The 113520-nt window shown below is 62.8% G+C and carries 103 protein-coding genes, 1 tRNA gene, 5 pseudogenes and 1 riboswitch (2 of these 110 running past the window's edge); of the genes and pseudogenes, 52 read left to right on the forward strand and 57 right to left on the reverse strand.

Annotated elements, in window-relative coordinates:
- On the forward strand, nt 1-1040 hold the 3' portion of the coding sequence (gene thrS / locus X728_RS162085; RefSeq protein ID WP_023830635.1) for a threonine--tRNA ligase. The gene continues 934 nt to the left of window position 1, outside the view; 1040 of the gene's 1974 nt are visible here — the last part of the coding sequence; its start codon lies off the left edge, out of view; the stop codon is at nt 1038-1040.
- A gap of 85 nt (nt 1041-1125) precedes the next feature.
- Nucleotides 1126-2064 carry a GNAT family N-acetyltransferase gene (locus tag X728_RS162080; RefSeq protein WP_023830636.1) on the forward strand — a complete coding sequence of 313 codons (939 nt, stop codon included), beginning with the start codon at nt 1126-1128 and terminating at the stop codon, nt 2062-2064.
- An 84-nt stretch (nt 2065-2148) separates the two neighbouring features.
- On the opposite strand, the gene X728_RS162075 is transcribed toward X728_RS162080, so the two are convergent.
- Together X728_RS162075 and X728_RS162070 are read right to left on the reverse strand one after the other, a co-directional pair.
- The gene (locus X728_RS162075; protein WP_023830637.1) at nt 2149-3039 is read right to left on the reverse strand and encodes an ankyrin repeat domain-containing protein; all 891 of its coding nucleotides are present in this window, start codon (nt 3037-3039) and stop codon (nt 2149-2151) included.
- A 157-nt stretch (nt 3040-3196) separates the two neighbouring features.
- Complete coding sequence (locus X728_RS162070; RefSeq protein WP_023815388.1) at nt 3197-4159, reverse strand: hypothetical protein; 963 nt, start codon at nt 4157-4159, stop codon at nt 3197-3199.
- 165 nt (nt 4160-4324) lie between these two features.
- On the opposite strand from X728_RS162070, the gene X728_RS162065 reads away from it, so the two are divergent.
- Both X728_RS162065 and X728_RS162060 read left to right on the forward strand, forming a co-directional pair.
- The gene (locus tag X728_RS162065; protein ID WP_023723386.1) at nt 4325-4909 is read left to right on the forward strand and encodes a nitroreductase; all 585 of its coding nucleotides are present in this window, start codon (nt 4325-4327) and stop codon (nt 4907-4909) included.
- A gap of 111 nt (nt 4910-5020) precedes the next feature.
- Entirely contained in the window at nt 5021-6922 is a 1902-nt protein-coding gene (locus tag X728_RS162060) for a hypothetical protein (RefSeq protein ID WP_023830638.1), read from the forward strand.
- Here X728_RS162060 and X728_RS162055 read toward each other — a convergent pair.
- Nucleotides 6919-7794, reverse strand: a complete 876-nt coding sequence (locus X728_RS162055) for a CoA ester lyase (protein WP_023830639.1) — start codon at nt 7792-7794, stop codon at nt 6919-6921. The two genes, X728_RS162060 and X728_RS162055, sit on opposite strands and share 4 nt — an antisense overlap.
- Complete coding sequence (locus X728_RS162050; protein ID WP_023667608.1) at nt 7794-8246, reverse strand: MaoC family dehydratase; 453 nt, start codon at nt 8244-8246, stop codon at nt 7794-7796. The genes X728_RS162055 and X728_RS162050 overlap by 1 nt, the downstream gene beginning before the upstream one ends.
- A gap of 151 nt (nt 8247-8397) precedes the next feature.
- On the opposite strand from X728_RS162050, the gene X728_RS162045 reads away from it, so the two are divergent.
- Nucleotides 8398-9519, forward strand: a complete 1122-nt coding sequence (locus X728_RS162045; protein WP_023704529.1) for a DUF2336 domain-containing protein — start codon at nt 8398-8400, stop codon at nt 9517-9519.
- A gap of 4 nt (nt 9520-9523) precedes the next feature.
- Here the strand turns inward: X728_RS162045 and X728_RS01000000166170 are convergent.
- Nucleotides 9524-11667, reverse strand: a pseudogene (locus tag X728_RS01000000166170) (FUSC family protein).
- 102 nt (nt 11668-11769) lie between these two features.
- Complete coding sequence (gene parE, locus X728_RS162040) at nt 11770-13824, reverse strand: DNA topoisomerase IV subunit B (RefSeq protein WP_023691142.1); 2055 nt, start codon at nt 13822-13824, stop codon at nt 11770-11772.
- A 255-nt stretch (nt 13825-14079) separates the two neighbouring features.
- Here parE and cpaB point away from each other — a divergent pair, with 255 nt between their 5' ends.
- The 11 genes and pseudogenes from cpaB (at nt 14080) to X728_RS1000000171290 (ending at nt 24337) form a co-directional block, all read left to right on the forward strand.
- The gene (cpaB, locus tag X728_RS162035) at nt 14080-14985 is read left to right on the forward strand and encodes a Flp pilus assembly protein CpaB (RefSeq protein WP_023688289.1); all 906 of its coding nucleotides are present in this window, start codon (nt 14080-14082) and stop codon (nt 14983-14985) included.
- A 33-nt stretch (nt 14986-15018) separates the two neighbouring features.
- Nucleotides 15019-16540, forward strand: a pseudogene (locus X728_RS0134070) (type II and III secretion system protein family protein).
- Nucleotides 16541-16544: 4 nt separating this feature from the next.
- Nucleotides 16545-16811: a hypothetical protein gene (locus X728_RS162030; RefSeq protein ID WP_023667602.1), complete on the forward strand. Its 267-nt coding sequence runs from the start codon at nt 16545-16547 to the stop codon at nt 16809-16811.
- Nucleotides 16812-16856: 45 nt separating this feature from the next.
- On the forward strand, nt 16857-18071 hold the full coding sequence (locus X728_RS162025) for a response regulator (protein ID WP_023667601.1): 1215 nt from the start codon (nt 16857-16859) through the stop codon (nt 18069-18071).
- The gene (locus tag X728_RS162020) at nt 18068-19489 is read left to right on the forward strand and encodes a CpaF family protein (RefSeq protein ID WP_023830640.1); all 1422 of its coding nucleotides are present in this window, start codon (nt 18068-18070) and stop codon (nt 19487-19489) included. The genes X728_RS162025 and X728_RS162020 overlap by 4 nt, the downstream gene beginning before the upstream one ends.
- Before the next feature lie 4 nt (nt 19490-19493).
- A complete protein-coding gene (locus tag X728_RS162015; RefSeq protein WP_023688292.1) occupies nt 19494-20459 on the forward strand; it encodes a type II secretion system F family protein in 966 nt (321 codons plus the stop codon).
- 1 nt (nt 20460) lies between these two features.
- Nucleotides 20461-21426 (forward strand): type II secretion system F family protein, encoded by a 966-nt coding sequence (locus X728_RS162010; RefSeq protein ID WP_023725707.1) that lies wholly within the window; start codon nt 20461-20463, stop codon nt 21424-21426.
- The gene (locus tag X728_RS162005; protein ID WP_245261854.1) at nt 21357-22409 is read left to right on the forward strand and encodes a hypothetical protein; all 1053 of its coding nucleotides are present in this window, start codon (nt 21357-21359) and stop codon (nt 22407-22409) included. Before X728_RS162010 ends, X728_RS162005 begins: the two co-directional genes overlap by 70 nt.
- Before the next feature lie 133 nt (nt 22410-22542).
- A complete protein-coding gene (locus X728_RS162000; protein WP_023667596.1) occupies nt 22543-23013 on the forward strand; it encodes a hypothetical protein in 471 nt (156 codons plus the stop codon).
- Nucleotides 23014-23174: 161 nt separating this feature from the next.
- The gene (locus X728_RS1000000172025) at nt 23175-24086 is read left to right on the forward strand and encodes a diguanylate cyclase (RefSeq protein ID WP_280791130.1); all 912 of its coding nucleotides are present in this window, start codon (nt 23175-23177) and stop codon (nt 24084-24086) included.
- Nucleotides 23984-24337 carry a diguanylate cyclase gene (locus X728_RS1000000171290; protein WP_280791131.1) on the forward strand — a complete coding sequence of 118 codons (354 nt, stop codon included), beginning with the start codon at nt 23984-23986 and terminating at the stop codon, nt 24335-24337. The genes X728_RS1000000172025 and X728_RS1000000171290 overlap by 103 nt, the downstream gene beginning before the upstream one ends.
- 12 nt (nt 24338-24349) lie before the next feature.
- On the opposite strand, the gene gcvP is transcribed toward X728_RS1000000171290, so the two are convergent.
- Genes gcvP through gcvT form a run of 3 tightly spaced genes read right to left on the reverse strand, consistent with a single transcriptional unit; the run spans nt 24350 to nt 28652 of the window.
- A complete protein-coding gene (gene gcvP / locus X728_RS161995; RefSeq protein ID WP_023830641.1) occupies nt 24350-27160 on the reverse strand; it encodes an aminomethyl-transferring glycine dehydrogenase in 2811 nt (936 codons plus the stop codon).
- Nucleotides 27161-27177: 17 nt separating this feature from the next.
- Nucleotides 27178-27546: a glycine cleavage system protein GcvH gene (gcvH, locus tag X728_RS161990; protein ID WP_023725711.1), complete on the reverse strand. Its 369-nt coding sequence runs from the start codon at nt 27544-27546 to the stop codon at nt 27178-27180.
- A 5-nt stretch (nt 27547-27551) separates the two neighbouring features.
- Nucleotides 27552-28652, reverse strand: coding sequence for a glycine cleavage system aminomethyltransferase GcvT (gene gcvT, locus X728_RS161985; RefSeq protein ID WP_023830642.1), 1101 nt, complete (start codon nt 28650-28652; stop codon nt 27552-27554).
- Nucleotides 28653-28801: 149 nt separating this feature from the next.
- Nucleotides 28802-28888: riboswitch (glycine riboswitch) on the reverse strand.
- A gap of 199 nt (nt 28889-29087) precedes the next feature.
- On the opposite strand from gcvT, the gene X728_RS161980 reads away from it, so the two are divergent.
- Entirely contained in the window at nt 29088-30089 is a 1002-nt protein-coding gene (locus X728_RS161980) for a hypothetical protein (protein ID WP_023830643.1), read from the forward strand.
- Nucleotides 30090-30240: 151 nt separating this feature from the next.
- Here the strand turns inward: X728_RS161980 and X728_RS161975 are convergent, their stop codons facing one another.
- The 6 genes from X728_RS161975 to X728_RS161950 form a co-directional block, all read right to left on the reverse strand.
- Nucleotides 30241-31032 carry a molybdopterin-binding protein gene (locus X728_RS161975; RefSeq protein WP_023681588.1) on the reverse strand — a complete coding sequence of 264 codons (792 nt, stop codon included), beginning with the start codon at nt 31030-31032 and terminating at the stop codon, nt 30241-30243.
- Nucleotide 31033: 1 nt separating this feature from the next.
- Entirely contained in the window at nt 31034-31909 is an 876-nt protein-coding gene (locus tag X728_RS161970) for a cytochrome b/b6 domain-containing protein (RefSeq protein WP_023830644.1), read from the reverse strand.
- A 136-nt stretch (nt 31910-32045) separates the two neighbouring features.
- Nucleotides 32046-32738, reverse strand: coding sequence for a DUF1345 domain-containing protein (locus X728_RS161965; protein ID WP_023688301.1), 693 nt, complete (start codon nt 32736-32738; stop codon nt 32046-32048).
- 21 nt (nt 32739-32759) lie between these two features.
- Nucleotides 32760-33233, reverse strand: a complete 474-nt coding sequence (locus X728_RS161960; protein ID WP_023695438.1) for a YaiI/YqxD family protein — start codon at nt 33231-33233, stop codon at nt 32760-32762.
- A gap of 64 nt (nt 33234-33297) precedes the next feature.
- The gene (gene gfa / locus X728_RS161955; protein ID WP_023830645.1) at nt 33298-33867 is read right to left on the reverse strand and encodes an S-(hydroxymethyl)glutathione synthase; all 570 of its coding nucleotides are present in this window, start codon (nt 33865-33867) and stop codon (nt 33298-33300) included.
- A gap of 123 nt (nt 33868-33990) precedes the next feature.
- Nucleotides 33991-35118 carry an S-(hydroxymethyl)glutathione dehydrogenase/class III alcohol dehydrogenase gene (locus tag X728_RS161950; protein ID WP_023830646.1) on the reverse strand — a complete coding sequence of 376 codons (1128 nt, stop codon included), beginning with the start codon at nt 35116-35118 and terminating at the stop codon, nt 33991-33993.
- 237 nt (nt 35119-35355) lie between these two features.
- Between X728_RS161950 and X728_RS161945 the strand changes: the two genes are divergently transcribed.
- From X728_RS161945 to X728_RS161925, 5 genes are all read left to right on the forward strand, one after another.
- On the forward strand, nt 35356-37368 hold the full coding sequence (locus tag X728_RS161945) for an acetyl/propionyl/methylcrotonyl-CoA carboxylase subunit alpha (protein WP_023830647.1): 2013 nt from the start codon (nt 35356-35358) through the stop codon (nt 37366-37368).
- Between the two features lie 154 nt (nt 37369-37522).
- Nucleotides 37523-37906 carry a hypothetical protein gene (locus X728_RS161940; RefSeq protein ID WP_023830648.1) on the forward strand — a complete coding sequence of 128 codons (384 nt, stop codon included), beginning with the start codon at nt 37523-37525 and terminating at the stop codon, nt 37904-37906.
- Between the two features lie 245 nt (nt 37907-38151).
- Entirely contained in the window at nt 38152-41679 is a 3528-nt protein-coding gene (gene dnaE / locus X728_RS161935; protein ID WP_023830649.1) for a DNA polymerase III subunit alpha, read from the forward strand.
- A gap of 169 nt (nt 41680-41848) precedes the next feature.
- Nucleotides 41849-42247: a nuclear transport factor 2 family protein gene (locus X728_RS161930; RefSeq protein WP_023830650.1), complete on the forward strand. Its 399-nt coding sequence runs from the start codon at nt 41849-41851 to the stop codon at nt 42245-42247.
- A gap of 224 nt (nt 42248-42471) precedes the next feature.
- On the forward strand, nt 42472-43275 hold the full coding sequence (locus X728_RS161925) for a potassium channel family protein (protein WP_023830651.1): 804 nt from the start codon (nt 42472-42474) through the stop codon (nt 43273-43275).
- 7 nt (nt 43276-43282) lie between these two features.
- On the opposite strand, the gene X728_RS161920 is transcribed toward X728_RS161925, so the two are convergent.
- The gene (locus X728_RS161920; protein WP_023681579.1) at nt 43283-44164 is read right to left on the reverse strand and encodes a DMT family transporter; all 882 of its coding nucleotides are present in this window, start codon (nt 44162-44164) and stop codon (nt 43283-43285) included.
- A gap of 183 nt (nt 44165-44347) precedes the next feature.
- Here X728_RS161920 and X728_RS161915 point away from each other — a divergent pair, with 183 nt between their 5' ends.
- A complete protein-coding gene (locus X728_RS161915) occupies nt 44348-44854 on the forward strand; it encodes a hypothetical protein (RefSeq protein ID WP_023830652.1) in 507 nt (168 codons plus the stop codon).
- Between the two features lie 6 nt (nt 44855-44860).
- On the opposite strand, the pseudogene X728_RS01000000166180 reads toward X728_RS161915, so the two are convergent.
- Nucleotides 44861-46265 (reverse strand): annotated as a pseudogene (locus tag X728_RS01000000166180) (DNA polymerase IV).
- Between the two features lie 67 nt (nt 46266-46332).
- Here X728_RS01000000166180 and X728_RS161910 point away from each other — a divergent pair.
- Both X728_RS161910 and X728_RS161905 read left to right on the forward strand, forming a co-directional pair.
- Nucleotides 46333-46908: a GNAT family N-acetyltransferase gene (locus X728_RS161910; protein WP_023830653.1), complete on the forward strand. Its 576-nt coding sequence runs from the start codon at nt 46333-46335 to the stop codon at nt 46906-46908.
- Nucleotides 46909-47007: 99 nt separating this feature from the next.
- The gene (locus tag X728_RS161905) at nt 47008-48519 is read left to right on the forward strand and encodes a DUF2125 domain-containing protein (RefSeq protein WP_023830654.1); all 1512 of its coding nucleotides are present in this window, start codon (nt 47008-47010) and stop codon (nt 48517-48519) included.
- A gap of 25 nt (nt 48520-48544) precedes the next feature.
- On the opposite strand, the pseudogene X728_RS01000000166185 reads toward X728_RS161905, so the two are convergent.
- Nucleotides 48545-49197, reverse strand: a pseudogene (locus X728_RS01000000166185) (hypothetical protein).
- Nucleotides 49194-49493, reverse strand: a complete 300-nt coding sequence (locus X728_RS161900; RefSeq protein ID WP_023830655.1) for a DUF3572 domain-containing protein — start codon at nt 49491-49493, stop codon at nt 49194-49196. Before X728_RS161900 ends, X728_RS01000000166185 begins: the two are co-directional and overlap by 4 nt.
- 239 nt (nt 49494-49732) lie before the next feature.
- Between X728_RS161900 and X728_RS161895 the strand changes: the two genes are divergently transcribed.
- Together X728_RS161895 and X728_RS161890 are read left to right on the forward strand one after the other, a co-directional pair.
- On the forward strand, nt 49733-50104 hold the full coding sequence (locus X728_RS161895) for a response regulator (protein ID WP_023667574.1): 372 nt from the start codon (nt 49733-49735) through the stop codon (nt 50102-50104).
- 33 nt (nt 50105-50137) lie between these two features.
- Nucleotides 50138-51511, forward strand: coding sequence for a PleD family two-component system response regulator (locus tag X728_RS161890; protein WP_023667573.1), 1374 nt, complete (start codon nt 50138-50140; stop codon nt 51509-51511).
- 408 nt (nt 51512-51919) lie between these two features.
- Here X728_RS161890 and rpmG read toward each other — a convergent pair whose 3' ends face one another.
- The 8 genes from rpmG to X728_RS161850 all read right to left on the reverse strand — a co-directional run bounded on the left by rpmG (nt 51920) and on the right by X728_RS161850 (nt 61187).
- Nucleotides 51920-52087 (reverse strand): 50S ribosomal protein L33, encoded by a 168-nt coding sequence (gene rpmG, locus X728_RS161885; protein WP_006201775.1) that lies wholly within the window; start codon nt 52085-52087, stop codon nt 51920-51922.
- A 324-nt stretch (nt 52088-52411) separates the two neighbouring features.
- A complete protein-coding gene (locus X728_RS161880; protein WP_023830656.1) occupies nt 52412-52867 on the reverse strand; it encodes a hypothetical protein in 456 nt (151 codons plus the stop codon).
- A 116-nt stretch (nt 52868-52983) separates the two neighbouring features.
- Entirely contained in the window at nt 52984-54159 is a 1176-nt protein-coding gene (locus X728_RS161875; RefSeq protein ID WP_023830657.1) for an MFS transporter, read from the reverse strand.
- A gap of 79 nt (nt 54160-54238) precedes the next feature.
- Nucleotides 54239-54979 carry an NUDIX hydrolase gene (locus X728_RS161870; RefSeq protein ID WP_023830658.1) on the reverse strand — a complete coding sequence of 247 codons (741 nt, stop codon included), beginning with the start codon at nt 54977-54979 and terminating at the stop codon, nt 54239-54241.
- An 87-nt stretch (nt 54980-55066) separates the two neighbouring features.
- Complete coding sequence (locus X728_RS161865) at nt 55067-55519, reverse strand: DUF983 domain-containing protein (protein WP_031194788.1); 453 nt, start codon at nt 55517-55519, stop codon at nt 55067-55069.
- Nucleotides 55519-57825 carry a ribonuclease R gene (rnr, locus tag X728_RS161860; RefSeq protein WP_023830659.1) on the reverse strand — a complete coding sequence of 769 codons (2307 nt, stop codon included), beginning with the start codon at nt 57823-57825 and terminating at the stop codon, nt 55519-55521. The genes X728_RS161865 and rnr overlap by 1 nt, the downstream gene beginning before the upstream one ends.
- Nucleotides 57826-57829: 4 nt before the next feature.
- A complete protein-coding gene (topA, locus tag X728_RS161855; protein ID WP_023830660.1) occupies nt 57830-60493 on the reverse strand; it encodes a type I DNA topoisomerase in 2664 nt (887 codons plus the stop codon).
- Nucleotides 60494-60809: 316 nt separating this feature from the next.
- Nucleotides 60810-61187: a hypothetical protein gene (locus X728_RS161850; protein ID WP_023830661.1), complete on the reverse strand. Its 378-nt coding sequence runs from the start codon at nt 61185-61187 to the stop codon at nt 60810-60812.
- A 218-nt stretch (nt 61188-61405) separates the two neighbouring features.
- Here X728_RS161850 and X728_RS161845 point away from each other — a divergent pair, with 218 nt between their 5' ends.
- The 4 genes from X728_RS161845 to X728_RS161830 all read left to right on the forward strand — a co-directional run bounded on the left by X728_RS161845 (nt 61406) and on the right by X728_RS161830 (nt 66533).
- Nucleotides 61406-62155 carry a cytochrome c biogenesis CcdA family protein gene (locus X728_RS161845; RefSeq protein ID WP_023710621.1) on the forward strand — a complete coding sequence of 250 codons (750 nt, stop codon included), beginning with the start codon at nt 61406-61408 and terminating at the stop codon, nt 62153-62155.
- A 122-nt stretch (nt 62156-62277) separates the two neighbouring features.
- Nucleotides 62278-63651: a bifunctional UDP-N-acetylglucosamine diphosphorylase/glucosamine-1-phosphate N-acetyltransferase GlmU gene (gene glmU / locus X728_RS161840; RefSeq protein WP_023830662.1), complete on the forward strand. Its 1374-nt coding sequence runs from the start codon at nt 62278-62280 to the stop codon at nt 63649-63651.
- 195 nt (nt 63652-63846) lie between these two features.
- The gene (glmS, locus tag X728_RS161835; RefSeq protein ID WP_023681564.1) at nt 63847-65670 is read left to right on the forward strand and encodes a glutamine--fructose-6-phosphate transaminase (isomerizing); all 1824 of its coding nucleotides are present in this window, start codon (nt 63847-63849) and stop codon (nt 65668-65670) included.
- 92 nt (nt 65671-65762) lie between these two features.
- A complete protein-coding gene (locus tag X728_RS161830) occupies nt 65763-66533 on the forward strand; it encodes a DUF502 domain-containing protein (RefSeq protein WP_031193123.1) in 771 nt (256 codons plus the stop codon).
- On the opposite strand, the gene recG is transcribed toward X728_RS161830, so the two are convergent.
- A complete protein-coding gene (gene recG / locus X728_RS161825) occupies nt 66485-68593 on the reverse strand; it encodes an ATP-dependent DNA helicase RecG (protein WP_023830663.1) in 2109 nt (702 codons plus the stop codon). The genes X728_RS161830 and recG overlap by 49 nt on opposite strands.
- A gap of 314 nt (nt 68594-68907) precedes the next feature.
- Between recG and X728_RS161820 the strand changes: the two genes are divergently transcribed.
- Together X728_RS161820 and mfd are read left to right on the forward strand one after the other, a co-directional pair.
- Nucleotides 68908-69195 (forward strand): succinate dehydrogenase assembly factor 2, encoded by a 288-nt coding sequence (locus tag X728_RS161820; RefSeq protein ID WP_023681561.1) that lies wholly within the window; start codon nt 68908-68910, stop codon nt 69193-69195.
- 10 nt (nt 69196-69205) lie between these two features.
- On the forward strand, nt 69206-72697 hold the full coding sequence (gene mfd / locus X728_RS161815) for a transcription-repair coupling factor (RefSeq protein WP_023830664.1): 3492 nt from the start codon (nt 69206-69208) through the stop codon (nt 72695-72697).
- Here mfd and X728_RS161810 read toward each other — a convergent pair.
- A complete protein-coding gene (locus X728_RS161810; RefSeq protein WP_023681559.1) occupies nt 72694-73308 on the reverse strand; it encodes a hypothetical protein in 615 nt (204 codons plus the stop codon). The genes mfd and X728_RS161810 overlap by 4 nt on opposite strands.
- A 266-nt stretch (nt 73309-73574) precedes the next feature.
- Between X728_RS161810 and X728_RS161805 the strand changes: the two genes are divergently transcribed.
- On the forward strand, nt 73575-74948 hold the full coding sequence (locus tag X728_RS161805; RefSeq protein ID WP_023830665.1) for a 3-deoxy-7-phosphoheptulonate synthase class II: 1374 nt from the start codon (nt 73575-73577) through the stop codon (nt 74946-74948).
- 58 nt (nt 74949-75006) lie between these two features.
- On the opposite strand, the gene X728_RS161800 is transcribed toward X728_RS161805, so the two are convergent.
- From X728_RS161800 to X728_RS161790, 3 genes are all read right to left on the reverse strand, one after another.
- Entirely contained in the window at nt 75007-75777 is a 771-nt protein-coding gene (locus X728_RS161800) for an RES family NAD+ phosphorylase (protein WP_023830666.1), read from the reverse strand.
- Nucleotides 75737-76135: an MbcA/ParS/Xre antitoxin family protein gene (locus X728_RS161795; RefSeq protein ID WP_023830667.1), complete on the reverse strand. Its 399-nt coding sequence runs from the start codon at nt 76133-76135 to the stop codon at nt 75737-75739. The genes X728_RS161800 and X728_RS161795 overlap by 41 nt, the downstream gene beginning before the upstream one ends.
- A 105-nt stretch (nt 76136-76240) precedes the next feature.
- Nucleotides 76241-77311 (reverse strand): GGDEF domain-containing protein, encoded by a 1071-nt coding sequence (locus X728_RS161790; protein ID WP_023681555.1) that lies wholly within the window; start codon nt 77309-77311, stop codon nt 76241-76243.
- A 338-nt stretch (nt 77312-77649) separates the two neighbouring features.
- On the opposite strand from X728_RS161790, the gene X728_RS161785 reads away from it, so the two are divergent.
- The 3 genes from X728_RS161785 to X728_RS161775 all read left to right on the forward strand — a co-directional run bounded on the left by X728_RS161785 (nt 77650) and on the right by X728_RS161775 (nt 79137).
- The gene (locus tag X728_RS161785) at nt 77650-78069 is read left to right on the forward strand and encodes a GFA family protein (protein WP_023667555.1); all 420 of its coding nucleotides are present in this window, start codon (nt 77650-77652) and stop codon (nt 78067-78069) included.
- A gap of 75 nt (nt 78070-78144) precedes the next feature.
- A complete protein-coding gene (locus X728_RS161780; RefSeq protein WP_023830668.1) occupies nt 78145-78504 on the forward strand; it encodes a diacylglycerol kinase in 360 nt (119 codons plus the stop codon).
- 45 nt (nt 78505-78549) lie between these two features.
- Entirely contained in the window at nt 78550-79137 is a 588-nt protein-coding gene (locus X728_RS161775) for a hemerythrin domain-containing protein (RefSeq protein ID WP_023830669.1), read from the forward strand.
- 3 nt (nt 79138-79140) lie between these two features.
- Here X728_RS161775 and X728_RS01000000166190 read toward each other — a convergent pair.
- Nucleotides 79141-79750, reverse strand: a pseudogene (locus tag X728_RS01000000166190) (DedA family protein).
- Nucleotides 79747-80310, reverse strand: a complete 564-nt coding sequence (locus X728_RS161770) for a DUF1003 domain-containing protein (protein WP_023830670.1) — start codon at nt 80308-80310, stop codon at nt 79747-79749. Before X728_RS161770 ends, X728_RS01000000166190 begins: the two are co-directional and overlap by 4 nt.
- A gap of 91 nt (nt 80311-80401) precedes the next feature.
- Here X728_RS161770 and X728_RS161765 point away from each other — a divergent pair, with 91 nt between their 5' ends.
- From X728_RS161765 to X728_RS161740, 6 genes are all read left to right on the forward strand, one after another.
- On the forward strand, nt 80402-81118 hold the full coding sequence (locus X728_RS161765) for a DNA-3-methyladenine glycosylase I (RefSeq protein WP_023830671.1): 717 nt from the start codon (nt 80402-80404) through the stop codon (nt 81116-81118).
- 62 nt (nt 81119-81180) lie between these two features.
- The gene (locus X728_RS161760; RefSeq protein ID WP_023830672.1) at nt 81181-82896 is read left to right on the forward strand and encodes an NAD+ synthase; all 1716 of its coding nucleotides are present in this window, start codon (nt 81181-81183) and stop codon (nt 82894-82896) included.
- 34 nt (nt 82897-82930) lie between these two features.
- Nucleotides 82931-83815 carry an SPFH domain-containing protein gene (locus X728_RS161755; RefSeq protein ID WP_023830673.1) on the forward strand — a complete coding sequence of 295 codons (885 nt, stop codon included), beginning with the start codon at nt 82931-82933 and terminating at the stop codon, nt 83813-83815.
- Between the two features lie 13 nt (nt 83816-83828).
- Entirely contained in the window at nt 83829-84779 is a 951-nt protein-coding gene (locus tag X728_RS161750) for an NAD(+)/NADH kinase (protein WP_196815043.1), read from the forward strand.
- Nucleotides 84780-84849: 70 nt separating this feature from the next.
- The gene (locus X728_RS161745; RefSeq protein WP_023830675.1) at nt 84850-85260 is read left to right on the forward strand and encodes a GNAT family N-acetyltransferase; all 411 of its coding nucleotides are present in this window, start codon (nt 84850-84852) and stop codon (nt 85258-85260) included.
- Between the two features lie 388 nt (nt 85261-85648).
- Entirely contained in the window at nt 85649-87454 is a 1806-nt protein-coding gene (locus X728_RS161740; RefSeq protein WP_023830676.1) for an ABC transporter ATP-binding protein, read from the forward strand.
- A gap of 43 nt (nt 87455-87497) precedes the next feature.
- On the opposite strand, the gene X728_RS161735 is transcribed toward X728_RS161740, so the two are convergent.
- The 7 genes from X728_RS161735 to X728_RS161705 all read right to left on the reverse strand — a co-directional run bounded on the left by X728_RS161735 (nt 87498) and on the right by X728_RS161705 (nt 91865).
- On the reverse strand, nt 87498-87911 hold the full coding sequence (locus X728_RS161735) for a GFA family protein (protein ID WP_023725741.1): 414 nt from the start codon (nt 87909-87911) through the stop codon (nt 87498-87500).
- A 20-nt stretch (nt 87912-87931) separates the two neighbouring features.
- A complete protein-coding gene (locus X728_RS161730; RefSeq protein ID WP_023681542.1) occupies nt 87932-88396 on the reverse strand; it encodes an SRPBCC family protein in 465 nt (154 codons plus the stop codon).
- Nucleotides 88393-88713 (reverse strand): helix-turn-helix domain-containing protein, encoded by a 321-nt coding sequence (locus tag X728_RS161725; protein ID WP_023830677.1) that lies wholly within the window; start codon nt 88711-88713, stop codon nt 88393-88395. Before X728_RS161725 ends, X728_RS161730 begins: the two co-directional genes overlap by 4 nt.
- 185 nt (nt 88714-88898) lie before the next feature.
- Nucleotides 88899-89396 (reverse strand): NUDIX hydrolase, encoded by a 498-nt coding sequence (locus X728_RS161720; RefSeq protein WP_023830678.1) that lies wholly within the window; start codon nt 89394-89396, stop codon nt 88899-88901.
- A gap of 208 nt (nt 89397-89604) precedes the next feature.
- Nucleotides 89605-90105: a xanthine phosphoribosyltransferase gene (gene gpt, locus X728_RS161715; RefSeq protein WP_023667540.1), complete on the reverse strand. Its 501-nt coding sequence runs from the start codon at nt 90103-90105 to the stop codon at nt 89605-89607.
- A gap of 87 nt (nt 90106-90192) precedes the next feature.
- Nucleotides 90193-91026, reverse strand: a complete 834-nt coding sequence (locus tag X728_RS161710; RefSeq protein WP_023681540.1) for a universal stress protein — start codon at nt 91024-91026, stop codon at nt 90193-90195.
- A 98-nt stretch (nt 91027-91124) separates the two neighbouring features.
- Entirely contained in the window at nt 91125-91865 is a 741-nt protein-coding gene (locus X728_RS161705; protein WP_023830679.1) for a competence/damage-inducible protein A, read from the reverse strand.
- A 174-nt stretch (nt 91866-92039) separates the two neighbouring features.
- Between X728_RS161705 and X728_RS25020 the strand changes: the two genes are divergently transcribed.
- The gene (locus X728_RS25020; RefSeq protein ID WP_023830680.1) at nt 92040-93041 is read left to right on the forward strand and encodes an alpha/beta hydrolase; all 1002 of its coding nucleotides are present in this window, start codon (nt 92040-92042) and stop codon (nt 93039-93041) included.
- Nucleotides 93042-93106: 65 nt separating this feature from the next.
- Nucleotides 93107-93376 carry a hypothetical protein gene (locus X728_RS161700; RefSeq protein ID WP_023830681.1) on the forward strand — a complete coding sequence of 90 codons (270 nt, stop codon included), beginning with the start codon at nt 93107-93109 and terminating at the stop codon, nt 93374-93376.
- Nucleotides 93377-93493: 117 nt separating this feature from the next.
- Here the strand turns inward: X728_RS161700 and X728_RS161695 are convergent, their stop codons facing one another.
- The 4 genes from X728_RS161695 to X728_RS161685 form a co-directional block, all read right to left on the reverse strand.
- Nucleotides 93494-93733, reverse strand: a complete 240-nt coding sequence (locus X728_RS161695; RefSeq protein ID WP_023667535.1) for a DUF2188 domain-containing protein — start codon at nt 93731-93733, stop codon at nt 93494-93496.
- Nucleotides 93734-93792: 59 nt separating this feature from the next.
- The gene (locus tag X728_RS161690) at nt 93793-94071 is read right to left on the reverse strand and encodes a DUF982 domain-containing protein (protein ID WP_032891817.1); all 279 of its coding nucleotides are present in this window, start codon (nt 94069-94071) and stop codon (nt 93793-93795) included.
- An 84-nt stretch (nt 94072-94155) separates the two neighbouring features.
- The gene (locus tag X728_RS1000000171295) at nt 94156-94317 is read right to left on the reverse strand and encodes an SH3 domain-containing protein (RefSeq protein ID WP_245266062.1); all 162 of its coding nucleotides are present in this window, start codon (nt 94315-94317) and stop codon (nt 94156-94158) included.
- A gap of 131 nt (nt 94318-94448) precedes the next feature.
- Nucleotides 94449-95546, reverse strand: coding sequence for an NADH:flavin oxidoreductase/NADH oxidase (locus tag X728_RS161685; protein ID WP_023830682.1), 1098 nt, complete (start codon nt 95544-95546; stop codon nt 94449-94451).
- A gap of 144 nt (nt 95547-95690) precedes the next feature.
- Here X728_RS161685 and X728_RS161680 point away from each other — a divergent pair, with 144 nt between their 5' ends.
- Both X728_RS161680 and X728_RS161675 read left to right on the forward strand, forming a co-directional pair.
- A complete protein-coding gene (locus X728_RS161680) occupies nt 95691-96269 on the forward strand; it encodes an NUDIX domain-containing protein (RefSeq protein ID WP_023830683.1) in 579 nt (192 codons plus the stop codon).
- Between the two features lie 89 nt (nt 96270-96358).
- Nucleotides 96359-97330, forward strand: coding sequence for an ATP-grasp fold amidoligase family protein (locus X728_RS161675; protein WP_023830684.1), 972 nt, complete (start codon nt 96359-96361; stop codon nt 97328-97330).
- A 277-nt stretch (nt 97331-97607) separates the two neighbouring features.
- Here X728_RS161675 and X728_RS161670 read toward each other — a convergent pair whose 3' ends face one another.
- Nucleotides 97608-97796 (reverse strand): hypothetical protein, encoded by a 189-nt coding sequence (locus tag X728_RS161670; RefSeq protein ID WP_023688348.1) that lies wholly within the window; start codon nt 97794-97796, stop codon nt 97608-97610.
- Between the two features lie 723 nt (nt 97797-98519).
- Nucleotides 98520-98741, reverse strand: coding sequence for a hypothetical protein (locus X728_RS161665; protein WP_023681532.1), 222 nt, complete (start codon nt 98739-98741; stop codon nt 98520-98522).
- Nucleotides 98742-98827: 86 nt separating this feature from the next.
- Between X728_RS161665 and X728_RS161660 the strand changes: the two genes are divergently transcribed.
- A complete protein-coding gene (locus X728_RS161660) occupies nt 98828-99691 on the forward strand; it encodes an ATP-dependent DNA ligase (protein ID WP_023805282.1) in 864 nt (287 codons plus the stop codon).
- Here X728_RS161660 and X728_RS161655 read toward each other — a convergent pair.
- The 5 genes from X728_RS161655 to X728_RS161635 all read right to left on the reverse strand — a co-directional run bounded on the left by X728_RS161655 (nt 99688) and on the right by X728_RS161635 (nt 103983).
- Nucleotides 99688-99936: a hypothetical protein gene (locus X728_RS161655; RefSeq protein WP_023695401.1), complete on the reverse strand. Its 249-nt coding sequence runs from the start codon at nt 99934-99936 to the stop codon at nt 99688-99690. The two genes, X728_RS161660 and X728_RS161655, sit on opposite strands and share 4 nt — an antisense overlap.
- Nucleotides 99937-100834: 898 nt before the next feature.
- Complete coding sequence (locus X728_RS161650; protein WP_023667524.1) at nt 100835-101026, reverse strand: hypothetical protein; 192 nt, start codon at nt 101024-101026, stop codon at nt 100835-100837.
- Nucleotides 101027-102126: 1100 nt separating this feature from the next.
- Nucleotides 102127-102212, reverse strand: a tRNA-Leu gene (locus X728_RS161645).
- 128 nt (nt 102213-102340) lie between these two features.
- Nucleotides 102341-103003, reverse strand: a complete 663-nt coding sequence (locus X728_RS161640) for an outer membrane protein (protein ID WP_023830686.1) — start codon at nt 103001-103003, stop codon at nt 102341-102343.
- 128 nt (nt 103004-103131) lie between these two features.
- The gene (locus tag X728_RS161635; RefSeq protein ID WP_023830687.1) at nt 103132-103983 is read right to left on the reverse strand and encodes an alpha/beta hydrolase; all 852 of its coding nucleotides are present in this window, start codon (nt 103981-103983) and stop codon (nt 103132-103134) included.
- 262 nt (nt 103984-104245) lie between these two features.
- Between X728_RS161635 and ade the strand changes: the two genes are divergently transcribed.
- Nucleotides 104246-106057, forward strand: coding sequence for an adenine deaminase (gene ade / locus X728_RS161630; protein ID WP_023830688.1), 1812 nt, complete (start codon nt 104246-104248; stop codon nt 106055-106057).
- Nucleotides 106058-106079: 22 nt separating this feature from the next.
- Here the strand turns inward: ade and X728_RS161625 are convergent, their stop codons facing one another.
- The 3 genes from X728_RS161625 to X728_RS161615 all read right to left on the reverse strand — a co-directional run bounded on the left by X728_RS161625 (nt 106080) and on the right by X728_RS161615 (nt 109954).
- The gene (locus tag X728_RS161625) at nt 106080-107243 is read right to left on the reverse strand and encodes an alpha/beta hydrolase (RefSeq protein WP_031194797.1); all 1164 of its coding nucleotides are present in this window, start codon (nt 107241-107243) and stop codon (nt 106080-106082) included.
- Nucleotides 107244-107376: 133 nt separating this feature from the next.
- Nucleotides 107377-108450, reverse strand: coding sequence for an alpha/beta hydrolase (locus X728_RS161620; protein WP_023691199.1), 1074 nt, complete (start codon nt 108448-108450; stop codon nt 107377-107379).
- A gap of 100 nt (nt 108451-108550) precedes the next feature.
- Nucleotides 108551-109954: an aminopeptidase P family N-terminal domain-containing protein gene (locus tag X728_RS161615; RefSeq protein WP_031194799.1), complete on the reverse strand. Its 1404-nt coding sequence runs from the start codon at nt 109952-109954 to the stop codon at nt 108551-108553.
- Between the two features lie 124 nt (nt 109955-110078).
- On the opposite strand from X728_RS161615, the gene ilvA reads away from it, so the two are divergent.
- From ilvA to X728_RS161600, 3 genes are all read left to right on the forward strand, one after another.
- Nucleotides 110079-111335, forward strand: a complete 1257-nt coding sequence (ilvA, locus tag X728_RS161610) for a threonine ammonia-lyase IlvA (RefSeq protein ID WP_023830691.1) — start codon at nt 110079-110081, stop codon at nt 111333-111335.
- Complete coding sequence (locus tag X728_RS161605; RefSeq protein ID WP_023830692.1) at nt 111332-111877, forward strand: DUF1697 domain-containing protein; 546 nt, start codon at nt 111332-111334, stop codon at nt 111875-111877. Before ilvA ends, X728_RS161605 begins: the two co-directional genes overlap by 4 nt.
- Nucleotides 111878-112027: 150 nt before the next feature.
- On the forward strand, nt 112028-112732 hold the full coding sequence (locus X728_RS161600; protein WP_023830693.1) for an outer membrane protein: 705 nt from the start codon (nt 112028-112030) through the stop codon (nt 112730-112732).
- A gap of 96 nt (nt 112733-112828) precedes the next feature.
- On the opposite strand, the gene X728_RS161595 is transcribed toward X728_RS161600, so the two are convergent.
- Complete coding sequence (locus tag X728_RS161595) at nt 112829-113122, reverse strand: DUF2218 domain-containing protein (protein WP_023830694.1); 294 nt, start codon at nt 113120-113122, stop codon at nt 112829-112831.
- 133 nt (nt 113123-113255) lie between these two features.
- Nucleotides 113256-113520, reverse strand: partial view of a VOC family protein gene (locus X728_RS161590; protein WP_023830695.1) — the 3' portion only. It continues 176 nt past the right edge of the window; the window shows 265 of its 441 coding nt (coding positions 177-441); the start codon falls outside the window, past its right edge; its stop codon occupies nt 113256-113258.

Here is a 113520-nt window from a genome sequence, read left to right on the forward strand (position 1 = left end):
ACTGGGGCTGGTATCGCGATGCCATGTTCAAGGTGACGGTGGCCGGCGACGACACCGACGACGACCGCGTGTTCGCGCTGAAGCCGATGAATTGTCCGGGCCACGTGCAGATCTTCAAGCATGGGTTGAAATCCTATCGAGATCTGCCCGTAAAGCTTGCGGAATTCGGCAATGTGCATCGTTACGAACCGTCCGGCGCCTTGCACGGGCTGATGCGCGTGCGCGGCTTCACGCAGGACGATGCGCATATCTTCTGCACCGAGGAGCAACTGGCCGCGGAGTGCCTGCGCATCAACGATCTGATCCTGTCGACCTACGCCGATTTCGGCTTCGACGATGTCAGCGTGAAGCTGTCGACGCGGCCGGATAAGCGCGTCGGCACCGACGAGGCCTGGGATCATGCCGAGGCGATCATGGGCAACGTGCTGGATACAATCAGGACGCGCTCGGGAAACCGCATCAAGACCTCGATCAATCCGGGCGAGGGCGCTTTCTACGGGCCGAAATTCGAATATGTGCTGAAGGACGCCATCGGCCGCGAATGGCAGTGCGGCACCACGCAGGTCGACTTCAATCTGCCGGAACGCTTTGGCGCCTTCTACATCGGTTCGGATTCGGAAAAGAAGCAGCCGGTGATGGTGCATCGCGCCATCTGCGGTTCGATGGAACGCTTTCTCGGCATCCTGATCGAGCATTATTCCGGCCATTTCCCGCTGTGGTTCGCGCCGCTGCAGGTGGTTGTGGCGACGATCACCTCGGATGCTGACGACTATGCGCGAAAGGTTGTCGCACAGTTGAAGGCGGCAGGACTTTTGGCCGAACCGGATCTGCGCAACGAGAAGATCAACTACAAGGTGCGTGAGCATTCGCTGGCCAAGGTTCCTGTGATCCTCGTCTGCGGCAAGCGCGAGGCGGAAGAGGAGACCGTCAACATGCGCCGGCTCGGCTCGCGCGATCAGGAATCGCTCAAGCTGGCCGACGCGCTGAAGCTGCTTTCCGACGAGGCTGTTTCAGCCGACCGAAGGCGCAGCGCGGCCTGAGCAAACAATGTTTCGTAGAAATGGCGGTGGAGCGATCCACCGCCATTTTCACATGCCTGTCACGCCAACCTTGTAACGAGCCCCCATGCTCAAGCTGAAGATACGGGAAAGACCGTTTCCCGAACTCTCCTACGCCAATGCGAGCCAGCCGGCGCTGACGCGCTGGTTCATCCATTCCATTGAAGGTCTGTCGGGGCGCGACCGGTATGCCGCGCTCTATGATTTCTGGCGCCGCCAGGTGGCGCCGACCGGCGAGCGGGTGTTCAGCCGCATGCTGCAGCTGATCGACGTCAAGGTGCGCAGCACCGATCAGTGGCCGCCGGCGGGGCTGCCCGACACGCCGCTGGTGATCGTCGCCAACCACCCGTTCGGCATTGGCGACGGCATTGCCGTGCTGTCGCTCGTCGAGCAGCTCGGGCGTCCGTTCCGCGTCATGATCCACAAGGATCTGCTGAAGGTCCGCGAGATGGAACCGTACTCGCTGCCGATCGACTTTTCCGAGACCAAGGACGCGGTGAAGAACAACATGGCGGTGCGCCACGAGGCAGTGCGGCTGTTGAAAGAGGGCGTCACCATCGTCGTATTTCCGGCCGGCGGCGTCGCCACCGCGCCGAAAGGCTTTGGCCGGGCGCGCGACCTGCCGTGGAAGATGTTTCCGGCGCGCCTCGTGCAGGACGCCAAGGCGTCGGTGGTGCCGATGCATTTTTCCGGTCAGAACGGCCGGCTGTTCCATCTGGTCAGCGGTCCGATGAACATGGCCGAGCGCGAAGGAAGGCTGGCGAAATTCGTCGGCAAGGCGTCGCTGACGTTGCGCCTTTCAATGCTCATCCGCGAATTTGCGCGGCTGTCCGGCAAGACGATCGACGTGCGCGTCGGCAACGTACTGCGCTGGGATGAGCTGGAGCCGCTGCGCGACCGCAAGACCTTGCTTGATCGCCTTCATCGCAGCGTCTTCGATCTGGCGCCCGACGCACCGCGCAGCCGCGTCCACTTCCTGCCGCGCCGTATGCGCAAGGCAGCCTGAGAGACGCTAACTAGGGCGTGTACTCATAAACGACGTTCAGTCGGTCAACTTTTCGACAACCTCGGCCCTTTTGCTCAATAGCTCCTAGGGCAGTGGGAGCGGTTTGTCGCTGAGTGTACGCAAGTAGGCGATCAGGTTGACCCGTTCGGTCTCGTCCGGGACGCCAGGCACCTCCATGTAAACACCCGGCGTGGTGAGCATGGGCTCAAGCAGATATTTGTTCAGGTCCTCGTACGTCCATACACCCTCTAAGGCCAGCAAGGTGTCGGAGTAACGCATATTTGCCATGGATGCCTTGTCGCGGCCGACGACGCCCCATAAGTTCGGTCCCGTTTTGATCCCTCCCTGTGGCTCGGCATTGTGGCAACCGTGGCACACGTGTGTGAAGTAGGTTCGGCCTTTCTCGACATCGGCAGCAGCCAACTTCATCGAGATCGGAGCTGGCGTTGGCAACACGACGCCGTGCGACATGAGATAGTCAGCAACTTCGCGTTGCCCCTTGAATTTTGCCAGATGGAGCGGTGTCTTGCCGTCCATTGTCTTCGCATTCACGTCCGCGCCGGCCTCAACCAGTGCTTTCACGCAATCGAGGCAACCGAGATTGACCGCGATGTGGATAGCGTTTTCGCGGCTGCGCTTCGAATTTGGATTTGCGCCCCCGTCCAGCAACAGATTGATCAAATCGGTCCTGCGTTTTGCCAAAGCCAGAATAAGGGCAGGACCCAAACGCGGGTCCGGGACGGCGTTGACGTCGGCACCGCGTTCAATGAGCAGTTTTGCCGCTGCAAAATGACCGCCTTTGACCGCAAGATAGAGTGGTGTCGTGCGCCCGTCGCTCTCATCGACGCCGGCACCAGCGTCGAGCGCTGCCGTGATCGCCGCGACATCGCCCTTCATGGCGGCGTCGTGAATGCCGGCGGCATGCGATACAATCGGTGCAAGCAGTAGTGGAATGAAAAGCAAGGACATGCGCATTTTGGCATCTCCCAAGGCAAACTGCGGTACGGGTCATGCTTTCAAGGCCGCAAAAACATACCACGAATGCCGGATCGTGGCCACTCCAACCGGTGCCTAGAAACGAATCGCAAGGTCGATCCGTCCGGCTGTGGCTTCGGGCTTATGAGTCCACAACCTAGTCGGCGCCTTCCTCCGGATCGATCGCAGAGGCATCAGTGGCCAGCACCTCGATCTCCTGGTTCTGCCCAGCGACCACGGTGAAATCCTTCTGGTAGATGCGGTCGCGGTTCTTGGCGATGATGGTGTATTGGCCTTCGGCCAGCACCATCGAGGCGAAGGCGCCGACGGCCTCCTTGATCGGATCGCCGGATTCGTTGAGCAGCGACCAGGATGTATCGGCGATGGCCTCGCCGCCGGTCTCGCGCACCAACTTCATGGTCTCCTCCGCCGCGCGATGCTCGACGGTGGCTTCGGTCAGCTTGCCGGCTTCGACACGGATGTCGGAGCGAATAACGGCATTGACCGCGCCATAGGTGGAGACGACATGATAAACGCCGGCGTTGAGCCGCACGACGCTGTTCGGCTCGACATCGGGAATGATCAAAGCGCGGTCGCCATTGGCCTCGGCGGTGCCCTCATAAATGGAGAAGCGCAGTTTTTTCGGCGGAATACGCACGCCGCCCGACAGCACCGCGTCGAGCTTGAGGCCGCCGGCATCGAGCACCAGGCTTTCGCGCCTGGCGTCCTTGCCGACGGTGATGCGCTTGGTGGCGCCGGCGCGTCCGTATGAGGCGTGGACCAGATAGCTGCCGGGTTCGAGCTGGAACACGGCGCTGCCGCCATGCGCGGAAGCCACCATCGGCAGCTTGCCGTCGCCGGCGGCCTCGGGCTTGAAGACGCGCCAGACGATGCCGCGCGTGATGTCGGCGCCCTTGTCGGTCAACTGCGCCGACAGCGTTATGGCACCGCCGCCACCGAGTGCCAGCGGCGTCTCGCCCTTGGGCGGTGCATAGCTCGAAATATCGGGGAGTTTCAGATTGCCGATGCCGTCGGCATTCTGCGCCATGGCCATCGAGGCCGGCGCAAACAGCGCTACGGCGAGCCAAATCAGGAAAAGGCGCGATGTCCCCTCAAACATGCCTTGCGTTGAAGCCCAAGGCGGTGGCAATTTCAAGGCTTAAGAGTCCGACCGCCTTGGCAACAGGTTCTTTCGTCCGGCGCGCCCGCGCCAATGCCCGAGCCGCCCCGATCCGCAATGGCGCGCTTCAGCTCAAAATCGAGTGCTTTAGGAGACCTGGCCCCCATGGCGTCGCCGATCATCGACTTCCTGCTGACCCGAAACTCCGCACCGATTCCTGAATTGAAGGAACCGGCGCCCAGCGATGGCGATATCGCGACCATGATCGCGGCTGCAAGCCGGGTGCCCGATCACGGCCGGCTGGAGCCGTGGCGCTTCATCCTTTATCGCGGCGAGGCGCGCGTCGAGATCGGCAGGAAGCTGGCGGCGCTCGCCGAACAGCGCGAAGGACCGCTGCCGGAAAACCGCCGCAACCAGGAACTGGCTCGGTTTTCGCGTGCGCCGCTGGTGATCGGCGTGGTCTCGAGCCCGAAGGACAATCCAAAAATCCCGCAATGGGAAATGTTCCTGTCCGGCGGCATGGCGGCGATGAACCTGATGATCGCAGCCAATGCGCTGGGCTACGGCACCAACATGATCAGCAACTGGTATTCCGACGTGGCGGAGGGCAGGGCGCTGCTGGGAGTGGCGCCACAGGAACGTGTTGTCGGCTTCGTCCATATCGGCTGCTATCAGGGACCGGCGCCGGAACGGCCGCGGCCCGATCCGGCAAAGCTCTATGCCGATTATGCGGGGCCGTGGAACGGCTGACACCCGAAAGCGATTCCCCTTTATTTAAACACAGGCTAAGACAGCGGCTTCGGCGATGCGTTGGGGGTTGGCGCATCGACCATGGGGATTTTTTTGGGGGTCGCCGGCGACATGAAAAAACGAGACTCGCTGCGAACCCGGCTGCGCTATAGGTTTGACAAGAGCATGGCGGCCGGGCCGATCGCGCTGATCGGCTGGCTCGCCGTCGCTTCGCTGCTGATCATCATCGCCGCCGCGGCTTTTCTTGCGGTGACCCGCATCGCGCCGGAGGGCGGCGAACCACTGAACTTCTTCGAAGCATTCTGGGAATCGCTGATGCGCACGCTCGATTCCGGCACGATGGGCGGCGACACCGGCTGGGCCTTTCGTCTCGTCATGCTCTTTGTCACGCTCGCCGGCATCTTCGTCGTGTCGGCCCTCATCGGCGTGCTCAGCGCCGGCGTCGACAGCAAGCTCGATGAATTGCGCAAGGGCCGTTCGCGGGTGCTGGAGAGCGACCACACCATCATCCTCAACTGGTCGCCGTCGATCTTCGACGTCATCTCCGAACTCGTCATTGCCAATGCCAGCCGCCGCCATCCGCGCATCGTCGTCATGGCCAATATGGACAAGGTGGCGATGGAGGACGAGATCGCCGCCAAAGTGGGCAGACTGGGCAATACACGCATCATCTGCCGCAGCGGCGACCCGACCGACCTCTACGATCTGGCCATCGTCAACCCGCAGACCTCGCGCTCGATCATCGTGCTGTCGCCGGACGGCGACGACCCGGATTCGCAGGTGATCAAGACGGTGCTGGCGCTGGCCAACGACCCGAACCGGCGCACGGCGCCCTATAACATCGCCGCCGAGATCCGCGACGGAAAGAACGCCGAGGTCGCCCGCGTCGTCGGCGGGGCCGAGGTACAGCTTGTCCTGGCCGACCAGCTGATCTCGCGCATCGTCGTGCATTCGAGCCGGCAGTCGGGTCTCAGCGGCGTCTATTCGGAGCTGCTCGATTTCGACGGCTGCGAAATCTACACGACCGAGCAGCCTGATCTCACCGGCAAGACCTTCGGCGAGGCAGTGATGGCGTATGAGCATTGCACGCTGATCGGGCTCTGCGACCAGCAGGGGCGCGTCAATCTCAACCCGCCGTCGGAGCTGGTAATCGGCAAGGACATGCGCGCCATCATCATTGCCGAGGACGATGCCGCCATCAAGCTGGGAAGCGCCGGAGCCAAGATCGATGCCGCGGCGATTCTTCGCCATCAGCCCATCGAGGCGAAGCCGGAGCGCACGCTGATCCTTGGCTGGAACCGGCGCGGTCCGATCATAACCTATGAACTGTCGCGCTACGTCGCACCTGGGTCAATCCTGACCATCGCCGCCGATACGCCTGGCCTCGAGCAGGAAGTTGCCGGACTGCCGGTCGTCGGCGACAATCTGGCGGTTTCCTGCCGCATCACCGACACGTCGAGCAGAACAGCACTGGCAAGTCTGGACGTGCCTTCTTACGACCACGTGCTCGTCCTCGGCTACAGCGAGACCATGGCAGCGCAGCCCGCCGATACGCGCACGCTGGTGACGCTGCTGCATTTGCGCAAAATCGCAGACGATGCCGGCACCCATATCTCGATTGTCAGCGAAATGATCGACGTGCGCAACCGCGAGTTGGCGGCGGTGACCAAGGCAGATGATTTCGTCGTCAGCAACAGGCTGGTCAGCCTGATGCTGGCGCAGGCTTCGGAGAACCAGCATCTCGCCGCGATCTTCGATGATCTGCTCGACGAGGAGGGCTCCGAAATCTACATGCGTCCGGTCGGCGACTATGTCGCCATCGACCAGCCGGTGACGTTCTGGACGATCGCGGAATCGGCGCGGTTGCGCCGAGAGATCGCCATCGGGCACCGGCGCGTTCGCGCCGCGCAGAATGATGAGCGGGCTCTGGGCGGCGTCACCGTCAACCCGTTGAAGTCGCAAGCGCTGGCCTACCTGCCGGAGGACCGGGTCATCGTGCTGGCGCGGGACTAAACCCCGGCTGCCTTGGCGCGAGCCAGAAGCCGCTCGGCGAGCCTGAGATGCGGCCGGTCATACATCTTGCCGTCAATGCCGACCACGCCAGGATTTCCGGCCGCCTCGAAGGCCGCGACGATGGCCTGCGAGCGTTGCACTGCCTCCGCCGACGGTGTGAAGGCGGCGTTGATGACCGGCACTTGCGCCGGATGGATCGCCATCTTGCCGGTAAAGCCGTCACGCTCGGCCTCCGTGCATTCGGCTTCGAAGACGGCCATGTCGCGAAAGGCGGGGAAGACCGTGTCGATCGCCGCGACTTCGGCCGCGCCGGCGGCGAGGATGGTCATGGTGCGGGCATGGCGGAAGACATCGGTGTAGCGGCCGTTGTCGTCGCGCGCAGCCCGCGCACCGATCGCCGCGGACAGATCTTCGGCCCCCCAGGTGAGGCCGGCAAGCCGGGCGCTTGCCCCGGCGTAGGTCGCGGCGGCCAGCAAACTGGCAGCCGTCTCGGTGATGATCGGCAGGATCTTGATCGCGCCATCCGGCAATCCGTTTTCGGCCTCATGCACGCGGAGCTTTACGGACAGCTGCTGAACATCCTGGCCGCTGTTCGACTTCGGCAGCATGATGCCGTCGGGCTTTGCAGGAACCAGCGCGGCCAGATCATCGTCGGTCAATCTGGTCGAAAGATCGTTGACGCGGATATAGATGGCGGAGCTTGTCTGCTGCCGATTGCCGGCGATAAAGCGTGCCGCGATGTCGCGTGCCGCCGCCTTGTTTTGTGGCGCCACGGAATCCTCAAGATCGACGATTACCACGTCGGCGCCGGCGCCAAAGCCTTTGTCCAGCTTCTTTTCGGAATCGCCGGGCACAAACAGCAGCGAGCGCATCAGGCCGCCTTTTTCATCATCATCGCCTGGCGCGTGCATTTGGCAACGAGCACATCGTTCTGATTGTAGGCGTGATGCTCGAACTCGACGATGCCGCGGTCCGGCTTCGATTTCGAGTCCCTGACTGAGAGCACCGTCGTTTCGACACGGATGGTGTCGCCGTGGAAAACCGGGTGCGGAAACACCGTCTCCTTCATGCCGAGATTGGCAATTGTGGTGCCGACGGTGATGTCATTGACGGAAATGCCGATCATCAGGCCGAGCGTGAACAGCGAATTGACCAGCGGTCTGCCCCATTCGCTCTTGGCGGCGAAGTCGAAGTCAATGTGCAGCGGCTGCGGGTTCAGCGTCATCACCGAGAACAGCATGTTATCGCTTTCGGTGACGGTCTTGCGCAGCGTGTGCCGAAAGACATGTCCGACGACGAACTCTTCGAGATAAAGCCCGGGCATCGTTTTTCTCCTCCGCTGCCTGACGGTTGATAGGCGCTGCCCATGCCACCCGCAAGCCAGTTAATAAACATGGTGAACCGTTCGTAAACCATTTCTGCCTAGGGTCATTCCTGGGGCCGGAAGCTTTCCGGCAAGGGGCGTAGCAGGCAGTATGGTTGTCTCGCATTTTCTCAAATGGATCTACACCGCGAGAGTTTCGGAGCGCGCCGCGGCGGCGAGCGCGCTGGCCCGCGCCTACGTCAATTCCGACCTGCCTTTCGAAGACCGTTGCGCGGCCGAAGCGGCGCTGACGCTGCTGCTCGACGACGCCTCGTCGAAGGTGCGGCTGGCTATGGCCGAAGCGCTGTCGATGAGCCATCACGCGCCGCTGCAGATCATCAGCGCGCTTGCCTCCGATCAGCCGGAAGTGGCAGCCCTGGTGCTGGCGCGCTCCCCGCTGCTGACAGACGCCGACCTGATCGACCGCGTCGCGGCCGGGCACAAGGCGACGCAAAAACTGATCGCCGACCGGCCGGTCGTTTCGATGGCGGTTGCCGCGGCGATCGCCGAGATCGGCGAACCGGAAGCGTGTGCGGCGCTGCTCGCCAATGACGGCGCCGACATAGCCTCGCTCTCCTTCCGCCGCATCGCCGAGCGGCATGGCCATATCGCTCATTTGCGCGAGGCAATGGTCACGGATGTGCGGCTGCCGGCCGACTGCCGGCACATGCTACTGGTCAAGCTCGGCGAAACGCTGAAGGCTTCGCCGCTGGTGATGGCGCTGATGGGGGCGGCCAGAGCCGAGCGCGTCACGCGCGATGCTTGCGTCAAGGCTTCGGTGCGGCTGGTCGAAGGCACGCGCGCGGAGGAACATGCGGCACTTATCGAACATCTGCGCCTGCGCGGCGACCTGACCGCAAGTTTCATCATCCGTGCCATTGCCCACGGCAAGGTCGACTTTTTCGGCTCGGCCCTGGTTGCGCTCAGCCAGCAGTCGGAGCAGCGGGTGCGGGCCTTGCTCGCAGGCGGCCAGGACGTTGCGTTGCAGGCGCTGTTCCGCGGCGCCGGCCTTGCCGCTTCCACCCATGGCATCATCCTGCGCGCGCTCAAAATCTGGCGCGAAGTCGCCAACGGCAAGCGCCTCGCCGGCGTGCAGGAGGTCAGCTGGCTGATGCTGAAGGAGCTCGGCGGTCATGCCACCGAGGGCGATCTCGCCGGCCTGGTCAAGTCGATCCATCTCGACGCGCTGCGGGAAAACGCGCGCGGGCATGCGCTGGCGATAGCCGCGGCCTGACGCCCTAGCCACGGTCCCTGGTGAAGAAATCCGGGAAATCCTCGATCGCGGCGGCGATGATGCGCAGCGAGGCTGCGATCTGCAGCGTGTCGGCACTACCGCTGCGCTCTGAGAGGCCGGCTGCATATTGCCGGGCCACAGTGATGGTCGCCATCTGGGGCTCGCCTGGTGCGCGAAAGAGCAGTTCACGCGCCAGGCCGCGCAGGAAATTGGCGATCGAGAGCGCGGTGTCGGAAGGAGTGGACGGGCTCTGCTGCGCGGCGCGCAGACGCAGGATTTCAAGGCCGACGGTAACGGCGGCGACCCCGCCGCCCAGAATCGCATCGCCTTTCCTGCCGGCATTTTGCAAGAGCGGCATCAGCTGGTTGATGCGGTCATAGGCCAGGCTCTCGAAGGCCGAACGCCGCGGCACCCGCTCATGCAGGCACAGCCGCGCCAGATCCTCGCGCATGGCCCGCACGATGCGGTTGGCCGCGCGCCATGGATCCACCGGCAGCACCACGATGAAGACGCCGATCGCCAGCAGGATGCCGACCAGCACCGACGCCGAGCCGGCGAAAAACGGGCCTGGGGCATAGGTCATCGCCTGATGCGGGCTGAGGAAGGCGAGGAAATTAATGGCAAAGGCCGTCGCCACGCCGACGGTGCGCGGATTGGCCATGCCCAGCGCCGTCGGTACCAGGATCGGCACGACAAACAGCGTGAACCAGCCGAAGCCGGGCAAAGCAGGCAGCGCGACCTGGCCGACAAGGAAGGCAAAGGGCAAAGCCAGCAGCGTTCCCTTGAAGAAGCCCCAGGACACCCGCACCGGGTCAGGCCGCGCGGCGAAAAGACTGGAGACGACGGCAACGAGGATGACGGTGCCGGCCGCGTCGGACCATTTCGTCGTCAGCCAGAAGGCGGCGACCGCCAACGTGGCAAGGCCGGCGCGTATGGCATTGCGCGAAGCCCCGGGATAATCGCGGTGCACCACCAGCGCAGGCGGCTGCCTGTTGCTCCGGCTGGGGCCCGTCACCGGTGCGCGCAGGGCGTCGAGGCCGCGCAGCACCTGCTTGAAGGCTTCGGCGAAATCGGCGGCGATGGTGAGGCGGGTTATGGTGCCGACCCTGTCGTCGCCCTGATCGGTCGAGGCGTCGGGCATTTGCCGGGCCTTGCCGGCAATCGCGTCGAGCCGCGTCACCCAGGGCGACGTGTCGTCCAGCGCCTCGGGCGTCGCTGCCAGCTCGCTGACCAACGACTGCAGTTCGGAGCGTACCGGAATGAGCGCTGCGTTTTTCGGCGCGGCATGCGAATGCAGCGCGCGCGCCGCCGACAGCGCCGAGAGAAGCTGACCGATGGTTAGGCGGACCGGATGGGCGCGGGTGGCGAAGCTCGGTGCTTCGAGCCGGGCATAGGCGCGCATCTCGGCCAGCATCTGGGCGTCGGTGATCAGCTTGCGGTGCAGGCCGGCCAGCGTCGCCGGGTCGCCACCGGAAAAAGCGCCGCCTGCATAGGTTGCAAGGTCGAGGATGCTGCGCTTCAGCCTGGAGATGATGGCGTCAGCGGCCAGCTTGGGCAGGATCAGCCGGCTGGTCAGGCCGGCGCAGACGATGCCGAGCACGATCTCGGCGCAGCGCGCGACAGCGAGATCGACGACCACGTGCGGCTNAGGCCGGCGCAGACGATGCCGAGCACGATCTCGGCGCAGCGCGCGACAGCGAGATCGACGACCACGTGCGGCTGGCCGAAAGCCGGCAGCCCAATGATCATCGCGGTATAGCCGGCAAGTGCGGCGCCATAGGCTTCCGGATTGCGCAGCAGCGACGAAACCAGCGTGCACAGCCCAATCCAGACGGATAGCGCCGTGACCAGCAGCCAGGGATTGGTGCCGAAAACCGAGGTGATGCCGATCGCCGCAAGTCCACCGGCCAGCGTGCCGAGCAGCCGGTAAAAACCTTTCGCCAGCACCATGCCGGCGACCGGCTGGGCGACGATGAAGACCGTCATCATCGCCCATTGCGGGTGGTCGAGTTTCAACGCGTAAGCAGCGAGAAGCGCGATCAGACCGGCCGAAACCGTGCGCAGGGCGAAAATCCAATCCGAGCGCGTCGGCTGCGTCAGGCCCGCCAAACTGGTTTCGAAGTAGCTCTTCAGCCGCGCCCGGATCACAAGCTGGTCTCCGTATCGGAAGTGCAGGCTAGAGCAATTCCAGGAAAAGTTTGAAACGGTTTTCCGCCCGGAACTGCGTCAAAACGAAGAGTCGGCCGGCGCTCAGATATCCAGCACTTCCGTCGCGGCGAATTCGGCGCGTTCCTGGATGAAGCGGAAGCGGGCTTCCGGCTTGGTGCCCATCAGCGCGTCGACAGCATCCTTGGTCGCCGCCACGGCGTCGATGACATCGACCCGGAGCAGCGTGCGCTTCCTCGGGTCCATGGTGGTTTCCTTGAGCTGCGCGGCCATCATTTCGCCCAAGCCCTTGAAACGGCCGATCTCGACCTTGGCGCGGCCGGTGAATTCGGTGCGCAACAGCTCGTCCTTGTGCGCATCGTCCCTGGCATAGGCAACCTTGCCGCCTTGCCGGATCGAATAGAGCGGCGGCACCGCCAGATAGAGATGGCCGCCATTCACCAGGTTCGGCATTTCCTGGTAGAAGAAGGTGATCAGCAGCGAGGCTATGTGAGCGCCGTCGACGTCGGCGTCGGTCATGATGATCACGCGGTCGTAGCGCAAATCCTCGTCGCGGTATTTCGAGCGCGTGCCGCAACCGAGCGCCTGAATCAGGTCCGAAATCTGCTGGTTGGCGGCTAGCTTGTCGTTGCCGGCGCTGGCGACGTTGAGGATTTTTCCGCGCAGCGGCAGCACCGCCTGGCTGGCGCGGTCGCGCGCCTGCTTGGCCGAGCCGCCGGCCGAGTCGCCTTCGACGATGAACAGTTCGGCGCCCGCGGCGGCATTCTGCGTGCAGTCGGCGAGCTTGCCGGGAAGGCGCAGCTTGCGCACCGCGCTCTTGCGCGACACTTCCTTTTCCTGGCGCCGGCGCACCCGCTCGTCGGCGCGCGCAATCACCCATTCCAGCAGCTTGGAGGCTTCCTGCGGATTGTCGGCCAGCCAGTGGTCGAAGGGATCGCGGATGGCGGTCTCGACAATGCGAATGGCTTCGATCGTTGCCAGCCTGTCCTTGGTCTGGCCGACGAATTCCGGCTCGCGAATAAACACCGACAGCATGCCTGCCGCCGAGATCATCACGTCTTCGGAGGTGACGATCGAGGCGCGCTTGTTGCCGACCAGGTCGGCATAGGCCCGAAGCCCGCGCGTCAGCACATTGCGAAAGCCGGCCTCATGCGTGCCGCCTTCGCCGGTCGGGATGGTGTTGCAGTAGGAGTTGACGAAGCCGTCACCGCCGAACCAGGTCACCGCCCATTCCAGCGAACCGTGGCCGCCCTGCTTCTCGCTCTTGCCGGCGAAGATTTCGCGGGTCACCTGGAAATCATCGCCGAGCGATGCCTTGAGATAGTCCTTCAAGCCGCCGGGGAAATGGAACTCCGCCTTGGCCGGCGTCTGGTCCTTTTCCTTGATCAGCGATGGGTCGCAGCTCCAGCGGATCTCGACGCCGCCGAACAGATAGGCTTTCGAGCGGGTCATGCGATAGAGCCGCGCCGGCTCGAAGGCGGCGCCCTTGCCGAAAATCTGCTCGTCGGGATGAAAGCGGATTTTGGTGCCGCGCCGGTTGTGCACTTCGCCGAGCTGCTCCAGCCCGCTCACCGGAACGCCGCGCGAGAACCTTTGGCGGTAAAGCTGGCGACCGCGCGCGACCTCGACTTCGAGATGGTCCGACAGCGCATTGACGACCGAGACGCCGACACCGTGCAGACCGCCGGAGGTCTCATAGACCTTGCTATCGAACTTGCCGCCCGAATGCAGCGTCGTCATGATGACTTCGAGCGCCGGTTTCTTGAATTTCGGATGCGGATCGACCGGAATGCCGCGGCCATTGTCGGTGACGGTCAGAAATCCGTCGGCCGACAGCTCGACATCGATGAAGGTGGCATGGCCGGCGACCGCCTCGTCCATCGAATTATCGATGACCTCGGCAAACAGATGGTGCATCGCCTTGTCGTCGGTGCCGCCAATATACATGCCGGGACGGCGCCGCACCGGCTCCAGCCCCTCCAGCACCTCGATGTCGGCGGCGCTATAGCCCTCGCTGCCGTCCTTGGTCGCGGCAGGACGCTTCGTGGCCTGCACCAGCGGGTCGGCCGGGCGCGAAGGTGTCCGAGCCGGTTGGGGCTGCTTTTCCAGATTGCCGAAAAGATCGTTGTTGTCGTCCATGCCTACCATAGAATCCGTGCCGCGAATCACCCGTCGATACTGCCACGCTTTTCGGCGCCAAGCGACGGAAGTTCCTGTTACGTTCGGGGATTAAACCTTCTTATCCTAAAACCTTTCGATAACCAAGCCGGCGGAAATAGGTCCGTGCGGAGCGGCCGCGATTCCTGAATCTTTAACAAAGCGGCCTAGCGTCGCTCCAACAAAACAAAAGACCACGAATGTCAGGGGTTGGTTGTGAGGGGCAAGGCCATAACGATGATTGGCATCGCTGCCGTCTTCGGCGCGATTTCAATCTTTGCCGCGGATTTCTGGGTGAAAAGCCAGGCCAAGGCCGATGCCGAAGAGAAAACGGCGTCGATCCCGGCGCCCGCCGTCCCCAAGGTCGTCTTCAAGACCATAGTGGTGGCCAACGCGCCGCTGCGTTACGGCATGGAGCTTGACCGGGCGCAGCTCAGCGAAATCCCATGGTCCGAGGATTCGGTGCCGCAGGGCGCGTTCACCACAGTCAATGCATTGCTCGCCGAAGGCAGCCGCGTGGTATTGTCGCCGATCGAGGTCAACGAGCCGGTGCTGATCAGCAAATTGTCGGGGCCGAACGGCCGCGCGACGCTATCAAACATGATGACGCCCGGCATGCGGGCGGTGACAATCCGCACCGACGAGATCGCCGGTGTCGGCGGCTTCGTCATGCCGGGCGACCGGGTCGACGTGGTGCTGACACGCGATGCGGGCGAAATCCAGGAAGTGGCCAAGAACGCGCAGGGCGCTGCCGGATCGACCGTTACCTCCGAGATTGTCGTCTCCGACGCCAAGGTGCTGACCGTGGGGCAGGGCGCCGACGAGCGCCAGACCACACCGCAGATCGCCAATTCCGTCACCATCGAGGTGACGACCGAAGGCGCGCAGAAAGTGGCGCTTGCCCGCACCGTCGGCACCTTGTCGCTGTCGCTCCGCTCGGCCGCAGACGGAGGGGCCGCCAAGGACGGCGTCACCACCATCTCGTCCTTCGGCGGATCGGTCGCCTCCGGCGTCCAGGCCGCTGCCGGCGCGCTGTTCACTGCCGCGACCAAGGAGCCTGAGAAGCCGAAATTCAAGACGATCATCGTGACGCGCGGCACGCAGGTCGAAGAATACCAGGTTCCTGCGCGGGACCAGCAATAACTGCCGGTGGGGACCGGGCGAGGGACGGGACAGATGTCGGGACTTCATGCATTTCGAACTACGAAAGGGCTGCGCCCAATGCGGGCGCTTGCGGTGGGGGCTTGCCTGGCCGCGGCCGCAATGCTCGGCCTCAGTGCGCCAGCCAAGGCCGACAACGATATCGTCCATGTCTCGTCGACAACGAATGCGTCGATCAAGGTAGCCAAGGGCAAGCCGAAGACGGTCATGACCAATGCCGCCTTNTGTCTCGTCGACAACGAATGCGTCGATCAAGGTAGCCAAGGGCAAGCCGAAGACGGTCATGACCAATGCCGCCTTCTACCAGATCGTCATCGGGGATCCGGAGATCGCCAACGTCAATCCGCTGACCGACAAATCCTTCTATGTGCTGGGCAACAATCTCGGCACCACCGGCATCGCGCTGTTCGACGAGAACAAGCAGTTGGTCGGCACCGTCGACATCGAGGTGACGCTGGACACCGACCAGCTGGCCAGCACCATTCGCGCCAGCGTGCCGGACGCCAAGATCAAGGTCGGCTCGGCCAATGGCCGCGTCGTGCTGTCGGGCGAGGCCGATGACGCGGTCGCCGCCGAGAAGGCAAGCAAGATCGCCAGCCGCTTCTCCGGCAATGAAGAAGTGATCAATTCGGTCAACATCTCGTCCTCGCAGCAGGTTCAGCTCAACGTCCGCTTCGTCGAGATCAATCGCCAGGCCGGACAGGATCTCGGCGCCAAATACAGCGCCAATTTCGCTTACGGCATTGGCGGGCGCGACGTCACCCTCGATCCTGGCACGGTGCCGGGAGCCGGCAATGGCGAGATCATCGGCCGGCTGCTGTCCAACGGCCTGTCGATCGACGTCGCCATCAAGGCGCTGGAGGAACGTGGTCTCGCCAGGCGGCTGGCCGAGCCGAACCTGATCGCCCGCTCGGGCCAGACGGCAAGCTTCCTCGCCGGCGGCGAGTTCCCGATCCCGGTCTCCGAGGACAATGGCAAGATTTCCGTCAGCTACAAGAAATACGGCGTCAGCCTCGACTTCACGCCGACGGTTCTCAAGGACGGGCTGGTGAGCCTCGACATCGCGCCGGAAGTGTCCTCGATCGACGCTTCGGCCTCCTACAATATCGGCAATATCTCGGTCCCGGGCTTTATCGTGCGCCGCGCCAAAACATCCGTCGACCTGAAGAATGGCCAGAGCTTCATGATCGCCGGCCTGCTGCAGTCACAGAACGACATTACCACATCGCGTCTACCCGGCCTCGGCAAGCTGCCGGTGCTCGGCTCGCTGTTCTCCTCCAAATCCTATCAGCGGCGCGAGACCGATCTGGTGATCATCGTCACCCCCTATCTGGTCAAGCCGGTCGATCCGTCGAAGAAGCTGCTCGAGCCGACCGACGGCACGCAGCCGGCCAGCAATGTCGACTATTTCCTCAACAACACCGAGGAAGTGAAATCGTCCGAAGCCAATCGTGCAGTGGCAATGGCCAGCGGCAGTACGCCACAGCCGGCCGCGGTCACCACCGTCGGGCATTTCCTCGACCTGCCGAAGGATTGAAGCCATGCGCGTGGAATCATGCATCGCCCTGCTGATCGCCGGCCTCGCCGGCGGCTGCACCAGCGACGACTATGTCCGCTCCGAGGGACCGACGATTGCCGCCGGCAACGCACAGGCCGCCAATACGGCCATGCAGATGGTCGATCCCTGGAAATACGGCGTCCAGAACACCAGGCTGCTGGTGCCGGCGCAGCGCAGTGAGGCGGCAGTCAACGCCGCCGACCAGGCTGCTGCTGCCAAGGCCGTGCAACCGACAGCGACAACCGATTGATTTGCCCCGGTGATTTGACCGGGAATGACCTGACAGGCTGACAAAATGGCAAGCGGCATCAAGACCAAGAAGATCCTGCTGGTGTCCAGCGACCGGACCTTTGCGCAGGATACGCGCACCGCGTTCGCGGCCTCGGAGGTGATCCAGCTTTCGACCGTCGAGAAGAACATTACCGAACTGCGCGGCGAGGTCCAGGAAGCCGATTTCGGCGCGCTCATCGTCGACATGGATGCGGCAAAGCTGGAAGAGATCGAGTCGCTGCAGCGCATCATGCGCCGGCTTGAAGGCCGCGTTCCGGTGGTCGTCGTCACCCAGGAATTCAACGCAGCCGCAGTGCGTATCCTGGTGCAGCTCCAGGTCGCCGATTTCCTGGTCAAGCCGATCACCACCGCCGATCTGGTGCGGTCGGTCGTGCGCGCGCTGCAAGGGCCGGGGCGCGAGGAAAACACCGAGTCGCAGATCTATACCTTCATGCCGGCCGCCGGCGGCGTCGGCACCACGACGCTGGCGCTGCAGACCGCCTTCCAGCTGCATCATTCGGTGACGCGCGGCGCGTCGACCTGCGTGGTCGACCTCAATTTCCAGCAAGGCGCCTGCGCCGAATATCTCGACCTCGAGCCGCGCTTCGACATCACCGAAATCGAGAACCAGCCCGAGCGCCTCGACCGTCAGCTGCTGGATGTGATGCTGTCCAAGCATGCGAGCGGGCTCTGCGTGCTGGCGGCGCCAACGCATCCGTCGGAAATGCGCTCGTTCAAGACCGATGTCGTGGTGCGCATGCTCGATCTCGTCTCGGCCTATTTCGATAACGTCGTCATCGACATGCCGCGCACCTGGTTTCCGTGGACGGAGACGGTGCTGCTCGGCTCCAACAAGCTCTACATCGTCGCCGAAATGACGGTGCCATGCCTGCGCCACACGCAGCGGCTGATCCAGGCGGTCTACGAGACGGCCGGCAAGGAAGTGAAGCCGAACGTCATCGTCAATCGTTTCGAGCAGAAGATGTTCGACAACGGCATCAAGCAGGCGGATGTCCAGGAAATCCTGGGCGAGCATTTCGTCGGCGGCATCTCCAACAATTACCGGCTTGTGCGTGAAGCGGTCGACCGCGGCGTGCCGCTGCATGAGATCGACCCGAACGCCAACGTCGTCAACGATCTGAAGAGGATCATCCTGCCGGAAGAAGCCGTGGTGACGCCGGAGAAATCGCGCTCGCTGTTCGGCATCGGCAGGGGCCTCCTGAAGAGGAAAGCCGGATGACCAGCCGCTTCTCGACCCTGCAGAACCGTGACGTCCGCGCGCTGAAGCCGGCCGAGGCGGCGCCGGTCGCGCATCACGCCGTGGTCATCCCGACGAGCCGCAAGGCCTTGCCGCCGAAGCCGGAGACAACACCGGGAAAAAGCGCCAACAAGGTGCTCGATGCCCGCGTGCGCATCCACCGGCTGCTGCTCGAGGAAATCAACCTGGTCGCGCTGGAGCGCCTGCCCAAGGATGAGATGCGCCGGCAGGTGCAGGAGTTCGTGTCGGAAAAGACCCGCCAGGAGCGTATGGCGATCAACACCGTCGAACTTGAAGCACTGGTCGACGACATCGTCGATGAGATGGTCGGCCTCGGGCCGCTGGAACCGCTGCTCAAGGATCCCGACATCAACGATATCCTGATCAACGGCCACCAGAACTGCTTCGTCGAAAAGCGGGGCAAGCTGCAGCAGGTCCATATCCCGTTCAAGGACGAGGCGCACCTGTTGCGCATCGTCAACAAGATCGTCGCCGCCGTCGGCCGCCGGGTCGACGAATCGCAACCGATGGTCGATGCCCGCATGCTCGACGGCTCGCGCTTCAACGCCGCCATTCGCCCGGTCGCCGTCGACGGGCCGCTGGTGTCGATCCGCAAGTTTTCAAAGAACAAGCTCGGCCTGCACAAGCTGGTCGAGTTCGGCGCCATCACCCAGAACATGGCCGAGGTGCTGGCGGCTGCAGTCCACGCCCGCAAAACGACCATCATCTCGGGCGGTACCGGCACCGGCAAGACGACGATGCTCAACGCATTGTCGGCCTTCATTCCGGAAGACGAACGGCTGATCACCATCGAGGACGCGGCCGAACTGCAGCTGCAGCAGCCGCATGTCGCGCGCATGGAAACGCGCCCCGCCAACATCGAAGGTCATGGCGAGCTGAAGCAGCGCGACCTGGTCAAGAACGCGCTGCGCATGCGCCCCGACCGCGTCATCCTCGGCGAGTGCCGCGGCGAGGAGGCCTTCGACATGCTGCAGGCGATGAACACCGGACATGAAGGCTCGATGGCGACCATCCACGCCAACACGCCGCGCGACGCCATTTCACGCCTCGAGCAGATGCTGGGCATGACCGGCATGCCGATGACGGTGCAGTCGATCCGCAGTCAGATCGCCAGCGCGCTCGACCTTATCGTCCAGCTGACGCGACTGTCGGACGGCAAGCGCAAGGTGACCAGCGTCGCCGAGGTGACCGGCATGGAAGGGGACGTCATCCAGATGCAGGAGATATTCCGCTTCGTGCGCACTGGCATGGAGGCCGACGGCAAGATCCTCGGTCACTACGAGGCGACCGGCATTCGCCCGCGTTTCCTCGAGGACCTGCGCAATATGGGCATTGAATTCCCCGGCAAATATTTCGAACCCGGCCGGCCGCAGGAGTAGCCGGGTGTTCGAGAATTTCAGCCCGATCTATGTCGTTTATGCCGCGGCAGCGCTGACCGGCATCATGATCGCCGAAGGCTGCTATCTGCTCTATGCCGGCCGCAGCGACAAGCGCCTGGCTATCAACCGGCGCATGAAGCTGCAGGAAAACAAGATCAGCCAGGAACAGGTGCTGATCCAGCTGCGCAAGGAACGCGGCCTCGATTCCGGCACGTCATTCTTCTCGCCCGACCGTTTTCGCGCGCTGCGCACGCAGTCTGGCATGGTGATGCCCTTGCCGAAATTCCTGACGATGACGACGGGCGTGGCGCTGGCGATGATGCTCGTCGCGCTCTGGTACGGCCTGCCGCTGTTGCTCGCCATTTTGCTGTTTGTGGTGCTGACAGCGCTGCTGCCGGTAATTGTGCTGCGTTCCAAGCGTGCCCGGCGGGTGAAGCGTTTCGGCGTGCAGTTGCCGGAGGCGCTGGAATTGATCACGCGCGGCTTGAAGGCCGGGCATCCGGTTCCGGTGGCGATCTCCATGGTGTCGCGCGAGATGCCCGATCCGATCGGCACCGAATTCGGCGTTATCTCCGACGAGGTGACTTATGGTTCCGACCTGGTTTCGGCGTTGAATTCACTGTTTGATCGCGTCGGCCAGGAGGATCTGCCGCTGTTCGTCACCGCGGTTTCCATCCAGACGAGTTCGGGCGGCAATCTGCGCGAGATCCTCGACGGGCTGTCGACGACGATCCGCGAACGCGGCAAGCTGCGCCGCAAGGTGCGCGCCATTTCGACCGAGGGTCGTATGTCGGCCTATATCCTGACGGCGGTGCCGGCGCTGCTGTTCGCCGCCATCATGGTGATGATGCCGCAATTTTATCAAAGCGTCTGGGATGTGCCGAAGACCTGGTATCTGCTGGGCGGTTCGGTGACATGGCTGATGCTGGGCAACATCATCATGTTCAAGATGTCGAACTTCCGGTTCTGAGATGGAGCAGGTGATCCAGTTTCTTGCCTCGCTGGCGCCGACGTCGCTGATGCCGGTAGCCGCGATGCTGCTGGCATTGGGCGGCAGCGCGGTGGCATGGCCGCTGGTGGTGGCCAAAGGCGACCGCAACGATCTCAAGCGCCGGCTCAAGATCGACGACAGCAAGACTCCCCAACAGGCCGAGGTGGCGCCGAAGAAGAACCAGAGCGTCGTGCGCGAGAAGGCGGTGAAGCGGGCGCAGGAATTCTACGCCAAGAGCGATCCGGAAAATGTCGCCCGGCTGCGTATGAAGCTGATCCAGGCGGGCTATATGGAGCCGCGCGCGGTCGGCACATTCTTCCTGATCCGCTTCGCCTGCCTGGTGGGCGCAGCGATCGGCGCGTTCCTGGTCAACCATTGGATGGGCAGCGCCGATTCCACCGCGACCAGCCGCTGGACCTTCATCATCCTGTCGGGAGCCGCCGGCTATTTCGTGCCCGGCCTGGTGCTCAGCCAAAAGGTGCGGGAAAAGATGCGCGAATACCGCAACGGCTTTCCCGACTTCATGGATTTGATGATCGTCTGCTCCGATGCCGGCATGAGCATGGAGGCCGGCATCGAGCGCGTCTCGAAGGAACTGGCCAAGACCTATCCGTCGCTGAGCCAAAACCTGCAGCTGGTGTCGCTGGAACTCAGGGCCGGCCGCAGCCTCGACGATGCATTGAAGGCGCTCGCCGACCGCCTCAGCCTGGACGAGGTGCGCTCCTTCGCCACGCTCTTGCAGCAGTCGAAGGAACTCGGCACCAGCCTCGCCGGGGCGCTGCGCGTGTTCTCTGACGAAATGCGCCACAAGCGCATGTCGTTGGCCGAGGAGAAGGCACATGCCTTGCCGGCCAAGATGTCGGTGCCGGTGGTGGTGTGCATCCTGCCGGTGGTGCTGATGATCGCCGTCATCCCGATCATCGTCAAAATGACGGCGGTTCAGTAGATACCAAGGCAGTAGATACCAAGTGGCCGCCCGGCGGCTTTCTGCGGTTACTCACTTCAACTACGCTTCGCCTGGATGTCATATCCGGCCGGTTTGGCCGCTCTCCTTCGGCAAAGTCCGCAAAAAGCAAAATGAGTGAGCCGTCCATGCGAATAGTCTTGTGCACCGCCTTCCTCGGCCTCGCCGCGGCCAGTCTGTCGCCGGCCTCGGCCGCGGCCGACGATTGCGGCGACTCTGCCGCTCTGGTGCAGCAGGCATATCCCAAGGCCCAAAAGAGTGCCGATGGCGCCTCCTTCACGCTCGAACCTCATACCAGCATCGCCCAGACGCTTTGGGATGGCGATGCGCCATTCGGCGTGGTCTGCAAGATCTGGCCCGCCCATGACGACCTGTTGTTGGTCGCCGTGCCGCTGATCGACAGCTCCCAATCCAGCGACGACGGGCATTTCGGCGATGTCGAGCTTCTGGTCGTCGACAGGAAGACCCGGCAGGTGCGCCAGCGCCTGCTCCAGCCCGGGCTGATGACCGATGATGCCGTCGGCATCCGCGAGATCGACTTCGATACCGGGCGCTACAGATTGGCGCCCGATGTCAGCGCCTTCGGCCTGCGCATCGACATGGCAAACCATTCGCAGCCGAATCCTTACAGTGAAACCGACCTGCGGCTCTATGCCCTTGACGGCGGTGCTCTGCGCCTGGTGCTCGACGGCATCATCGTGGCCGGCTTTGGCGGCGAAGGCGACACCAATTGCGCAGGATCCTTTCAATCCAACCGGGTCAGCCTGGCGATGAGCCCGGCGAGACATCACGGCTATCACGACATCACAGTGTTCGAGCGGTTGGACACCGACAATCCGTCTGTCGACAAGAATGGCGAGTGCCAGTCCCATCCCGGCAGGTCCATGAAACGAACCTACCGGCTGCGCTACGACGGCAGGCGCTATCAGTTTCCGGCGGGGCTCAAGGCGCTGGAGCCGGAATAGGCTTCGGTTGGTTAATGGCTTCTGTGCCCGAAACCAAATTTTAGGCGCGTTTCCGCACTGAAGTTTAATCGCCCTGTTGTAGTCTGCTTCCTCAGAGAACGACCCGGTAAATCGGGCGATTGGGGCCAGGGGCATGCGTCACAGAAGTTTCACGGCAATGGCCGCGCTAGCGGCGGTCTTGATGGTCGGCGGCTGCACGACCGACAACGTCGACAAGACCAAGACCACATCGATCCAACCGGTGGCAAAAGACGTCAGCACCTCCGACCTTGCGCAAGGCAAGGCGCAGTTCCGCGAGGCCAATTACGGCCTTGCCGAACAGCATTTCCGCAAGGCCGTGGAACTGAAGGCCGACAGTGCCGAGGGATGGATGGGGCTTGCCGCCTCCTATGACGAACTCGGCCGCTTCGACTTCGCCGACCGCGCCTACGACCAGCTTTTGAAGGTTGCCGGGCGCAAGCCGCAGATTGTCAACAATATGGGCTATTCGCAGCTGCTGCGCGGCAACAAGAAGAAGGCGAGGGCGCTGCTCATGGAAGCAAGGGCCGGAATGGCCGACCCGAGCGTGATCAACGCCAATCTGGCGCTGCTCAACAAGGGCTGAGACTAGGGACACTCGCGTGCCGAGCTTCGCGGGACGGCAGTCGACGCTTTGTAAACCCTGTCGGCAGCTTGCTTTGAAAACCGGCCGAAAACGGTATCTCCGGCCGGTTGCATGCCTATGATGCGCCACAAATCGATGATCCCAAAGGTTGCCGCTCATCCATGCTGGATTTCAGTTCGCTATTGCTGGCGGCTGCGCTGTCGGGCACATGCCTGAGCGTCACCATGTTTGTGATCTGGTTCACGGCGCCGCGTGGACGCTTCGTGCTGACGGTGGCGTGCGGCATTCTCGTCCTTGTCGCCCACGTCATCGTCTTCTGGCGCTACACGAGGGAGCCCAGTCCGTTGCTTTGTCAGGCAGCGTTGGCGCTGCTCAGCCTCGGTTTCCTGGCGCTTTCACTTTCGGCCATGCAATATCTTGGTGTGCGCAATTACAGCCGCGCTGTCCTGCCGGCCATGCTCGCGATCGCTGTCTGCGCCGGCGTGACCTATCTCGGTTTCGATGGTGTCGGCTTCATCCTCACCTATACGACGGTAACAGTGCTGCTCGCCTCGATCGGGGTGATGTTCTGGATCAAGGGCGGTCAGGATCGCGGCATTCTGCTGGTCTTTTCGGCGCTAAGCGGCGTCTGCGGCGTATCCTTCGGGCTCTGCGGCGCCGTGCTTCTGGTCAAGGGCCAGTGGGTGCTCGGCGTCGCACCCGACAATTGGGCCGAGCGGTTGAATTCGGTCGTGGCGGTCGCCTGCATGACGGCTCTCGGCGCGCTGACGCTGTCGCTGCATCATCTGCAGGCACAGATCGAACTGAAGGCCGAGACCCTGACCGACCCGTTGACCGGTCTGATGAACCGGCGGGCTTTGAACTCGCTCTATCGCGAGCGCGTCTTCGGCCCGTTCATGTCGGTCGCCATGTTCGACCTCGACCACTTCAAGCGAACCAACGATGTCTATGGCCATCCCGTCGGCATCGGGTGCTCTGCCGTTTCGCCCCAGTCATCAAGAAGTATGACAGGGTTGGCGTCGACGCCTTCCGGCTGGGCGGCGAGGAGTTCGCGTTGGTCATGTCTCGGATGACCGAAGACAAGGCCTACGATTTCGCCAGCAGGACCGGCGTCGCCTTCGGCACGGAAGTGGTGCCGACGCCGCGCGGGCCGTTGCGCAGCAGCGTCAGCGGCGGCATTGGCTTTGGCAAGGAAGACGGCAGCAGCCTGGATGAAGTGCTGGCCGAGGCCGACCGGGCGCTCTACGCGGCCAAGAACGCCGGGCGAAATCGCGTGCTTGTCCTCAACGGCAAAGCCGACGGACCGGCCCTGCGCTCAGCCTGACAGGCCAGAGTGTTATTCGGCGGCGCCGAGATATTCCGACAGCGGCGGGCAGGAGCAGACGAGGTTGCGGTCGCCGGCGACATTGTCGATGCGCGAGACCGGCGGCCAGTATTTGGCCGCTGTATCGACATCGCCGGCGGGGTAGGCCGCTTCCAGCCGCGAATAGGGGTGGGTCCACTGGCCGGCAAGGGTTTCGGCCGCCGTGTGCGGGGCATTGACCAGCGGGTTGTCCTCGAGCGGCCATTCACCCTTCGCCACTTTCGCTGCCTCGCCGGCAATGGCGATCATCGCCTCGCAGAACCGGTCGAGTTCGCGCTTGGGCTCGGATTCGGTCGGCTCGACCATCAGCGTGCCGGCGACAGGGAACGACATGGTCGGCGCGTGAAAACCGTAATCGATCAGCCGCTTGGCGATATCGTCGACGCTGATGCCAGCGCTCTCCTTGAGCACGCGCGTGTCGAGGATGCATTCATGCGCGATGCGATCGTGCCTGCCTTTGTAGAGAAGCGGGAAGTGCGGCGCGAGCCGCGTCGCCACATAATTGGCCGAGATGATCGCCGTCTCCGTCGCCTGCTTCAGGCCGGCGGCGCCCATCATGCGGATGTACATCCAGGTGATCGGCAGGATGGAAGCGCTGCCGAACGGGGCAGCGGACACGGCATGCGCCGAATCTTCGGTGACATGACCCGGCAGATAGGGTTTCAGATGCGCCCTGACGCCGATCGGACCGACGCCCGGACCGCCGCCGCCATGCGGGATGCAGAAGGTCTTGTGCAGGTTCATGTGGCAGACATCGGCGCCGATATCGGCGGGCCGCGCCAAAGCAACCAGGGCGTTAAGGTTGGCGCCGTCGAAATAGACCTGGCCGCCATGCTCGTGAATGAGAGCGCACAGGTGGCGCGCGCCTTCTTCGTAGACGCCGTGCGTCGAGGGATAGGTGAACATCAGGGCTGCGAGATTCTTCGAATGCTCGTTGGCCTTGGCCCGCATATCGTCCATGTCGATATTGCCGTCCTCCAGGCAACGCACGACGACGACGCTCATGCCGGCCATCGCCGCACTCGCGGGATTGGTGCCATGCGCGGACTGGGGGATCAGGCAGATGGTGCGATGGCCTTCGCCACGCGAACGGTGAAAGGCGCGGATGGCGAGCAGGCCGGCATATTCGCCTTGGCTGCCGGCATTGGGCTGCAGGCTGACGGCGTCGAAGCCGGTGATCTCCGCCAGCCAGCCTTCCAGCTCGCCGACCATGGCGCGATAGCCGGCCGAATGGCTGGCCGGCGCGAAGGGATGGAGGTTGGCGACAACAGGCCAGCTGACCGGCATCATTTCGGCCGCCGCGTTGAGCTTCATGGTGCAGGAGCCCAACGGGATCATGGTGCGGTCGAGCGCCAAATCCTTGTCGGCTAGCCTGCGCAGCAGGCGCATCATGTCGGTCTCGGAGTGGTTTTCGCGGAAAACCGGCTGGGTCAGAAACTCCTTGCCGCGCGGCTTGCCGGGCATCGCGCCGGCCTCAGTAGCGCCGGACTTGGCGCCGAACAGGGCGGCGATAGCCTCGAGATCCGCCTCGGTCGAGGTTTCGTCGAAGGCGATGCCGATGCGGTCGGCATCGACGACGCGCAGCAGCCGGCCACCTTTTTCAGCGGCAGCGGCGATCGAAGCTGCCTTGCCCTTCACTTCGGCCGTCACCGTGTCGAAACGGCTTGAGCCGAGCACGGAAACACCAGCGGTTTTCAGGCCTGCTGCGAGGCCGTTGGCGAGCTCATGAATTCGGGCTGCGATCGCCTGCAAACCAGTGGGCCCGTGCCAGATCGCGTATGCGGTCGCCATGTTGGCAAGCAGCGCCTGCGCGGTGCAGATGTTGGAGGTCGCCTTGTCGCGGCGGATATGCTGTTCGCGCGTCTGCAGGGCGAGGCGATAGCCGGGACGGCCTTTGCTGTCTATCGACTGCCCGACGAGGCGGCCGGGCATCAGCCGGGTCAGCTTGTCGGAGACGGCGCAATAGGCGGCGTGCGGGCCGCCAAAGCCCATCGGCACGCCAAAGCGCTGCATCGCGCCGACGGCGATGTCGGCGCCAAGCCTGGCCGGCGCGTCGGTCAGCGTGAGACCAAGCGGATCGGCGATGAAGACGACCACGGCGCCGGTGGCGCGAGCCTTCTCGATCGCCGCCTTGTGGTCGCCATAGACGCCAAACGTGTCCGGCCAGGAGACCAGCAGGGCGGCGGTGTTGTCGTCGATGGTCTCGCCATCGATCTCGATGCCGAGCGGCTCGGCGCGGGTGCGCACGACGTCCAGCGTCTGCGGATGCGGCGTGCCGGCCAGCGCTACCTTGGTGCGCTTGTCGCGATGATGGCGCAGCGCGATGCCGACCGCTTCGGCCACCGCCGTCGCTTCGTCGAGCAGGGAAGCCGAAGCCACCGGCAGGCCGGTCAATTCGGTGACCAGGGTCTGGAAGTTGAACAGCATTTCCAGGCGGCCCTGGCTGATCTCGGCCTGGTAGGGCGTATAGGCGGTGTACCAGGCCGGGTTCTCGAACAGGTTGCGCTGGATGACCGGCGGCACGTGGACGCCGTGATAGCCGGCGCCGATGAAGCTCTTCAGCACCGTGTTTTTTGCCATGATCGCCGACAATTCGGCCAGCGCTTCGGCTTCGCTCGCCGGCGCGGGAAGGGTCAGCGGCAGATCGAGGCGGATCGACTGCGGCACAGCCTGGCTGATCAGCGTCTCGACAGAGGGAACGCCGATCACGGCAAGCATGGCTCTGACATCGTTTACATCAGGACCGATGTGGCGGGCCGAGAAGGGGGTAAGTGCTGCGCTCATGGCAATAGGTCCTGATATCAACCGATATGGGCTTTGTAGGCGGCCTCATCCATGAGGCCTGCGAGTTGGCCTTCGTCGGCGAGCATCATCTTCCACAGCCAGCCGTCGCCGGTCGCAGCGGAGTTGACCAGCGACGGGTCCGAGGACAGCGCGCCGTTGGCGTCGGTGATCTCGCCATCAACCGGCGCATAAACATCGGATGCCGCCTTGACGGATTCGACGACCACGGCGGTGTCGCCCTTACTGAGTTTGGTGCCGATTTGAGGCAGTTCGACGAAGACGAGATCGCCAAGCTGTTCCTGCGCATAGTCGGTTATCCCGACGGTGGCGATGCCTCCCTCGACGCTCAGCCATTCGTGATCTTGTGTGAAATAGGTTTTTGCCATCGGAATTATCCTTTGCGGTAGCGATGAGGAGTGAAGGGCAAGGAACTGATATCGACCGGGATTTTCGTCCCGCGAACGTCGGCGAACAGTTTCGTGCCCGGCTTGGCCAAGGCCGTTGACACATAGCCCATGGCGACGGGATGGCCGGCCGACGGGCCGAAGCCGCCTGATGTCACGTAGCCGGCCGGATCGCCGTCGGCATCGAACAAAGCAGCGCCGGCGCGCACCGGCTGGCGGCCGTCCGGCTTCAGGCCGACGCGCTTTTGCGACGGCCCGCGCTCCAGGATGGACCGCAGCGCATCGGCGCCGATGAAGGACCCGCCGGCGCGGAGATCTTTGGGGATCGCCCACATCAGGCCGGCACTCGCCGGATCGATCTCCGGCGTGATGTCCTGGCCGTGCAGGCACAGGCCGGCCTCCAACCGCAGCGAGTCGCGGGCAGCAAGGCCGATCCACAACACACGCTCGTCCTCGAGCAGTTTCGTGACCAGAGCGCGCGCATCCGCCTCCGGCAGGCCGATCTCGAAGCCGTCCTCGCCGGTGTAGCCGGAGCGGCTCATGAACCAGTTTTGCTTCGGCTCGATGCCATGCATGAACAAGAGCGAGCCGGTCTCGATGCCGGCGCGGGACAAGGCAGCCCAGGCTTCGGGCCCCTGGATCGCCAGGAAGACGCGATCGAGCGCATCGACCTTCACGTCGAAATCGGTCGCCAGCGCACGCAAATGCTTCTCGTCCTCGACCGCATTCCCGGCGTTGGCGACCACCATGAAGCGCTCGGCGACGAGCCGGGTGACGATCAGATCGTCGATGATCCCGGCGACCTCGTTGAGGAAGAAGGTATATTTGGACTGTGAAATCTCAAGCGCGCCGGCATCGAGCGGACTGGCGCGGTTGAGCAGTGCCGCAGCGCCCGGTCCGCTGATCTCGAACAGCTTCATATGCGAAATGTCGAACAGGCCGGCATGTTCGCGGGTGTGAAGGTGCTCCTTCATCACGCCGGCCGGATAGGTCAGCGGCATCGACCAGCCCGCAAAGGCGCCAAGGCGTGCGCCGGCGGCGGTGTGCAGATCTTCGAGAGGAAGGTGTTTGGTGTCGTCGCCCGTCATGTCATCTCCAGAGTCGCACGCAATCGGCCGCTGCTGGCGACCAGTCCGTGCCCCTCTGTCTGAAGCCTGAGAGACTCGCGCAACCGGAACTCTGTCGGCGACGCTTACACCTTCGGCGCGGGGGCAAGCCCCGACTTTCCAGAGTGTCTTTCCCGTCTACGGTTCTTTTGCCTGAGAGATTTCGGGCGATTTCCCCTTCGGCGGCAGCTCGCGCTGCTCTCTCCCGCAAACAGGTAGGACTCAAAACTTAAGCCCTCGACGCGCCATCCATAGCTTGTCGGCGACACCTTGTCACCTGCCAGCGACACGTAAAGCGAGTCGTCTTTACAGTCTTCGCTAACCACGCCGTTTGCCGGTTTTTCAAGACAATGGCGATATTCTGGGCTGACGGTTTGGCCGGCAATTGCGTTGGGCACGGCGGATGGGGATTGACAGATGGGCGAACGGATCGGGAGCGCGCCGGTGGCGGGGCTGGCCTCGAAGGACCGCATCACGGCGGAAGATGTCGTCATGCTGCGTCGCGAAGTGTTCGCCGACGGCGTGGTGACGCGCGGCGAGGCTGAAGCACTGTTCGCGCTCGATGCGACAGCGACGGACAAATGCCCGCAATGGCCTGAATTCTTCGTCGAGGCCGTTACCGACTACATCGTCCACCAGGAAAAGCCGGCAGGCTATATCTCTGAAGACAATGCCGGTTGGCTGATCCAGACCATCTCGCGCGACGGAATGGTCGACAGTGTGACCGAACTGGAGCTGCTGGTGCATGTGCTGGAAAGGGCGAAATCATCGCCCGGCCGGCTCTCCGCCTATGCGCTCGAGCAGGTCGCCAACGCGGTGGTCGACGGCAAGGGACCACTGATGCTCGGCGGCGCGCTGGTTCCCGGGCTGGTCGCCAAGGCAGAGGTCGATCTGTTGCGCCGCATTCTCCATGCCTATGGCGGCGACGGTAACATCGCCATCACACGGGTTGAGGCCGAGGTGCTGTTCCAGATCAACGAGCAGACCGCAGCGGCCCACAACGACCCGTCCTGGAACGACCTGTTCGTCAAGGCGCTCGCCAATTTCGTCATGTGTTCGGCCGGCTACGAAGCGCCGACGCGCGATGTGGCGCTGCGTCGTGACAGTTTCTTGGACCAGGTCGAGCCCGAAATTGGTGGCTTCTTCAGCCGCATGGTGTCGGGCGGACTGGCCGGCATCATGGAAGCCTATCGTTCGCCCGGCTATATCGAGGCCGAATGGGAGTCGAAGAACCGTGCCGCCGAGGCACTCGCGCGCCGCGCCGAGACGATCGACGCCAGCGAGGCGAAATGGCTGGCCGATCGCATCGGCACCGACCGCCCGCTGCGTGACAATGAACGCGCGCTGCTGACGCTGATCAAACTCGCCTCGCCGGAGATACATCCGGCGCTCAAGCCACTGCTCGACAAGGTTGCTTAAGCCGCGCCGTTTTCTGCGACCGTTTTGCAGAGGACGATATTGGAGTGTCTTCAGGCCAATCGCCAAGTTCGGCCACGCGCTCGAAACCGGCTTCCTCAGGCAAGCTCGGTTCGGTCGGAGTCAGATCGTGCTCGGTCAGAATGCGAGGCCATCAAATCCCGCCATACCAGTCATAGCCATTGTCTTCCCAATAGCCGCCGCGGCCGCCGCCGATATTGGCAAAACTGTCGACGAGCTCGATCTTGTAGAGATACTTCGGCATCTTGTAGCCGAGCTGTCGTTCGACGCGCACGCGCAGCGGCGCGCCGTTTTCGACCGGCAGCGGCTTGCCGTTGAGGCCGTAGGCGAGGATCGTCTGCGGGTGGCGGGCATCGATCAGGTCGATGGTGCCGTAATATTTGATTTCCCCGGAGAGGCTGCGATCGATCGTATCGAGGCAGTGGAACATGACATAGCGGGCCTGCGGCTTGACCACAGCCTGGTCGAGCACCAGCGACAGCGGGGTGCCGGTCCATTTGGCGATGCAGCTCCAGCCTTCGACACAGTCGTGGCGGGTGATCTGCGTGCGGCTCGGCATGTTCTCCAACTGCTCGCGGCTGAGCGACAGCGGCTTTTCGACCAGGCCCGTTACCTCCAGCCGCCAGTCGGCGAAATTGTTGGCGAGCAGGCCCTTGTAGGTGTCATCGTCGGGCGCGGTGACGCCGTTCGGCCGCTGCGGCTGGCGGATGTCGGCCTCGGTGAATTCCGGCGCCAGAGCATCGCGGCCGGCAAGCCAGCGTTGCGCGCGGTAGGTCAGGCCATTGGCGTTTTCGAGGAAACTGCGCAGGCCATCGCCCATGCCGAGCTGGCTGTCGAAGGCATCGCAGCCCGACAACATGATGCCGGAAACGCCGAGGCCGGCGCCCGTCAGGAACTTTCGGCGGCTGATCTGGAATTTGGCCATCTCACGCACTCCTCTCGGTGTCGCCATGCCTTGGCGGATCGGTGCGGTACCAGCCGGTGATGATCGAGCGCAGTTCGTTGATCGGGCCGGCGGCGAGGATCATCATTATGTGGACGATGAAAAAGCCGACCAGCAGCACCATCACCGTGAAATGGATGGTGCGCGCCGTCTGCCGGCCGCCGAGCAGTTCGTTGAGCCAGGGCAGCACCGAGTTCATGCTCGGCGACATGGCAAGGCCGGTGATGATCATGAGTGGCAACAGCACGAACAGTACGCCGCCATAGGCCATTTTCTGCAGCGTGTTGTATTCGCGTGTGTGGTGGAACCTGAGCTTGGCGTGCTCGATGATGTCCTGCGGCAGCCGCTTGAGATCGTCAAGGCGCGGCGCCAGATCGCGGCGCAGATGGCCGTTGACCAGGCTGGCGACCAGCCAGACGACCAAGGTGGTTGTCAGTATCCAGGCGAAGAAGAAATGCACGACGCGGGCGGTGCCGAGATCGTAATAGGACGGGATTGTCGCCCAGGACGGGAAGGCACGCGACGTTTGCTGCCGGGCCGGGCCCGACCAGCCGAGCACGCCTGTGGTGTCGAAGCGATGGCCGAAGATTTCGGTATAGCCGCGCGGGCCGGTGGCGGTGTTTTCGGCGCCGATGGCAAAGACGGTGTTGTTGTACTCGAAGCCGGATTGCTTGCCGATGTAGAGCTGCGGCCGGGCATTGAAGATCTGCAGGCCGGACAAAAGCAAGAAGAACAGCGAGATCGCCCACAGCCAGTGCGTCAGGCGGGTCCAGCGCGATTGCCGGTAGATCAGCGTCGCATCCTTCGTTGAGGCGGCATCGACGCCTGCGCCGGGCTGACTCATGGTAATGGTTTCCATCTTTTCCTCGCCTCCGGCTGCGCGATCCTGGGACGGCCGCGCTCGTCCTTGTCCTCCCAATACGTCGCTATCGAAAGCGATGTTTCATGCGGTCACGTTTTTATTACGGGCACGGGTTTATCGCGGGCACGGATACTCAATTGCCGAGGCTTACCGCGAGATTGACGACGGCGGCGACGATGACGGCGTTGAAGAAGAACGACAGGATCGAATGGACAAGCACCACGCGGCGCATATGCGAGGTCGTGATCGCGGTGTCGGCGGTCTGCGCGGTCATGCCGATCACCGTCGCGAAATAGAGAAAGTCCCAACCGTCCGGCCGTTTGCTGCCGGGAAAATCGAGGCCGCCGACCGGTATCTTCTTCTTGGTTTCGGCATCGATCGCGTCGCCGTCCATCCAGTAGACATGCGCATAGTGGAGGGCGGCCATGGCATGGATGGTGAACCAGCCAAGCGGGATCGACAGCATGGCGAAGCCGAGTTCGATGGGGTCGCGATCCTTGTGATTGATCAAAAGGAACAGCAGGACAATGGCCATGGCGACGATGCCGAGCGTGATGGCAAAGATGCCCAGCACTGGGAGGTCCAGTTCGCGCGCGTTCTTGCTGAGATAGCGGCCGGACAGCAGCGGCATCTTGGCGATGACGAGCGCGATGAAGACGACGAAGAAGGAATCGGCGGCAATCGAGATCGAATAGGCAAGCCGCGTGGAGACGGGGAGCGATCCAATCAAAGGCAATACCGCGGCAAATACGACCAGACCGACGGCTAGCGACACAAAGAACTGCTTGTGCCGCTGCAAGGGGTTATTCGGCGATGTGTCGGCCATAGCCCGACCTCGGATGGTGCTTCACGTCTGGTCGGGTGTGACGGATTTCAGCGCGCGCCGCAAGATACGGTCGAGCTCACCCAGGAAACGCGAGCGATCCTGTGGCGCAAAGCTGGCATTGTAGCCCTTGCTCTCGCCGGTTTCGCGCAGATGCTGCTTCAAATCGCGCATTGCAACCGCCATGCCGATGGTCTCCGGCGTGAACGGCCGGCCGGTTGGCCCAAGCACATGCGCGCCGAGCGCCACGGTGCGAGCGGCAAGCGGGATGTCGGCGGTGATCACGATGTCGTTGGGTTTTGCGTTCTCGACGATCCAATCGTCAGCGGCATCGGCGCTTTTAGAGACGACGACGTTGCGGATCATCGGATCGCGCGACGGACGCAGCCCGCCATTGGAGACGTAGGTGACGACCACGCCATGGCGCTCGGCGACCTTCTCGACCTCGGCTTTCACCGGGCAGGCGTCGGCGTCGACGTAGATGGCGGGTGCCGGCATTATCTCTCCAAAACGGACATGGGGCCGGCATGTTACCCGGCCCCATGCCAGAAATCTCGTACCGTCAGGCCGGCAGCGCGCCCGACTTCTTCGCCGTCCAGGTGGCTATGTAATCCATCAGGCCGGGATTGAGACAGTCATAGGGCTCGAGGCCCATCGACTTCAACTGGCCGCGGATGCCGTCCATCCGCTTCGGGTCGACACCGGATTCGATGATCGACGAAACGAAAGCGGTGAAGCCCGGCGGTGACCAGCCGTCTTCCTGGAAGCGCTCGGGATGGATGAAGGACAGACCCTTGAACGGATGATCGCGCTCGACCGGGCCGTGCATGTGGACGCCGCAACCGGTGCAGGCATGGCGCTGGATCAATGCTGCCGGATCGACCACCTTCAGCTTGTCGCCATTCTCGGTGACGGTGACGTCGCCAGTGCCGGCGACCGCCACGACCGAGAACACCGCGCCGTCCGGTTTCCAGCATTTGGTGCAGCCGCAGGCATGGTTGTGGGCGATCTGGCCCTTGACCGTCACCTTCACCGGCTTGCTGGTGCAGGCGCAGACCAGCGTGCCGCCGGCAAAGCTTGCGCTCTCCTTTGGCAAGCCATTGTCGATTTTGGGATGCAGTTTCTCAGGCATTGTCTTCCTCCCTTGTTGAACCTATGCAGTTCAGTCGCTGGCCCTTCGGTCGGCGGCTTGTTCTTCCTCCGTTTGGTGTGCGCGATCGGACGCAAAACCGGGCGCCACTTTTGCTGATCGCACTTAGTAAACGACGACGCTCCTGATCGACTTGCCCTCATGCATGAGATCAAAACCCTTGTTAATGTCCTCCAGCTTCAGCAAATGGGTGATCATCGGGTCGATCTGGATCTTGCCGTCCATGTACCAGTCGACGATTTTCGGCACGTCGGTGCGGCCGCGCGCGCCGCCGAAGGCGGTGCCCATCCAGGTGCGGCCGGTGACCAGCTGGAACGGCCGGGTCGAAATCTCCTGGCCGGCGCCGGCCACGCCGATGACGACCGACTTGCCCCAGCCGCGATGCGAGGCTTCCAGCGCCTGGCGCATCACCTTGGTGTTGCCGGTGCAGTCGAATGTGTAGTCGGCGCCGCCGATCTGGTCGGCGCCGCGCTTGGTCAAGTTGACGAGGTGAGGAACGATGTCGCCGTCGATCTCCTTCGGATTGACGAAATGCGTCATGCCGAAGCGCTCGCCCCATGCCTTCTTGTCGTTGTTGAGGTCGACACCGATGATCATGTCAGCGCCGGTGAGCTTCAGGCCCTGGATGACGTTGAGGCCGATGCCACCGAGACCAAAGACGACAGCAGTCGCGCCTTGCTCGACCTTCGCGGTGTTGATGACCGCGCCGATGCCGGTGGTGACGCCGCAACCAATGTAGCAGATCTTGTCGAAGGGCGCGTCCGGGTTGACCTTGGCGACGGCGATCTCGGGCAAAACGGTGAAATTGGAGAAGGTCGAGCAGCCCATATAGTGGAAGATCTTGTCCTTGCCGATCGAGAAGCGCGAGGAGCCATCGGGCATCAAGCCTTGGCCCTGCGTGGCGCGGATGGCGGTGCACAAATTGGTCTTGCGCGACAGGCAGGATGGGCACTGCCGGCATTCCGGCGTGTAGAGCGGGATGACGTGGTCGCCCTTCCTGACGCTAGTGACGCCCTTGCCGACATCGACGACGATTCCGGCGCCTTCATGGCCGAGGATTGCCGGAAACAGACCTTCGGGATCGGCGCCCGACAGGGTGAACTCGTCGGTGTGGCAGATGCCGGTCGCCTTGATCTCGACCAGCACCTCGCCTTCGCGCGGTCCGTCGAGGTCGACCTCCATGATTTCCAACGGCTTTCCGGCGGCGACAGCGACAGCGGCGCGGGTTTTCATCAGGCAATTCCTCCCAAGGCGATTGGTCTTCAGGCTTTCAGGGTTTTTATACTGTTTCAACCCGATTTGGCGACCAAATATGGCGCAAATCTTGGCCCAGTCGTCGGCGAGCCCAACCTTCGCCCCTCGGCACGGCCCTGGCGGGCAGGGAGTGTCTTGATGGGTGCGCTGCCGGCGGTGCTTGAGCCCGGCTGCCGAAGCCCATAAGAAGGACGAAAGACCGAGGAAACGCCTTCGATGTTCACGAAAATCCTGATCGCCAATCGCGGCGAGATTGCTTGCCGCGTCATCAAGACGGCGCGCAGGATGGGGATTGCCACCGTAGCGGTCTATTCCGACGCCGATCGCGACGCCGTGCACGTCGAAATGGCCGACGAAGCCGTGCATATCGGGCCATCGCCTGCCGCGCAAAGCTATCTTCTGCCTGAAAAGATCATCGCTGCCTGCAAGGAGACGGGCGCGCAGGCCGTGCATCCCGGCTACGGTTTTCTGTCGGAGCGGGCCGCCTTCTGCGAAGCGCTTGAGGCTGAGGGCATTGTCTTCATCGGTCCGAAACCCAAGGCTATCAAGGCGATGGGCGACAAGATCGAATCGAAGAAGTTCGCCAAGGCCGCTGAGGTGTCGACGGTTCCCGGCTGGCTTGGTGTCATCGAAAATGCCGACCATGCCGAAAAGATCGCCGGCGAGATCGGTTATCCCGTGATGATCAAGGCCTCGGCCGGCGGCGGCGGTAAAGGCATGCGCATTGCCTGGAGCCAGTCGGAAGTGCGCGACGGCTTCGACCGGGCGCGCTCGGAGGCGAAAAGCTCGTTCGGCGACGACCGAGTCTTCATCGAAAAGTTCGTCGTCGATCCGCGTCATATCGAAATCCAGGTGCTGGCCGACGCGCATGGCACCGCCCTCTATCTCGGCGAGCGCGAATGCTCGATCCAGCGCCGGAACCAGAAGGTTGCGGAAGAGGCGCCGTCGCCATTCCTCGATGCCAGGACGCGCAAGGCCATGGGCGAGCAGGCCGTGGCGCTGGCCAAGGCGGTCGACTACCAGAGCGCCGGCACCGTCGAGTTCATCGTCGATGCTGAAAAGAACTTCTATTTCCTTGAAATGAATACACGATTGCAGGTCGAGCATCCGGTGACGGAGCTTGTTACCGGCATCGACCTGGTCGAGCAGATGATCCGTGTCGCCGCCGGCGAGAAGCTGGCGATCGAGCAGAGCGACGTCAAGCTGAACGGCTGGGCGGTGGAAAGCCGGCTCTATGCCGAGGATCCCTATCGCAATTTCCTGCCCTCGATCGGCCGGTTGACGCGCTACCGGCCGCCGGAGGAGGGCAAGTTCGGCGATGTCTTCATCCGCAACGACACCGGCGTCACCGAAGGCTCCGAGATTTCGATGTTCTATGATCCGATGGTGGCAAAACTCTCCACCTGGGCGCCCACGCGTATCGAGGCCATCGATGCCATGTCGGAAGCGCTGGACAGTTTCGTCGTCGACGGCATCGAGCACAACATCCCGTTCCTGGCGGCGCTGATGCAGCATCCGCGCTGGCGCGAGGGGCGGATATCGACGGGCTTCATCGCCGAGGAATATCCTGACGGCTTCGCGCCGATCGTGCCCAATGACGATGAAAAGGCAGTGCTGGCGGCGATCGCCACCGCGGTCGAGCTTCTGCGCCGCGATCGGCTTGACCGGCTGGGCGGGCGGCTGGCGCCGCATTCGGGCGCACTCAAGCGCGATTGGGTGGTGAAGCTCGGCGACGACTATCTCCAGGCTTCGATCATCGAGGGCATGATCTCCATTCCGATGGAAATCGATCTGTCGGTCGATGGCGGCAAAGCGCTGACCGTGGCGTCCGACTGGCGGCCGGGCGACCTCATCTGGCGCGGCACTGTCGGTGCCCGCAAGGTCACGGCGCAGATCAGGCCGGCGCCGAACGGCCTGCGCATTGCCTGGAAAGGCATGTCGGTGACGGCGCGCGCCATGCTGCCGCGCACGGCTGAACTGGAAAGGCTGATGCCGGAAAAGGTGGCGCCGGACACGTCCAAGATGCTGCTTTGCCCGATGCCGGGCCTGGTCGTGTCGATCGCGGTTGCCGAGGGGCAGGAGGTCAAGGCCGGCGAGACGCTGGCGGTGGTCGAGGCGATGAAGATGGAAAACGTGTTGCGCGCCGACCGCGATCTTGTCGTGTCGAAGCTCAACGCCAAGCCGGGTGACAGCCTGGCTGTGGATGCGGTGATCATGGAATTCGCCTAGACTCATATATCAGCTTTGCAGCGCCTGAGTCAGATTCTGCCGCAATATGAAAGCCAGTCGGAAGCTACCCATTGCCGACGCTTTCAGACTTGTAATACCTTCCCGTCACAAATCATCCTAGTCGCAAAAAGCAACTTGCACCGGTGGATTTCTGATGACGCGAAGTTTGGTTCTTCTTGCATGGATTGTCGTCGGAACGTGGGCAAGTTCGGCATTGGCTCAAGATGCCACCGAGAAGACCTTTCCGCATGACACCACGCTTAGTGACGCAGCTCCCTTGAAGCTTGCAATCCGGAAGCACCTTGCCATCTTGACGGAACCAACAGTGTTCATCGCGATGGCTCGCATCGGAGAAAGTGGGGTTGTCTACCTTTGCGGGCTTACGGATGGTGGCAGCGTGTCGAACTCCATCCTCTTCTTTGCGAAGAAGGCAGATGGGGCTATCGAAGTCGAAGAAATTGATAGCGACCCCAAAGTCGATGACAGGGCCAAGAAGCTCTGCGATACGCACGGCTTCCGCACCCCTGTCCCCGGTTGAATCCCCACAACTTCTAAGGACGGCTTCCCATTTCCCACTCTTGGGCATTCCGCATTTATGAGTTCACGACCTAGTGATCGTTTGGAAATTTACTCTGGCGGGGCGAATTTCGAAATAATCTTTGAAAACAGGCAGGCGAGGGCACGGAACCCTGTGGTCAGTAGTCGTTTGTGCTGGACTGGTATCGCCTGGTCCCGGACAATACATTTCCTTCGACTCAAAGCTTTCCGGGCAACGTAAAAATCATGGCGGATGACAAACTTCCACGCGATCCCCTGAAGCGCGAAGCTGCGATTGCTGCCGCACGCCCGGAGGCACCGGCGCGGCGGTTCATCCATCTGCGGGTGCATTCGGCGTATTCGCTGCTCGAGGGAGCCTTGCAGGTCGCCGCCGTTGTCGGTCATGCCGTCAAGGACGAGTGCCCGGCAATCGCCGTCACCGACACCAACAATCTGTTCGGCGCGCTGGAATTTGCCCAGAAGGCAGTGAAGGAAGGCATCCAGCCGATCATCGGCTGCCAGATCGATCTCGCCTTTTCCGGCGAGACCAGTGACGCACAGCGCGACCGCCGCCGCCACGGGCCGGAGATGAACGCCGTGGTGCTGCTCGCCGCCACCGAAGTTGGCTATAGCAACCTCGTCAGGCTGGTCAGCCAGGTCTATCTGGAGACGCCGCCGGGCGAGCCCGTGCATCTGACGTCAGCAATGCTGGAAGGCCATAGCGATGGCCTGATCTGCCTCAGCGGCGGGCCGCGCGGCCCGATCGGCCGGGCGCTGAAGGAGGATCGCCGAGATCTTGCCGAGACGCGGCTTCTGGCACTCAAGGCGCTGTTCGGCGACCGGCTCTATGTCGAACTGGACCGCGTTTCCGGCTATGACCGCGCCATCGAGAAATCATCGGTCGATCTTGCCTATACCCATGATCTGCCGCTGGTCGCCACCAATGAGGCGTTCTTCGCCGCCCGCGACGATTATGACGCGCATGATGCGCTGATCGCCATTGCCGAAGGGTCGGTCGTTGCCGCCGACAACCGCCGCCGCCTGACATCGGACAATTTCCTGCGCAGCCAGGCCGATATGGCAAGGCTGTTTGCCGACCTGCCTGAGGCGATCGACAACACCGTCGAGATCGCCCTGCGCTGCTCCTATTATCCCAAGACCCGCAACCCGATCCTGCCGCGCTTTACCGGCGGCGATGTCGCCGACAATGAGGTGGCGCTGAAGGCCGAGGCCGATGAACTGCGCCGGCAGGCCCATGAAGGTCTCGACGCCCGGCTGGCGGCGCATGGACCCACCGCCGGCTACACGGTCGAACAATACCGCGAGCGGCTCGATTTCGAGCTCTCCATCATCGAGAAGATGAAATTTCCCGGTTACTTCCTGATCGTGGCCGACTTCATCAAATGGGCGAAGGCGCAAGGCATTCCGGTCGGGCCGGGCCGTGGTTCGGGCGCCGGATCGCTGGTCGCTTATTCCACCACCATCACCGATATCGATCCGCTGCGCTTCTCGCTGCTGTTCGAGCGCTTCCTCAATCCGGACCGCGTGTCGATGCCCGACTTCGACATCGACTTCTGCCAGGATCGGCGCGAAGAGGTCATCCGCTACGTCCAGCAGAAATATGGCCGCGACCAGGTGGGACAAATCATCACCTTCGGTACGCTGCAGGCGCGCGCGGTGCTGCGCGACGTCGGCCGCGTGCTGCAAATGCCTTACGGCCAAGTCGACAAGCTCTCCAAGATGGTGCCGCAGAACCCGGCCAATCCGGTCAAGCTGGCGGATGCAATCGCCAACGAGCCGCGCTTTGCCGAGGAGGCCGAGAAGGAGCCGATCGTGCAGACGCTGCTCGATATGGCGCAAAAGCTGGAAGGGCTCTACCGCCACGCTTCGACGCACGCCGCCGGCATCGTGATCGGCGACCGGCCCTTGTCGGAACTGGTGCCGATGTACCGCGATCCGCGCTCCGACATGCCGGTCACCCAGTTCAACATGAAATATGTCGAGCAGGCCGGGCTGGTAAAATTCGACTTCCTCGGCCTGAAGACGCTGACGGTGCTGGAGACGGCGGTGAAGCTGATCCGCCGGCGCGGCATCGAGATCGACCTGGCGACGATCCCGCTCGACGATCCTGAAACCTACGCCATGCTGTCGCGCGGCGAAGTGGTCGGTGTGTTCCAGGTGGAAAGTGCCGGCATGCGCAAGGCGCTGATCGGCATGCGGCCCGACTGCATCGAGGACATCATCGCGCTGGTGGCGCTCTACCGTCCCGGCCCGATGGAGAACATCCCGACCTACAACGCCAGAAAGCATGGCGAAGAGGAGATGGCATCGATCCATCCCAAGATCGACCATCTGGTGAAGGAGACGCAAGGCGTCATCGTCTACCAGGAACAGGTGATGCAGATCGCGCAGGAACTGTCGGGCTATTCGCTCGGCGAAGCCGATCTGCTGCGTCGCGCGATGGGCAAGAAGATCCGCGCCGAAATGGACAAGCAGCGCGAGCGCTTCGTCACCGGTGCGGTCGAACGCGGCGTCGGCAAGCCGCAGGCCGACTTCATCTTCGACCTTCTGGCCAAGTTCGCCGACTACGGCTTCAACAAATCGCACGCGGCCGCCTACGCCGTCGTGTCCTACCAGACCGCCTATCTCAAGGCGCATTACCCCGTCGAGTTCCTGGCGGCGTCGATGACGCTCGACATGGGCAATACCGACAAACTCGCCGATTTCCGCCAGGATGCGCTGCGTCTCGGCATCGAGGTGGTGGCGCCGTCAGTGATGACCAGCTTCCGCAATTTCGAGGTCGGCGAGAACCGCATTTACTATTCGCTGGCGGCCCTCAAGGGCGTCGGCGACGCTGCGGTCGAGCACATCGTCGCCATGCGCGGCGAAAAGCCGTTCAAGAATCTCGCCGATTTCTGTGAAAAGGTCGATCCCAAGATCGTCGGCAAGCGCGTCTTCGAAAGCTTGATCATGGCCGGCGCGCTCGACTGCTTCGGCCACGACCGCGCCCAGATGATGGCCGGCGTCGAACGGATGATGGGGCTGGCTTCGCTGGCGCAGCAGAATGCCATTTCGGGCCAGCACGACATTTTCGGCGCGTCGCTCGGCGCGCAGCAGCAGGCGCTCAATTTACCGCAGACCGATCCGTGGCTTGCCGCCGACCGGCTGCACCGTGAATTCCAGGTCGTCGGCTTCTATCTTTCGGCGCATCCGCTCGACGAGTACAAGGCGGCCCTGCAGAAGATGCGCGTGCAAAACTGGGGCGAGTTCTCGGCTGCGGTCAAACGCGGTGCCGCCGCGGGCCGGCTCGCCGGCACCGTCACCACCAAGCAGGAGCGCAAGACCCGAACCGGCAACAAGATGGGCGTCATCGCCTTTTCCGACACTTCTGGCCAGTATGAAGCCGTGCTGTTTTCGGAAGGGTTGGCGCAGTATCGCGATCTGCTCGAGCCTGGACGTTCGGTGGTGATCACCGTTTCGGCCGAGGATAGGCCCGAAGGGGTCAATCTGCGCATCCAGACGGTGCAGTCGCTGGAGGATGAGGCCAGCCGCATCCAGAAGGCGCTGCGCATCTTCGTGCGCGATGCGGCTCCGATCGGCATGCTGGCCGGCCAACTGGCGGTGAAGGGCGAAGGCCAGGTCAGCTTCGTGCTGATCAAGGAGGCCGGCCAAGGCGAGATCGAGATCGAATTGCCCAACCGCTACCGCATCTCGCCGCAGATCGCGTCGGCCATGCGCGCGGTGCCGGGTGTGGTCGAAGTCGAGCTCGTCTAGGCTGCGCTGATATACACGGCAATCGCATCGACGTCGGCCAGTGCATCACGGCGTAACGGTGCTCTGGGCCTGACATTGCGGCCGATAGGGCCAGCGTGCGGGGCGCGGTTGAACTGACCTTCCTTTGAACCACATGCGTTGAGCAGAAACTTCACAGGAACGCACAATCATGCCCAGCCGCGAACGCGTCGAAGCCTTCCTCAAGGAGGTGGTCGAAGGCAGCCACGTCAATGCGATCGCCGACTTCTACCATGACGATGCCACCATGCAGGAAAATCTTGGCGTCCCGCGGCGCGGCAAGGAAACACTGATGGCGCATGAACAGGCAGCACTCGACCGGATCGAGAAGATGCACACCCATCCTGTCCAGACATTCCTGGTCGATGGCGACAATGTCGCCATCCGCTGGACCTTCGACCGTGTCGACAAGGCCGGCACCGTGCGCCGGCTGGAAGAGGTGGCCCTGCAGCGCTGGCGTGGCGACCGGATTGCGGAGGAGCGGTTCGTCTACGACACCGCCTCGGCCTGGCGCCTCGTCGGGCCGGACGGCAAGGTGGTGGAGGGGTGACGATCACCGGGTCAGATCATGATGAGATTTGGTTGAAATCTCATCATGATCTAACCCTTTGTTGGAGCATGATCTTTTCCAAAACCGGCNGATCATGATGAGATTTGGTTGAAATCTCATCATGATCTAACCCTTTGTTGGAGCATGATCTTTTCCAAAACCGGCACCCACTTTTTGGGATCATGCTCTAGACGGCCCCGGCTGGGACCGTTACGCACTTGGTGATGAAGGCAGCCGAGAAGGACGGATTGCAGCAAAGCTCAGCGATGGCGCGGCTGCGTGACAGGCTGCGCAAGCTCTATCACGGGCGCACGCCGGCGGCGTTCCGGTTTCAACTGGCGGCGGTCATCATCGACCTCGCCATCATCGCCTTCTTCGTTGCCACGCCGGTGCTCCAGGACAAGCCGTCATTCCTGTGGCTCGACTATACCGTCGCGGCGCTGGTCGCCGCCGACCTGATTGCCCGGCTGTTAGCCTCCAACGACATGTTGCGGCTGATGAAACAGCCGACATCCTGGGTCGATGTCTTCATCCTTTTGACGCTGCTGATGCCGACGGCGCTGGCAAATCTGGCGTTCCTGCGCATCCTGCGGCTGTGGTCGCTGTCGCGCAGCGGTTCGCTGTGGCGGCATTTCGAAATGCGTGGCTTAAGGCCCTGGCGCGAGGCGAGCCACGCGGTCATCAACCTGTTGACGTTTCTGTTCGTCATCACCGGCTTCGTCTACACCTTCTTCTTCCGCACCGGCGCCGGCCTCGAAAACTACATTGATGCGCTGTATTTCACCGTTGCCACGGTGACGACGACCGGTTTCGGCGACATCGTGCTGCCGGGGATCGCCGGCAAGCTGACCGCGATCGCTACCATGATCATCGGCATCTCGCTGTTCGTCAGACTGGCGACGGCGATTTTTCGACCCGCCAAGGTGTTCTTTCCCTGTCCGCAGTGCGGACTGCAACGGCACGAGCCGGACGCCGTGCACTGCAAGGCCTGCGGGCATCTTCTCAACATACCGGATGAGGGGAATTGACCGACCGCTACGAGGCCGCGACCTCAGCCGGCTTTGGCGCCTTGCGCTGCAGGTTGAGCAGATTGCCCATCAGGATCAGCAGGGCGCCGCCGGCTGTAAAGATGTCGATCTGTTCGCTGTAGAGCAGCCAGCCGATCAGCGCTGACAGCGGCACGCGCAGGAAATCCATCGGTGAAATCACCGTAGCGTCGGCATAGGTGAGGGCACGCGCCATGCAGAAATGCGACGACATGCCGGTGAAGGCAATCAGCAGGATCCATGGCCAGAGTTCGAGCGGTGGGTTGCGCCATTCATAAAGCGCCGGGATCAGGCCGACCACCGACTGGATGATCAGCATCCAGAAGATGATGCGCACGACGCTGTCCGTGCGGGTCAGCGACTTGACCAACACCACCGATACGCCAAAGCACACGGCCGCGCCGAGAACGACGAGGTGACCCGGATCCATGGAGCCGACGCCGGGGCGAACGATGACCACCACGCCGATCAGGCCAAGCACGACCGCCGCAATTTTCGGGCGGGAGAGCCTTTCGCCAAGAAACGCCACCGCCAGGATCGCGGTCCAGATCGGCGTGGTGAATTCGACCGATATGAGGACCGCAAGCGGGATCAGCGTCAGCGCATAGAGCCATGCAGCCTGGCCCGTATAGTGGATGACATTGCGAGCGATATGGGCCAACGGGCGCTGCGTGCGCATTGCAGCGAATCCGCCGCTCATCATCACCAGCGGCAACAGGATGAAGAAGCCGATCACCGAGCGCAGTTCCAGCACCTGGAAGACGTTGAGCTCGGCGGTGGTTGCGCGGCCGGCGACTGACATCGCCAGAAACGAGGCGATCGACAGCGCCATCCAGAACGCGGCTTTGGGGATCGATGGGGAAGGTGCCATAGGCGCTATGTCGCAAGCCGGGACTTCTATCGCAACCGTTAGGCCACGCATTCGACTGGGCCAGACCCGTTGCGAAACAGCCATGCTGGACGTGGAACCTGACGCTGCGGCAGGCGTTGGTTCCCGGTATTGGCCAATTGCTGGACGCATCGTTTCTTCAACATCAACGGGGGAGAGATTCCGATGAAATCATTCGCGCGGTCTCTGCTAGCCGGCTGCCTGCTAACTGCAAGCGCCACGGCCCATGCCGACGAGGCGAATTTTCTCAGCTCCTTGCAAGGGAATTTCTCCGGCAAGGGGACAGTCAAGGTCACCACCGACGCACCGACGGTGAATGTGTCCTGCACCTTCAATTCCGACGCGACCTCGAGTTCATTGTCGCTTGACGGCAATTGCCGTGGTCTTGTCGTGGTGACGCGCGCCATCAGCGCCAATCTGAAGGCCCGCGGGGCGAAGTATACTGGCGTCTATGTCGGGTCGCGCACCGGGCCGGCACAGCTCGCCGGCAGCCGTTCCGGGAACGCGATCAGTCTCGGCATTCGCTGGGCGGCGGAGGTCAATGGTGATCGCAAGGCGCGGTTGACGGTCGAGAAAACCAGCGGCGACGGAATGCGGTTGACCGTTACCGACGTCGATCCGAAAACCGGCAAGAACGTGGTGACGAGCCGCATCGATCTCAAGCGTATCTAAGCCGTCTCACTCCTCGATCGGCTCCGGCGGGTTGGCGTTGCGGCCTTTACCGAAGGTGTAGCCGGTTTCCACCGCCTTCTTGCCGAACTTGTCGCGCAGCGTATCGATGGCGCTTTCGGCCATGGCGCGCTTGCGCGAGCCGACGTCGACGAGATCGGGCGGATCGGCCTTCTCGTCANTCGATGGCGCTTTCGGCCATGGCGCGCTTGCGCGAGCCGACGTCGACGAGATCGGGCGGATCGGCCTTCTCGTCATCCGAGAGATCGCTGAGACCGATGCCGAGCAGCCGGTACTTTGTCCCGTCCGCCTCCTTGCGCAACAGCTCGAGCCCGGTCTGGAAAATGCGGTCGGCCAGCCGGGTCGGGTCGCCGAGCTGGCGGTTGCGGGTACGCAGCTTGAAATCCTGCGTCTTCAGCTTCAGCACCACGGTGCGCCCGGCAATGCCTGACTTCTTCAGCCGCGCCGAGACCTTTTCCGACAATCCCCTCAGCACTGGAACCAGTTCGCCCATTTCAGCTATGTCGGTGTCGAAAGTGGTTTCGGCCGACACACTTTTCGCATCCTGGTCGGGATCGACACGGCGGTCGTCCTGGCCGCGCGAGAGATGGTAGAGCCGGGTGCCCATCACGCCATAGCGGCGCATAAGATCGGCGCGCTCCATGCGCTGCAACTGGGCGATGCTGCGGATGCCGTCGCGTTCGAGCGTTGCGGCAAAAGCCTTGCCTACGCCCCAGATCAGCGTCACCGGCTGTTCGGCCAGGAAACCCAGCGCCTCGGCTTCGCCGATCACCGAAAAGCCGCGCGGCTTGCGGAAATCGGAGGCAACCTTGGCCAGGAACTTGCAGTAGGAAAGGCCGGCCGAAACGGTGATGCCGATTTCCTTTTCGACGGTCTGCGCAAAGCGCGCCAGCACCACCGCCGGCGGCATGCCGTGCAGGCGCTCGGTGCCGGCAAGGTCGAGAAACGCCTCATCGATGGAGAGCGGCTCGACCAGCGGCGTGAGCGCCTGCATCAAGGCGCGGACATCGCGGCCGACGCGGACGTATTTCTCCATATTGGGCGGGATGACGACCGCTTCCGGACAGGCTTCGAGCGCCTTGAACATCGGCATTGCCGAGCGCACCCCCTGGATGCGGGCGATGTAGCAGGCGGTGGAAACGACGCCGCGCTTGCCGCCGCCGATGATCAGCGGCTTGTCCTTCAGCGCAGGATTGTCGCGCTTTTCGATCGCCGCATAGAAGGCGTCGCAATCGATATGCGCCAGATGCAGCTGGTAGAGCTCGGGATGGCGGGTGAGTCGAGGGCTGCCGCAACGCTCACAGCGCCTGGTATCGCTGCGCTGAAAGGTCAGGCAGTCGCGGCAAAAACCGTGCTCGGGATTGTTGACAGGGGCCGCCATCGCTGCGAACATAAAGAGAACAGATGCAATGGTACGTCAGGACGGAAGCCGCCACAAGCGGTTAGCCGGGAGAGAACTCATGAGCACCACCATAGCGCCGCTGGCGCCCGACCTGTGGGCGGATTTCGAGGATCTTTTCGGCAAGCAGGGCGCCTGTTACGGCTGCTGGTGCACGCATTTCCGGATGGCGCCGGCGGTCCGACGGGCCAGGGACAAGCAGCGCAACAAGGATCATATCAAGGCGCGTATCGAGGCCGGACCGCCGCCGGGGCTTTTGGCCTTCGAGGACGGCCAGGCGGTCGGCTGGATGCAGATCGGTCCACGCGCCGACGTGCCCGAATGGAACAATCGGGGCCGGGGCTCGGCGCCGGTCGATCCAACCGACGCCGTAGATCCCGGCGTCTGGGCCATCTCCTGCTTCTTCATCCGCGCCAGCGCGCGCGGCCGGGGCGTCAGCCACCGCCTGGTCGAGGGCGGCATCGCTTTTGCCCGCCAGAACAAGGCGCGGCTGGTCGAGGCGTGTCCGATCGACGTGTCGCGCGATTCGCGTTCGATCGGGCTGTTCGTCGGCTCGTCGCGTGTGTTTGAAAAGGCCGACTTCGAGCGGCTTGTCGAACGCAAGGCCGGACGGCCGCTGATGCGGCTGGTGTTGTAGTCAATTACCCGTCGGCGTTTGTTGATGTCCTGTGGAAGCTGTAGGTTGGTTTCATAGCAGACGAACGAAGCGTTCCTTTTTGGTCAAATGGAGAATTTTGTGAACCGTGTCTTGCCGCTTGCTTTCCTTCTCGCCCTCAGCGCTCCTGCCTTTGGCCAGGCTGTCGATGCCCAAGGTGCCAAGCAACTTTCCGATGAGCTCTCTCGCTATGTCGGCAAACAGGCGCTCAATGAAGGCATTTTGAAGATCTCAGCCGAGGAGGGTGCCTACAAGATCACCTTCGATGTGAAGGCGCTTGTGGCGAAGATGCCGAAGCAGGATCTGAAGCGGTTCGATTTCCCGCCCGTCACGCTGCGGGTCAAACCGCGCAGCGACGGAGGCTGGGATGTCGCCTCGGATTTCTCTACGACTGGGTCCATCGAGGTAAATGGCCCAAATGGCCTGAACACCGGGCAAATCGTTGTCAAGGATGGCAAGTTCACGGGCGTCTATGACCCGGAACTGGCGGCATTTACCAGCGGCACCAGTTCGATTGCGGGCATGACGATGACGTCGCGCCAAGTCAGTCAATTGACCGATTTGAGCGTGGGGCTGGGCTCTTCCAAATTTGACGCCAGGAAGTCGGCCAACGGCGGCGTCGATCTTAATTTCACACAGGCGATGGCGGACTTCGTCGAAACGGTCAAAATCGATGACCGGTCAATCGCAGCGCTCCGGGCACCGGAGCTCGCTGTGAACGTGACCGCTAAGGCCATTCAGACCAAGCCGCTTCTGGATCTTTTGGCGTTCGCCGTCGCCCATGAGGACGAGGCCCGGATGAAGGCCGATCAAGCAGAGTTCAAAACGCTTCTGCTCGGTGCGCTGCCGCTATGGGAACGGATCGATGGGACCTACGCATTCAAAAACCTTGCCATTGAAACATATGCCGGCAATTTCGGCGCGGCGCAGCTGAACACCGTTGTCGGCATGGACGGCATCAGCAAGGACGGCAAGATCAGCTACGCATTCAAGGTTTCCGGCCTGACAATACCGCAGCAGATGCTGCCCAGTTGGACCGTTGCGTTGCTGCCGACGGATCTCGACCTGAATTTCGGCGGCGCCAACATCGATCTCGACAGTATGGCTCGGAAAACCATAGAAACCCTCGATTTCAGTAAGGATCCACCGCTTCCGGCAGATTTCGGCGATGAGATTTCCGCCGATTTCTTGGCCAAGACACCAAAGTTCGTGCTTGGACACAGCACGGTCAAGAATGGTGACATTGAGGTCGCCATGGAAGGCGAAATGACCTTCCCCGACAAGAAGCCCGATGCCAACGTGACAATCGACGTGACCGGCTACGACAAGATCGTGGCAAGCCTGCAGGAGGCGGCGAAGACCGACCCGCAGGCCTCACAGGCTTTTACCGGCGCCTTGGCCATCTTGGGATTTGCCAAGACGCTGCCGGATGGTCGTGTGGAATGGGTTATCAACGCCAGGCACGATGGGTCGGTGACGGTCAACGGCGCCATGCTGAAGGGGCCGGATCCGGTCGTGGAAGACAACACCGATCAGGATGCGATCCCTGGCGAGGGCAACAATGGCGGAGCAGGGGCGAAGCTGCAGCCTTGATCGCCAAGCTTGGAGGCGCTTGGGCTTAAAGCCCGAGCGCGCTCGCGATCTTCGGCGCGGCCTCGTGCCAGTCCTCGACGGAGATGATGTCGTCCGGCACCGGCGGCAGGAAGGCGCGCAGCGAATTGTCGGCCATCAGGTGGAAGAGATGGGCGTCGGCAATCGAGTTGCGCGCCGAGATAAGATTGGCGGGCTGGTCGTCGACAAAGGCCACCGGCCGGCCGTTCTTGCCGCGCAGTTTCGCCACCGCCGGTCCCTTGGCCATCTCGGTGGTCAACAGCGGATAGGGCAGCCCGAGCGCATCGAGATGGGCGCGGCGCGCAGCGCGATGCCGGTGCGGCATGGCGGTCAAAAGGACGATCTCGGCGCGGTCGCTGAGGCTGGCAAGCGCTTGTTCGGCACCGTCGGTAACGCTCTGCAGTCGGCCTGCGTATCGAAGAAATCTCCGAGAAGTGCCGTCACCTCCGGCTGTTCGATCAGCCGGCCGCTCGCCGTTTCGGCAATGTTGCCGGTGAGACGGAAGGAGGCCAGGGTCAGGCCGAAGCCGCGCGATTTCAGGAACTGCGGAAACGGCCGGATGAATTCGAGCACGACATCGTCGACATCGAGGATCAGCAGAGGCCGGTCGTCGGCTGCAAGTTCGGCGATCTGGCGTGCCGTCTCGGGATCGTCGCTCATATCGAATGCTCATGGTCGTCGCCGCCAAGAGGCAGCGCGCGCAACGCCTTGCCGATGGCGGCCGGGGGGGTGTCGGTTTCCTCGGCAAAGCGCAGCAAGGTCGGCTCGTGGGCAAGGATGAACTGCAGCACTCCGGCCAGGAATCCCGGTTCGGCCGCGGCGCGGCGGATGGCGGACGCCTCGATGCCGGTGATGGCCAGGAAGCGCGGCAGGAGTTCGGGGTCGGCGGCGACGAAGCCCAGTGCCTTCACGGCAATGGTTTCCGCTTCCTCGCGCATTGACGCTGCGTTTGCCATCACTACTTTCTCGTTGCGGAAATGAGTCTCTTTTCCGCAGTAATCGCAAGCGTCGCCTGCGGCAAGCCACAGCCCCGATCCAATGTGGTTTTCGAGGTGGAATCCGAATGGCTTTTGCCGCTTCGGGTTTCCATTTCGTCAATCATATTGCCTTAAGAGTGAGCGAGGGTTTGGTGTGCTTCGACAAGGGCGCATAGCGGCAGGGCTTCGGGCAGAAGCCTGGCCGGGACGGGAAATCGATGCCTAAGAAGGTCATGATCGTCGAGGACAACGAGCTCAATATGAAGCTCTTTCGCGACCTCATCGAAGCCAGCGGTTACGAGACGGTTCGCACGCGCAACGGGCTCGAGGCGCTCGATCTGGCGCGCCAGCACAGGCCCGACCTGATCCTGATGGACATCCAGCTGCCCGAAGTGTCGGGGCTGGAAGTGACGAAATGGCTGAAGGAGGACGACGACCTCCATTCCATTCCGGTCATCGCCGTCACCGCCTTCGCCATGAAGGGCGACGAGGAACGCATTCGCCAGGGCGGTTGCGAGGCCTACATCTCCAAGCCGATCTCGGTGCCGCGTTTCATCGAGACCATCAAATCTTATCTCGGTGATGCCTGATGCCTTCACCCATTCCAGCCGGAGCCTTGTGACATGACCGCGCGGATCCTCGTCGTCGACGACATCCCTGCCAATGTCAAACTTCTCGAGGTTCGGCTGCTGGCCGAATATTTCGAGGTGTTGACGGCCTCCAACGGGCCGGACGCGATCGAGACCTGCGAAAACGGCAAGGTCGATGTCGTGCTGCTCGACGTGATGATGCCCGGCATGGACGGGTTCGAGGTCTGCAAGCGGCTGAAAAGCGATCCGGCGACCGCGCATATACCGGTGGTCATGGTGACCGCGCTGGGCCATGTTGCCGACCGGGTGCGCGGCCTCGAGGCAGGCGCCGACGACTTTCTCACCAAGCCGGTCAACGATCTGCAACTGATGACGCGGGTGAAGAGCCTGGTCAGGCTGAAGTCGCTGACCGACGAGCTGCGGCTGCGCGCATCGACCACCCGCAACATCGGCATCGAGGCGCTGTTGAGCCGCAGCTTCGCGTCGGAGGACGCCACGCCGAAGGTGCTGTTGATCGACGAGCGCAAATCGTCGTTCGAGCGCATCCAGAACATGCTGCGCGGCAGCGCCGAGCTCGACATTGCCACCGATCCGCATGCCGGCTTCTTCCAGGCCGCCGAGGCGCCCTATGAGTGCGTGCTGATCTCGACCGGTTTTACCGATTTCGATCCGCTGCGGTTGTGTTCGCAATTGCGTTCGCTCGACCGCACCCGCTTCCTGCCGATCATCCTGATTGCCGACGAAGGCGAGGAGGGCCGCATCATCAGAGGCCTCGAACTCGGCATCAACGACTATCTGATGCGGCCGATCGACCAGCAGGAGCTGACGGCGCGGCTGCGCACGCAGGTGCGCCGCAAGCGCTACAACGACCAGCTGCGCGCCAGTGTCACCCAGACCATCGAGATGGCGGTGACCGACGCGTTGACCGGGCTGCACAACCGCCGCTACCTCGACAGCCATTTGCAGACGCTGTTCGACCGCGCCGTGGCGCGGCGGCGGCCTCTGTCGGTGATGATCACCGATCTCGACCGCTTCAAGACCGTCAATGACTCGCATGGCCATGATGGCGGCGACGATGTGCTGCGCGAGTTCGCAAGGCGGCTGCGCAAGAACGTCAGGGGCATCGACCTTGCCTGCCGCTTCGGCGGCGAGGAATTCGTCGTTGTGATGCCGGACACGGACGGCGCGGTGGCGGAGAAGGTTGCCGAGCGCATTCGCGCCGAAATCGCCCAGCTGCCCTTTGCCATCGGCCCTGAAGGCAAGGCGATCGAAGTCACGGTCAGCGTCGGCGTGTCATCGGTTCTGAAGGGCGCGGACACGGTCGCGGCGTTGATGAAACGTGCCGACGTGGCGCTCTACGAAGCCAAAAGTGGCGGCCGCAACCGGGTCGTCGCCAAGGCAGCGTAGGCTAGACCACCGATTATGCAGTCAATCGGACAGGGTTAGGAATTTACCTTAATCCAAGCGATTCGGCAGGCTTGGTTAAGAAACTATTGATTTTCAAACATTGTTGCGCAAATGTGCGGTGCAAGAACAAGGGCGATGCGGGCACGAGGGTAGACAGCCGCATCGCTTCGCCGAATACCCCATGATGCTCAGGTCCGCCGCATCTCCTGGGTCCGTGGGGTCGGCCGGCCGGCGCTGGCACATAGTGGCCTCCTCGTACCGCTGCCATACGCCGACCGGCCCCCTTTTTTACCAAAAAATGAGATGAGCACTTCGCGCCAAACAGCGGAGGGTTCTGGCTTTCGGGGCCTTGAATCAAAAACGCCGCCCGAAGGGGCGGCGCTTTTGACAGAGCGTATGAAAACCAGATTACTTGATCTTGGTTTCCTTGAACTCGACATGCTTCTTGGCGACCGGGTCGTATTTGCGGAACGACAGCTTGTCGGTCTTGGTACGGCTGTTCTTGCTGGTCACGTAGAAGAAACCGGTGTCGGCGGTCGACAGAAGCTTGATCTTGATGTTTGCGGCTTTGGCCATTGTATCAGTCCGTTATGTTCGTGGGGTTCTGGCCGCTGGAGCGGGGGAAAACACCCGGACGCGGGAAACTTGGCGCGACACATAAAGAACGTGCCCGGAAAGTCAAGCCCGGCTCGGCGGCCGTGTCGTAAGCACATGAGTTGTCCGGATTAGGTAGCACATGAGTTGTCCGGTTTTATCACCGGCTCGATGGAGGCTGAGGCTCAGGGCGTTCGAATCTTGAAAAGCCAAGCAATTGGCTTTTCGTCCGCTACGAGGCCGCTTCTCACCCCACAAGGAGAGAAGGTAAGGTCGCTGTTGCTCGCCCTCAGCGGGGCCGGATTTCTAGGCTTCTTCCTTAACTGGAAGCGCTTTCTTCCAGTCCCCGGTGGTGTTCCACCAGCGATTCGGATTGGCGCGGTCGTCCAGGCCCTTGGAGCGGCTGGCGAGGATTGGCTGGATGCGGATCACCGGCTCCTGGTAGGAATGCGCCTGGAAAATTGCCTCGACGACGCGGGCGACGAGCGCCTGGTCGTCGGGCAACTCGAACGAGACCTCGACGGTGCCGGGGCGGCGGCGCAGTTCGGTTTCGACGCCGGCGGCTGCACCTTCCAGCGGTCGGTAGCGTTCGATGCCGTGCGCGGTTTGATCGGCGTTGCGGTCGTATTTGCCCATTGCCAGCGGCGCGATCGCGACCACGGCGTCCATGATGCGGTCGACATCGGCTGCCGGGGCCTGGAAGCTGACAAGCAGCAGAAGCGTCATGCGCAGAGATGTGGTTTCAAAGCCGCTGTCGATCATCGCCGTATCCTCAAACTCGGGTTTTTTGGGACACCCTTTTAGCTGAGGTCTCCTGACACGGTTCTGTCAGCAGCGGCGACATCCCGTCAGGATTGCGCAGACTGGCGACGGACAGGCTACCAGATCTTGCGGACCAGCCTGGCGCTGACCAAGACGATATAGGCGGCAAAGAACAGGCCGAGCGACCAGCCGAAGCCGGAGGGCCCGAAGGCATCCATGCCGATGCCGATCGCCTGCGGGCCAAGCACCATGCCGACGCCGTAGCAGAGCACGAAGGCGGCGTTGGCCGAGGCCAGTTCGTGGCCGGAGAGCTGCGAGCCCAGATGGGCAAGGCCGATCGTGTACATGGCGGCCACCACGCCGCCCCAGACGAACAGAAGCGCCGCCATCAGGTGCCAATTGCCGGCGAAGAACGGCATGAAGATGGTGCCGGCAAGTCCGACCGTGGCGCAGGCCAAAAGCAGATAGCGGCGGTCTGAGACGCGGTCGCTGATCATGCCGATAGGGATCTGCAACAGCACGTTGCCGAGGCCGATCATGGTGAGCAGGAGGGCTGCATCCGCCTCGGAATAGCCGATGCGGTTGCCATAGACGGGGAACAGCGCAAAGCCGCCGGTCTCGACGGCGCCGAACACCAGCACGGCGGCGGTCGCTGTCGGCACCAGCCAGATGTAGCGCAGGAAGTTGCTGGTTTCGCCGTCAACCACGATTGTGGGACTTTCATTCCGTGCGGCCAGCACCGGGATTGCGGCCAGCGCGACCAGGACGATGATGACGCCAAACGGCAAGAAGCCGGTGCTGCCGATATGGGCGAAGATCCATGGCCCGGCGGCGAAGCCGAGCGACAGCACTGTGGCGTAGATGCCGAGCACCAGGCCGCGCCGGCGCGGCGGCGCCGAGGTGCTGATCCAGAATTCCGACAGGATGAACAGCACCGTCAGCGCGATGTGCAGCACGACGCGTAGTGGGAACCACATCCAGAAGTCCGGGGCGAAGTGGAAGCCGACAAAGGCGAGCGCGCCGGCGGCGATCATGGCGATCATCGTCCAGGCGACGCCGAAGCGCATCGCCAGCGGCGTGGCCAACGGGGCGCCGGCGATCGAGGCGAGGCCGGCGACCGCGGTGTTGAGGCCGATCATCGATGCCGAGTGGCCGCGGCTCTCGAGAATAACGCTGAGCAGCGGCATGCCGAGGCCTATGGCGATGCCGACGACGCTGATCGAGGAGATCGCGGCGATCATAGGTAGCCAATGTACGCGCTCGTCGCCCTCTTGCTGGGTATCGACCGTCATGTGATGCCTGAATACTCTGTTTGTTTGATATTGCGTAATTCCGGACGGAAAACCGCGTCACACTTTTCCTGGAATTGCTCTAAAGAATTTCGCGAACGAAGCGGTTGCGGACAAGCCGGTAGAACGGCACGGACCCACCGGGTCGCAGGCGCGGATCGCCGGCAAGCCGCGTCTCCAGCTCCTGCAAGATCGTTCGGGTGATGTCGGGGATATCGGCCTCTCTGGCCTTGGCAAGCGGCAGCCAGACCAGTTCTTCCAGCTCATTGGTCGGGCCGCCACCCGGCAGTTCCACGGCGACATCGCTGCGCCAGGCGCTGAAGAAGCGGGTGTCGAAACGACGCACGCGATTGGGCGGGGTGATGGCGCGGGCGATGAAGCGCAGCGGCGCCAGCGAAGGCTGGACGCCGTGCTCGACAAAGCCCTGCCAGTCGCGTTTGTCGGTTGCGAAAGAGCCTTTGCTGCCGATGAGCAGGCCGGCTTCCTCATAAGTCTCGCGGATGGCCGAGAGCGCGATGGCACGGGCCCGCGACGGGCTGATGCGGCCGACGCCGGCGGTCAGCCTGGCTTCCTCCTCCGGGAGCAATGGGGTGGCAACGGCAATGCGGCTGTCGGCCGAATCGGTGCGGCCGCCGGGAAAGACGAACTTGCCGGGCATGAAGGCGTGGCCTGCGTGGCGCCGGCCCATCAGCACCAGAATCTCACCGCCCTCGCGGTCGAGCAGGATCAGGGTGGCGGCATCGCGCGGGCGTATGGGCAGGCCGCTGTGGGCGGCTGCGCCACGGTCCATCCTGCTGACTTCCGCCTTGGTCATACCTTCCATGCGCAGGACCTAGCGGAAACTTCTGGCAAACGAAAGTGGCCTTTCACGGTCGGCATGTTGCGCCAGGCGACATTGCCCTGACGCAAACTAGGTTCCGGGATGCGGCTCGGTGCCGTCTTTTTCGCCGCCGAAGCCGTGCATATAGAGCGCCCATTGCAGTCCGATGACGGCGCCCTTGACCGGTTGCAGCAGAGCGACCGACAACACGATGGTCAGCGGCACCCAAATGGCGATGTGCTGCCACATGGAGAGCGTCGAGGTCGCCTCGACGCCCATGAAGGCGCCGAGAACGATGTGGCCGACAATGACGATGACGAGATAAGCGGGCAGGTCGTCGGCGCGGTGGTGGTGGAACTCCTCACCGCACACGGCGCATTTGTCGACGCTTTTGGTGAAGCCGGCGAACAACCTGCCTTCGCCGCAATGCGGGCAGCGGCCAAGGGCGCCGCGCTTCATCGCCGTCCACAGCGGGCGGGCGACTCGGCCCGAATGATGTTCGCCGCCGAAAACCTGCTTCTGGATTCCCATTTCGCTTGCCATTATCGTCTCCTGCCGCGCGACCCCGGGCGCGATTGCGACGCGCGGGCGCGGCCTTTTGCCTTGTGAAACGACCGTTTGGAGCCGGGCAGGGGCTTCGGGTCGGTCAGCATCTCGAAACGCATCGCGCCGGCCATAGGCGCCACCTCGATCAGGCGAACCTCGACGCGGTCGGCAAGCTGATAGCCCTTGCCGGTGCGTTCTCCGAACAGCGATCGCGCGGTTTCGTCATATATATAGTAATCGCCATCCAGACTTGACACCGGGATGAAGCCATCTGCGCCAAACTGCGGCAATTGGACAAATAGTCCCGATTTGGTGACGCCCGAAATGCGGGCGTCGAAGCGGTCGTCGATGCGCTCGGCGAGGTAGGCAGCGATCAGCCGGTCGACGGTGTCGCGCTCGGCCGCCATGGCGCGGCGCTCGGTGCCGGAGATCAGCACCGCGACGTCTTCCAGCCGCGTCTCTTCGTCCTGCGTCAGCCCGCCAGGGCCGAGCCCAAGTGCGGCAATCAGCCCGCGATGCACGATCAGATCGGCATAGCGGCGGATCGGCGAGGTGAAATGCGCGTAGCGCTTCAGGTTGAGGCCGAAATGGCCGATGTTCTTGGGCGAATATTCGGCCTGACTCTGCGAGCGCAGCACCACTTCGTTGACCAGCCCCTCATTGTCGGCGCCACGCACGCGCTCGAGAATGCCGTTGAACTGGGCGGGCCGCATCTGCGCGCCACGCGCCAGCGACAGGCCGAGCGTCTGCAGGAACTCGCGCAGCGATTCCTGCTTGGCCAGCGACGGCGCATCGTGGACGCGGTAGACCAGCGCCTGCTTCTTCGCTTCCAGCGTTTCGGCGGCGGCGACATTGGCCTGGATCATGAATTCTTCGATCAGCTTGTGGGCGTCGAGCCGCTCCGGGACGACGACGCGGTCGACGGTGCCGTCCGGCTTGAGCAGGATCTTGCGCTCGGGCAGATCAAGCTCGAGTGGCTGGCGGCCATCGCGGCCGCGCTTGAGGATGGCGTAGGCGTCCCACAGCGGCTTCAGCACCGTATCGAGGATCGGGCCGGTCTTGTCGTCAGGAAGGCCGTCTATCGCGGCCTGGGCCTGCGGATAGGCGAGCTTTGCCGCCGATTTCATCATGACGCGGTGGAAGGTGTGACGCAGCTTGCGGCCATCGGCGGCAAAAATCATGCGCACGGCAAGCGCGGGACGGTCCTGGCCTTCGCGCAGCGAGCACAGGTCGTTGGAGATGCGCTCTGGCAGCATCGGCACGACGCGGTCGGGGAAATAGACAGAATTGCCGCGTTTCAGCGCCTCGCGATCGAGTGCGGTGCCATAGCGGACATAGGCTGCAACATCGGCGATCGCCACCGTGGCGATCACGCCGCCGGGGTTCTTCTCGTCGAGGTCGGGCGTGGCGAAGACGGCGTCGTCATGGTCCTTGGCGTCGGCCGGGTCGATGGTCACCAGCGGCAGGTCGCGCCAGTCCTCGCGGTGAGCAAGCGTCGCCGGTTTTACCGCCTCGGATTCGGCGATGACGTCGGCCGGGAAGATATGCGGAATGTCGTGCGCGTGGATGGCGATCATCGAGACCGCCTTTTCGCTGGTCAGCGAGCCCAGCACCGCCAGCACTTTTGCGCGCGGCAAACCATACCGGGAGGCCCGCGCCGGCTCGACCTCGACAAGGTCGCCGTTCCTGGCGCCGTTCTGGAATTCCTTGTCGACGATCAGTTCGGGCTGGCGACGTTCGACCGGCTCGATTCGGAAGGTGCCGTCCCTCAGGATACGGAAGACGCCCAGCACGGCATCTGTCCGCTTCTCGAAAATCTTCATTACGCGGCCGGTATAGGCAGGCCCGGTCGCCTCGTCGGTCGGGAAGGTCTTGGCCAGCACACGGTCGCCGATGCCCGGCTGCGGGCCATTGCCGCCGCGCGAGACGCGGATCGAGACGACGGGCGGTTCGCCGGTGCCTACGGGCTCGGCAGGATGCGCCAGCAGGATGCCGTCGCCATCGCGGCCAAAAATGTCGAGTACGGCGACATGCGACAAGGCGCCGACACGGGCCAGCCGTTTGCGCTCCTTGGTCAGGATGCCTTCGTCCTGCAGGTCGCGCAGGATGTCCTTCAGCCAGATGCGGTCGTCGCCGCGCAAGGCAAACGCCTTTGCGATGTCGCGTTTTCCCGCGCGGTCGGGGTTCTCGGCGATGTAGCGCAGGATTTCGTCACGCGACGGCCTGTAGTCGTCCTTGACCTTGGCCCTCGTGTCGGCGGTGCGCGGATCGCCGTGGCTTCTACCGGTGATCCTGCGCGCCACTCTGCTATCCCTTTTTCTTCGCCGCCGGCTTCTTGGTCGCCGACTTCTTGGCTGTGGTTTTCTTGCCAGTGGTTGTTTTGGCAGTGGTTTTCTTGGCTGTGGGGGCCTTGGCGGCTGCCGCCTTGCGGAACGGCTTCTTGCCGCCGCCCTTGGCTTCCTTCTCGGCAATCAGCGCCACCGCGTCCTCGACGGTCACCGACTGCGGATCCTTGCCCTTGGGCAGTGTCGCGTTGACCTTGCCGTAGTTGACATAGGGCCCGTATTTGCCATCGCGCACGACGATCTTGCCGCCGCCATCGGGATGGTCGCCGAGTTCCTTCAGCGCCGCCGCGGTGCCGCCATTGCGGCCGCCCTTGCCCTTCAGCTGCTTCTCGGCGATCACGGTGACAGCGCGGTTGAGGCCGATCGAGAACACATCCTCTATGCTGTCGACATTGGCATAGGTGCCATCATGCAAAACGAATGGACCATAGCGGCCAAGCCCGGCGGAGATCATCTTGCCGGATTCAGGATGCTTGCCGATATCGCGCGGCAGCGACAGCAGCGCCAAGGCCTTTTCATGGTCGATCGAGTCGGGCGTCCAGCCCTTGGGCAGGCTGGAGCGCTTGGCTTCCTTGCCGTCGCCGCGCTGGATATAAGGACCGAAGCGGCCTGAGCGCAGCGTGATTTCCTCTGCCGTGTAGGGATCGTTGCCGAGCACCTTGGTGCCGTCCTCGCCGCCGCCATTCTCGCCATTCGGGTTGGCGGCATCGCCGAGTTGGCGGGTAAAGGAACATTCCGGATAGTTGGAGCAGCCGACGAAGGCGCCGAACTTGCCGAGTTTCAGCGACAGATTGCCGGAGCCGCATTTTGGGCAGATGCGGGGATTCGAGCCATCCTCCCGCGCGGGGAACACCAGCGGCGCCAGTTCCTCGTTCAGCGCGTCGAGCACGTCGGTGACGCGCAGTTCCTTGATGTCGGCGACGGCGCCGGAAAAATCTTTCCAGAAGTCACGCAGCACGTCCTTCCAGGCGAGCTTGCCGTCGGAAATCTCGTCAAGCTTTTCCTCGAGTGAGGCCGTGAAGTCATATTCGACATAGCGCTCGAAGAAGCTTTCGAGGAAAGCCGACAGCAGCCGGCCCTTGGCCTGCGGCACCAGCCGGCGCTTGTCGATGGTGACGTAGTCACGGTCTTCCAACGTCTTCAGGATCGCGGTGTAGGTCGACGGACGGCCGATGCCGAGCTCTTCCAGCTTCTTGATCAGCGACGCCTCGGAGTAGCGCGGCGGCGGCTCGGTGGTGTGCTGGGTGGCATTGATCGCCTGACGGGCCAGTTGCTCGCCGGCACGGATCTCGGGCAGACGACGGTTTTCCTCGTCTTCGGCGTCGTCGTCCTTCTGGTCGGTGTAGGCGGCGATGAAGCCGTCGAAGCGAACGACGGAACCGACGGCGCGAAGCTCCGCGGTGCGAGCGCCATTGACCGCCTCGATTTCGACCGTGGTACGCTCGATCTCGGCCGACTGCATCTGGCTGGCGATGGCGCGCTTCCAGATCAATTCGTAAAGCCGCAGCTGGTCGGAATCGAGATACTGCCTGACCGAAGCCGGCGTGCGCATGAAATCGGTCGGGCGGACCGCCTCGTGCGCTTCCTGGGCATTCTTGGCCTTGGCTGTGTACTGGCGCGGCTTTTCCGGGAGGTATCTTGGGCCGAATTCCTTGGCGATGGTGTCGCGGGCGGCGTCGATCGCCTCCGGCGCCATCTGCACGCCGTCGGTTCGCATATAGGTGATCAGGCCGGTGGTCTCGCCGCCGATCTCCATGCCTTCATAGAGGCGCTGCGCCACCTGCATGGTGCGCGTCGCCGAAAAGCCGAGGCCCGACGATGCCGCCTGCTGCAGCGTCGAAGTGGTGAAGGGCGGGCCAGGATTGCGCCTTGTCGGTTTGGCTTCCACCGACAGAGCCTTGAAGGTCGCGCGTTCGAGCATGCCCTTGATATCGTCGGCCTGCGCCTTGCTGGCGATGTCGAGCTTCTGCAGCTTCTTGCGCTCGAACGCGGTCAGCCGCGCCTCGAAGCTGTCGTTACGTGGCGTGCCGAGGAGGGCAGCGATCTGCCAGTATTCCTCGCGGACGAAACGTTCGATTTCGGATTCGCGGTCGCAGACCAGGCGCAGCGCCACCGACTGGACGCGGCCGGCGGAACGGGCGCCCGGCAATTTGCGCCACAGCACCGGCGACAGCGTGAAGCCGACGAGATAATCGAGTGCGCGGCGAGCCAGATAGGCATCGACCAATGGCGCATCGATCTGGCGCGGATTGGCCATCGCTTCCAGCACCGACGACTTGGTGATGGCATTGAAGACGACGCGGCTGACCGGCTTGTCCTTCAACACGCGCTTCTGCTTGAGCACCTCCAGCACGTGCCAGGAAATGGCTTCGCCCTCGCGATCCGGATCGGTGGCGAGGATCAGGCCATCGGCATCCTTGACCGCGTTGGCGATGTCGGTGAGACGCTTTCCGGACGCGGTGTCGACCGCCCAGGACATCGCGAAATCCTCGTCGGGACGCACCGAACCATCCTTGGCCGGCAGATCGCGGACATGGCCGAACGAGGCCAGAACCTTGAAGTTCTTGCCGAGATACTTGTTGATTGTCTTTGCCTTGGCCGGCGATTCGACGACGACGACGTCCATGAGGTCTCATATCAGCTGTGGGGCGGCAGAAGAATTCCGCTGCGTGACGCATTCAATTGGTCGCTCACATGGCCGCGCTTTTGCGATCGGTCAAGGGCAAGCGGCCAAAATGCGGAGGCGTGTGCCGCAATACACTCTTAGAGTGTATGGAGAAGATCACAAAATTTTTGTCTGGGAGGGTTCGTGTTTCGAGCCACCGGGAAAGGCGCCGCGACCAGTTCGTGCTGCCCGTAAATGCCGAACTGGCCGCCGGGTCGCTTGGAGCCGGCGGCCAGCCGAGTCCCGCCGATGGGGTGCGGGATAGAGGCTCGGACGATCAGTCGGCCTTGACGATGTGCCAGACTTCGCCGACGCCGTCGCCGGTGATGTCACCGGCCTTCTTGTCCTTGATGAAGGTGTAGACCGGCTTGCCGTCATAGGCCCACATCTTGGTGCCGTCGGTGCGTTCGACGATGGTCCATTCGTCGTCCGCCTTGGCGCCATCCTCGGCCTTCAGCGGCGGCCAGTTGGTGGCGCATTTCTCATAGCAGTTGGTCTTGCCCTTCTCGTCCTTGTCATAGGTATAGAGCGTCATGCCGTTGGCATCGGTGTAGATCTTGGTGCCAGCGACTTCCGCTTCCTTCCACGCTTCGGCGGCGAAGGATGCGGCGGTGCTGAGCAGAAGGGCGGCCAGGCCGACGGTGATCGTTTTCATGGAAATCTCCCTGGTGATCCGACGAAGCGCGCAGAAACCGCGGCTTCGCTCTGTGAACGTTCGGCGAGGGACATTTCTTCCCCGGCTTGGTCAACTTGGGATTGGCCGACAACAATTCGTCCGGCCGGATCGTATCTGTAGCCAAATTCCACACGATGGTGATTGGCGAACACGATTTTGCGTCGCTATATCGGCGCCAAGGAATCTGGAGTTCTGGAATGCCATTGGACATCGGCTATGTCAGCGCGGTCGGAGCGGGGGCGATCTCGTTCCTGTCGCCTTGCGTGCTGCCGCTGGTGCCTCCCTATCTCTGCTACATGGCCGGCGTGTCGGTCGACGATTTTCGCGGTGACGATGCCGGCGTTACGGCCAAGGCCGGCGCCCGCGGCGCGCTCATCTATTCCTCGCTCGCCTTCGTACTTGGTTTCTCCACCGTGTTCGTGGCGCTCGGCGCTGGCGCCTCGACCATCGGCCATTGGCTGCGCGTGTGGCAGGAGCCGCTGGCGATGGCGGCCGGGGTGCTGATCATCCTGATGGGGCTGAATTTCCTCGGCATCCTGCGCATACCACTTCTGTCGCGCGAGGCGCGCTTTCAGTCGCAGGGCAAGCCTGCCAGCATGGTCGCCGCCTATGTCATGGGGCTGGCCTTCGCCTTTGGCTGGACGCCGTGCATCGGCCCGGTGCTGGGGCCGATCCTGACCTTGGCCGGCGGCCGCGAGACGGTGGGCGAGGGCGCTCTTCTGCTCGCCGCCTATTCGCTTGGCCTCGGCATTCCGTTCCTGATCGCTGCACTGTTCTCCGGCGCCTTCATGCGCTTCCTCGGCAGATTCCGCGTCCATCTCGGTCGCGTCGAAAAGGCGATCGGCGCGCTGCTGGTCGTCGCCGGGGTGTTCTTTCTCACCGGCGGCGTGCAGACGGTGTCCTACTGGCTGCTGGAGAATTTTCCGGTGCTGGGCCGGCTGGGGTAGCGATCCGCTGATCGAGAGTGAACTGCCTATCACCTCACCGGAATTTAACCCCATTGGTGCAGCATGACACCAGATGCTACCACTCTGCGATTCCTGATCCCATTTCATACGGTTGTCCTTCCATGAGCCAGAGATCCTGCTTGTCCGTCATTCTCGCCGCCGGTGAAGGCACGCGCATGAAGAGCGCGATGCCGAAGGTGCTGCACCAGATCGCCGGAATGCCGATGGTCGCCCATGTGGTGAAAGCGGCCGAGGCCGCCGGTGCTGCCAGCCAGGCGCTGGTGATCGGCCATGGCGCCGATGATATGCGCAAGGCGGCCGCGAAGTTCGCGCCCAAGGCCGAGACCTTCGTGCAGGAGAAACGGCTCGGCACTGCGCATGCCGTGCTGGCTGCGGGCGATGCGATATCAAAGGGTTATGACGATATTCTCGTGATGTTCGGCGACACGCCGCTGATCGACGCTGAAGCCCTGGTGACCGCGCGGCAAAAGCTTGCCGATGGCGCGGCTGTTGTGGTGATCGGCTTCCGCCCGCCCAGCCCGACCGGCTATGGCCGGCTGATCGAAAAGGGCGGCAAGCTCACCGCCATCCGCGAGGAGAAGGACTGCTCCGCCGAGGAAAAGAAGATCGGCTTCTGTAATGCCGGCATGATGGCGGTGGCGGGCAAGCATGCGCTCGACCTGCTCGACCAGGTTGGCAACAAGAACGCCAAGGGCGAGTTCTATCTCACCGACATCGTCGAGATCGCCAGTGCGAAAGGGCTCGATGTCGTTGCCACCGAAACCAGCTTCGAGAGTGCGCTCGGCATCAACAACCGAGCCGAACTGGCGCAGGCCGAAGGCATCTGGCAGGTGCGCCGGCGCTACGAGGCCATGCGGTCGGGCGTAACGCTGATCGCGCCGGAAACCGTGTATTTCTCGCATGACACCGAAATCGGCGCCGATACGATCGTCGAGCCCAATGTCTGGTTCGGACCGGGCGTGAAAATTGCAACCGGCGCCAAGATCCACGCTTTCAGCCACATCGAAGGCGCCACCATTGCCTCCAACTGCGTTGTCGGGCCGTTCGCGCGGCTGCGGCCGGGTGCCGATCTTCGCAACAAGGCCAAGGTCGGCAATTTCTGCGAGGTCAAGCAGGCGGTCATCGAGGAGGGCGCCAAGGTCAATCATCTGACTTATATCGGCGATGCCCGTGTGGGCGCGGGAGCCAATATCGGCGCCGGCACCATTACCTGCAACTATGACGGCTACTCGAAGTTTTTCACCGACATCGGCGAGGGCGCCTTCATCGGTTCGAACTCGTCGCTGGTGGCGCCGGTTACGATCGGCAAGGGCGGCTACATCGCCTCGGGTAGCGTCATAACCGAAAGCGTGCCGGACGATGCGCTGGCCTTCGGCCGCGCCCGCCAGAAGACCATTCCCGGCAAGGGCAAGGAATTGCGCGAGCGCTTCGCGTCTGCCGCAGCGGCGAAGAAAAAGGCCGGCACCGACCATTAACCGCCGAAGCAATTGAACAACCGAGGAATTGCGGTAACCGGATTGCAAGAGCGGTGTGTCATAGTGCATCGGGTTGAGAAACGTTCCGTTACAGCAGACGAAACGCAAAGTGACTTTCGCGGCGGGCCGGCAATCCCTAGATAGCGCTGGTTTTCCATCGGGACTGGTTTTCCAGCGGGAATTGGGGGCAGGCATATGTGCGGTATCGTCGGAATTGTCGGCCAGAGCCAGGTCGCGCCGCTCATCGTCGATGCGCTGAAGCGGCTGGAATATCGCGGCTATGACTCGGCCGGTGTCGCCACGATCGAGCATGGCCGGCTTGGCCGCCGCCGCGCCGAAGGCAAGCTGATCAACCTCGAACGTCGGCTGAAGGACGAGCCGCTCGATGGCACGATCGGCATCGGCCACACGCGCTGGGCCACACATGGCGTGCCCAACGAGACCAACGCCCATCCGCATTTTTCCAACGGCGTCGCCATCGTTCACAACGGCATCATCGAGAATTTCGCCGAGTTGCGCGATGAGCTGATCCGCGACGGCTATTCCTTCTCGTCGCAGACCGACACCGAGGTCGTAGCGCATCTGGTGGCGCGCGAACTGGCCAAGGGGCTGAAGCCGATCGAGGCCGCGCATCAGGCGCTGAAGCGGCTGGAAGGCGCCTTTGCGCTGGCCATCATGTTCACCGGCGACGAGGACCTCATCGTCGGCGCCCGCAATGGTCCGCCTCTGGCCGTCGGCCACGGCGATGGCGAGATGTTTCTGGGCTCCGACGCCATTGCGCTCGCCCCGTTCACCAATTCCATCACCTATCTCGAAGACGGCGACTGGGCGGTGGTGCGCCGCGATGGCGTCACCATTTTCGACATCGACGGCAAAGAGGTTGCCCGCAAGCGCCAGCAATCGCTGTCGACCAGCTTCATGGTCGACAAGGGCAACCGCCGCCATTTCATGGAAAAGGAAATCCATGAACAGCCGGAAGTGATCTCGCACACGCTGGCGCATTATGTCGATTTCGTCTCCGGCGTGTCGAAGCCGCTGGAGCTGCCGTTCGACTTCGCCAAGATCGGCCGGCTGGCGATCTCGGCCTGCGGCACCGCCTATCTCGCGGGGTTGATCAGCAAATACTGGTTCGAGCGCTATGCGCGGCTGCCGGTCGACATCGATGTCGCCTCGGAGTTCCGCTACCGCGAAATGCCGCTATCGGCTGATGACGCGGCCTTCTTCATTTCGCAGTCCGGCGAAACCGCCGACACGCTGGCCTCGCTGCGCTATTGCCGCAAGGCGGGCATGAAGATCGGCGCCATCGTCAATGTGCGCGAATCGACCATGGCGCGCGAATCCGATGTCGTGCTGCCGACCTTGGCCGGCCCGGAGATCGGTGTAGCCTCGACCAAGGCTTTCACCTGCCAGCTTTCGGTGCTGGCCTCGCTGGCGGTGCGCGCCGGCGTGGCCCGCGGCACGATCTCGAAGGACGAGGAAAAGACGCTGGTACGCGCTCTTTCGGAGGCGCCTCGCTACGCCAACCAGGTGCTCAAGCTCGAGGAGCAGATCGAGCGCATCGCGCGCGAAATCTCGCGCTACAAGGACGTGCTCTATCTCGGCCGCGACACCAATTTCCCGCTGGCCATGGAAGGCGCACTGAAACTCAAGGAAATCTCCTACATCCACGCCGAGGGCTACGCCGCGGGCGAGCTGAAGCATGGGCCGATCGCGCTGATCGACGAGAACATGCCGGTCATCGTCATCGCGCCGCATGACCGCATCTTCGAAAAGACTGTGTCGAACATGCAGGAGGTGGCGGCGCGCGGCGGCAAGATCATCCTGATCACCGACGCCAAGGGCGCGGCTCAGGTGAGCGTGAAGACGATGGAGACGATCATCCTGCCTGACGTGCCGGAAATCATCTCGCCGATCATCTATGCGCTGCCGATCCAGATGCTAGCCTACTACGCCGCCGTGTTCATGGGGACGGACGTCGACCAGCCGCGCAACCTGGCGAAATCGGTGACCGTGGAGTAGTCGGCGCTCATCGGGGGTCTAAAAAACTTCGCAGTTCCAAAGCGCCGTCCGCTTCACTAGTGTGGCGCTGCAACCCGCATCCCCGGTGAACCATGTCCGATGCTCCCAGAACTTCCGGCATGACCCGGCTGAGGAACTATTTCCTCACAGGCTTTATCGTCTGCGCGCCGCTGGCGATCACCGCCTATATCGCCTGGTCGTTCGTCGGCTGGGTCGATTCCTGGGTGAAGCCGTACATTCCGGCGCGCTACAGCCCCGACACCTATTTGCCGTTTCCGGTGCCCGGCTTCGGCCTGATCGTGGCGCTCGTGCTGATCACGCTGATCGGCTTCATGACCGCCAACATCGTCGGTCGCGCCATCGTCAATTTCGGCGAACGGCTGCTTGGCCGTATGCCGCTGGTGCGCGGCATCTACGGTTCGCTGAAGCAGATTTTCCAGACGGTGCTGTCGAACAAGGGCGATATGTTCCGCCAGGTTGGGCTGGTCGAATATCCGCGAAAAGGCGTCTGGTCGCTGGTCTTCGTCGCCAGTGAGAAGGAAACCGAGATCAACCAGAAGCTCGACCATGCAGGCGACCCGATGATCGCCGTGTTCATGCCGTGCACGCCGAACCCTACCACCGGTTTCCTGATGTACGTGCCGAAATCCGACATCGTGCTGCTCGACATGACGATTGAGGACGGCGCCAGGCTGATCGTCTCGGCCGGGCTGGTGGCGCCCGAAGTCAAGCCGAAAATGGTGACGATGAACGGCCAGCCGATCGACGGAGATCTCGCCAACCCGCCGCTTGGCGGGCTGATCGCCGAGGGCGCTCAGCCGGCGCGCAAGAGCCGCACGGCCTCGTCGCGGCCGAACAAATAGAGCAGCAGGCGCAGCGCCTCGCCGCGCTCAGACTGTAGTTCCGGGTCGCGCGACAGGATCAGCCTTGCATCGTCGCGGGCTGCTTCGAGCAAGTCGGCGTGCACCTCGATGCGCGCCACCTGGAAGCCCGGCGTGCCGGACTGGCGGGTGCCGAGCAATTCGCCTTCGCCGCGCAGCTTCAGATCCTCTTCGGCGATCAGGAAACCGTCCTCGGTCTCGCGCATCACCGACAGCCGGCGCTTTGCCGTCTCGCCGAGCGGGTCCTTGTAGAGCAGCACGCAGGAAGAAGGCTTGTCGCCGCGCCCGACGCGGCCGCGCAGCTGGTGCAGTTGCGCGAGACCAAAACGTTCGGCATGCTCGATGACCATGATCGTAGCGTCCGGCACGTCGACGCCGACCTCGATGACGGTGGTGGCGATCAGGATGCGGGTTTCGCCGGCCTTGAAGGCGCGCATCGCCTCGTCTTTTTCAGCCCCCTTCATGCGGCCGTGGACGAGGCCGATGCGATCGCCGAACAAGGGCTGCAGCGAGGCAAAACGGTCCTCGGCCGACATCAGCTTGATCTCTTCGGATTCCTCGACCAGCGGGCAGATCCAGTAGATCTTCTGGCCGTCGGCAACGGCATCAAGCATGCGCCCGACCAGTTCGTCCAGCCGTTCCAGCGGCAGCGTTACGGTGCGGATCGGCTGGCGGCCGATCGGTTTTTCCGTCAGCTTGGAGACGTCCATGTCGCCGAAGGCGGTCAGCACCAGAGTGCGCGGGATCGGCGTCGCCGTCATCACCAGCATGTCGGGGGCGTCGCCCTTGGCGGTGATGGCAAGCCGCTGGTGGACGCCGAAGCGGTGTTGCTCGTCGACCACGGCAAAGACGAGGTCGTGATAGGTCACCGTTTCCTGGAACAGCGCATGGGTGCCGACGACGATGTCGATCTCGCCGCTGGCGAGACCTGATAGCGTTTCAGTGCGTTCGCGGCCCTTTTCGCGGCCGGTCAGGATAGCGACGCGCAGGCCGGCCTGTTCGGCCAGCGGCGTGATTGTCGCCAGATGCTGGCGCGCCAGGATTTCGGTCGGCGCCATCAAGGCCGCCTGGCCGCCGGCCTCGACTGCGCGCCCCATGGCCAGCAGCGCCACCACCGTCTTGCCGGAGCCGACATCGCCTTGCAGCAGGCGCAGCATGCGCTCGGGGTCGGCCAGATCGGCATTGATTTCGGCAAGCGCGAATTCCTGGCTGCCGGTCAATGAATACGGCAGGGCTGCGCGCAGTTTCTCGACGATGCGACCGTCGCCGATGAGCGGCCGGCCCGACAGGCGGCGCACTTTTGCCCGCACCAATGCCAGCGAGACCTGGCCGGCGAGAAGCTCGTCATAGGCAAGGCGGCGCCATGCCACCCCCTCGATGGCGACATCGATCGGGTCCGCGGGATAGTGGATGCGGGCGAGCGCGTCGGCGAAGGCGGGGAAAGTCTGCTTGCGCATGAAGGCGCCGTCCTGCCATTCCGGCAATTCCGGCAGCCGGCCGAGCGCCTGGCCGATGGCGCGGCGCAGCACCTTGCCCGACAGGCCGGCGGTCAGCGGATAGACCGGTTCGACCAGCGGCAGTGTTTCCGCCTCGCTCACCAGGGCGATATGGTCGGGATGGACCATGGTCGGGCGGCCGTTGAACCATTCCATACGGCCGGAGACGACGACATGCTCGCCCACCGGCATCGCTTTTTCGAGATAGGCGGCATGGGCGTGGAAGAAGGTCAGGCCGATCTCGCCGGTGTCGTCATGGGCATAGACGCGGTAAGGCACCGACCGGTTGCCGCGCGGCGGCGGCTGGTGGCGGTCGATTCGCACGTCGAGTGTGACGATGGCGCCTGCAGGCGCAAGCGCGATGCCGGGACGATTGCGACGGTCGATGACGGTGTGCGGCAGCACGAACAACAGGTCGCCCGCGCGCGCCGGCCGTTCGCCGAGATCGGCCGCCACCACCTTCTCGATCAGAGCGCCAACCTTGGGGCCGACGCCGGCAAGCGAAGTGATGGGGACGAAGAGAGGGTCGAGGAGGGAGGGGCGCATGCCTTTACCCTCCCCCCTGTGGGGAGGGTCGATCCGCGAAGCGGAGCGGGGTGGGGGTAGGTGCGCGTCTAACTTTCGAGGAAGTCGGTAGGTCAGCGCCGCACCCCCACCCCGTCTCACTCGCTTCGCTTTGCGAAGCGTGCTCGCCGACCCTCCCCACAAGGGGGAGGGTGAAGTGCGGGCGGTGTCCGGCACCAGCGTTGTCAGGAGTGTTCTTCACACCCGGGATGTTTAGCCGCCCACCCGTGCGTTGCAAGGCTGACACCGCCCTCTATCCACGCTATATGCGCCGCACCAAGCAAGGATGCGGCACGATGACCGGGACGAAACGATCAAGCGAGGGGCTGGATATCAGGCGCCGCAAGCTGTTGTTCCGCTCCTGGCATCGCGGGATGCGCGAGATGGACCTTATCCTGGGTACGTTTGCCGACAACGAGATCGGCGCCTTGACCGGCGATGAAATCGACCAATATGAAAGGCTCCTCGACATTCCCGACACCGAATTCCTGCCCATGGTCACCGGCGAACGCCCGGTTCCCAGGAATATCGACTGTGCCGTCCTGCAAAAGATCCTGGCATCGCGCCGGACCATGACATTTTAAACGTGCAACCATGAGCCTCATTCCCAGAATCGGTCTGCCGAAAGGCCGCGCAGGCCAGTTCATCGTCGATGGCGTTGCCGATGGCTACGAAGCCTTTGCGCTGGTGCAGGCGATCCATGAGATTGCGCCTGACAAACCGGTGCTGTTCGTGGCGCGCGACGGCCAGCGCCTGCCGTCGATCATCGAGGCGCTGACCTTTGCCGCCCCCGGCCTGCCGGTGTTGGAGTTGCCGGCCTGGGATTGCCTGCCCTATGACCGCGTTTCGCCAGGCTCCGATGCCGCTGCCAAGCGGCTCGACGCCCTGACGGCGATGATCGCGCTGGCAAAAAAGCCGCATCGCGCGGTCATCCTGACCACTGCCAATGCGCTGCTGCAGCGCATTCCGCCGGCCGATCTGGTCGAAGCGCAGACTTTCCACGCAAAGCCCGGCAACCAGATCGACATGAACGCGCTGGTGTCCCGGCTGGAGATTTCCGGCTTCGAGCGAGTGCCGACGGTGCGCGGTATCGGCGAATTCGCCGTGCGCGGCGGCATCCTCGACCTCTACGCGCCCGGCTGGACGGAAGCACTGCGGCTCGATTTCTTCGGCGACACGCTGGAATCGATCCGTGTATTCGACGCCGCCACGCAGCGCACCACCGGCCAGCGCAAGTCGATGGCGCTGCAGGCGATGAGCGAAGTGGCGCTGACGCCCGAAACCATCAGCCGCTTCCGGCGCTCCTATATCGAAGCCTTTGGCGCGCCGCAGCGCGACGATGGCCTTTATGCGGCGGTGAGCGAAGGGCGGCGCTTTGCCGGCATGGAGCACTGGCTGCCGCTGTTCTACGAGCGGCTGGAGACAGTGTTTGATTATCTGCCGGATGCGCCTGTCATCTTCGACCATCTGGCGCACGAAGCGCTGGCTGAGCGTCACACGCTGATCCTCGACCACTACGAAGCGCGCCGCAAACAGGCCGACGCCGCCTTGAAGGACGCCGTGCCCTACAAGCCGGTGGCGCCGGACCTGCTCTATCTCTCACCGGAAAACCTTGTGGCGTCGCTCGGACCGCGCGAAGCCATCGACTTCACCGCCTTCGACGCGCCCGATGTCGGGGCCAAGAAGGTCTTCCATGGCGGCTCGCGCCATGGCCGCAGCTTTGCCGAGGAACGGGCTGACCCAAACATCAACGTCTTCGATGTCGTCGTAAAACACATCGCCGACGAGCGCGCGGCGCGCCGGCGGGTCATCGTCGCCGGCTGGACCGAAGGCTCGCTCGACCGGCTTGGCCAGATCCTGGCCGAGCACCATCTCGGCAATCTCGTGCCGGTGGCGACGCTGGCCGAGGCGGAAAAGCTCGAGCCGGGGCAGGCGGCACTCGCCGTGCTGCCGCTGGAATCCGGCTTCGAGACCGAACGGCTGGTCGTCGTTGCGGAACAGGACATTCTGGGCGACCGGCTGATCCGGCGATCGAAACGCAAGAAGCGCGCGTCCGACTTCATTGCCGAAGCATCGTCACTGTCGGCAGGCGACATCGTCGTCCATGCCGATCACGGCATTGGCCGCTTCATCGGCCTGCGCACCATCGAGGCTGTCGGGGCGCCGCATGACTGCCTGGAAATACACTATGCCGGCGATGACCGGCTGTTCCTGCCGGTGGAAAACATCGAGCTTCTGTCGCGCTACGGCTCGGATTCGGCCGAAGCATCGCTGGACAAACTCGGCGGCGGCGCCTGGCAGTCGCGCAAGGCGCGGCTGAAGAAGCGCCTGCTCGACATGGCCGGGCAACTGATCCGCATAGCCGCCGAGCGCCAGATGCGTACCGCGCCGCCCATGGTGCCGGCGGAAGGGCTTTATGGCGAATTCTCCGCGCGTTTCCCCTATGAGGAGACCGACGACCAGCAGGGCGCGATCGATTCCGTCATGGACGATCTCGGCGCCGGCAAGCCGATGGACCGGCTGATCTGCGGCGATGTCGGCTTCGGCAAGACCGAAGTGGCGCTGCGCGCCGCCTTCATCGCGGCGATGGAAGGATTCCAGGTCGCGGTCGTCGTGCCGACGACGCTTCTCTCACGCCAGCATTTCAAGACATTTTCGCAGCGCTTCTCCGGCCTGCCGATCCGCGTCGCCCAGGCTTCGCGGCTGGTCGGCGCCAAGGAACTGGCGGAAACCAAGAAAGGCATCGCCGAGGGTCAGGTCGACATCGTCATCGGCACCCACGCGCTGCTTGGCTCGGCGATCTCGTTCAAGAATCTCGGCCTTTTGATCATCGACGAGGAGCAACATTTCGGCGTCAAGCACAAGGAACGGCTGAAGGATCTCAAGACCGATGTCCATGTGCTGACGCTGTCGGCGACGCCGATCCCGCGCACCTTGCAGCTTGCCTTGACCGGGGTGCGCGAACTGTCGCTGATCGCCACGCCGCCGGTCGACCGCATGGCGGTCCGCACCTTCATCTCGCCCTTCGATCCGCTGGTCATCCGCGAGACGCTGCTGCGCGAGCGCTACCGCGGCGGCCATTCCTTCTATGTCGTGCCGCGCATCAGCGATCTCGCCGAAATCCATGATTTCCTGCGCGAATCCGTGCCGGAGCTGAAAGTGGCGGTGGCGCATGGCCAGATGCCGCCCGGCGAACTCGACGACATCATGAACGCCTTCTATGACGGCCAGTACGACGTGCTGTTGTCGACCACCATCGTCGAATCCGGGCTCGACATTCCGACCGCCAACACGCTGATCATCCATCGCGCCGATATGTTCGGCCTGTCGCAGCTCTACCAGCTGCGCGGCCGCGTCGGCCGTTCCAAGGTGCGGGCATATGCGTTGTTCACGCTGCCGGCCAACCGCAAGCTCACCGACACGGCCGAGCGCCGGCTGAAGGTGCTGCAGTCGCTGGACACGCTTGGCGCCGGGTTCCAGCTCGCCAGCCACGACCTCGACATCAGGGGCGCCGGCAATCTACTCGGCGAAGAACAATCCGGACACATCAAGGAGGTCGGCTTCGAGCTTTACCAGCAGATGCTGGAAGAGGCGGTGGCCGAGGTGAAGGACTCCGGCGAGGTCCAGGACGGCGGCTGGTCGCCGCAGATCGCTGTCGGCACGGCTGTCATGATCCCGGAAAGCTACGTGCCGGACCTTCAGCTCAGGCTGGCGCTCTACCGCCGCCTTGGCGATCTCGAAAACACCGAGGAGATCGATGCTTTCGGCGCCGAGCTGATCGACCGCTTCGGCCCGCTGCCGGAGGAAGTGAAGCATCTGCTCAAGATCGTCTTCATCAAGGCACTCTGCCGCAGGGCCAATGTCGAAAAGCTCGATGCCGGCCCCAAGGGCGTCGTCATCCATTTCCGCAAGCGCGAGTTTTCCAACCCGGTCGGGCTGGTCAAGTACATCGGCGAACAGGGCTCGCTGGCCAAGATCAGGGCCGACCACAGCGTGGTCTTCATCCGCGACTGGCCGACAGCCGAGAAGCGTCTGGCGGGCTCGGCTGTCGTCATGACCCAGCTGGCGCGGCTGGTGGCCGCCTAGACTTTCGGATGGAAATTCGACTGCAACTGCAGGTCGGATGCCGAGAACGTGCCGGCGCCGACGATGACGTGCCCGGCAGGCACGGTGAAGCCGCGCGCGGCGCCGGCGCCTTTCAGCAATCCGGCCCGGCGGTCGGGGTCGGGCTCACGAAAACTGCCGCCCGGTTCCAGCCGGCAACTGTCGACTGTGATTGCACCGAGAAGCTGGCTGCCTGAACCCAGCACCGTTTCGCCGAAGACCGCCGCGCCGTTGAGATAGCGGCCTCGATCGCCGATCACGATCGAGGCTCCCGGCCTGTTGGCCTTTGCAGTAAAACCGCCTTCGCCAAACTGGTTGCGTGAGCCGACGCGGATTGCGCCGGCGGATGCTTCGAACAGTGTGTTGGCGTGGAAAATGTTGGCGTCGCCGATCTCCAGCGCGCCACCGTCGGTGCAGAACAGGTAGACGCCGGGGAAGAAGACGTTGCCTCGCCCGATGACGGCGCCTGCGGAAATCAGCGTGGAGTAGGGGTCGTAGATCACGTTGCCGCGCTCGGACAGGCCAACCACCTCTTCGATCGTAAACAGGCCTTGCTCGCGGCGCACGCGGTCAAGGTAGGCGGACACGGACATAGGGACTCCATGGAGAATTGTTGCGCAGCGGACGATGACCGGCGCGACTAGATCGGTGAGGATCGATTCTGGCACCAAGCGATATTGCACAGCCGTCGCGAAGATAAGAAGCCAAAGTGGGTCGCGGCATGGCGCTCCCCATCATTCGCCAGCGCTTGAATTCCGGTCTAGAATAGGAAATCGGCTTCGTGTATGGAGCCGCGATCCCCATATGGGGCGGAAATGGCGGGCAAAAGACCTGCTGGAAAGAGCGTTTGGGTGCAGCGATGACGAAATGGTCGCCGAATTCTTGGAGAGCAAAGCCGATCAAGCAGGTTCCTGCCTATCCGGACCTTGCCGCGCTGAAGAACACGGAAGCCCAGCTTTCCACCTTTCCGCCGCTGGTTTTTGCAGGTGAGGCGCGCAAGCTGAAGAAGCAGCTTGCAGCTGTCGCTGCCGGTGACGCATTCCTTCTGCAGGGCGGCGATTGCGCCGAGAGTTTCGCCGAGCATGGCGCGGACAACATCCGCGACTTCTTCCGCGTCTTCTTGCAGATGTCGGTGGTGCTGACCTTCGCCGGCGCGCAGCCGGTGGTGAAGGTCGGCCGCGTCGCCGGCCAGTTCGCCAAGCCGCGCTCGTCCGACAATGAGACCAAGGGCGAAGTGACGCTGCCGAGCTACCGTGGCGACATCATCAATGGCATCGAGTTCGACCCGAAGTCGCGCATTCCCGACCCGGCCCGCCAGGAGATGGCTTACCGCCAGTCGGCTGCGACGCTCAACTTGTTGCGCGCCTTCGCCCAGGGCGGCTATGCCAGCCTTGAGAACGTGCATAGCTGGATGCTGGGTTTCGTCTCCGACAGCCCGCAGGGTGAGAAATACGGCAAGCTCGCGAACCGCATCACCGAGACGATGGACTTCATGAAGGCCGTCGGCATCACCTCGGAAACCAACTACGCCTTGCGCGAGACCGATTTCTACACCAGCCACGAAGCGCTGTTGCTCGGCTATGAAGAGGCGCTGACCCGCGTCGATTCGACGTCGGGCGACTGGTATGCAACCTCCGGCCACATGATCTGGATCGGCGACCGAACCCGCCAGCCCGACCATGCCCATGTCGAATATTGCCGCGGCATCAAGAACCCGCTCGGCCTCAAATGCGGCCCGTCGCTGACGCCGGATGGCTTGCTGGAACTGATCGACCTGCTCAATCCGGAGAACGAGCCGGGCCGGCTGACGCTGATCGCCCGCTTCGGCTCCGACAGGGTCGCCGACCATCTGCCGAAGCTGGTGCGCGCGGTGCAGAAGGAAGGTCGCAGCGTCGTGTGGTCGTCCGACCCGATGCACGGCAATACGATCGAGGCTGCCGGCTACAAGACGCGCCCGTTCGACCGCATCCTCAAGGAAGTGCAGACCTTCTTCGAGGTGCATCGCGCCGAAGGCACGCATCCCGGCGGCATCCATGTCGAAATGACCGGCAAGAATGTTACCGAATGCACCGGCGGCGCCCGCGCCATCACCGCCGAGGAATTGCAGGACCGCTACCACACCCATTGCGACCCGCGCCTCAACGCCGACCAGGCGATCGAATTGGCTTTCCTCGTCTCCGACCTGTTGAAGAAGAGCCATCCCGTGCAGCACAAGCAGGCGGCCAACGGCTGAACCCGTTTTCAGATTGAAGTGGAAAGCGCCGGAGAAATCCGGCGCTTTTTCGTTTAGATCAGCGGCCACGTTCCCAGCGCAGGCCGTTAAGCCGGGGATCGTTGGCGAAGGCGGTTCTGGAAAACTCGATGCGCCTTTCCGGAAATTCGCAGATCGCCTGGACGCCGAGGGAGCCCAGCCGGATGCGCCATGTGTGCGGCTCCAGCGGCTTGGTCTTGGTAAAGCCGCGGCATGTCAGCAGCGCCACATTGACGCCCTTCGGGTCGCGCGCCGAACGGTAACGGATCGCCTCCAGCCCAGCCTCACGCGCGACATCGGCAATCGCCTGGCTGGCGGCATAGTCGGTCGGATGCGTCCAATGGGCCCGGTCGCGGTCGAGCGGCGGCCGCGTCAGGTCGATGGCCTTGTCGGTACGGATCGCGGCGGCGAAGGCGGTGTATTCGGCGGCGTCGTGCGGCCATGGCGTGTCGGGCGAATCGGCGAAGAACAACAAGCGGTAGAAGGCCATTTCGGCGACCGCCGTCATGATCGTCTCCGCGGCATAGTAGACACCCAGGGTGCGGCCAGCGCGGCGGAAGCGCGAGCCGTAGGGATAGATCGAGCCGTAGCGGAAGGGCGTCGCCAGGAGATAGTGGAGATGCCGGCATTCCATGGGGATTTGCGGCTTGGTCTCCTCGATCAGATCCTCGAGCAGCGCCTGTTCGTCCAGCGTGTCGACGATCTTCAGCGTCGAGACGCGGTGCTGCGCCTCGACCATGCGCCAGTATTTGCCGTCGAGCCGGACGGCTTCAGACGAGAGCGCGTCGGGAGTCCAGATAGGCAATGACATCGACAAGCCCGGTAATAGTGAGGATCTTTTCAAGCGGGCTGCCATCGAAAGCCGTGTTGGCGTTCTTCAGCCATGCCCGGGCTATCGTCTCGTCACCGCCGACAATGGCATCGAGCGAACGGAACAGCCGCACGAACAGCACCGCGAGTTCGAACGGCTTGGTGCCGCGCTCCAGCAGGAATTCCTGCCTGCGCATGCGTGAAACCGTGGCTTCCGAGACGCCGATGATCGACGCAAGCACCCTGGCGGTTATATCCAAGAGTTCGGCGGCGCGCAGCGTGGCCTTGGTCAGAACCGCGTTTTCGGCCGTCTTCGCGGTCAGATCAGGGGCGGCAGCATTGGGTTGTGTAACAGACATGGCCTCTCTCTTTCCATGGAAAATATAGTCCACGGAAATTCATATGGAAAGAGGCGGGATCCGATAAATTTGCCTGTGCCCGGGAATTGGCTGCACGCCGAAGCGTCAGTCTTTCTTGTATAGCAGCCAGTTCTTGCCCGTGCGGCCGGCCATTGTCGAGTGCCGGGTGACGCGGTTGCGCCCGCCAACCTTGGAGCGGTAGAGCGCCCGGTCCGCCTTGGTGTAAAGATCCTCCGGGCTTTCCGCTTCGGAAGCCATGCAGATGCCCATGGAAACGGTCACCGTGCCGTAATTGGCGCCGGTCTGGCTGCTGGTGAACGGCGTCTGTTCGATCAGCACGCGGATGCGTTCGGCGATCTCGTAAGTGGTATCCTCGCTGGCGCCCTCGACGATCAGCGCGAATTCCTCCCCGCCGGTGCGGGCAACGAACATGTCTTCACGGATGCTGGTCTGGAAGATTTCAGCGACGATCTGGATGATCTTGTCGCCGACCGGGTGGCCGTAGCGATCGTTGACACCCTTGAAATGGTCGATGTCGGCAAGGATCAGGGCGTTGAACAGGATCCCCTTGTTGGAGGTGTAAATCGCCGTGATTTGCTTGTCGAAGGCGCGGCGGTTCCAGATATGCGTCAAGGGGTCGGTGTCGGCGAGCCGCTTGTACTCCTCAAGCTTCGACTTGACGCTCTCCAGTTCCGCCGTCTTGTCGCTCAGCGTGGTTGCAACCTGCTTGCCGTGGTCGAGGGTCGAGTTGGTGGCCGCCGCCATGGCGCTGGCGACCTTCTGCAGCAGATCCTGCGAAAGCAGGCTGCGGTTGGCGAGGCCGCTTGACGTCTCATCGAGGATCTTGCCGTATTTCTCGATATGGCTGCGTTCGCTGCGCAGCAGCAAGGCGATGTCCTCGAGTTCCCTGGCCAGCACGTCGCGCGCCTGCTCGACAATGCCGGGACCGTGATGCTGTGCAAAGAAAGCGCGGCCGATGCGGTCGAGATCGTCCTGCGTCGGCTGGTTGCCCAGCGCGACGACGGCCAGGCCGAGTTCGCGATTGGTGCCTTTCAGTGCTTCGTAGAAGATTTCGTAATTGCGCGGCAGGCCAAGCACGCCGAGCTGACGCATGGTCGCCACAACGGCTGTTGCAATGTCGCTGTTTCGGTCGGTCTGGACGGCTGCCGGCTGCATGTTCTGTTCACTCTGCCTCTGGGAACCATCGCAGACCGTGCGAGATGCCGCCGACCGGAGAGTGCCAGCCGTATTTCGGATCATCCTGCGAAAGACACGTCCCCAATCGCGACATTCGCTTGGCAACGACCATAGATGCGCCGGCGCTAAAGTTTCCTTAATGTGCCGCCAGGTAACGCGTCCGTTCTACCGCAGGCTGCAGAAATGGTTTGCAAAGATCCTGAGGTCAGGTCCGAACACGCCCACCCCATGTCGCATTTGCCGGTGCCCGGCTGCGGCAAAACTGAAATCCTCTCGGCCAGCGGCGAAGCCGTGGACGATGGCTGGTGGAGGTAGGGATGAGCAACAACCACAGCGGATCTTGCCTGTGTGGAGCCGTGCGTTTCCAGACGCGAGGGCCGTTGCGCGGCGTCATTTATTGCCACTGTTCGCAGTGCCGCAAGCAGAGCGGGCATTTTTACGCCGCGACCAACGTCGCCGACGGCGACATCACGATAACCGGCGCCGACAACATCAGCTGGTACGAATCGTCTTCCTTTGCCAAGCGCGGGTTTTGCAAGATCTGCGGCTCGGTGCTGTTCTGGAAGCCGGGTCAGGATGCCTATGTCTCAGTTCTGGCCGGATCGTTCGACAACCCGACCGGGCTCGAAGGCCAATGCCACATCTTTGTCGGCGACAAGGGCGATTACTATACGATCGACGATGGACTGCCGCAGTTCGAGAAGTCGACGCCGACGATCAAGGTTGCGGAGGAGTGATTTTGCGGCGGCTGCCTTATTCCCTTGATCCAGCCATTGCGATATCCCCTGCCGGTGATTCGAAGGGGATGCGGCATGCAGCGGCTGATCGGTGCTTACTTCAATTCTGTGCGAGCCTTTCGCAAGCTCGCCGCCAGCGAAAGGGCATTTCAGCAGGAACTGATGCTGCTGGTGCTGGCGCTGCCGCTCGGCTGGTTCGTCTCGGTGTCGTGGAGCGGCTACGCGCTGTTGATAGGTGCGATGCTGCTGCTCATCATGGTCGAAGTGCTCAACACCGGCATCGAGGCAGCCTGCGATGCCTTCAGTCGCGAGTTCAACGTCGACATCCAGCTCGCCAAGGACTGCGGCTCGCTGGCGGTGCTGATTTCGGTCGTCATCGTCGCCGGCGTCTGGGGAATCGCCCTCATCGAGCGCATCACGGGACTACCGATCTGATCTGAACGCTCCCATATGTGTTAGTCACCAAAGGAGACTGGCGTCGTGGAAGCCAATTTTCTGCTGCTTGAAAGAGCCGGCCTGCCGGAAGACCTGCGCTGGCTGGCGGAAAAATATCCGCGCGAGACATGGCAGGGTCACGCCAACATCCACGGCATGGCAAACATATGGCTGCAGCGGCACGATATGTTCCGAGAGCTGGGCGGCATGCTCACCAACGGCATTGGCGACTATCGCGAAGGCAGGCTGACGGCGCCGGATTTCGCCCGCTGGTTCGCGCCGCGGCTGAACCACTTTCTAGGCAATCTCGACGGCCACCACAATGTCGAGGACTACCAATATTTCCCGGCTTTCGCCAAGGCGGAGCCGCGCCTGAAGCGCGGCTTCGAAATCCTCGATGCCGACCATCACACCATTCATGAGGGGCTGGAGCGCAACGCCGAGACGGCGAACGCCTTCATCCGCACGCTCGAGGAGAGCGAGGACAGGCAGCGCTTCGCCGCCGACGCCTATGCGGACGAGAACAGCCGGCTGATCGCCATGCTGAAGCGGCATCTGGCCGACGAGGAAGATCTCATCATCCCGCTGATCCTCGATCGCGGCGACCGGGCTCTGGTCGAGGACGACGACTGAACCTTACGATGTGGTTTCGCTGTCGCGGGCGTCCTTGGCGCGCTCCTTGCCGGCGACGGTGCGGGCGATGAGCCAGGCAAGGATGGCGAAAGCCAGACCTATGGCAAGCGCGATCAGCAGCCGTTCGTGATGGAGCAGTGCCTTGCCGATCATCTGCTCGGCCCCGAGGCCGAAGACGTAGCCGACGCCGCAGAACAAAGCCGCCCAGACCAGCGACGACACCGCGTTGAGGATAACGAAGCGCGCTACCGAAATGCTGGCGAAACCGGCCGCGATGCCGCCGACCAGGCGCAGGCCATAGATGTAGCGGTTGGACAGGACGAAGATGTTGGGATGGGACGAGACGAGACGGTAGGCGTGGTTGAAGCCGGGCCTCGCCTTCAGTTTCAGCACCCTGGGATGGTCGGCAAAGCTGCGGCCGAGAATGAAGAAAAACGTGTCGCCGACGAAGGCGCCAATGGCGGCCGCGAGGAAAGCCTTCCAGAGGATGAAGACATGCTGATGGGCGAAGAAGCCGCCGAGGATGGCCGCACTTTCGCCTTCGGCGACACAGCCTCAGGAAAACCGCGATCAACCCATATTGCTCGATGAGGTGATGGACGATCCCGGTCATTGAGAGGTTTGCCGGCCCGACAGTTTTTCGTCTATGCGGTTCACCTGTTCGGCCAGGCGCGCCATGTCCTCGCGCACGCCGATGATCTGGCTGTGGCGCAGTTCGTCCAGCTTTTCATGCAGAGCCATGATCTCGATCTCGGCCTTGAGGTTGACCTCATAGTCATGCGCGGCGTCGATGCGGTCGCGCGCGGCCTGGCGGTTCTGCGACATCATGATCACCGGCGCCTGCAAGGCGGCGATCATCGACAGCACCAGGTTGAGGAAGATGAAGGGGTAGGGGTCGAACGAGTCTCGCCCGAGCAGCCACCAATTGGCGCCGATCCACAGCACCAGGAAAGCAATGAAGGACAGGATGAACGTCCACGAGCCGCCGATGCGGGCAATGGCATCGGCGATCCGGTCGCCGGCGCCCTGAAGGCCGGTGAGGCTATCGTTGATATCCTGCGAGATGGGCTTGCGGTCGACAGTGCTCTGCAACACCCGCCGCTCGAGATCGCTGAGGGTTTCAGGCGTTCGCCTCAACCAGCGGTTGGCCAGTTCTGGCACGGTCTTGTGCATGGATGTCTCCATAGGAAAAGGGTCGGCTTGGCAGCCTGGTTTGCATATAGGAAGATGGCGTTTCGTCAAAAGCGCGGCGCGAGGATGCAGGATGCCCGATTTCGCGAAGATTCGCGCCCGTGCTGCAAAACGCAAAGGCGGCGACGCCGTGCTGACCTCGCTGCTCGGGCCGGCGCCTGACAACGCCGCCGTGGCTGACACTACGGACGATCGCGTCCTGTCGACGATGGCCGAGCGGGTGTTTGCCGCCGGCTTCGTCTGGCGCGTCATCGAACAGAAATGGCCGGGCTTCGAGGAAGCCTTTCTCCATTTCGAGCCGAAACGGCTGTTGTTTCAACCTGATGACTTCTGGCACGACCTGACGGCTGATCAACGCATTGTGCGCAACCCGCAGAAGATCAAATCCGTCCGCGACAACGCCGCCTTCGTTGAGCGTGTGTCGAAGGAACATGGCGGTTTCGGCAAATTCCTCGCGGAGTGGCCTGACGACGACCAGGTCGGGCTGATGGCGTATCTCGGCAAGCATGGCAGCCGGCTTGGCGGCAACACCGGCCAGTATTTCCTGCGCTGGCTGCAATGGGACGCCTTCGTCATCTCGGCCGATATGGTCGCGGCTTTGCGTGACGCCGGCCTCGACATCGCCGAAAGTCCGACGTCGAAGAGGGATCTCGACAGGATTCAGGCGCAGATCAACAAATGGGCGCAGGAAACCGGCCTGCCGCGCCGGCACATCTCGCGCATTCTGGCGATGTCGATCGGAGAGAACCATTCGCCGCAATCGCTGCGCGAATATATGGGCGATGACTGATCACCGAATTGGTCCAAACGAACGCCATTGCCCGGGCAAATTTGCCGCGCTAAACCGCAGGCATGACCCAGAAGACCGCACCCGATATTCTGCGCATCGCCGTTGCCCAGCTCAACCCGACGGTCGGCGATGTCGCCGGCAACCTTGCCAAGGCGCGTGAGGCGAGGGCGGATGCCGCCCGCCAGGGCGCCGACATCGTGCTCTACACCGAGCTTTTCCTTGCCGGTTACCCGCCGGAGGACCTGGTGCTGAAGCCGGCCTTCCTCAAGGTTTGCGAGAAGGCCGCGCAGGACTTCGCCGGAGATACCGCCGATGGCGGGCCGGGCGTCATCATCGGCACGCCGCTGAAGCGCAAGAGCGGCACTCACAATTCGATCATCATCGCCGATGGCGGCAAGATCCTCGCCGAGCGCTACAAGCTCGATTTGCCAAACTATGGCGAGTTCGACGAGAAGCGCGTCTTCCAGGCCGGGCCCGAGGCTCAGGGACCCGTCAACTTCCGTGGTGTGCGCATCGGAATTCCGATCTGCGAGGACATCTGGGGCGACGTCGGCATCTGTGAAACCCTGGCCGAAAGCGGCGCGGAAATCCTGCTGGTGCCGAACGGCTCGCCCTACTACCGCGCCAAGATGGACGTGCGCCATCAGGTTGTTATCCGCCAGGTCATCGAGACCGGTTTGCCGATGATCTATGCCAATCAGATTGGCGGCCAGGATGAGCTGATCTTCGACGGCGCCTCTTTTGCCATCGGCGCCGACAAGACGCTCGCCTTCCAGATGAGCCAGTTCGAGGAAACTGTCGATGTCACCACCTGGAAGCGCAACCGCGTCGCCGCAGGCGCGCAAGATGCAGAACACTCTGACGGCTGGGTCTGCTCGGAAGGGCCGATGTCGAAAATCCCCGAGCGCGAGGAGGCGGACTACCGCGCCTGCATGCTGGGCCTGCGCGACTACGTCAACAAGAACGGCTTCAAGAATGTCGTGCTGGGTCTCTCCGGCGGCATCGATTCGGCGATCTGCGCCGCATTGGCCGTCGATGCGCTCGGCGAGGAGCGGCTGCGGGCGGTGATGATGCCCTACCGTTATACCTCGGAGGATTCGCTGAAGGATGCCGAGGATTGCGCCCGTGCGCTTGGCTGCCGCTATGACATCGTGCCGATCTTCGAACCGGTCGAGGGTTTCCTACACACGCTGGCGCAGCTTTTTGAAGGCACCAAGGAAGGCATCACCGAAGAGAATCTACAGAGCCGCGCGCGCGGCACGATCCTGATGGCGATTTCCAACAAGTTCGGCTCGATGGTCGTCACCACGGGCAACAAGAGCGAGATGTCAGTGGGCTACGCCACGCTTTATGGCGACATGAATGGCGGCTTCAACCCGATAAAAGACCTCTACAAGATGCAGGTCTATGCGCTGTCGCGCTGGCGCAACAGCCATCTGCCGCCGGGCGCGCTCGGTCCCTCAGGCGAGGTGATCCCCAGGAATATCATCGACAAGGCGCCGTCGGCCGAATTGCGCGAGAACCAGACCGACCAGGATTCGCTGCCGCCCTATCCGGTGCTGGACGACATTCTGGAATGCCTGGTCGAGAACGAAATGGGCGTCGACGACATCGTGGCGCGCGGCCACGACCGGGCGACGGTGACGCGCGTCGAACATTTGCTCTACATTGCCGAGTACAAACGCCGGCAAGCGGCGCCGGGTGTGAAGATCACCCGGAAGAATTTTGGCCGCGACCGCCGCTATCCCATCACCAACCGTTTCAGGGATCGCGGCTAAACATCTGATTAAATTGATGAACTTTGGGGGGCGCATGTTTATCAGCTATTTCAAGGGAACGCCTGAGTATCACATCCTGCGCTTCAAGAACGGCAAGATCAGGGAGCAGGGGCGCGGCATGTCCTTCTGGTACGGCACGTTCGGCACCACGATAGCGATGGTGCCGGTGACGTCGCTCGATAACCCCTTCATCTTCACCGAGACGACGGCGAATTTCCAGGATTTGGCGATCCAGGGATCGGTCAGCTACCGCATCATCGATCCACTCAAGGCAGCCGAAGGTTTTGATTTCAGCGCCAAGCTCAGCCGTGCGGACGTCGTCGGCGACGGCCGGGAGAAGATCGCCGAGCGCCTGGTGCTGGCGATACAAAGCCGCGCCCGCGCGGTGGTTTCGAGCATGACGCTGGAACAGGCGCTGGCCGAGGTGACCAAGCTCGGTGGCAATCTCGCCGAACTCCTGCGCAACGATCCGATTGCCGCGACCGCCGGCCTGTCGATCGAGGAGGTTCACATCACCTCGGTCCAGCCGACGCCGGAGATCCGCAAGGCGCTCCAGACCGAATATCGCGAGGCGCTGCAGCGCCAGGCCGATGCCGCGATCTATGGGCGCCGTGCCTGGGGCGTGGAGAAGGAGCGCGAGATCAAGCAGAGCGAGCTGGCGACCGAAATCGAGCTTGCCGAACGCAACAAGCTGCTGGTCGACACCGAAGCGCGCAACAAGCTGACGCTTGCCGAGGCGCAAGCCAAGGCGCAGCAGCTGGAACTGACCGTCTATTCGTCGGCGCCCGCCCACGTGCTGACGGCGATGGCCTTCAAGGCCTGGGCGGAAAAGGGCGGTTCGGTCGGCAATCTGTCGATCACGCCTGACATGCTCACCAGCGCGCTCAGCCAGCTTTCCACGCCGAAAGCCGGGTCCTGAAAGGCAAGCACGGGTGGCAAGCGACCAGAGCGGCAGGCCGATCGACCGGGTGATCGTCGTCACCCGCAAGACCGAGCTGGAGGAGCTGACGACGCGATTCAACACGCAGGGACAGGCGCGCTTTTATCTCCGGCAGGCCGGCATGAATTTCGACCCGGTCAAGGCGGCGCATGACGTCTATCACCAGGCGCTCGACCGGGTGATGGGTTCGCTTCCCCAAGGCCTCAAGCAGTTGCGGCTCGACCGAGAACTGGTACCGCAGTTCGAATTCGGGTCCGACGTGGTGATCGCGCTCGGTCAGGACGGGCTGGTGTCCAACACCGCGAAGTACCTCCCGTACCAGCCGCTGATCGGCATCAACCCGAACCCGGCGCTTTTCGACGGCGTGCTGCTGCCGTGGAATGCCGACGATACCGAAAAGGTCCTCCGCCTGACGATAGCCGGCAAGGCGAAGCGCCAGGCGGTGGTGATGGCCGAAGCGCGCTCCAATGACGGACGCCGGCTAATCGCCTTCAACGATCTGTTCGTCGGCGCCTCGACGCATGTCTCGGCGCGCTACGAATTGACCTATGGCGGCAGGACCGAGCGCCAGTCGTCGAGCGGCATTATCATCTCCACGGGCGCCGGCTCTACCGGCTGGCTGCGTTCCGTGATGGCGGGCGCCGCGGGACTGGCTGCCGCTTATGGCGATACCGCGGTGCCGACCGTGCCGCCGCAAGGCTACGATCGCGAAGGCGAGCAGCTGTTCTTTTCGGTGCGCGAACCGTTTCCGAGCAACACGACCGGCGTGTCGCTTGTGCATGGCGTCATCACCCGCGACCGGCCGCTGGTGGTTTCTTCGCGGCAGAGCAGGGGCGGCGTCATCTTCAGCGACGGGATGGAGCTCGATTTCGTCGAGTTCAATTCCGGCACCGACGTGACCATCGCGATCGCCGACCAGAAGGCCTATCTCGTGGTGCCGTAAGCGCGCCAGGTCGGTAACCAAACCACGGGCCGGACCGAAATTCGGCCGCCCTCATTCTTTGCGAGGCACCATGCCCGACTGTGAGATCAGCTTCGACATGTCACGGATCGACTTCCGGGCGACCTCCGACCTGTTGATGGCGAGTTATTGGGGCGCCGGCCGCAGCGATGAGTTTCATCGCCGCGCTTTTGCCAACTCGTTCTGCACCGCGGCCTATATCGATGGGAACCAAGTCGGTTTTGGCCGGGCCATCACCGACCGTACGGTGTTTGCCTATCTCGCCGACATCATCATCTGGCCGCAGCATCGCGGCCAAGGCATTGGCACGCAACTGGTGCGGGCGCTCATCAACCACCCTGAACTCAGCACGGTCTCGCACTGGAGCCTGTCGACCAGTGACGCGCATGGCCTTTATGAGAAGCTGGGCTTTAAGGCATCGACCGACGGCCGCTACATGCGCCTCGATCGCAACCCGGAATGAGGCATAGCGAGGGGGTTGACCGGCTGTTGTTGCAAAATAACCTCACTGGTTGGACCAGTTACGCTTTGCCACGTGCCCGGCCTTGGCGATCCTTCATGGCGTCTCTATAAGGACTGCTCCGCAAGTGTCTTGCGGGAGGTCTGAATGGCAGTATTTCACATGGTAATGCGAGGCCGCGAAGCCTAGGTCTCACTTGGCGTCCGGCGAAGGTTTGCCCTTCGCACCGATGCCGGGTCGAGTACAGGCTTCTGCCGATGCCGGTCGCCACCCGACAAACCGGGGCGCGCCGCCACCTATGCCGAACCTCCGCAGCCGGGCGAATTGCCCAGCGCGGTTTTCACTTTTCAGACCTTACCGGGACCGGGCAGATTTGCGCCCGGATGACATCATGGCTCGTCTTCGAATCGATCTGCGTGCAAGCGCCTTTCGCAGCGTTCTTGGCTTCACGCTCAGCCACTGGCGGCGCCAGCCGTGGCGGCTTTCGCTGATCATGGGCAGCTTCCTGGTGTCGACCCTGGCCGACGTCTTGACGCCGCTCTATTCCGGCCGGCTGGTCGATGCCGTCGCCAGCAATGCGGCGGCAGATGCTGTCGCGTGGAATGCGGCGATGGCGGCCTTCCTTGCGCTCATCGCCCTGGCATTGACCGGCGTGGTGCTGCGCAACCTCGCCTTCATGGGCATTGTCGAACTGACATTGAAGATGATGGCCGACATCGCCGCCGACGCGTTCCACCGCGTCCAGCGTTTTTCCACCGACTGGCACGCCAACAGCTTTGCCGGATCGACGGTGCGCAAGGTCACGCGCGGCATGTGGGCTCTCGACCTGCTCAATGACACCATCCTGATTGCGTTGTTGCCGTCGGTCGCCATGCTGGTCGGCTCGACGTTGCTGCTCGGCTGGTTCTGGCCGCTGATGGGGCTGGTCGTGGCAGTCGGCTCGGTGCTGTTCATCACGGTGACGGCGCTGCTGTCGCTCGGCTATGTCGCGCCCGCGGCACGGCTCGCCAACAGCTGGGATACGCGGCTTGGCGGCTCGCTTGCCGATGCGGTGAGCTGCAATGCCGTGGTCAAGGGTTTCGGCGCCGAGACGCGTGAGGAAACGCGGCTTGCCAAGGTCGTCGCCAAATGGCGCGCGCGGACCAGCCGCACCTGGGTGCGCGGCACCATCAACGGCACGACGCAAGGCGCCATGCTGCTGGTGCTGCGGACGGCAGTAATCGGCCTGTCGCTGATGCTGTGGGCCTGGGGCCAGGCAAGTGCGGGCGATGTCGCCTTCGTGCTGACCTCGTTCTTCGTGCTGCAGGGCTACCTCAGGGACATCGGCACGCATATCCGCAATTTGCAGCGTTCGGTCAACGACATGGAGGAACTGGTCGATTTCCAGTCGCAACCGCTCGGCATCGAGGACCGGCCCGGCGCCAAGCCGATCCGGATCACTCATGGCCACATCGCCTTCGATAACGTCACCTTCCACTATGGCAGCCATCGCCTGCCGCTCTACCGCGGCTTTTCGGTGGAGATAGCGGCGGGCGAGCGGGTCGGACTGGTCGGTCATTCCGGCTCGGGCAAGACGACCTTCGTGAAGTTGATCCAGCGTCTCTATAATGTCAGCGGCGGCAGGATCCTGATCGATGGCCAAGACATCTCCCAGGTTGCACAGGCGTCGCTGCGCGCGCAGATTGCCATCGTCCAGCAGGAGCCGATCCTGTTCCACCGCTCGCTGGCGGAAAACATCGCCTATGCCCGACCGGACGCCACGCAGGCCGAGATCGAGCATGCCGCCAAGCTCGCCAGCGCGCACGACTTCATCACCGGCCTGCCGAAGGGCTACGGCACGCTGGTCGGTGAACGCGGCGTGAAACTGTCGGGCGGCGAGCGCCAGCGGGTGGCGATCGCGCGCGCCTTCCTGGCGGATGCGCGCATCCTGATCCTGGACGAGGCGACATCGAGCCTCGATTCGGAATCGGAAGTACTGATCCAGCAGGCGATGGAGCGGCTGATGGTTGGCCGCACGACGCTGGTCATCGCTCACCGTCTGTCGACGGTGCGGGCGCTGGACAGGCTGCTCGTGTTCGACCGTGGCAAGATCGTCGAGGAAGGCTCGCATGACGAGCTGATCCGGCTGAAGGGCGGCATCTACCGCCGCCTGTTCGAGCGGCAGGCGCTGGAACTGACCAAGGGCCTGGTGATCTGAGCTGAACGCAGAGCCCTATCCGAGGGATAGGGCTCTGCCTGGTTCATCCAGGCATTCGCTCGAATGGCTGAAGCGCTGGGTCGATCGTGTCCCAGGCGTGGCCGCGCACGGTGTAGGTGACCGCCTGCGGGTCGAACTGGCCGGGATCATCGAGGCTCGTGGCCTGGATAGCCGTCACCTCCGGCATGGCGACGAACGTTACGTAGACCGGCGTGCCGCAGGTCGGGCAAAAGGCCTGGGCTTTTTCATTGCCGCTGTCGGCGATCATCCGCCACGTGCTCGGCTCGCCGGTGATCTTTACGTCAGCGCGCCGGCCGAAGGTCACATAGGAACAATGGCCAGTACCGCTGCGCTTTTGGCAATCGAGGCATTGGCAGTGATTCTGAAAGATCGGCTCGCCGCTGGCCTCATAGCGGATCGCGCCGCAGGCGCAGCCGCCGGTAAAGTGCTTGGTCATCATAGTTCTCCGCGGTTGCTTCAGGCCGATTTCGGCTTGGCGAACAGGTCGATGCCTGTGCCGGTTTCGAGGAAGGATTTCATGCTGGACAGCACGGCCGGCCAACCCTGGCTGATGCCCTTGGCCATGCCGCTGCCGGCTTCGAGCTCGTCATGGCTGACGGTCAGCTTGACCATGGTGTCGTATTCCTCGATGGCGAACGTCACCCGGCTGTGCTTGGTCGGATCGTCGGCCTGCGAGGCGTTGGCCCAGCTCATGACCAGCCGGGTTGGCGGCGAGATTTCGACGACCTTGCCAACGAGTTCGACGGTCCGTTCGTCATTGGCGCGGATGTGTTCCCATTTCGAGCCGGGCTTCCAGTCGGAGACGTTTTCGTGGCCCCAGTAGCGCTTGGCGATATCGGGCCTGGTGATGGCTTCGAACACCTTTTGTGGCGTCGATCTGATGTAGGTCACGTAGACAAAACTGGTGGTTTCCCGGGTCATTGGTCGTCTCCTTCGAGTTCTTGTTTCAGGTCGTGCAGCAGGCTCAGCCGCTGCCGTTCGAATTTTCGCACCCACCGCTCGTAGACTTCGTGCAGCGGCACGGGGTTGATGAAATGCAGCTTCTCGCGGCCACGCTTGACCGTGCTGATCAGATTGGCCGCTTCCAGCAGATCGATGTGCTGCGTGGCGGATTGCCTCGCCATGTCGAGATTTTCGCAAAGCTCGCCGAGCGTCTGGCCGTTCTTCTCACACAGAAGATCGAGCAGCCTTCTGCGGGTCGGGTCGCCCAGCGCTTTGAAAACCTTGTCGGCGTCCATCGGTCTCACTCATCTTGAAGACACAATATGCAGGTAAATGCCTGCATGTCAAGCTGTGGCTAAGCTTGGCCTGAAGGGGAGGGATTTATAGTGTCGGATTGCTGGCGCGCGGAGCGAAGCACCGAGCCCGGAATCGGGGCAAGAACCGGTGCGGGCGCGCAGGACTATGCAGCGGTGGCTGTGAGCTAGGCTCTAACGACGAACTTGTCGGGATCGGCGCAGAAATGGGCGATGATCTGGCAGAGGTCCGGCTCGTTGACCATGCGTACGGCCTCGGCCCCATTGACCCATTTGCGGGTGCGCGCGCGCTTTTCCTTCCAGCGGTCGGCAACGTGCTCGACCTGCAGCGGAAACACCAGCACTTCGCAAGGGACTTCCTCGCCGGGCGCGAGGGCCTTGGCGTAGAAGTAACGACCGGCCTCGAAAAGCGAAATCTTGCCACGCAATCCGGCTTCCTCGCCCGCCTCGCGCGCCGCTGCCTCGCAGAGCGGCTCCCTGGCCTCGGGCCAGCCCTTCGGCAGCACCCAACGCCCGGTGTCTCGGCTGGTGATCAGCATGATCTCGACGCCGTCTTCGTTATTGCGCCATGGCAAAGCGGCAACCTGCAGGCGACAAGGCGAAGTGCCGAAGAGCTTGCGGACCCTTTCAGCCAGATGGTCGTGTGTCGCCGGTGTCGTCAGCATCAGTGAAAGCTACCCCAGCCCTCAGAATCGTTAGCCGCCGTATGAATCTTACCGACAAGTGTAAGTCTTAAAAGTAAAAAACCTCACACCGACCCGTCAAACTCCGCCAACAGCTGTCGATTCGACAGAATATTGTCCCTTCCAGTGCCTGTTTTCATAGCAAACGGGGCGGGTTTGGCCGTCTGGGCAGAAATGGGGCTGGCGCGAATCAGCCTGCGTGATCGTCGGCGATCGGCTTCTGGTAGGTAAAACCCATGTCCCAGGGAAAGTAGATCCAGGTGTCTTGACTGACTTCGGTGATAAAGGTGTCGACCAGCGGCCTGCCTTTCGGCTTGGCGTAGACGGTGGCGAAATGCGCCTTGGGCATCATGGCGCGCACGATGCCTGCCGTCTTGCCGGTGTCGGTGAGGTCGTCGATGATCAGCACGCCCGCGCCATCATCGGCGAGCAGCGCCGGGGTGATCTCCTTCAGCACCTGCAACTGCCCCTGGCTGGTGTAGTCGTGATAAGAGGCGACGCAGACCGTCTCGATGACGCGTATTCCGAGTTCGCGCGAGATGATGGCGGCGGGAACCAGGCCGCCACGGGTGATGCAGACGATGGCCTTCCACTGTCCCTTGTTGGCGCCGGCAAGCCGCCAGGCGAGCGCCCGGGCATCGCGGTGGAACTGGTCCCAGGAGACCGGAAAGGCTTTTTCGGGAAGGGACATTCTGCACTCCGCGCGCACCATTGTGGAATGCGCGCGGAATTAACTGGAAAGTCAGGGCATTGGCAAGGGCGGGGCCAGTCTGTGGAGTTACCGCGACAAAAAGGCCGCAACCGGCACGCTGCGCAACACGGTGCGCGTGACGCCGCCGAACAAAAGCTGACGCAGCCAGGAATGGCTGTAGGCGCCGAGCACCAGAAGGTCGGCTCCGGTCTCGGCGATCCGGGTCTGGATGACGTCATCGACCGAAGCATTACCCGATTTCTGCACCGACACGCTGACCGTTGCGCCATGCCTGGAGAGTGCCGCGGCGATCTCGGCGCCGGCGGCTTCCGGGTTGTCATCCAGCGTATCCGGCGGATCGATGACCAGAATGTCGGTCTTTTCGGCCTCGATGATGAAGGGCAGCGCGTCGAAGGCGGCACGCGCCGCCTCCTTGCTGCCGTTCCAGGCCAGCAGCACATGTTTGAATGTGGTGACCAACGGCCCCTCATGCGGCACCACCAGCACTGGCCGGCCGGCATCGTAAACCAGCGTGTCGACATCGGCGCTCGTGTCGCCCCCGGTCTCGCGCTGCGCGGCAATAATCAGATCGGCGGCGCGCACGCTGGAAATACCCGTCAGCGCGCTGTCGCCGGAAAAGCTCTCGAGGCTGCGCCATTCGAAGGAAAGGCCGGAATTCTCGATCCGCCCAACGAAAAGCGCCTGCAATTTCTCGGCGCGCTCGCGGTTCATGTCGGCGGAGACCTGCAGGAACTCAGTGTCGGGGAAGCCGGTTGCCGAGGTGTAGGGAACGGGCAGCGCTTCGGCATGGATGCCGATGAGATGGCTCTCGAACCGGTCGGCAAGCGGGATGGCGCAGTCGAGCACGCGTTCGGCGTCCTGTTCGTTCTGCAATATGGCGACGATGGTCTTGAAGCGCATGCGAAATCCCTCAAATCTGCCAGCGCGTGCTGCGCCCGAGGGAAAACGTGGGAGTGCGGTGCTTGGTTCCGGCCCGGCGATGGTCCGCGAACCCAGGGTCAATTGGCGGCGGTGAAGCCGGCCACCATCGCCTCGACGTCCTTGCGTGCCGAATCCAGCGCCTCCTGGCTGCGGGCGCGGACCACCAGCTCCGTCCAGAATTTGCCGTCGCCATATTTCGGATAGGAGCCGATGATGGTGTCGGGATGCGCCTTCTGGATGTCGCCCAGGGGACCGCCGATCAGGCCTTCGCCGAACGGGCAATGGACGGTGGCCGACAGCATCTTGGTGCCGGCCCTCAGCGTCGGCACGACATTGTCGAGCATGGCCTGGAAAATCGCCGGCACGCCGGCCATGACATGGACGTTGCCGATGCGAAAGCCGGGCGCGACGGAGACCGGATTGTCGATATGGTGGGCGCCGCGCGGCATGCGCGCCATGCGCTTGCGGGCCTCGGTGTATTCGATGCCGCGCGCGGCATAGCTCTCGCCCAGCATGGCATAGGCCTTGGCGTCGTATTCGCAGGGCACCCCAAAAGCCTTGGAAATGGAATCGGCGGTGATGTCGTCATGCGTTGGGCCGATGCCGCCGGTGGTGAAGACATAGGTGTAGCGGGCGCGTACGGCATTCACCGCAGCGACAATCTCGTCCTCCTCGTCGGGAACGATCCGCACTTCCTTCAGGTCGATGCCGATAGCCGTCATGATATCGGCGAGGTGGCCGATATTTTTATCCTTGGTGCGGCCGGACAGAATCTCGTCGCCGATGACAAGCATGGCGGCAGTGACGATTTCAGGCATGGAAGGCTCCGGCAAACAGGCCCGTTGGCAGACAAGGTCGCCTGAGGCAGAAAGAAGGTCGCCTGAGATAGCGCGACATCGAACTGGCGGCAATGCCGACACAAGCCGCCATCTGCCTTGCCGAGCGTTCGTCAGTGGGTGATGGTGCGCGCCGGTCCGCTCCCCAGGTGAAACATGCTGGTATCGATTCTGCTGTGGCTTGTCGCCGGCCTGTCCGTGCTGGCTCTCGTCATCGTGGCCTGCCTGGTGGCCGCTACGCTCTGGATTGCCGCCAAGGCCGAAAGGCTGGTGCCGGCCAGCGGAAACTTCGTCGAGATCGACGGCAGCCGCATCCATTATGTCGAAACGGGCGAGGGACGGCCGATCCTGTTCGTGCACGGACTTGGCGCGCAGCTTCACCAGTTTCGCCACACGCTGTTTGAGCGCTTTGGCCCTGGCTACCGCCTCATTGCACTCGACCGGCCGGGATCGGGCTATTCTGTTCGCGCGCGAGGAGCCACCGGCCGTCTGCCTGAACAGGCCGAGATCATCAGGCGCTTCATCGAAACACTCGGGCTGGAAAGGCCGCTCGTGGTCGGGCACTCGCTGGGGGGCGCCGTCGCGCTGACCCTGGCCTTGGAGCATCCCGGCGCGATTTCCGGCATCGCCTTGCTGGCGCCGCTGACCCATCTGGAAGCCGGCGTCCGCGAGAAAGCGGGCCTGCTCTATATCCGTTCGCGGCTTTGGCGCTGGATCATGGCCTACACCGTCGCGATACCGACAAGCCTCAGATATGCGCGGCAGACACTGGAGTTCATCTTCTCGCCGCAGGCCGTTCCCGCCGACTACATGATCAATGGCGGCGGATGGCTCGGGCTGAGGCCTGTCCATTTCCATGCGACCTCCACCGATTTCGTGGCGGTCGAAGAGGATCTTGGCCGCATCGAAGAGCGCTATGGAGAGATCGCCATGCCGGCCGGGATTTTCTTCGGGACAGCCGATCGCGTCATCGCCATGCGCATACATGGGGAGCCGATGAAGGACAGGATCGAAGGGCTCGATTTCGAGACGGTCGAAGGCCTCGGCCACATGCCGCAATTCGACGAGCCGGACCGCGTCATCACCTTCATCAAGCGCATTGCCGAGCGGACATTCGCCGGCCAAGACCTCACCACAGCCTCACAACAATTTCACTGAACCATTCGGCTGATATCCGGTTTTACCCCGTGTCGCACCCAAGGCGGCAGATACGGAGTAATTCAATGTACAGGAAAGTTTTTGCAGCATCCGTGCTGACGATCGGTCTTGCCACATCGGCGATGGCGCAGTCATCGCACGGCACGTATTCCAACGATCACAGCTGGTGGCCGTTCGGCAACGAGCAGTCATCGACCGTCGACCAGAGCACCACCGGCAGCATCAATGCCGACGGCAGCCAAGGCTATGGCGCTACGGGGCCGTGCGCCTCCGACCCGTCAGGACCCTACGGAAATGTGAGGCCCAACGTGAACGATCAATATTGCGGCAAGTGATCAAGCCGCGGCTTCGACTGACCGGCAGGATGTCCCGCCTGTTTGTTTTGACGCAATTCCCCAGGGAATTGCTTAGGCGAGCATCCACGGCCGGCAGCGAAAGCTGAGGGGCAAGGATCAGTCGGAAACTTCAGTCTGCGGCCGGTCGCGGCCGTCGGCCAGTTCGTCGTGCCACTTGCCTTCGGCATCCTCATACTGGATGCCGTCCGTGGCGCCGGCGATCTGCTGTTCGGCCGAGGCGATCTCGGCGGCGCGCAGCGCATCTTGGTGGGTCGGGAATGTCTCCGAGAATGTCGAACCGACCTTGTAGGCCCAGCCCCCGTCGTGCTCGACGATCTTGTAAGTCAGCTTCGCCATGAAATCCTCCGGTTCGTCCGTCCGCTCAATGCGGCCCGTTTTTCAATGCCATCTGCGCTTCAATGCAATTTGGCGTCTGGCAGCCGGTCTTCGGGAACCAGCACTTCCGATTCCTTGGCCGCTTCGATCAAAGCCCTGCGTGCATCGGCCGTCGAACGATAACCTTCCAGCACTTTGAGGCAAGTGTCGAGAGCATCACGATGGCGCGGGCCGCGATTGAGCGGCCACACCGTCATCAGACACTCCGCCGCTTCCTGGGTGCTGCGGATCTGGCGATATTTGCCGACATGGCCGAGTTCGACCACGACCGGGGTTTCAAAAGGTTTATTATCCATGATGGCCGCAACGCAAAGCAGCCAATATGGTTGCAAAAGTGGCCGTCAGCCTGCGCCCAAACGTCTCACCAACCGCAATCGTTGGTCTCAGTAACCGCAGTCGTTGCGCAGCCAGTGGGCGTTGGCCCAGCCGGTCCGTCCGCCGATTTCGACCTGGTACCAGTTGCCCCGGCGGTCGAAAATCTCCGTGTGGTCGCCGTTGAACAATTGCCCGATCATGCGCAACGACGAGTTCGGCCGTGCGCGCACGGCGAGAAACCCGCTGCCGGTATCGAGATCGTAGTGCCAGGGACAGGCCGTGCACCGTGCGTTCGCAATATTGCGCGCCGACCGGAGACGACGCGGCGAACGACAGCGCAACCACCGTCGGCGCAGCCTGTTCAGCCCCTCATCCAATGCTGCATCGTCGTCACCGAGCGGGCGAGCTGTGGCGCGGGATGGATTTTCTCGCTGAAGGTGGCGGCGGCGCGCCAGCCCCAGCGCGGATCGGCGAGGAAGGCGCGGGCCAGCGCGACTATGTCGGCGCGGCCGTCGGCGACGATCGCCTCTGCCTGCGAGGGATCGTCGATCAGGCCGACAGCCCGTGTCGGGATGCCGGCGCCCTTGCGCACCGCTTCGGCCAGATGCACCTGATAGCCGGCGCCGGTCGGCAGCTTCTGCAACGGCGAATTGCCGCCGCTCGAACAGCAGATATAGGCAACATTAAGCGCCTTCAAGGCTTTGGCCACCTCGATCGCCTCGTCGACCTCGAAGCCGCCATCGACCCAGTCCTTTACCGACAGGCGGGCGCCAAGCATCAGGTTTGGAACTGCCTTCCTCACCGATTTGGCGATCTCGATGAGGAAACGCATGCGGTTTTCCAGCGAGCCGCCCCAGCGGTCGGTGCGCTGGTTGGAAAGCGGCGACAGGAACTGAAAGATCAGATAGCCGTGCGCGGCGTGCAACTCGAGGAAGTCGAAGCCGGCGCGCTCGGCCCGCCTCGCGGCTTGAGTGAAGCGCTCGATAAGCTGCAGGATTTCATCCTCCTCCAGCGCATTCGGCACATTCCAGCCGGTGTCATAGGCGATGGCCGAGGCCGAGACGGTCTGCCAGGGATCCTCGCCCGGCTGCAATGGGCCGCCGCCTTCCCAGGGCTTTCGGTTGGAGGCCTTGCGGCCGGCATGGGCAAGTTGAATGCCGAATTTCGTTTCCGGCGCGGCGACGCGCCTTGCTGCATCCAGCGTGCGCCGGGCGGCCGCCTCGTTGTCGTCGGAATAGAGGCCGAGGCAGCCATGGGTGATGCGGCCGCGCCGTTCGACGTCGGTCATCTCGACGGTGACCATGCCGGCGCCCGACATCGCCAGGTTCATCCAGTGATAGAGATGCCAGTCGCTGGCCGAGCCATCTTCGGCGGAATACTGGCACATCGGCGCAACCGCGATACGATTCGGAAAGGTCAGGCCATCGAGGGCGATCGGCTGGAAAAGCGCTGCGGTCATCAAAAAAACTCCGGAGAGGGACTGCAGCTATTTAGGCGATGGCAGTTGCCGGCGCCAGACACGTGGCGGTGAAAGCTTCGCCGTTTCGGTTGCGCGCAAAACCGTTCGCGGTTACGCCATGGCGCCGACAGCTTGGAGCTCATCATGGAAGATCGTATCCGCATCCGCTCGGAGGAAGTCCTGTCCGACGACTGGGCGGTCCTGAAGAAGACCGTTCTCGATTACCGTCGGCGCGACGGGCAGTGGGAGACGCAGATTCGCCAGACCTACGATCGTGGCGACGGCGCGGTGATCCTGCCTTTCGATCCCGAGCGTCAGACGGTGCTTCTGGTGCGGCAGTTCCGCTACCCTGCCTACGTCACCGGCCACCGCGAACCGCTGATCGAGGCCTGCGCCGGCCTGCTCGACAAAAACGATCCCGAAACCGCCATCCTCAAGGAGGCCGAGGAAGAGCTCGGCTATCGCCTACAGAACTTCGAGCGGCTGTTTTCCCCCTATATGAGCCCGGGCAGCGTCACCGAACGGCTGTGGTTCTTCGTGGCGCGCTATTCACCCGCCGACCGCATCTCGGCCGGCGGCGGCGCGGCCGACGAGGGCGAGGACATCGAGGTTCTGGAAATGCGGCTTGATGAAGCGCTGGCCGGCATTTCAGACGGCCGCATCATCGACGCCAAGACGATCATCCTGATCCAGCATTTGAAACTGTACCCGATGAAGGGCTAGCTCGGCGAAGCTCGACGTGCCTCACTGCTGCGGGCAGGGTGGCACGTCCACTTCGCGGATGAAGTTGCGCAGGTTGCAAGGACACCGGAATGGCGCGTGGCGCAAAGGCATGGCTGAAGCGAAACAGCGCGCGGGCATCTCTCCTGTTGCTGAACGCCGCGCTGCTTGTCCGCTACCGCCGGTTGACCCAGCGTTTCCTTGAGCGGATGCGGCATCTGCCGAATTTTGCAGCCCCGGTGACGTTCACGGAAAAGATCCACTGGCGCAAGATTTTCGATGACGATCCTCGCTTTACCGGTCTTCTCGACAAGCTCAAGTCCAAGGAAATCGTCAGGGAGCGGCTTCCCGGGCTCGCCATCCCTGAGGTGCTGTGGCAGGGCGACGATCCGCGCCAGATCCCCTTCGATGACCTGAAAATCCCCTACGCCGTCAAATGCAACCACGGTTGCGCCATGAATGTCATCGTTCGCGATCCGGCCAACGCCGACCGGGAGGCGATCATTGCCGAGATGACGGAATACCTTGGCCAAACCTATGGCGCCCGCAAGCTGGAGCGCAGCTATGCGCACATAGAGCGGCGGGTTTTCGTCGAAGCGCTTGTCGGCAAGGACCAGGATTATGACCCGGTCGACTACAAATTCTGTGTGCTGGCTGGCCACGTCGCCTACATTGTCGTCGTCGCCTTCCGTTCCACGGTCAAGAATACCGCCCACCTGGATCGCGATTGGCGCCCGCTGAACATCGTCCAGGGCGCGATCGACTCGAGCCTGGAAATTCCCCCTCCCAAGAGCCTGGCGCGGATGATCGAGGCAGCCGAGGCGCTCGGCTGCGAGTTCGACATGGTGCGTGTCGATTTCTACGAGGAGGAGGGGGAGCCGATCTTCGGAGAATTCACGGTCTACCCACGCAGCGGCTTGCTGCAATTCGACCCGGCTGCCTTCGACCGCGAACTGGGCGCGCATTGGGATATTGGCGCGTCAGCTTACCTCAGTCGTTTGCCCAGCCGATTTGCCCAACGATATAAGGCAACGCTGGTCGCCGCCGGCTATCTCGACGTTTGACGGCTACTCGGTGGCCTGCCACCCCGAAGCTCGAAGAGCGAAGGGTGGTGCGGAGAACCCATACGATTAGAGATCGAGGGGAACTGATAGCTCAGCAGGTCAATAGCCGTGATTTCGAAGTGCTGCCTCAACTGAGCCGTAGCGGTCATAGCGACGCCGCAGTCTTCATCGAGCAAGTTTTCGGCGCGCTTCCTGCTGCGACTCGGCCGATTACCGCTAAGGTTACCGGCAAGCTCTCCCACGTCCCGACTGGGTCGAGATCATTTGAAGAACTCTTTCAGCTTGTTGAGTCGACTGTCGCCAGAGGCCTTCCGGCCTTCAGGACACGCCGCCTCGCCGATCGTATCCTGCTGGATAAAGCGAGGTTCTCAGCCACCATTTTCTCGCTGAGTACCAGCGCGAACTCGGTCTGTTTGATGCGCTGCTGAGCATCAGCGAGTTGCATCGTGAAAAGATCGGTTGCCATTGTTGATCCGGGATCCGCGAGATTCATGATTGCGTAACACATGGCGGGCGAAATCGTTCCTGATTGTCGGGCGAAGCCGGTGCCGCAAAGGGCGGCTGAGTTTGAACTTCCCACCCGGCCAGACGTCCGCGAGCGCCAAGGCATCGAGAGCCCAGTGATCGGAGGGCCACGACGAGCGGGCGCAACCCGACCACTTAAGTGATCAGCCTCGCTACAGCCTTGACAGGTACAGTCGCGGCCTCATCAAGGGGAGGTATCAATGGTCTCGGCGATTGGAAACCAACATCGGCAGGCAGCTGAAACTCGACCGAAACCCGCAAAGACAGAACCGGGCGAAGGATTTGCGCCAGGCAAAAGCGCAGACAGCGTAGGACATCGCGCCAAGGCAATGGCGGCAGAAAGTGGCGACACGGATTCTGGCGCCCAGGGGCGCGCCGCATCGACAATCGCCAGGATGGATATCACCGTTTTGGCTCCACAGAGCGAAGAGCCGCCTTTGGAGTAGCCCGGGCGGCCGTGCCGCTGCCTCAGTCCTTGTGCAGCACAACGCGCGCTGGCTACGCTCGGTGGCCATCGTCGTCTCGAAACACTTCGGGCGTTGCACTGCCGCGAGCCGCCTTCGCTGCTGGTCGAGGGGCTGTAACCCTTGGTGAGGCCGGCATCGCCTCGCCGGTCGTTGCGAGCCCACATCGGGCGGCCAAGCGACCTTCCCTGTGTCGGTCTCTATTTGATACTAGGGGACGGCGGTTTCATCACGGGCAATTGCAGCTGGTCAATGGTTGCGACGATGCCGGCGGCAATGGCTTCCGCCTCATGGATCAGTTCCGGACCATAGAGCCCATTGACCATCTCTTCGCTCGGCAGCACGCCAGGAGGACAGTGCTCTTCCATTGTGCGCCGGATGAGCGTCAGCGCTGCCCGGCATTGGTCGGCTTCGATCTTCATAGCCCTTCAAACATCCAATTCGTCTAAAATGTTCCGGAACTAATTTAGCGATAGCTAATTGAAGTCGTGGTTCTGCGAGTCAGTGCATGCGTCTGAAATTCATCAAGCCCATGGAACCCGAACTGGTCGACACGCCGCCGATGGGCGATGATTGGATTCATGAGATCAAATTCGATGGCTACCGCACCCAGGTCATCAAGGATGATGACGGGATTCGGCTGATCACCAAGAACGGTTATGATTGGACGGGCCGCTACATCCAACTTGCCGGTGAGGCGGAAGCGATCGAGGCGAAAGACTTCATCATCGACGGCGAGACCATTACGATCAATGAGGCTGGCCTATCCGACTTCCATGCGCATCAATCAGCCGCGACCAGCCGCAAGCCGTCGCGCGATCTGTATCTGCCAGCATTCGACCTCTTGCATCTGAACGGGCATGACTTGCGGGACACGCCGGTGGAAGACCGTCGCGAGATCCTCCGGGCGTTGATCCCGGACGGCGGCCGAATCCAGTTCAGCGAAGCGATGCCGGGCACTGGCGACGCCGTCTTTCATCTGGTCGACCAGGCTGGGCTTGAAGGTATCGTTTCTAAGCGGAAGGGCAGCAAGTATCGGTCGGGTCCGACGACGAACTGGCGCAAGATCAAGTGCTATGCCGAAAAGGAGATGGACATCATCGGCGTGCAGCGCGAGGCCGGCAAGCCTGCCATGGTGCTGATGGCCGACAAAGGCCACTATGCCGGCGGCGCCTTCGTCACCTTCAAGGCGGACAAGCGCCAGCGCCTATGGGACCGCGTGCAAGGCAAGATTGGCGGGCCGGCGCCGAAAGGGCTCAAGAGTGACAAGGCCGAATGGCTAAAGCCGGGCCTGGTCGGCCGCGTGCGGTTCCTAAAGGGCGAGGAGAAGCTTCGCCATGCCAAGCTGCTGGATTTCCGGGAGGAGACTTAGCCCGGAGGCTTGTCCCGGGGCTGTGCCGGTCCTGTCCCGTTCCACTGGATGAACTTCGCCCTCTGGCCGGTGATGGTCTCGATCGACTTCAACAGGGGTCCATGGACCTTACGTAGAGCTTGGTAGTGCTCGCCGTGGTACGCCAGGAGCGGCCCGACGATGCTCTTGTGCAGCGCTTCGGCTGCCGCCAGGAAGCGCTCGATTTCAGCCCGGGAAAGTTGTTCCGAAGGTTTGGTTCTGGCCATTGGCGCTCTCCATTGAGGGGTCGCCGCAACGAGGACTATAATCCTACATGCCGGACTGCCTGACAAGAGGGCTCGCCGGCCTTACCCCGCAGGTAGCAGTAGGGCGACGGCGCCAAGCGCAGCATCAGGAGCAACCACCAGCAAAGATGAGCAACGGCAGGCCCGGCGACCTCCTTTGGCACACGGGACAAACAAGAAGGTCGCCGAGCCTTACCGGCGCTGCTTTGTGAGGGAGACGACGCCGGATGAGATGAGAGTATGCGATCGTGCTAATCTCCGCGAACCATGCGAACGAAGGAAAGCCTTGTGGCACCGACGTTGAGATCAAGGTCGGCGGGGCGCTGATCGCTGCGGCAGGATTCTTCCAAAGCGGTAGTGAGTCCAGAGCGGAACATTAGCGTCGGCTAACGGTTAATTCGGCAGTGTTCCGAACCGTGATTGGTAGAGCGATGGTGACGTTTCATCTTGTCTATTTTTCCGGCCTGACGGCAGACCAGCTGCTAGGCAGCGCCGTTTCTATCCTGGCGTGTTTGCTGCTTTATAACGCTCTGGCTACGGACGCCTAACTGATAGGTCGGCCAGCGGCCCGGCATCCTTGGCAGCCGGCGATTGCCATCCCGATGCCAACTTCAAGACCTATCACGAGGCCAAAGACAAGCTTGCCGACGAAATCAATGGCGAGGGCCGGACAGGACGCCACACGTCCAGGCAGGGCTCTCTGAGGGCATTGGCGATGCCCGTTGCCTCAAGGTGGCGAGCTTTTTTAGTTAATAGGCCTCCGCGCTGGGCAATCTGTTCCGAGAGCTTCTGTGATGCCTCTATGACGCGGCAAACCTTGGAAAAGGTTTCCGTGGCAGGACCGGGGTACGATTCTAACCAACTAGGGCTGTATAGGCCACTAGCGCCCGACGATCCGGCTAATCATGTCGTCGTCAGGTGCGCTGTCGGTGAATTCCCGTAGGAGCGCCTTCGCGTGGTCTACCCAATGCTCTTCAGCCAGGTTCAGCTCCCGAACGGATCTCCTGAAGGTCTCGCACACCACATCGAAATCGAAGGCGTCAATGCTGTAGCCTTCCTCGTCATGGTCCATCGGCCGCCTCCCCCAATGGGGGAAACTGTACGGAATCGTACGAAGCAAGTGCAACGGCATTCAAAAGCAATTGGCTGATGCCGCCCGATCGTTCCACAATGTGTTGCTAATATGCAGCACCGACTGAATCTCCGATCAGCGGCACTTGTGGTTGGTTCCAACAGCTGCACGTTGACGGCAAGATGCCAAAGCCAACGACATGCGGGCGACGAAGATGGACAAGCGACAAAACACAAGAAATGTTGAGTTGGTCGGTCTTCTGGCCGTGCCGTTGTCAGTTCTAATCACGCTGCTGATAGCTGGAATGATCCTTTGCTGAAATGTTTGAGTGGCAAAAGGCTGGGGCGGCGGGTTTTTCCCCTTTGAAAGAAGTCACGATGTCCCTATCCGTCGAACCCCCGATATTGCCAGAGGATAGCCCAGACCGTGAGGTGAACTGTGAAGTCGCATTAGAAGCCGCGTTTGCGGCCTTGGTGACTGCGTCAGAAGCGCAAGGTTGGACGCCACAGGAAACGGCTGCAACTCTTCTTAAAATCGCGACGGAGCATGCCCACCGGGTTGAGGCCGCTGCGGCCCCAGCCGGCTCCCGTTCTGCGGCCACATCCTGATCTCATAATGACCGTCAAGGCCGGACGACGGGTATTTCTCATGTCGGCCTTCATTGTAAGTTCCGGTACTTCGGAAGGCATCCTCGATGTCGACATGCTCCATAGCGTATGAAGAGCTACCAGCACGCTTGTAATATTGCTTTTGATCGCTGCGATGTGGTCGACGTTCCGACCGTGGCACGTCGATGACTATGAACTCGGCGTTTTGGTCGGCATTCGATGCAAATCCAGCGACACGGATACCGTCGTTTTTCGGATGCAGTAGATCCCCAACTGCCGAGCTTACGACCGAAGGGGCTACTTTCCAGTTCGGGATTGGCTCAGCGCAGTTGCGCAGTCAGCCCCGTCACTGTTCTTACGGCAGCCAATACCGAACACCAAAACTCCAGCATGGCAGTTCCCGGCTTTGTATTCCGGCTCTACGGCTACCCGCGTCAGCCTTTTCTATGGTAGCCAGTGAGTTCTTACAGAACGAATCCTAAGCATTTCAATTGGTGCGGACGACGGGAATCGAACCCGTACGATCAGAGATCGAGGGATTTTAAGTCCCTTGCGTCTACCAATTCCGCCACGTCCGCAGGCCAGCCCTTTTCAGACGCCAGCGAAAACCCGTCAAGCCATCTTTTGCCGAGTGTCGGACTCATGAAAGGTGGTTCGTGATTTCAAAACAATTGGTTGTTGCCAAAATCTCAGTCGCCGAGAAGGCTCAGAATTTGTAGCTGAGATTGATACCGACCGCGTTCAGCTTCACATTCTGATCGCGATCGTTGAAGGGTTCCGCCACGTCATAGTGCTCGGAGCCGAAATCGTAATAGCGATATTGCGCGCCGACGATGAATTTGTCGGTCAGCGCATAGTCGACGCCGGCGCCCAAGGTCCAGCCGACATTCGTGCGTGTGCCGGCGAACGACGCGCCCGCGACTTGCGAAGTTTCGATGCCGGCAAAGGCGACGCCGCCGACGCCGTAGACCAGCACGCGGTCCATGGCGAAGCCCGCTTTGGCGTCGACAGATCCGAACCACTTGATGTCCGTGCGGAATGTGCTTCCAAGGCCTGATACGGCCGTACCGTCGACGGCGGAATAATTGAGCTCCGCCTCGGCGCCGAGCACTGCCTGGTCGAACTGCCACAGGCCGGCGACATGGCCCCCGACGAAACCGCCGTCAATGTCGGGCGAGATGGAAAACGGCGCGCCTTCCGTCACTGATATGTCGGACTGGCCCCAGCCGTAGCCGGCCTGCAGGCCGGCATAGTAGCCGGTCCAGTCGAAGCCTGGTTCGGTCATCGGCACCGCCATCGGGTCGGCGGCGAACGCCGGCCCGGCCAGAGCAATCAGAAATCCGGCACTGGCAATCGTCAGACAGCGCATCGAGTTCTCCGAAAAGGCGGTTCAGAAGGCGCCTTGTCGGAAGGTAATCCTATTCGCCGCAAAACGGAACCCATTGTTCAACAATCGGAATGCACCCGTTGCTGTGCTGGGTGCTCTAGCTGGGGGCGCTATTTGGCGTCAATGAAGTCCAGCGCCGCCTGGCTATATTCGTCCGGCGCCTGCAGCATGGCGAAATGACTGGCGTTGGGCAGGATGATGAGCTTGGCGCCCGGAATGACGGAGGCCATGTATTCGGTGTGTTCGCGCTTGATCGCCTCGTCATGGTCGCCGGCAACGATCGCGGTCGGCGTGGTTATCTTGCCGAGCTGTTCCTTGGTCCAGGCCGGCTCCGACTCCCACATGTGGCTGATCTGCGCCACGAAGGCATCGTACTGGTCGGGAGTCTTCGACAGTTTCTTGTAGTCGCGGCCCGAGCGGTCGATATAGGCGGCAAAGGTCTTGTTGGTCAGCACACCCGGATCGACGCCATCGGTGGTGACGTTGGCGGCCTGCGCAAAGAGCCGTGTCAGCCGCTCCGGATGATGCAGCGCGATGTCGATGCCGATAATGCCCCCGTCGCTCCAGCCGACAAGAGCGGTCTTGTCGATCTTGAGATAGTCGAGCAGCGCAAGATAGTCCGACGCCATGAGGTCATAGCCGTAAGCTTGCTCGGTGCGGGTAGAACGGCCATGGCCGCGGCTGTCGGCGATGATAACCATGCGCGTCTTGGACATCGTCGCCACCTGGCTTGCCCAGATGTCGCCATGGCCAAGGCCGCCATGGATCAGGAGAATCGGATCACCGGCGCCGAAAACGGCATAGTACATCTGAATGCCGTTGACCGGCGCATATCCGCTCTGATCCGGTTTGGGCATCGCCGCCGGCTCCGGCAAGGTCTGCCAACGCTCCTCGGCGGATGCAAAGCCGGACGAGATCAGGAACAGGGTGACGAAGGCGAATGCTTTCAGGAACCGGATCATGACTTCACCTCAGGAGGTTTCGGGCTCATCACAACAAAAACCCGCCTCGCGGCGGGTCGTCGGCGCAAATCAGCACCATAGCCAGAATGGTAGCATAAGTGGCGGCACAAGCCAAACTGAATGACCGCACCGCTGATGCGTGCCCTCGGGGTGAGCAGGTGCGGCGCATCCGCCCGGGCGAATTCTCATCGACCGGATTTCGTCCGTGATCGCTGGCCAAAACCTTGCCGGCTTGGCACAGTCGGGCAAACAGGAGTCTTTCATGGCGAAGCAGCCGTCGGCGACGAAACCCAAGCCCTGGACCGAGATGGCGACGCATCTGGTCGATGTCGCGACGGGGCGCAAGCCTGCCGATCTCGTCATTCGCAACGGCCGCTGGGTGAACGTGCACTCCGGCGAAATCATAGCCGGCACCGACATCGCCGTTGCCGGCGGCCGCTTCGCCTATTGCGGGCCGAATGCCAGCCATGCCATCGGCCAGGGCACCAAGGTGGTCGACGCCGGCGGCCGCTATCTGGTGCCCGGCCTGTGCGACGCGCATATGCATGTCGAGAGCGGCATGGTGACGGTCACCGAGTTCTGCCGCGCCGTCATTCCGCACGGCACCACCTCGATGTTCATCGATCCGCATGAGATCGCCAACGTGCTGGGCCTACCCGGCGTGCGGCTGATGCATGACGAGGCCGTCGCCATGCCGATCAACGTGCACGTCCAGATGCCGTCCTGCGTGCCGTCGGCGCCGGGTCTGGAGCATGCCGGGGCCGAACTGACGGTCGCCGATGTCACCGAGGCGATGACCTGGGAAAACATCAGCGGGCTCGGCGAAGTGATGAATTTTCCCGGTGTCGTGGCCAACGATCCGGTGATGTCGGGCGAGATCGCCGCCACGGTGCGAGCGGGCAAGACGGTCGGCGGCCACTATGCGTCGCGCGATCTCGGCCTGCCGTTCCATGGCTATGTCGCCGGCGGGCCGGAGGACGACCATGAAGGCACACGCGCCGAGGACGCAATCGCCCGTGTGCGCCAGGGTATGAAGGCAATGCTGCGGCTGGGCTCGGCCTGGTACGATGTTGCCTCGCAGATCAAGGCGGTGACCGAGAGCGGTCTCGACCCGCGCAACTTCATCCTGTGCACCGACGACAGCCATTCCGGCACGCTGGTGCATGAAGGCCATATGGACCGGGTGGTGCGCCACGCCATCCAACAGGGATTGAAGCCGGTGACGGCGATCCAGATGGCGACGCTGAATACCGCCCAGCATTTCAAGCTGGAGCGCGAACTGGGCTCGATCGCGCCGGGACGGCTGGCCGATCTGCTGATCGTCTCCGATCTTGCCGCCATGACCATCGACGAGGTCTATGGCCGCGGTATCAGGCTGGCCAAGGGCGGCAAGCTCGAGATCGACATTCCGGCCTATGATTACCCCAAATCGGCGAAGAACACCGTCAAGCTCGGCAAGAAGCTGAAGCCAGGCGACTTCGACATTGCGGCGCCCAAGGGCGCCAACGAGGTGCGGGTGCGGGTCATCGGCGTGATCGAAAACCAGGCGCCGACGCGGGCGCTGGAGGCCGACCTGCCGGTCGAGGACGGGCTGGTCGCCATGGACCGCCGCAACGACATCTGCCAGATCGCGCTGGTCGAGCGCCACCGCGGCACCGGCGGCGTCACCAATGCCTTCGTCTCAGGCTTCGGCTATATGGGCGACTGCGCCATGGCGTCGAGCGTCGCACATGATGCCCACCACATCATCTGCGTCGGCACCAACAAGGAAGACATGGCGCTGGCCGTCAACCGGCTGGGCGAGGTCGGTGGCGGCGTGGTGCTGTTTTCAAAGGGCAAGGAACTGGCGCTTGTCGAAATGCCGATCGCCGGGCTGATGTCGGACGAGCGCGCCGAAATCGTGGCGGCCAAGGCCGAGAAACTCACCGAAGCAATGCGCAAGATGGGCTGCTCGCTCAACAACGCCTACATGCAGCACTCGCTGCTGGCGCTGGTCGTCATTCCGGAGCTCAGGATTTCCGATGTCGGCCTGATCGACGTGACGACGTTCCAGAAGGTCGGTTTGTTTATCTGAGATCAGCCCCGGTGCTTGGCTCTCATCCGCCGGTGGCGATGGTCAGCACCTTGAATGGCGTGGTGATGATGATCTCGGCGACGGATCCGACTGCCTTGCCGAGGCCTCGGCCGAGATTGTCGATCTGGCCCTGCGTGGGTTCGTCCGATGCCAGGCCGGCTGGAGCGCGCAGACGGTCGCCGAGCAATTGCACCAGGAACGGGTTGTCGGCGAATTTGGCGTGGTTCAGGCGGTCGCCGCCCTTGATCTGGCTGAGGTCGGCCACAACGACGCCGTAACTGGCAATGTCGGCGGCGTTGCCGTAGTCGCCGACGCGCGGCTTGTCGCCGGATAGCAGGCTGGACAGTCTCAGAGCACGGTCGTCGGCGGAAAGCAGGATGACGAACGGCCTGTCGGGCTTGCCGTAGCGGATCATCTGCTTCTTGAAGACGTCGACATCGATATCGGGCGATGCCAGGACGACACGGCCGAGCTTGCCGTCGAGATCGCGGTCGCCGGTGATGGCGAGCTGGCGCAGCGCTTCCATCGTCACCCAGGTTCCCATCGAATGCGCGATGATGTCGATGCTCTTGACCTTTGTCTTGGCGAGCATCCTGAGCGTCGCCTCGAGGTCGTCGCGCGCGGCGTTGGCGCTGTCCTTGTCGTAGATATAGCCCGTGGTCTTGCCGCTCGAAGCCCACGAAAACAGGATCGGCGTGCCGGGATATTCGGTGTCGTGGGCGATCTGCGTCAGCCGGTAGACCCCATCGTCGAAGCCGTTGTTGAAGCCGTGGACGAAGACCAGCGCGCGGTCGCCATTCATGGTGATGTTGGCACCGACGGCCTTGGCGAATTGCGAGGCGTCGCCATAGTGGACGACGTCGGTGGCGGTGAATTGCTTGGCCGGGTTCGAATTTGCCGAGCCCTTGGCGCGCTCGATGGCGCCGACCTGGTGGACCGTCGGCACGGTGACGTCGACGCGGGCGTAGCTGGTGGTCAGCGAGCGATCGCCATCGAACACCTGGCGTGGGTCCTTGGTCGCCTGCTTGCGGGTGGTGGCGACGAAGATTTCGTGGGTGGCCGCGATGTCGGAGGCAGGCACCGAAACCGTCGTCTCGTTCAACAGGTCATGGGTGTTGGGGCCGGCGCAGCCGGCGGCAGCTAGCGCGAACGCAAGGACCAGGACAGTCTTCCATCGCTCGTTCAAGCGGGCTCCCGCTGGCGCATTGGCGCCGATTTCAATGTCGTAGAGGCAGAGACCGGCCCGGTCCAGTTGAAAGTGATCGGGCCGAGCGGCATTCGCGACCTCACGCGGCGACGGTCGCCGCAAGGCAACAGCCTTATTGTCCGAGCGCGCTGATGCGGTCGGTCACCGTCTGGTCGCTGGCAAAGCCGTCATCCTCGCGCAGCCGTTGGCCGATCATCTTCACCAGTTCGGGATTGTCGGCGAACTTGGTGTGGTTGAAGCTGTCGCCTCCCTTGACCTTGGAAAGGTCGACCACGGTGACGCCATAAGCGGCGAGGTCGGCGGCATCCTTGTAGTCGCCGACGCGTGGCCGCGAGCCTGCGATCAGGCCTGAGAGCCGCAGCGCCCGGTCGTCGTCGGAGAGCAGCAGGATGAACGGCTTGTCCGGCTTGCCGTAGCGGCGCATCTGGCTCTTGAAGACGTCGACGTCGATGTCCGGAGAGGCCAGCACGACATCGCCGAGCTTGCCGCCGAGATCGCGGTCGCCGGTGATGGCCATCTGGCGCAGCGTTTCCATGGTCACCCAGGTTCCGAGCGAGTGGGCGACGATGTCGATGCGCCGCGCGCCGGACTGCTGCAGCATGCGCAATGTCACCTCCAGCTGATCGCGGGCGGCGCTGGCGCTTTCCTTGTCATACACATAGTCGGTGGTTCTGGCGCCCGATGCCCAGGAAAACAGCACCGGCGTGCCGGGATAGCCGGAATCGTGGACGATCTGGGTCAGGCGGTAGACCGCGTCGTCGAAGCCGGTGTTGTAGCCATGCACGAAGACCATGACGCGGCCGCCGCGCGCGGCGATGTCGGCGTTGAGCGCGCTTGAGAATTGAGGCTGCGCATCGTAGCCGACGACCTCGGAAGCCATGAAGTATTTCGCCGGGTCGTTCGACTTGCCGCGCGAGCGGCGCTCGATCTGGCCGGTCTGGTGGACGCCGGGAACGGTGACGGTGACGCGGGCGTAGTTAAGCGTCGCCGAGCGTTCGCCGTCGAAAACTTTGTTGGGATCGTCGGATTTCTTGCGTGTGGTGGCAATGAAGATCGAGTGATTGCCCGAGATTTCGGTCACCGGCGTGGACATGACGGCGCTGCCGAGCAGTTCCTCGGTTTTGCGGCCGCCGCAGCCGGCGATCAACAGGGCAAGTGCAAGAATGCAAATCGTCTTCAAACGCACGTCAAAAATTCCACTCCGGCCAAAAGGCCCATATACCCCCGCGGCACCTCCCGGACAGTGAGAGTGCGGCAGAAGTAAGTCGTGTCCAGCCGAAATGTGGTCAGCGTCGAGCCACGGTCATCGCACTGTTGCGCGAAAGCCAGAATGGCGGCAGGAACGCAGGGATGTTGGAGAAGGGCAATACCTCGGGCTTGAGCCTGATGCCGAGCACATCGCCCATGAAGGCGCGGCGCGCCTCGATGCGGCGCCATGCCTCGGGATAGCGGGCCGCGATCTCCTCGCGCAACGCCTCATCGGCAAGCGCGATACCGTCCTCGATGTTGGTGGTGAAATAGCTGGTTCCGGTCGCCGGAATGATGTCGACCTGCAGCGCCATGCCGGACCGCAGCTTGATGTCCGAGCCGGAAAACACCGGCGAATGCATCCATTCGTCGATATGGACGAGATGGCCGGGATTGAGCGAGACGCCGAAGAACGGGTCGCCTATGCGGTCGTGCACGGCTTTCCAAAGCGCTCCGCCGGCAACGCCTATGCCGATGGTCTCGTACCAGTCGACGACGGCGGCGAAATAGGGCGCTACCAGCTGTTCGACATAGTCGCTTATCTCGCGCGGCAGTTCGGCCGCGCTCTCGACCAGGAAGCCGGCGCGGGCGTTGAGCGAGCCCTGGATGCCATAGGCCATGGTGACGGGATCGCCGCGCTTGATGATGTCGAGGCGCGGGCTAGGCAAGCCGTAGGGCGCACGCCTGCCGGCGGACAGCATCGGGTGGCAGCACAGGGGCAGGCCGTTGATCCCCATCAGCCGCGCGGCCTGCAATTCGCTCATGCCGGGCTCAATATTCCCAAGCACGTTGCGCAGGCCCTGCGAGGAAAAGGTCGCGGCGAATTCGAAGGACGCCAATTGGTCTGCCTCGTTGATGGCGCGTAGGCCGTCGGATGGGTTCATCAACAGGTTGGCGGCGTTGACCACCGCGCCTCTGTCGCCGGCCAGTGTGCGCAGCGTATCGGCGATGAAGGACGGCAGGTCGAGCGTCGTCTCGCCAACGCCGCCATCGCCGGGCCCGAACGGCTTCCAGCCGATGGCGCCGATCTTCTGGCCGGCTTTCAGGCCGCAGGCGGCAAGAGTGTCGGCAAGTGAGGCGGAGCGGTCGCGTGGCTGCGCCGGCAGCGAGAAGGTCTGGTAAAGGACGCGCTCGTAAGGCCCGTCGCAGATTTCGGCATAGCCCCAACCCTCATTGCCGACGAGAAGCTTTGGCTGGCTGCCGGGAACGATGACCAGCAGCGTCTCCTCGAAACGCGGATCGTAACCACTGAGATAGGCGACATTGGCCGCGTGCTCGCGGTCGCCATAGACGGCGAAGGCGTCGAGCCCGGCCTCGGCGCCGCGCGCCAGCAGAGCCTCGATGCGCGCTTCGTAGGTCCGCCGCTGAACTAGCGGCATCACTGTTGGCTCGCCGAATTCAGGAAGGTCTACGGTCTTCAGGGCGACAGCCGAAACAGGCATGAGGATGGCTCCAGTGGATTTCCTGCTGGCGCGCCAAAGCGGCCGCGCCGCATCGGTGGCTGCAAACGGCGAATTGTGCAATAGGCTTCGCCTTCGAACCATTCGATCCAGAGGTGACGGCGCCATGAACAGTTTCTCCTTCCGTGTCGCCACCGCCGCAGCCGCGATCCGCGAGATCTTTCCCGAAACGCCGCTGCAGGAAAACGACTATTTGTCGAAGAAGACGGGGGCTCGGGTGCTGTTGAAGCGCGAGGATCTTTCGCCGGTGCGCTCCTACAAGATCCGCGGCGCCTTCAACTTTTTCCGCAAGGCGCTGGCCGCAGGCAACGAGGCCGAGCTGTTCGTCTGCGCCTCGGCCGGCAACCATGCGCAAGGCTTTGCCTTCGTCTGCCGCCATTTCGGCAAGAAGGGCGTGGTCTTCATGCCGGTGACGACGCCGCAGCAAAAGATCGACAAGACGCGGCTGTTCGGCGGCGATTTCGTCGAGATCAGGCTGGTCGGCGACTTCTTCGACGACTGCTACCGCGCCGCCTTCGAATTCACCGAAAGTTCCGGCGCGCATATGGTGCCGCCCTTCGACCACAAGGACATTATCGAGGGGCAGGCGACGGTCGCCTATGAGATCGCCGGCCAGATGCCGGGCGCGCGCATGCCCGACATCATCATGCTGCCGGTCGGCGGCGGTGGCCTGGCCGCGGGGGTGACGCACTATTTCGCCGATCAGCAACGTGACGCGCGCTACGTCTTTTGCGAACCGGCCGGTGCGCCGAGCCTGCATCAGAGCCTGGCCGGCGGCAAGCGCGTCCGGCTCGCCAATGTCGACAATTTCGTCGACGGCGCGGCGGTGGCCGAGATCGGCCGCGAGCCGTTGCGCCACCTCAAGGAGTTCGCCGCTCAGGCGGTGCGGCTGATCCCTGAGAACCGGCTCTGCGCCACCATGATCGAGATGCTCAACATCGAAGGTGTGGTGCTGGAGCCGGCCGGTGCCTTGGCGATCGACGCGTTGAAGGATTTTTCGCGCAAGGAAATCCGCGGCAAGACCATCGTCGCGGTGGTGTCGGGCGGCAATTTCGATTTCGAGCGGCTGCCCGACGTGAAGGAGCGGGCGCTGCGCTTCGAGGGGCTGAAGAAATATTTTATCATCCGCTTTCCGCAGCGGCCGGGCGCGCTGCGCGACTTCCTCGATCTGCTCGGTCCCGACGATGATATCGCCCGCTTCGAATATTTGAAGAAATCGGCACGCAATTTCGGCTCTGTGCTAATCGGCATCGAAACCAGGGACCGGCGCAATTTCGACCTGCTGAAGGCGAATTTCGAGGCCGAGGGCGTCCACTATCAGGACATCACCGACAACGAGACCCTGGCCGGGTTCATCATATGAGCGGTGCCGTGTTCGTCGCGCTGTTTTCCGGGATCAATGTCGGCGGCAACCGCATCGTCAAGATGGCGGAGTTGCGGGCGTTTTTCGAGGCGCTCGGCTTCACCGATGTCGCCAGCTATGTGCAGAGCGGCAATGTCGTGTTCCGGGCCACGAAGGGCGACGCCGCCACGCTGACCAAACAGATAGAGGCGGCCTTCGAGAAAAAATGGGGCTTTCACTCGCGCATCCTGGTGCGCGATCTCTCCTGGCTCGAACGGCTGGTGAAGGAGAATCCTTATCCGGAAGTCGCCGGCGATCCGACCAAGCTCCATGCCTATACGCTGGAGCGCCAGCCGACGGCGGACGAGATCGCCAGGCTTGCCGAAAAATGCACCGGCCCGGAAAGCTTCGAGGTCAAGGGCGACGTGCTCTACCTCAAGGCGCCAGACGGGCTCGGCAAATCGGTGTTCGCCGGGCTGATCCCGCGCACGTTGAAAGTGCCAGGCACCGCGCGCAACTGGCGGTCGGTGCTGGCGCTGCTGCAGATGGCGCGTTCGCTTTGAATCGCTTAGATCTGCGTTGCGGGCGCGATGCTAATTAAGTCTCGGCTAAACAGTTGTTTTTCTGCAACAATTTCCGATTTTCCGGCCTGGGCAGCTTAATGAATACTGCATGTCTGTGCTATGCTCTTTCCGACTGCATTGGGGAGTTTCATGAAACGTCTGCTTCTCGCATCCACTTTCCTGATTTCGGCTTGCGGCGCGACGTTCGCCGCCGACGTGATTGAGACCGTACCGGCAGGGTTTGTCTGGTCGGGTGGCTATGTCGGCATCAACGCCGGCTATGGCTGGGGACGCGGTGACGCGGTCGACCAGACGGATTCCTTCTTCGACGAGGAGCTTGGTCAGACCCATGACGTCGATACCGACGGCTTCCTCGGCGGCGTTCAGGCCGGTTACAACTGGCAGTCCGGAGCATTCGTCTATGGCGTCGAAGCCGATCTGGGCTATCTCGGCCTCGACGGCGACAGGACTATCGTCGAAGAGCCGGACAATTTCGGATCGGCGAAACTGGGCGTCTATGGCGATCTGACGGCACGTCTGGGCTACGCCACCGACAGGCTGCTGATCTACGCCAAGGGCGGCGCGGCGGCGACTCACTACAAAATGAGTTATGGCGATACTTTCGATTTTGACGGGGTGCCCGACCCGGACAGCAGCGCATCGAGGAGCGGAGGCCGCTTCGGCTATACGATCGGTGGCGGTGTCGAATGGGCCTTCGCCGACAAATGGACCACGAAGCTGGAATACCAGTACTTCGACTTCGGTAAGGTCCGTTTGACAGATATCGAGGGCAACGACGCAAAGGTGAAGATCGACGCCCATACGATCAAGATCGGCCTGAACTACAAGTTCTGATCGATCCGTCGTTCCGACGGCGTCGCAACCAAGTGACGCCATAACGTGACCCGAGGCTGGCAGCTTCCGGCGTTCGGCGTTGCGGCTGACAGCAGATCAGGTCGCCGGAGCCTGCTTCCACTCGAAAGTCAGCTCCTCGCGGAAGGCAAAGCGCTTGATGTGATCGGCAACGACGCTCTGCATGCGCTCCAGCGATCCGCTTTCCTCCGTCGACACAGTGATATGCAGCGCTGCCGCATCGGCATCCATGACAGTGCGGCCGAGCGACAGATCGATGGTGCCGTGGTTCGGATCGAACTCGACGGGAAATTTGTGCGCCCAGTGCTTGCACAACTGCTGCAGATAGCGGCTGGCATACGCGGTGGTGACATCGGCACGGCTGGTCGGCATGAACGAATTCTCCTGGATGAGGCACTGGCTTTGCTTGGCTGGCGCGACAGGCAGGTAAATAGGTGCCGTTGGTCGAAATGGCAAAGGCGGCCGGCTTGTCGGCGCGGCCGCCTCGCTCAAGATGGCGTGATCGCTACCAGGTGCCGGTGTTCGGCATCGATGCCCACGGCTCGGCCTTGGGTTTGGCCGGGCCCTTCTGCAGCAGTTCGAAGGAGATGCCGTCCGGCGACTTGACGAAGGCCATGTTGCCGTCGCGCGGCGGCCGGTTGATGACGACGCCATTGTCCATCAGATGCTGACATGTGGCGTAGATGTCGTCGACCTCATAGGCGAGATGGCCGAAATTGCGGCCGCCCTTGTACTCCTCCGGATCCCAATTGTAGGTCAGTTCGATCAGC

Source organism: Mesorhizobium sp. L103C119B0, assembly GCF_000502235.1.
Lineage (GTDB): Bacteria > Pseudomonadota > Alphaproteobacteria > Rhizobiales > Rhizobiaceae > Mesorhizobium.

Excerpts from the sequence above, each read along its gene's own strand:
- X728_RS161740 (WP_023830676.1), top strand. The coding sequence starts at position 85,649 with ATGGCTCGTCTTCGAATCGATCTGCGTGCAAGCGCCTTTCGCAGCGTT.
- ade (WP_023830688.1), top strand. The coding sequence starts at position 104,246 with ATGGCGAAGCAGCCGTCGGCGACGAAACCCAAGCCCTGGACCGAGATG.
- gcvT (WP_023830642.1), bottom strand. The coding sequence starts at position 28,652 with ATGACGGGCGACGACACCAAACACCTTCCTCTCGAAGATCTGCACACC.
- rpmG (WP_006201775.1), bottom strand. The coding sequence starts at position 52,087 with ATGGCCAAAGCCGCAAACATCAAGATCAAGCTTCTGTCGACCGCCGAC.
- parE (WP_023691142.1), bottom strand. The coding sequence starts at position 13,824 with ATGGACGACAACAACGATCTTTTCGGCAATCTGGAAAAGCAGCCCCAA.
- X728_RS162030 (WP_023667602.1), top strand. The coding sequence starts at position 16,545 with ATGCGCGTGGAATCATGCATCGCCCTGCTGATCGCCGGCCTCGCCGGC.
- X728_RS161695 (WP_023667535.1), bottom strand. The coding sequence starts at position 93,733 with ATGGCGAAGCTGACTTACAAGATCGTCGAGCACGACGGGGGCTGGGCC.
- X728_RS161640 (WP_023830686.1), bottom strand. The coding sequence starts at position 103,003 with ATGCGCTGTCTGACGATTGCCAGTGCCGGATTTCTGATTGCTCTGGCC.
- X728_RS161720 (WP_023830678.1), bottom strand. The coding sequence starts at position 89,396 with ATGCTGACGACACCGGCGACACACGACCATCTGGCTGAAAGGGTCCGC.
- X728_RS161850 (WP_023830661.1), bottom strand. The coding sequence starts at position 61,187 with ATGAAAACGATCACCGTCGGCCTGGCCGCCCTTCTGCTCAGCACCGCC.
- X728_RS161680 (WP_023830683.1), top strand. The coding sequence starts at position 95,691 with ATGGAAGATCGTATCCGCATCCGCTCGGAGGAAGTCCTGTCCGACGAC.
- X728_RS161910 (WP_023830653.1), top strand. The coding sequence starts at position 46,333 with ATGAGCACCACCATAGCGCCGCTGGCGCCCGACCTGTGGGCGGATTTC.
- dnaE (WP_023830649.1), top strand. The coding sequence starts at position 38,152 with ATGGCGGATGACAAACTTCCACGCGATCCCCTGAAGCGCGAAGCTGCG.
- X728_RS161665 (WP_023681532.1), bottom strand. The coding sequence starts at position 98,741 with ATGAAGATCGAAGCCGACCAATGCCGGGCAGCGCTGACGCTCATCCGG.
- glmS (WP_023681564.1), top strand. The coding sequence starts at position 63,847 with ATGTGCGGTATCGTCGGAATTGTCGGCCAGAGCCAGGTCGCGCCGCTC.
- X728_RS161685 (WP_023830682.1), bottom strand. The coding sequence starts at position 95,546 with ATGACCGCAGCGCTTTTCCAGCCGATCGCCCTCGATGGCCTGACCTTT.
- cpaB (WP_023688289.1), top strand. The coding sequence starts at position 14,080 with ATGATTGGCATCGCTGCCGTCTTCGGCGCGATTTCAATCTTTGCCGCG.
- X728_RS162065 (WP_023723386.1), top strand. The coding sequence starts at position 4,325 with ATGGCGTCGCCGATCATCGACTTCCTGCTGACCCGAAACTCCGCACCG.
- X728_RS161930 (WP_023830650.1), top strand. The coding sequence starts at position 41,849 with ATGCCCAGCCGCGAACGCGTCGAAGCCTTCCTCAAGGAGGTGGTCGAA.
- X728_RS161785 (WP_023667555.1), top strand. The coding sequence starts at position 77,650 with ATGAGCAACAACCACAGCGGATCTTGCCTGTGTGGAGCCGTGCGTTTC.
- X728_RS161795 (WP_023830667.1), bottom strand. The coding sequence starts at position 76,135 with ATGTCTGTTACACAACCCAATGCTGCCGCCCCTGATCTGACCGCGAAG.
- X728_RS161960 (WP_023695438.1), bottom strand. The coding sequence starts at position 33,233 with ATGCCGGCACCCGCCATCTACGTCGACGCCGACGCCTGCCCGGTGAAA.
- mfd (WP_023830664.1), top strand. The coding sequence starts at position 69,206 with ATGAGCCTCATTCCCAGAATCGGTCTGCCGAAAGGCCGCGCAGGCCAG.
- X728_RS161655 (WP_023695401.1), bottom strand. The coding sequence starts at position 99,936 with ATGGCCAGAACCAAACCTTCGGAACAACTTTCCCGGGCTGAAATCGAG.
- X728_RS162070 (WP_023815388.1), bottom strand. The coding sequence starts at position 4,159 with ATGTTTGAGGGGACATCGCGCCTTTTCCTGATTTGGCTCGCCGTAGCG.
- X728_RS162050 (WP_023667608.1), bottom strand. The coding sequence starts at position 8,246 with ATGCCCGGGCTTTATCTCGAAGAGTTCGTCGTCGGACATGTCTTTCGG.
- X728_RS161830 (WP_031193123.1), top strand. The coding sequence starts at position 65,763 with ATGTCCGATGCTCCCAGAACTTCCGGCATGACCCGGCTGAGGAACTAT.
- X728_RS161705 (WP_023830679.1), bottom strand. The coding sequence starts at position 91,865 with ATGCCTGAAATCGTCACTGCCGCCATGCTTGTCATCGGCGACGAGATT.
- X728_RS161875 (WP_023830657.1), bottom strand. The coding sequence starts at position 54,159 with ATGACGGTCGATACCCAGCAAGAGGGCGACGAGCGCGTACATTGGCTA.
- X728_RS162075 (WP_023830637.1), bottom strand. The coding sequence starts at position 3,039 with ATGCGCATGTCCTTGCTTTTCATTCCACTACTGCTTGCACCGATTGTA.
- X728_RS161980 (WP_023830643.1), top strand. The coding sequence starts at position 29,088 with ATGGGCGAACGGATCGGGAGCGCGCCGGTGGCGGGGCTGGCCTCGAAG.
- X728_RS161790 (WP_023681555.1), bottom strand. The coding sequence starts at position 77,311 with ATGCAGCCGGCAGCCGTCCAGACCGACCGAAACAGCGACATTGCAACA.
- X728_RS161605 (WP_023830692.1), top strand. The coding sequence starts at position 111,332 with ATGAGCGGTGCCGTGTTCGTCGCGCTGTTTTCCGGGATCAATGTCGGC.
- gcvH (WP_023725711.1), bottom strand. The coding sequence starts at position 27,546 with ATGGCAAAAACCTATTTCACACAAGATCACGAATGGCTGAGCGTCGAG.
- X728_RS161730 (WP_023681542.1), bottom strand. The coding sequence starts at position 88,396 with ATGACCCGGGAAACCACCAGTTTTGTCTACGTGACCTACATCAGATCG.
- X728_RS161880 (WP_023830656.1), bottom strand. The coding sequence starts at position 52,867 with ATGATCGACAGCGGCTTTGAAACCACATCTCTGCGCATGACGCTTCTG.
- topA (WP_023830660.1), bottom strand. The coding sequence starts at position 60,493 with ATGGACGTCGTCGTCGTCGAATCGCCGGCCAAGGCAAAGACAATCAAC.
- X728_RS161900 (WP_023830655.1), bottom strand. The coding sequence starts at position 49,493 with ATGGCAAACGCAGCGTCAATGCGCGAGGAAGCGGAAACCATTGCCGTG.
- X728_RS25020 (WP_023830680.1), top strand. The coding sequence starts at position 92,040 with ATGCTGGTATCGATTCTGCTGTGGCTTGTCGCCGGCCTGTCCGTGCTG.
- X728_RS161635 (WP_023830687.1), bottom strand. The coding sequence starts at position 103,983 with ATGATCCGGTTCCTGAAAGCATTCGCCTTCGTCACCCTGTTCCTGATC.
- X728_RS161700 (WP_023830681.1), top strand. The coding sequence starts at position 93,107 with ATGTACAGGAAAGTTTTTGCAGCATCCGTGCTGACGATCGGTCTTGCC.
- X728_RS161865 (WP_031194788.1), bottom strand. The coding sequence starts at position 55,519 with ATGGCAAGCGAAATGGGAATCCAGAAGCAGGTTTTCGGCGGCGAACAT.
- X728_RS161965 (WP_023688301.1), bottom strand. The coding sequence starts at position 32,738 with ATGGCCGACACATCGCCGAATAACCCCTTGCAGCGGCACAAGCAGTTC.
- X728_RS162025 (WP_023667601.1), top strand. The coding sequence starts at position 16,857 with ATGGCAAGCGGCATCAAGACCAAGAAGATCCTGCTGGTGTCCAGCGAC.
- X728_RS161915 (WP_023830652.1), top strand. The coding sequence starts at position 44,348 with ATGAAATCATTCGCGCGGTCTCTGCTAGCCGGCTGCCTGCTAACTGCA.
- X728_RS161615 (WP_031194799.1), bottom strand. The coding sequence starts at position 109,954 with ATGCCTGTTTCGGCTGTCGCCCTGAAGACCGTAGACCTTCCTGAATTC.
- X728_RS161595 (WP_023830694.1), bottom strand. The coding sequence starts at position 113,122 with ATGCCGACCAGCCGTGCCGATGTCACCACCGCGTATGCCAGCCGCTAT.
- X728_RS161975 (WP_023681588.1), bottom strand. The coding sequence starts at position 31,032 with ATGGCCAAATTCCAGATCAGCCGCCGAAAGTTCCTGACGGGCGCCGGC.
- X728_RS162020 (WP_023830640.1), top strand. The coding sequence starts at position 18,068 with ATGACCAGCCGCTTCTCGACCCTGCAGAACCGTGACGTCCGCGCGCTG.
- X728_RS161925 (WP_023830651.1), top strand. The coding sequence starts at position 42,472 with ATGAAGGCAGCCGAGAAGGACGGATTGCAGCAAAGCTCAGCGATGGCG.
- X728_RS161940 (WP_023830648.1), top strand. The coding sequence starts at position 37,523 with ATGACGCGAAGTTTGGTTCTTCTTGCATGGATTGTCGTCGGAACGTGG.
- glmU (WP_023830662.1), top strand. The coding sequence starts at position 62,278 with ATGAGCCAGAGATCCTGCTTGTCCGTCATTCTCGCCGCCGGTGAAGGC.
- ilvA (WP_023830691.1), top strand. The coding sequence starts at position 110,079 with ATGAACAGTTTCTCCTTCCGTGTCGCCACCGCCGCAGCCGCGATCCGC.
- X728_RS161895 (WP_023667574.1), top strand. The coding sequence starts at position 49,733 with ATGCCTAAGAAGGTCATGATCGTCGAGGACAACGAGCTCAATATGAAG.
- gcvP (WP_023830641.1), bottom strand. The coding sequence starts at position 27,160 with ATGAGCGCAGCACTTACCCCCTTCTCGGCCCGCCACATCGGTCCTGAT.
- X728_RS161725 (WP_023830677.1), bottom strand. The coding sequence starts at position 88,713 with ATGGACGCCGACAAGGTTTTCAAAGCGCTGGGCGACCCGACCCGCAGA.
- recG (WP_023830663.1), bottom strand. The coding sequence starts at position 68,593 with ATGCGCCCCTCCCTCCTCGACCCTCTCTTCGTCCCCATCACTTCGCTT.
- X728_RS161870 (WP_023830658.1), bottom strand. The coding sequence starts at position 54,979 with ATGGAAGGTATGACCAAGGCGGAAGTCAGCAGGATGGACCGTGGCGCA.
- X728_RS161800 (WP_023830666.1), bottom strand. The coding sequence starts at position 75,777 with ATGTCATTGCCTATCTGGACTCCCGACGCGCTCTCGTCTGAAGCCGTC.
- X728_RS161845 (WP_023710621.1), top strand. The coding sequence starts at position 61,406 with ATGCCATTGGACATCGGCTATGTCAGCGCGGTCGGAGCGGGGGCGATC.
- X728_RS161710 (WP_023681540.1), bottom strand. The coding sequence starts at position 91,026 with ATGCGCTTCAAGACCATCGTCGCCATATTGCAGAACGAACAGGACGCC.
- X728_RS162010 (WP_023725707.1), top strand. The coding sequence starts at position 20,461 with ATGGAGCAGGTGATCCAGTTTCTTGCCTCGCTGGCGCCGACGTCGCTG.
- X728_RS161820 (WP_023681561.1), top strand. The coding sequence starts at position 68,908 with ATGACCGGGACGAAACGATCAAGCGAGGGGCTGGATATCAGGCGCCGC.
- gfa (WP_023830645.1), bottom strand. The coding sequence starts at position 33,867 with ATGCCTGAGAAACTGCATCCCAAAATCGACAATGGCTTGCCAAAGGAG.
- X728_RS161660 (WP_023805282.1), top strand. The coding sequence starts at position 98,828 with ATGCGTCTGAAATTCATCAAGCCCATGGAACCCGAACTGGTCGACACG.
- X728_RS161805 (WP_023830665.1), top strand. The coding sequence starts at position 73,575 with ATGACGAAATGGTCGCCGAATTCTTGGAGAGCAAAGCCGATCAAGCAG.
- X728_RS161745 (WP_023830675.1), top strand. The coding sequence starts at position 84,850 with ATGCCCGACTGTGAGATCAGCTTCGACATGTCACGGATCGACTTCCGG.
- X728_RS161650 (WP_023667524.1), bottom strand. The coding sequence starts at position 101,026 with ATGGACCATGACGAGGAAGGCTACAGCATTGACGCCTTCGATTTCGAT.
- X728_RS161600 (WP_023830693.1), top strand. The coding sequence starts at position 112,028 with ATGAAACGTCTGCTTCTCGCATCCACTTTCCTGATTTCGGCTTGCGGC.
- X728_RS161920 (WP_023681579.1), bottom strand. The coding sequence starts at position 44,164 with ATGGCACCTTCCCCATCGATCCCCAAAGCCGCGTTCTGGATGGCGCTG.
- X728_RS161780 (WP_023830668.1), top strand. The coding sequence starts at position 78,145 with ATGCAGCGGCTGATCGGTGCTTACTTCAATTCTGTGCGAGCCTTTCGC.
- X728_RS162055 (WP_023830639.1), bottom strand. The coding sequence starts at position 7,794 with ATGCGCTCGCTGCTGTTTGTGCCCGGCGATTCCGAAAAGAAGCTGGAC.
- X728_RS162000 (WP_023667596.1), top strand. The coding sequence starts at position 22,543 with ATGCGTCACAGAAGTTTCACGGCAATGGCCGCGCTAGCGGCGGTCTTG.
- X728_RS161950 (WP_023830646.1), bottom strand. The coding sequence starts at position 35,118 with ATGAAAACCCGCGCCGCTGTCGCTGTCGCCGCCGGAAAGCCGTTGGAA.
- X728_RS161675 (WP_023830684.1), top strand. The coding sequence starts at position 96,359 with ATGGCGCGTGGCGCAAAGGCATGGCTGAAGCGAAACAGCGCGCGGGCA.
- X728_RS161945 (WP_023830647.1), top strand. The coding sequence starts at position 35,356 with ATGTTCACGAAAATCCTGATCGCCAATCGCGGCGAGATTGCTTGCCGC.
- X728_RS161770 (WP_023830670.1), bottom strand. The coding sequence starts at position 80,310 with ATGCACAAGACCGTGCCAGAACTGGCCAACCGCTGGTTGAGGCGAACG.
- X728_RS161970 (WP_023830644.1), bottom strand. The coding sequence starts at position 31,909 with ATGGAAACCATTACCATGAGTCAGCCCGGCGCAGGCGTCGATGCCGCC.
- X728_RS1000000172025 (WP_280791130.1), top strand. The coding sequence starts at position 23,175 with ATGCTGGATTTCAGTTCGCTATTGCTGGCGGCTGCGCTGTCGGGCACA.
- X728_RS161760 (WP_023830672.1), top strand. The coding sequence starts at position 81,181 with ATGACCCAGAAGACCGCACCCGATATTCTGCGCATCGCCGTTGCCCAG.
- X728_RS161755 (WP_023830673.1), top strand. The coding sequence starts at position 82,931 with ATGTTTATCAGCTATTTCAAGGGAACGCCTGAGTATCACATCCTGCGC.
- X728_RS161890 (WP_023667573.1), top strand. The coding sequence starts at position 50,138 with ATGACCGCGCGGATCCTCGTCGTCGACGACATCCCTGCCAATGTCAAA.
- X728_RS162060 (WP_023830638.1), top strand. The coding sequence starts at position 5,021 with ATGAAAAAACGAGACTCGCTGCGAACCCGGCTGCGCTATAGGTTTGAC.
- X728_RS162080 (WP_023830636.1), top strand. The coding sequence starts at position 1,126 with ATGCTCAAGCTGAAGATACGGGAAAGACCGTTTCCCGAACTCTCCTAC.
- gpt (WP_023667540.1), bottom strand. The coding sequence starts at position 90,105 with ATGTCCCTTCCCGAAAAAGCCTTTCCGGTCTCCTGGGACCAGTTCCAC.
- X728_RS161670 (WP_023688348.1), bottom strand. The coding sequence starts at position 97,796 with ATGGCAACCGATCTTTTCACGATGCAACTCGCTGATGCTCAGCAGCGC.
- X728_RS161810 (WP_023681559.1), bottom strand. The coding sequence starts at position 73,308 with ATGTCCGTGTCCGCCTACCTTGACCGCGTGCGCCGCGAGCAAGGCCTG.
- X728_RS161735 (WP_023725741.1), bottom strand. The coding sequence starts at position 87,911 with ATGACCAAGCACTTTACCGGCGGCTGCGCCTGCGGCGCGATCCGCTAT.
- X728_RS161765 (WP_023830671.1), top strand. The coding sequence starts at position 80,402 with ATGCCCGATTTCGCGAAGATTCGCGCCCGTGCTGCAAAACGCAAAGGC.
- X728_RS162045 (WP_023704529.1), top strand. The coding sequence starts at position 8,398 with ATGGTTGTCTCGCATTTTCTCAAATGGATCTACACCGCGAGAGTTTCG.